84 protein-coding genes, 1 tRNA gene and 1 other RNA gene are annotated in these 85053 nt (G+C 59.8%); 38 read left to right on the plus strand and 48 right to left on the minus strand.

The features are described 5' to 3' along the window. Positions 1-211: 211 nt before the first annotated feature. Together FP026_RS20480 and FP026_RS20485 are read right to left on the minus strand one after the other, a co-directional pair. Positions 212-2800, minus strand: a complete 2589-nt coding sequence (locus FP026_RS20480; protein WP_149636435.1) for a mechanosensitive ion channel family protein — start codon at positions 2798-2800, stop codon at positions 212-214. A 371-nt stretch (positions 2801-3171) separates the two neighbouring features. Further along, positions 3172-4587 (minus strand): FAD/NAD(P)-binding protein, encoded by a 1416-nt coding sequence (locus tag FP026_RS20485; protein WP_149636436.1) that lies wholly within the window; start codon positions 4585-4587, stop codon positions 3172-3174. 710 nt (positions 4588-5297) lie between these two features. Here FP026_RS20485 and FP026_RS20490 point away from each other — a divergent pair. After that, on the plus strand, positions 5298-6515 hold the full coding sequence (locus FP026_RS20490) for an SfnB family sulfur acquisition oxidoreductase (protein WP_149636437.1): 1218 nt from the start codon (positions 5298-5300) through the stop codon (positions 6513-6515). A 23-nt stretch (positions 6516-6538) separates the two neighbouring features. Here the strand turns inward: FP026_RS20490 and FP026_RS20495 are convergent, their stop codons facing one another. Beyond that, the gene (locus FP026_RS20495) at positions 6539-7006 is read right to left on the minus strand and encodes an RrF2 family transcriptional regulator (protein WP_149636438.1); all 468 of its coding nucleotides are present in this window, start codon (positions 7004-7006) and stop codon (positions 6539-6541) included. Between the two features lie 208 nt (positions 7007-7214). Further along, positions 7215-8675 (minus strand): FAD/NAD(P)-binding protein, encoded by a 1461-nt coding sequence (locus FP026_RS20500; protein ID WP_149636439.1) that lies wholly within the window; start codon positions 8673-8675, stop codon positions 7215-7217. A 994-nt stretch (positions 8676-9669) separates the two neighbouring features. Between FP026_RS20500 and FP026_RS20505 the strand changes: the two genes are divergently transcribed. After that, positions 9670-9966: a hypothetical protein gene (locus FP026_RS20505; RefSeq protein ID WP_149636440.1), complete on the plus strand. Its 297-nt coding sequence runs from the start codon at positions 9670-9672 to the stop codon at positions 9964-9966. Positions 9967-10198: 232 nt separating this feature from the next. On the opposite strand, the gene FP026_RS20510 is transcribed toward FP026_RS20505, so the two are convergent. From FP026_RS20510 to FP026_RS20545, 8 genes are all read right to left on the minus strand, one after another. After that, positions 10199-10274, minus strand: a tRNA-Lys gene (locus FP026_RS20510). Between the two features lie 124 nt (positions 10275-10398). Next, positions 10399-11316, minus strand: coding sequence for a PhzF family phenazine biosynthesis protein (locus FP026_RS20515; RefSeq protein ID WP_188112640.1), 918 nt, complete (start codon positions 11314-11316; stop codon positions 10399-10401). Positions 11317-11384: 68 nt separating this feature from the next. Further along, positions 11385-12122, minus strand: coding sequence for an NUDIX hydrolase (locus tag FP026_RS20520; RefSeq protein WP_149636442.1), 738 nt, complete (start codon positions 12120-12122; stop codon positions 11385-11387). Continuing rightward, complete coding sequence (locus tag FP026_RS20525) at positions 12119-13234, minus strand: endonuclease/exonuclease/phosphatase family protein (RefSeq protein ID WP_149636443.1); 1116 nt, start codon at positions 13232-13234, stop codon at positions 12119-12121. Before FP026_RS20525 ends, FP026_RS20520 begins: the two co-directional genes overlap by 4 nt. Before the next feature lie 51 nt (positions 13235-13285). After that, positions 13286-14281: an isopenicillin N synthase family dioxygenase gene (locus tag FP026_RS20530; protein WP_149636444.1), complete on the minus strand. Its 996-nt coding sequence runs from the start codon at positions 14279-14281 to the stop codon at positions 13286-13288. 78 nt (positions 14282-14359) lie between these two features. Then, a complete protein-coding gene (locus FP026_RS20535; RefSeq protein WP_149636445.1) occupies positions 14360-15391 on the minus strand; it encodes an ABC transporter ATP-binding protein in 1032 nt (343 codons plus the stop codon). Further along, on the minus strand, positions 15379-17073 hold the full coding sequence (locus tag FP026_RS20540) for an ABC transporter permease (protein WP_149636446.1): 1695 nt from the start codon (positions 17071-17073) through the stop codon (positions 15379-15381). The genes FP026_RS20535 and FP026_RS20540 overlap by 13 nt, the downstream gene beginning before the upstream one ends. 17 nt (positions 17074-17090) lie before the next feature. Further along, positions 17091-18071: an ABC transporter substrate-binding protein gene (locus FP026_RS20545; RefSeq protein WP_149636447.1), complete on the minus strand. Its 981-nt coding sequence runs from the start codon at positions 18069-18071 to the stop codon at positions 17091-17093. Between the two features lie 173 nt (positions 18072-18244). Between FP026_RS20545 and FP026_RS20550 the strand changes: the two genes are divergently transcribed. Then, positions 18245-19303, plus strand: coding sequence for an aldo/keto reductase (locus FP026_RS20550; RefSeq protein ID WP_149636448.1), 1059 nt, complete (start codon positions 18245-18247; stop codon positions 19301-19303). Positions 19304-19322: 19 nt separating this feature from the next. Here FP026_RS20550 and FP026_RS20555 read toward each other — a convergent pair whose 3' ends face one another. Continuing rightward, the gene (locus FP026_RS20555; RefSeq protein ID WP_149636449.1) at positions 19323-20552 is read right to left on the minus strand and encodes a PLP-dependent aminotransferase family protein; all 1230 of its coding nucleotides are present in this window, start codon (positions 20550-20552) and stop codon (positions 19323-19325) included. Positions 20553-20795: 243 nt separating this feature from the next. Here FP026_RS20555 and FP026_RS20560 point away from each other — a divergent pair, with 243 nt between their 5' ends. From FP026_RS20560 to FP026_RS20570, 3 genes are read left to right on the plus strand one after another with little or no spacing between them, the layout of a single operon-like run. Beyond that, entirely contained in the window at positions 20796-21005 is a 210-nt protein-coding gene (locus tag FP026_RS20560; RefSeq protein ID WP_149636450.1) for an AbrB/MazE/SpoVT family DNA-binding domain-containing protein, read from the plus strand. Continuing rightward, entirely contained in the window at positions 21005-21385 is a 381-nt protein-coding gene (locus tag FP026_RS20565) for a type II toxin-antitoxin system VapC family toxin (protein ID WP_149636451.1), read from the plus strand. The genes FP026_RS20560 and FP026_RS20565 overlap by 1 nt, the downstream gene beginning before the upstream one ends. A 1-nt stretch (position 21386) precedes the next feature. Then, a complete protein-coding gene (locus FP026_RS20570; protein WP_149636452.1) occupies positions 21387-21995 on the plus strand; it encodes a class I SAM-dependent DNA methyltransferase in 609 nt (202 codons plus the stop codon). 82 nt (positions 21996-22077) lie between these two features. On the opposite strand, the gene ilvC is transcribed toward FP026_RS20570, so the two are convergent. The 3 genes from ilvC to FP026_RS20585 all read right to left on the minus strand — a co-directional run bounded on the left by ilvC (position 22078) and on the right by FP026_RS20585 (position 24907). Next, on the minus strand, positions 22078-23097 hold the full coding sequence (gene ilvC / locus FP026_RS20575; RefSeq protein WP_149636453.1) for a ketol-acid reductoisomerase: 1020 nt from the start codon (positions 23095-23097) through the stop codon (positions 22078-22080). Positions 23098-23141: 44 nt separating this feature from the next. Next, on the minus strand, positions 23142-23792 hold the full coding sequence (locus tag FP026_RS20580; RefSeq protein WP_149636454.1) for a TetR/AcrR family transcriptional regulator: 651 nt from the start codon (positions 23790-23792) through the stop codon (positions 23142-23144). Positions 23793-23998: 206 nt separating this feature from the next. Further along, positions 23999-24907, minus strand: coding sequence for an AraC family transcriptional regulator (locus FP026_RS20585; protein WP_149636455.1), 909 nt, complete (start codon positions 24905-24907; stop codon positions 23999-24001). A 200-nt stretch (positions 24908-25107) separates the two neighbouring features. Between FP026_RS20585 and FP026_RS20590 the strand changes: the two genes are divergently transcribed. Further along, positions 25108-26151: an NAD(P)-dependent alcohol dehydrogenase gene (locus FP026_RS20590; protein ID WP_149636456.1), complete on the plus strand. Its 1044-nt coding sequence runs from the start codon at positions 25108-25110 to the stop codon at positions 26149-26151. 55 nt (positions 26152-26206) lie between these two features. On the opposite strand, the gene FP026_RS20595 is transcribed toward FP026_RS20590, so the two are convergent. After that, the gene (locus FP026_RS20595; RefSeq protein WP_149636457.1) at positions 26207-27469 is read right to left on the minus strand and encodes an NAD(P)/FAD-dependent oxidoreductase; all 1263 of its coding nucleotides are present in this window, start codon (positions 27467-27469) and stop codon (positions 26207-26209) included. Positions 27470-27575: 106 nt separating this feature from the next. Further along, positions 27576-28040, minus strand: a complete 465-nt coding sequence (locus tag FP026_RS20600; RefSeq protein WP_149636531.1) for an Lrp/AsnC family transcriptional regulator — start codon at positions 28038-28040, stop codon at positions 27576-27578. Positions 28041-28201: 161 nt separating this feature from the next. On the opposite strand from FP026_RS20600, the gene FP026_RS20605 reads away from it, so the two are divergent. The 5 genes from FP026_RS20605 (at position 28202) to FP026_RS20625 (ending at position 32504) form a co-directional block, all read left to right on the plus strand. Next, entirely contained in the window at positions 28202-28921 is a 720-nt protein-coding gene (locus FP026_RS20605; RefSeq protein WP_149636458.1) for an aspartate/glutamate racemase family protein, read from the plus strand. Positions 28922-28992: 71 nt separating this feature from the next. Beyond that, positions 28993-29922: a bifunctional helix-turn-helix transcriptional regulator/GNAT family N-acetyltransferase gene (locus FP026_RS20610; protein ID WP_149636459.1), complete on the plus strand. Its 930-nt coding sequence runs from the start codon at positions 28993-28995 to the stop codon at positions 29920-29922. An 86-nt stretch (positions 29923-30008) separates the two neighbouring features. After that, complete coding sequence (locus tag FP026_RS20615; RefSeq protein ID WP_149636460.1) at positions 30009-30515, plus strand: GNAT family N-acetyltransferase; 507 nt, start codon at positions 30009-30011, stop codon at positions 30513-30515. 91 nt (positions 30516-30606) lie between these two features. Then, positions 30607-31224 (plus strand): TetR/AcrR family transcriptional regulator, encoded by a 618-nt coding sequence (locus FP026_RS20620; protein ID WP_149636461.1) that lies wholly within the window; start codon positions 30607-30609, stop codon positions 31222-31224. A 53-nt stretch (positions 31225-31277) separates the two neighbouring features. Further along, positions 31278-32504, plus strand: coding sequence for an MFS transporter (locus tag FP026_RS20625; RefSeq protein ID WP_149636462.1), 1227 nt, complete (start codon positions 31278-31280; stop codon positions 32502-32504). Between the two features lie 90 nt (positions 32505-32594). Here FP026_RS20625 and FP026_RS20630 read toward each other — a convergent pair whose 3' ends face one another. Then, positions 32595-33842, minus strand: a complete 1248-nt coding sequence (locus FP026_RS20630) for an FAD-dependent oxidoreductase (RefSeq protein WP_149636463.1) — start codon at positions 33840-33842, stop codon at positions 32595-32597. A gap of 9 nt (positions 33843-33851) precedes the next feature. Continuing rightward, entirely contained in the window at positions 33852-34271 is a 420-nt protein-coding gene (locus FP026_RS20635) for a winged helix-turn-helix transcriptional regulator (RefSeq protein ID WP_149636464.1), read from the minus strand. Between the two features lie 138 nt (positions 34272-34409). Here FP026_RS20635 and FP026_RS20640 point away from each other — a divergent pair, with 138 nt between their 5' ends. After that, on the plus strand, positions 34410-35297 hold the full coding sequence (locus tag FP026_RS20640) for an SDR family oxidoreductase (protein ID WP_149636465.1): 888 nt from the start codon (positions 34410-34412) through the stop codon (positions 35295-35297). 248 nt (positions 35298-35545) lie between these two features. On the opposite strand, the gene FP026_RS20645 is transcribed toward FP026_RS20640, so the two are convergent. Together FP026_RS20645 and FP026_RS20650 are read right to left on the minus strand one after the other, a co-directional pair. Next, complete coding sequence (locus tag FP026_RS20645; RefSeq protein WP_149636466.1) at positions 35546-36298, minus strand: pyridoxine 5'-phosphate synthase; 753 nt, start codon at positions 36296-36298, stop codon at positions 35546-35548. A 154-nt stretch (positions 36299-36452) separates the two neighbouring features. After that, positions 36453-37580 carry an ATP-dependent DNA helicase gene (locus FP026_RS20650; RefSeq protein ID WP_149636467.1) on the minus strand — a complete coding sequence of 376 codons (1128 nt, stop codon included), beginning with the start codon at positions 37578-37580 and terminating at the stop codon, positions 36453-36455. 152 nt (positions 37581-37732) lie between these two features. Between FP026_RS20650 and FP026_RS20655 the strand changes: the two genes are divergently transcribed. From FP026_RS20655 to FP026_RS20665, 3 genes are read left to right on the plus strand one after another with little or no spacing between them, the layout of a single operon-like run. Further along, positions 37733-38113: a COG4315 family predicted lipoprotein gene (locus FP026_RS20655; protein WP_149636468.1), complete on the plus strand. Its 381-nt coding sequence runs from the start codon at positions 37733-37735 to the stop codon at positions 38111-38113. Next, the gene (locus FP026_RS20660; RefSeq protein ID WP_149636469.1) at positions 38097-38651 is read left to right on the plus strand and encodes an RNA polymerase sigma factor; all 555 of its coding nucleotides are present in this window, start codon (positions 38097-38099) and stop codon (positions 38649-38651) included. Before FP026_RS20655 ends, FP026_RS20660 begins: the two co-directional genes overlap by 17 nt. Beyond that, complete coding sequence (locus tag FP026_RS20665; RefSeq protein WP_149636470.1) at positions 38648-39451, plus strand: anti-sigma factor family protein; 804 nt, start codon at positions 38648-38650, stop codon at positions 39449-39451. The genes FP026_RS20660 and FP026_RS20665 overlap by 4 nt, the downstream gene beginning before the upstream one ends. On the opposite strand, the gene FP026_RS20670 is transcribed toward FP026_RS20665, so the two are convergent. From FP026_RS20670 to FP026_RS20685, 4 genes are read right to left on the minus strand one after another with little or no spacing between them, the layout of a single operon-like run. Continuing rightward, the gene (locus tag FP026_RS20670; protein ID WP_149636471.1) at positions 39448-39819 is read right to left on the minus strand and encodes a nitrile hydratase accessory protein; all 372 of its coding nucleotides are present in this window, start codon (positions 39817-39819) and stop codon (positions 39448-39450) included. The two genes, FP026_RS20665 and FP026_RS20670, sit on opposite strands and share 4 nt — an antisense overlap. Next, positions 39806-40465 (minus strand): nitrile hydratase subunit beta, encoded by a 660-nt coding sequence (gene nthB, locus FP026_RS20675; RefSeq protein WP_149636472.1) that lies wholly within the window; start codon positions 40463-40465, stop codon positions 39806-39808. The genes FP026_RS20670 and nthB overlap by 14 nt, the downstream gene beginning before the upstream one ends. Beyond that, a complete protein-coding gene (nthA, locus tag FP026_RS20680) occupies positions 40462-41106 on the minus strand; it encodes a nitrile hydratase subunit alpha (protein ID WP_149636473.1) in 645 nt (214 codons plus the stop codon). The genes nthB and nthA overlap by 4 nt, the downstream gene beginning before the upstream one ends. Before the next feature lie 23 nt (positions 41107-41129). Further along, positions 41130-41723: a LysE family translocator gene (locus FP026_RS20685; RefSeq protein WP_149636474.1), complete on the minus strand. Its 594-nt coding sequence runs from the start codon at positions 41721-41723 to the stop codon at positions 41130-41132. Positions 41724-41927: 204 nt separating this feature from the next. On the opposite strand from FP026_RS20685, the gene FP026_RS20690 reads away from it, so the two are divergent. Beyond that, the gene (locus FP026_RS20690; RefSeq protein ID WP_149636475.1) at positions 41928-42773 is read left to right on the plus strand and encodes an aldo/keto reductase; all 846 of its coding nucleotides are present in this window, start codon (positions 41928-41930) and stop codon (positions 42771-42773) included. A 2-nt stretch (positions 42774-42775) separates the two neighbouring features. Here FP026_RS20690 and FP026_RS20695 read toward each other — a convergent pair whose 3' ends face one another. The 3 genes from FP026_RS20695 to FP026_RS20705 form a co-directional block, all read right to left on the minus strand. Then, positions 42776-43783: a capsular biosynthesis protein gene (locus FP026_RS20695; RefSeq protein WP_246665394.1), complete on the minus strand. Its 1008-nt coding sequence runs from the start codon at positions 43781-43783 to the stop codon at positions 42776-42778. 90 nt (positions 43784-43873) lie between these two features. Further along, a complete protein-coding gene (ilvN, locus tag FP026_RS20700; RefSeq protein WP_149636476.1) occupies positions 43874-44446 on the minus strand; it encodes an acetolactate synthase small subunit in 573 nt (190 codons plus the stop codon). Positions 44447-44530: 84 nt separating this feature from the next. Beyond that, positions 44531-46324, minus strand: coding sequence for an acetolactate synthase 3 large subunit (locus FP026_RS20705; RefSeq protein WP_149636477.1), 1794 nt, complete (start codon positions 46322-46324; stop codon positions 44531-44533). A 328-nt stretch (positions 46325-46652) separates the two neighbouring features. On the opposite strand from FP026_RS20705, the gene FP026_RS20710 reads away from it, so the two are divergent. After that, the gene (locus FP026_RS20710; protein WP_149636478.1) at positions 46653-48683 is read left to right on the plus strand and encodes an ATP-binding protein; all 2031 of its coding nucleotides are present in this window, start codon (positions 46653-46655) and stop codon (positions 48681-48683) included. A 10-nt stretch (positions 48684-48693) separates the two neighbouring features. Here the strand turns inward: FP026_RS20710 and miaA are convergent, their stop codons facing one another. Then, entirely contained in the window at positions 48694-49575 is an 882-nt protein-coding gene (miaA, locus tag FP026_RS20715) for a tRNA (adenosine(37)-N6)-dimethylallyltransferase MiaA (protein ID WP_246665395.1), read from the minus strand. A gap of 13 nt (positions 49576-49588) precedes the next feature. On the opposite strand from miaA, the gene serB reads away from it, so the two are divergent. Then, positions 49589-50479: a phosphoserine phosphatase SerB gene (gene serB / locus FP026_RS20720; RefSeq protein ID WP_149636480.1), complete on the plus strand. Its 891-nt coding sequence runs from the start codon at positions 49589-49591 to the stop codon at positions 50477-50479. A gap of 31 nt (positions 50480-50510) precedes the next feature. Next, positions 50511-51092: a GNAT family N-acetyltransferase gene (locus FP026_RS20725; RefSeq protein WP_149636481.1), complete on the plus strand. Its 582-nt coding sequence runs from the start codon at positions 50511-50513 to the stop codon at positions 51090-51092. A gap of 4 nt (positions 51093-51096) precedes the next feature. Here FP026_RS20725 and FP026_RS20730 read toward each other — a convergent pair whose 3' ends face one another. From FP026_RS20730 to FP026_RS20755, 6 genes are all read right to left on the minus strand, one after another. Then, the gene (locus tag FP026_RS20730) at positions 51097-52821 is read right to left on the minus strand and encodes a Do family serine endopeptidase (protein ID WP_149636482.1); all 1725 of its coding nucleotides are present in this window, start codon (positions 52819-52821) and stop codon (positions 51097-51099) included. A 190-nt stretch (positions 52822-53011) separates the two neighbouring features. After that, positions 53012-53950 (minus strand): protease modulator HflC, encoded by a 939-nt coding sequence (hflC, locus tag FP026_RS20735; protein WP_149636483.1) that lies wholly within the window; start codon positions 53948-53950, stop codon positions 53012-53014. Next, positions 53950-55074 carry an FtsH protease activity modulator HflK gene (hflK, locus tag FP026_RS20740; protein WP_149636484.1) on the minus strand — a complete coding sequence of 375 codons (1125 nt, stop codon included), beginning with the start codon at positions 55072-55074 and terminating at the stop codon, positions 53950-53952. The genes hflC and hflK overlap by 1 nt, the downstream gene beginning before the upstream one ends. A 177-nt stretch (positions 55075-55251) precedes the next feature. Then, positions 55252-55770: a dihydrofolate reductase gene (locus FP026_RS20745; RefSeq protein ID WP_149636485.1), complete on the minus strand. Its 519-nt coding sequence runs from the start codon at positions 55768-55770 to the stop codon at positions 55252-55254. A gap of 102 nt (positions 55771-55872) precedes the next feature. Next, the gene (locus tag FP026_RS20750) at positions 55873-56709 is read right to left on the minus strand and encodes an NAD(P)-dependent oxidoreductase (protein WP_149636533.1); all 837 of its coding nucleotides are present in this window, start codon (positions 56707-56709) and stop codon (positions 55873-55875) included. Between the two features lie 101 nt (positions 56710-56810). Further along, positions 56811-57377 carry a helix-turn-helix domain-containing protein gene (locus tag FP026_RS20755; RefSeq protein WP_149636486.1) on the minus strand — a complete coding sequence of 189 codons (567 nt, stop codon included), beginning with the start codon at positions 57375-57377 and terminating at the stop codon, positions 56811-56813. Positions 57378-57578: 201 nt separating this feature from the next. Between FP026_RS20755 and FP026_RS20760 the strand changes: the two genes are divergently transcribed. Together FP026_RS20760 and FP026_RS20765 are read left to right on the plus strand one after the other, a co-directional pair. Beyond that, positions 57579-58106, plus strand: a complete 528-nt coding sequence (locus FP026_RS20760; protein ID WP_149636487.1) for a GNAT family N-acetyltransferase — start codon at positions 57579-57581, stop codon at positions 58104-58106. A 12-nt stretch (positions 58107-58118) separates the two neighbouring features. Then, positions 58119-58562: a DMT family transporter gene (locus FP026_RS20765; RefSeq protein WP_149636488.1), complete on the plus strand. Its 444-nt coding sequence runs from the start codon at positions 58119-58121 to the stop codon at positions 58560-58562. Here FP026_RS20765 and thyA read toward each other — a convergent pair. Further along, the gene (thyA, locus tag FP026_RS20770; protein WP_149636489.1) at positions 58559-59479 is read right to left on the minus strand and encodes a thymidylate synthase; all 921 of its coding nucleotides are present in this window, start codon (positions 59477-59479) and stop codon (positions 58559-58561) included. The two genes, FP026_RS20765 and thyA, sit on opposite strands and share 4 nt — an antisense overlap. Before the next feature lie 196 nt (positions 59480-59675). Between thyA and ssrA the strand changes: the two genes are divergently transcribed. The 4 genes from ssrA (at position 59676) to FP026_RS20790 (ending at position 61236) form a co-directional block, all read left to right on the plus strand. After that, positions 59676-60046, plus strand: a transfer-messenger RNA (tmRNA) gene (gene ssrA / locus FP026_RS20775). 118 nt (positions 60047-60164) lie between these two features. Next, positions 60165-60674, plus strand: a complete 510-nt coding sequence (locus FP026_RS20780; RefSeq protein WP_149636490.1) for an SspB family protein — start codon at positions 60165-60167, stop codon at positions 60672-60674. A gap of 49 nt (positions 60675-60723) precedes the next feature. Beyond that, a complete protein-coding gene (locus FP026_RS20785) occupies positions 60724-60918 on the plus strand; it encodes a DUF4169 family protein (protein WP_149636491.1) in 195 nt (64 codons plus the stop codon). 105 nt (positions 60919-61023) lie between these two features. Further along, a complete protein-coding gene (locus FP026_RS20790; protein WP_149636492.1) occupies positions 61024-61236 on the plus strand; it encodes a ribbon-helix-helix domain-containing protein in 213 nt (70 codons plus the stop codon). Positions 61237-61412: 176 nt separating this feature from the next. On the opposite strand, the gene FP026_RS20795 is transcribed toward FP026_RS20790, so the two are convergent. Together FP026_RS20795 and FP026_RS20800 are read right to left on the minus strand one after the other, a co-directional pair. Beyond that, complete coding sequence (locus FP026_RS20795; RefSeq protein WP_149636493.1) at positions 61413-65150, minus strand: AsmA family protein; 3738 nt, start codon at positions 65148-65150, stop codon at positions 61413-61415. Positions 65151-65400: 250 nt separating this feature from the next. After that, positions 65401-66813: an FAD-binding oxidoreductase gene (locus FP026_RS20800; RefSeq protein WP_149636494.1), complete on the minus strand. Its 1413-nt coding sequence runs from the start codon at positions 66811-66813 to the stop codon at positions 65401-65403. Between the two features lie 320 nt (positions 66814-67133). Between FP026_RS20800 and FP026_RS20805 the strand changes: the two genes are divergently transcribed. The 4 genes from FP026_RS20805 (at position 67134) to FP026_RS20820 (ending at position 70002) form a co-directional block, all read left to right on the plus strand. Continuing rightward, positions 67134-67907, plus strand: a complete 774-nt coding sequence (locus tag FP026_RS20805) for a transporter substrate-binding domain-containing protein (RefSeq protein WP_246665401.1) — start codon at positions 67134-67136, stop codon at positions 67905-67907. A 64-nt stretch (positions 67908-67971) separates the two neighbouring features. Then, positions 67972-68643 (plus strand): amino acid ABC transporter permease, encoded by a 672-nt coding sequence (locus tag FP026_RS20810; RefSeq protein WP_149636496.1) that lies wholly within the window; start codon positions 67972-67974, stop codon positions 68641-68643. Then, entirely contained in the window at positions 68640-69299 is a 660-nt protein-coding gene (locus FP026_RS20815) for an amino acid ABC transporter permease (RefSeq protein ID WP_149636497.1), read from the plus strand. The genes FP026_RS20810 and FP026_RS20815 overlap by 4 nt, the downstream gene beginning before the upstream one ends. Next, positions 69277-70002: an amino acid ABC transporter ATP-binding protein gene (locus FP026_RS20820; RefSeq protein WP_149636498.1), complete on the plus strand. Its 726-nt coding sequence runs from the start codon at positions 69277-69279 to the stop codon at positions 70000-70002. The genes FP026_RS20815 and FP026_RS20820 overlap by 23 nt, the downstream gene beginning before the upstream one ends. Positions 70003-70018: 16 nt before the next feature. Here FP026_RS20820 and FP026_RS20825 read toward each other — a convergent pair whose 3' ends face one another. Continuing rightward, complete coding sequence (locus tag FP026_RS20825; RefSeq protein ID WP_432444137.1) at positions 70019-70906, minus strand: AraC family ligand binding domain-containing protein; 888 nt, start codon at positions 70904-70906, stop codon at positions 70019-70021. Positions 70907-70920: 14 nt separating this feature from the next. Between FP026_RS20825 and FP026_RS20830 the strand changes: the two genes are divergently transcribed. Further along, positions 70921-71328: a DUF2000 family protein gene (locus tag FP026_RS20830; RefSeq protein WP_149636499.1), complete on the plus strand. Its 408-nt coding sequence runs from the start codon at positions 70921-70923 to the stop codon at positions 71326-71328. A gap of 58 nt (positions 71329-71386) precedes the next feature. Here FP026_RS20830 and FP026_RS20835 read toward each other — a convergent pair whose 3' ends face one another. Then, positions 71387-72055: an OmpA family protein gene (locus tag FP026_RS20835; protein WP_149636500.1), complete on the minus strand. Its 669-nt coding sequence runs from the start codon at positions 72053-72055 to the stop codon at positions 71387-71389. Positions 72056-72370: 315 nt separating this feature from the next. Beyond that, positions 72371-73345: a flagellin gene (locus tag FP026_RS20840; protein WP_149636535.1), complete on the minus strand. Its 975-nt coding sequence runs from the start codon at positions 73343-73345 to the stop codon at positions 72371-72373. Positions 73346-73903: 558 nt separating this feature from the next. On the opposite strand from FP026_RS20840, the gene FP026_RS20845 reads away from it, so the two are divergent. Next, entirely contained in the window at positions 73904-76369 is a 2466-nt protein-coding gene (locus tag FP026_RS20845; protein ID WP_149636501.1) for an ATP-dependent helicase, read from the plus strand. On the opposite strand, the gene FP026_RS20850 is transcribed toward FP026_RS20845, so the two are convergent. Continuing rightward, complete coding sequence (locus tag FP026_RS20850; protein WP_149636502.1) at positions 76370-77440, minus strand: type I restriction endonuclease; 1071 nt, start codon at positions 77438-77440, stop codon at positions 76370-76372. It abuts the gene before it with no gap. A gap of 396 nt (positions 77441-77836) precedes the next feature. Between FP026_RS20850 and FP026_RS20855 the strand changes: the two genes are divergently transcribed. Then, positions 77837-78121: a GIY-YIG nuclease family protein gene (locus tag FP026_RS20855; RefSeq protein WP_034504307.1), complete on the plus strand. Its 285-nt coding sequence runs from the start codon at positions 77837-77839 to the stop codon at positions 78119-78121. Here FP026_RS20855 and FP026_RS20860 read toward each other — a convergent pair. Then, complete coding sequence (locus FP026_RS20860) at positions 78101-78463, minus strand: winged helix-turn-helix transcriptional regulator (RefSeq protein WP_188112641.1); 363 nt, start codon at positions 78461-78463, stop codon at positions 78101-78103. The two genes, FP026_RS20855 and FP026_RS20860, sit on opposite strands and share 21 nt — an antisense overlap. A gap of 150 nt (positions 78464-78613) precedes the next feature. Between FP026_RS20860 and FP026_RS20865 the strand changes: the two genes are divergently transcribed. Then, on the plus strand, positions 78614-79249 hold the full coding sequence (locus FP026_RS20865) for a glutathione binding-like protein (protein WP_149636503.1): 636 nt from the start codon (positions 78614-78616) through the stop codon (positions 79247-79249). A gap of 75 nt (positions 79250-79324) precedes the next feature. Here the strand turns inward: FP026_RS20865 and FP026_RS20870 are convergent, their stop codons facing one another. Together FP026_RS20870 and FP026_RS20875 are read right to left on the minus strand one after the other, a co-directional pair. Next, the gene (locus FP026_RS20870; protein ID WP_149636537.1) at positions 79325-79597 is read right to left on the minus strand and encodes an Atu4866 domain-containing protein; all 273 of its coding nucleotides are present in this window, start codon (positions 79595-79597) and stop codon (positions 79325-79327) included. Positions 79598-79687: 90 nt separating this feature from the next. Further along, complete coding sequence (locus FP026_RS20875) at positions 79688-80413, minus strand: SDR family oxidoreductase (RefSeq protein WP_149636504.1); 726 nt, start codon at positions 80411-80413, stop codon at positions 79688-79690. Between the two features lie 106 nt (positions 80414-80519). On the opposite strand from FP026_RS20875, the gene FP026_RS20880 reads away from it, so the two are divergent. Beyond that, a complete protein-coding gene (locus tag FP026_RS20880; protein ID WP_149636505.1) occupies positions 80520-81449 on the plus strand; it encodes a LysR family transcriptional regulator in 930 nt (309 codons plus the stop codon). 30 nt (positions 81450-81479) lie between these two features. On the opposite strand, the gene FP026_RS20885 is transcribed toward FP026_RS20880, so the two are convergent. Beyond that, positions 81480-82217, minus strand: a complete 738-nt coding sequence (locus tag FP026_RS20885) for an SDR family oxidoreductase (protein ID WP_149636506.1) — start codon at positions 82215-82217, stop codon at positions 81480-81482. Between the two features lie 174 nt (positions 82218-82391). Here FP026_RS20885 and FP026_RS20890 point away from each other — a divergent pair, with 174 nt between their 5' ends. Both FP026_RS20890 and FP026_RS20895 read left to right on the plus strand, forming a co-directional pair. Further along, complete coding sequence (locus FP026_RS20890) at positions 82392-83003, plus strand: TetR/AcrR family transcriptional regulator (RefSeq protein WP_149636507.1); 612 nt, start codon at positions 82392-82394, stop codon at positions 83001-83003. A gap of 85 nt (positions 83004-83088) precedes the next feature. Next, positions 83089-83864, plus strand: a protein-coding gene (locus tag FP026_RS20895) for an IS5 family transposase (RefSeq protein WP_149636508.1) whose coding sequence is annotated in 2 segments (ribosomal slippage) — positions 83089-83434 and positions 83434-83864 — 777 coding nt in all. Because the reading frame shifts where the segments join, the coding sequence is not laid out codon by codon here. Between the two features lie 13 nt (positions 83865-83877). On the opposite strand, the gene FP026_RS20900 is transcribed toward FP026_RS20895, so the two are convergent. After that, on the minus strand, positions 83878-84774 hold the full coding sequence (locus FP026_RS20900) for a LysR family transcriptional regulator (protein ID WP_348642323.1): 897 nt from the start codon (positions 84772-84774) through the stop codon (positions 83878-83880). Between the two features lie 111 nt (positions 84775-84885). Here FP026_RS20900 and FP026_RS30855 point away from each other — a divergent pair. After that, positions 84886-85053 (plus strand): NmrA family NAD(P)-binding protein (locus FP026_RS30855; RefSeq protein ID WP_348642311.1); only part of this gene is annotated, 168 nt, incomplete at its 3' end.

Consider the following 85053-nt stretch of genomic DNA (forward strand, 5'->3'; position numbering starts at 1 on the left):
AAACAAAGCTTTTGCGGATTCATTAAACCGACTGGTTTCCCAGAAATGAAGAAACGCGGCATCCGCTGCGGCAGACGCACGCGAATGTTCCAGCCCTTGGAGCCGGTCGACAATCATCAAGCATGGAATATCGCGTGCCGCTGATGTCGGCTACAGGTCCGCCCTGCCCGCGGACATGCGGTATAAACCCGGCCGGAACCAGTTGCCCAGCTCACTCCGCTGCGGTTCTACCGCGGCGACGGCCGGCACTCTTTACCTCGGAAGCATTCTCCTCGGACGGAGCAACAGCTTCCGCCGCATCGGCCTCGGGGCCATCGGCGGAATCCGTCAACAGGCTGGCCGCAACATCACCGTTCCGTTCTCTCTTGCCGTCGCGAACGATATGCAGCTCCTGATGCGGATAGGGAATGGCAATCCCCTCTTCCTTGAACCGCCTCAGAATTTCGATGCGCAGATTGTTGCGGATCTCCATGCCGTCGGAAAGATCCGAGAGGTAGAAGCGCATCTCGAAATCCAGGGATGACGGACCGAAGCGCAGGAACTCCACGTGCGGCTCGGGATTTCTAAGAACTTTCGGGATCGCGCGCACCAGTTCCAGCAGAATCTCCATGACCTTGCGCGGATCGGCATCATAGCTGACCGACACCGGAATTTCCGAGCGGCCGAGCCGGTTGCGATGCGTCCAGTTGCCAACAGAAGCGTTGATGAGCTCGGAATTCGGCACGATGATCGACTGTTTGCGGAAGGTCTCGATCTCTGTCGCGCGCACCGAGATGCGCTTAACGATACCCTCCGAAGTGCCCGACACGATCCAGTCGCCGACCTTGAAAGGCCGTTCGACCAGAAGGATCAGGCCCGACACGAAATTCGACACGATATTCTGCAGACCGAAACCGATACCGACCGAAAGCGCACTGGCGACGAGCGCGAGGCTGGACAAATCGATACCGGCGGCGGAAATGGCAAAGATAGCCGCCAAGGCTATGCCGAGATAGCCGATGCCGGTCCTCACGGAGTTGCGGACGCCCAGGTCCACCTGCCCGCGCGCCATGACATTGCTGTCGAGCCAGCGCTGGAACCAGCGCGTGACCAGATAGCCGCCGGCAAACAGCAGAATACCGACGAAGATGCCGAGCAACGAGATCGACATGTTGCCGATCTTGATCTCGGTAAACAGCCGATAGGCGAAGACCTCCAAATCCTGGATGTGGAAGCCCCAGGACAGCAGGATCAGCGGAATGCCCGTCAGCAGCGCGACGGCATAGGTTGCAAGCCCGGCAGCAAGGCCGGCCTGATCGAGAGCCACTTCGCGAAGCTTCAGCCGGTTTTCCAGAAAACGGCCGATGATCGTTTCGGCAAAGACGCCCTGCTTCGACACGGCCTTGCCGAGCTGGAAGCCGAGATACATGGTCGCGATGACGGCGCTCGTCACGATCATCTGCGTTGCCATGAAGCGCGCGAGCCCGACATAGCCGATGAACGAGATGAAGATCACCAATATGCCGAGAACGCGAAGAATGAGGGCCATGCCGTGCGGCCAATGCCGCCCGGGCGCATCCGGATCGCCGTTCTTGGCCAGCATCGGCGAGCCGAACGAGGCGGCAATCAGAATGAGGCCGATCAGCAGCGCCGCCAGGAAGCTCTTTGCCACGGTGACGACGACGGGCGAGCCCATGGATTCGCTGATGCGGTCGAAGACATAATCCAAACCATTGACCACGGCCATTGCCTGCAGGCACCAGGCCAGCGAATGCGCGCCCTTGTTCGACAGCTTGACGAGGCGCCAGTGCGGCCGGAACGGCGCAAAGACGGCGTTGCTCAGGCGGCCGACGAAATAGACAAGCCCAATGAAACCGAAGATCGCCGCCAATATCGGCGCGATATCCGGTCGCAGGACATTGAAATTCGAAAGGAAAAAGAAGGACGTGACGAGAAATGCCGCCAGCGACAGCGTGCGGATCAGGGTCGACCAGAAGGCGACGGAGAGCCGGCTGATATAGGGCGGATCCTCGATGGCCTCGTCCTGCACGTAATAACGGCGGAACAGCCTGTAGCCACCGGCGAGGAACAGCAGTGCCGCGCCGATCGACAGACAAACGGCGGCAAGGAACGAAGCGAGCTTGGCTTTCAGCACGAAGCCGATCCAGCTCGCCACGGCGCCGCTGAACTTGATGCCCTCATCGACGAGAGCCGCGCCCGCGTCGTCGAATGTGGTACCGGAAATCTCAGTCCGCTTGAACAATGTCTCGGCGAACAGCCTTCGGCGCATCTCCATGAACCGCATGGAAAGCCGGTTGGTCTCCGCGGTCAGATTGTCGGCATCGAGGATCACGGCGCTGATCTGTGCGCGCTCGGCATTAAGCCGGTCGCGCTCCTGCGCGACGATCGGTGCCTCTGGCGGCTGGCCCTCTTTGGGGGCGGCGCCCAATTGGGTCAGGCGCGTATCGATCTCCGCTGTGCGGGGCTTCAGGCGTGCCGAAATTGCAGCGACGGAGCGATTGAGATCGTCGACACGGCCCGACAGCGCCACCAGCGTCTCGTCGTCGGCCCCCGATTGCTTTGCGCTGTCCTGGAGGGTGTCGTAGGCCTTCTTTGCCTTATTGAGATCGGTAACGGCCGTATCCAGTAACCCGTTTGCAAGCTGCGTGGGCTGTTGCTGGTCCGTTTGTTGCGGCGGCTGGGCCGGCTGTTGATCCTGCGCAAAGGCATAGCCACCAGCCAGCGGGAGGGTGGCGGTAACGGCTCCCAATCCCAACAGCAAAAGGGGCAGCAGAAAAAGACGGCATTTCAGCGGGCGCAAGCAAAGCTCCTCGTCGCACATAACTCGCAGGCAGCGGATGACCGAAATCGCCGAAGAAAATCGAGAACCGAGTCGTCCTATAGTGTGATTGCGAATTTCATAGTCTTTACGCGTACGCCTTGTAAGACAAAGAAAGGCGACACAAAGGCATTCCACGCCTTTATCCGATCCTGAATAGCGCCAGAAGCCGGATATCGCCCGCCTTATCTTGAAGACGACGTGTCGGACTGCTTATGCCTGCCCGGAAAAATAGGCCAGGGGAAAGCCTTGGCAATGGGGCGCCCATCGCCGTCTGCTTCAGGATATCAGGATAAAAGCCTTGGCAGGCCGGGATCGGCGCGCCGAATTGTTTAAACCAGGTCCGAGAAACGTTAGCCGGCCTTGCACTGCGGATGAAAACGTTCTGCCACGTTTTCGGCTGCAGTATAGGCCTGGGTCACGATCTCCGGCACCAGATCGATATCGGGGAGACTTCCGAGCCCCAAGGGACCGATGGCGAAGAGCCCTTCCGTCGTGCGGCCATTGACCTCGAGCGCACCGCTAGCCTCGACGGCCAGACCGAGGCCGAGCTCGTCGGGCACGGCAAGGCCGGTGTCGATCAGGCTGCGCAGCAATGGCGCATTCAGATCGGGCGCCTGGCATCGACAGTCGATCACGTCATCGGCGTAGAGCTGCTCGGGTTCCGATCGGCCCGCAGGCCTCAAAACCATCCCGGTTGGCGTCCGCCGGATGAAATGACCTCGCTGCAACACCGTATTCCCCTCGGCCAGTTCCTGTTTCAGGCGAACATGCAAGGCTTCGGGCAGCCGGTTGCGATGGCTGTCGTAGAGTGCCCGCAGATGACGGTTGAACTGTTGCTTCTGGCCGGCGGGCAAGGATCGCCAGAGCGACCGTGCATGCTTGCGCAAGCCGTTCATGACAGACTGCCAACTTTGGCCGCTCGTCTCCGCCTCCTCGCAGGCCTGACGGATAAAGCGAACAATCTCGCTGAGATTGCCAGGCATTTTATCGGCGGGGAATACCGGATCGGCATTATTGCGCGTGTGGCTTTGCGGCAGGAAGCCCCGCCTCGAAACGATGGTGATCTGCCCGGTATAGCCATTGTCGCGCATCTGCAGCAGCCGGTCGACGACACGTAGGCCGCTGCCGAGCAGGATCGTATGCGGGCGTGACACAAGGCGCCGCGCCCGCACCGTCGTCGGGACATTCACGAGATCGCTGGCCTGCGATTCCTGATCGGTGATGCCGTAACCGGTCGCCACCACCACCATGTCGAACGGCGCATTGACGGCACCGTCGCTTTCCACCACGAAGCGGCCGCCGCGAACGCGGCGAAGCCCGAAGACCGTCTCGCTGCTGACCTGCACGGTCACATCGCGACGCGACGAGAAGGCCTCGGAAAAGCGCTGATAGACGTAGTCGCTGAAAATGCTCTTCGGCACGAAGATCTGCAAAAAGCCGGGTATGGCGGCCGGAACGGCACTGCGGAACGGCGCATTGCCGCAAAGCCATTGATTGAAATCATCGGGATCGCCGGCGGAGACCGAAAGATCGCGAACGCGGCTGTTGAGGATCTCGCTGCTATGGCCCGAGGCCAGCGCCTGACCGCCGCTGACACTGGAATTGGGATCGAAAAGCTGCAGATGGAACGGAAAACGCACTGTCTTCATCAGAGCGATCGCCATCATCATGCCGGAAAAACCGCGCCCGATAACGGCAATGCGCGGCATCACATAAGCCTGTGCCGCCGCGTTCGTCCTGGCGGAAAAAAATCCCTGAACCGTCATATCAACTCCTGGGGCGAGAGGTGGTCGATCATGCCTTTTCTTGGGGCTTGCTCACTTTACGGGCCCAGAAACTCAAACTCCGATATCTGGTGCTCGACAGCCGAAGAACGGTAGCTGACAAAACACACGGAAGCCGCTTCGGTTCTCAAAACTCGGCGCATCCCATCAATCCGGATTTCTCGTCCGCTGAAAGATGCAACAGGCAGGTCCAACTCTGATCTGACACCAGATGCCTGCAATCGGCTGCCATAAATAGCTTCTTGGAAGCCATCAGGCAGCAGGATTATTGTCATTGTCTACTTATTTAGTCGTATATGAAAGCGCGAAAATGCGCCGCTAGCAAGTGCTTTCTTATCCTGACGGGATGAGGCACGCTATGCTGCCGCGCGAAAACGCCGCGTAATTGGCTGCCACTTTGTGGATAACGACCATTTCTATCGGCGGAAAAGGAGTGCATTTCATAGCCCTGAAGCTCCATGCGGCACCGCTTTCGATATAGACGGGCGGGAAGATGAAAGGCTGCCAAGCTCGCTGCCGCAGCAACCGCATATTGGCTGGCTCGCTTACAATTTCTCGATTTGACGCCTATCTTGTCAGAGAATGTGGCACGAGCAACCGAAGAAAATCCGTTGCAGCCGCCTCTATGAAATTAGGATCCCAGCGATTTGCCGCGCCTGAAAGAACGAACCTGGCGCGGCTGAGGAGGGTGAATGGGGACTGTTTCGCAGCTGCATGAACGCGTCAGGCCGCCCGCGCATCGCATTCAAAGCGAAGAGGAAGCGCTCGATATTGCCCGGTCGCTCGCGGCTGATTTCGCGCAACAGGCAAGCGACCGCGATATCAACCGCATCCTGCCCTATGACGAGATCAAGGCCCTGTCTTTGTCAGGCCTGCTCGGCATTTCCGTGCCTTCGGAACATGGCGGCATCGATATTTCGAACTGCGTTCTTGCCGAGGTCATTGCCATACTGGCGGAGGCCGATCCTTCCATCGCGCAGATATTACAGACGCATTTTCATGTGCTGGAGGCAGTCAGAATAGCCGGCGGTGAGGAACAACGGGCATCCCACTTCGGCCGAGCCATCACAGGCGATCGCTTCGGCGGTGTCTTTTCCCAACCCGAGACCGGCGGGACGGATCAGGATGCCCTGCATCTGGCACCGGATGGGCTCGGCTTTCGCCTCAACGGCCGGAGCCTGCCTTCCGCCAGCATTCTGTTTTCAGACTGGATCGCCCTGTTCATCCCGGACAGGCGAAAGGGGCTGATGGCGGCCATCGTGCCTAGAAATGCCGAGGGCATTCAGATCATCGACGACTGGGACGGTTTTGGTCAACGAACCTCCGGAAACGGCACGACCATACTGCATAATGTTTATCTCAGCGCCGATGCCCTGCTCTCGCAACATGAGAAGTTGACGGAGCCCACGGTGATCGATTGCGTGAGCCAGCTCACCCATGCCGGCATCAATCTCGGCATCGCCCGATCCGCTCTGGCGGCGACCATGGAGTTCGTGCGGACCAATCCTCAACCGCCGGCGGATAACGGCTCCAAGCGGGCCGTGGACGATCCGCTATTGGTGACGAGGATCGGCGAAATTGCCATTCGGATCGAAGCCGCGACGGCGATCGTGGAGCGCGCCGGCAGCAAGATCGACGCCGCCCAGATCAACCTCACCGAGGATCACGTCATCGATGCCGCGCTCTCCGTTGCGGCGGCCCAGGCGATTACGGCTGACATCGCTATGGAAGCATCCAATACGCTGTTCGATCTTGCCGGTACGACGTCGGCGCGCATCGGGCTCAATCTCGATCGCCACTGGCGCAACGCCCGCATTCACACATTGTATGATCCCGCGCGCAAAACCCACAATATCGTCGGCAACTACCATCTCAACGGCATAAAGCCGGCAAGAAATTCGCTGGTCTGAAAAACTTGGGAACGCCGGAGAGGTCAGCCGGTCTGCGAGGCGCGGTGGTCTTCCCGCTCCGGTATCTCGACATCCGCGCCGCCGGCAACGAACTGTTCCAACGACATGTTGTCGAGAATCTCGGCAATGGCGTCACGCACCTCCGTCATGGAGCGCCGCACCTGACAGCGCTCCGGATCGGAACAGTCGTCGCAGGCTTCGTAGGCCGTACGGCTGGCGCAGCGGATCGGCGCCAACGGGCCATCCAGAGTGCGAATGACATGACCGATGCGGATTTCCGACGCCGGGCGCGATAGTGAATAGCCACCACCCGGCCCCTTCTTCGAGCGCAAAACGCCGGCATTGCGCAATTCGAGCAGGATGGTATCGAGAAACTTCTTCGGAATATTGTTGCGCAACGCGATATCGTTGATGAATGCGGTTTCCCCCGGACCCAGGCGTGCGAGATCCACCAACGCCTTCAGTCCGTATTTTCCTTTTTTCGTAAGCATCGCCGTCCGCTTTACTGCAAAGTCGATTGTTGAAACCCGGCTTGGCCACCTGAGAGAGACTCACCCGGCCCATCCTGTCATCACGGATTGCGGAAGTAATCCCGCCCCTCGCGATGAGCAAGATAGTAACTCACAAATTGTATAGTTTATATGAGTAAATTTAGGCAATTGTATCGTCTAAGCAACGAATTTGCGGTTTTTCTTGGATTTAAGCGGCGCTACTATCCAAATATGCCTTCCTTTGCCCATGGCCTTGGTCGCTGATCGCGCCTGTGACCTGTTCGGCGACAAGAACGGCATGCTCGACTACCTCGGGCAGTCCCATGAGTTCGCCAAAAGTTCCGCGCGCGAGTGGTCCTGAAATAAACAGGGACGGCGCCACCGTTCCATCGGCAGCAAGTGCCCGCGATTGCGTATCGCAGGCAAATCCCAACCGCGCCGGATCCATCGCGAGATAGCCGGCTCCTGACAGTTCCTCGATCCAGCCTTGCGATTGCAGAATGCCGCGATGCCCGGGACCAGTGGTGACGACGACCGCATCGAATTGTCTGTCGACATGCCGCTTCGCCCGGCTGAGCTGCAATCTGCAGTCAATGAAGCCGTTGGCGACGACGACACCTGCGACCGAAGCTGACAAGACCTCGAGCCTGCCGCTTTCGATCGCCCGATCGCTGACCGCCTCCACCTGTGGCGCGACTCGAAAACGATGCACATCCCAGAACGGCCTCAAATGCCTGACGAGACGGCGTCGCTCCTCGATCGGCAGCGCCTGCCACACATGCCGGCCCTGCGCCCTCACCTGATCGATGACGGCATGCCAGCTGTGCCCTTCGCTCTCCGCCTTGCGGATCGCGGCCCGTAGGCGGCGCAGGAGATCAAGGGCCGTCTTCGACGGCTCGCTGGCGAAATCGCCGAATGGTTCCTGCTTCACCGCCGCATGGCCGCGCGAGCGCAGACCGCGTCGCGATATGGCGGTAACCGGTCCCGTGTGCCCCCTGAGTTCGAGTGAAGCGATGACGTCCGCCGAGGTCAAGCCGTTGCCGACAACCAGCACACGATCCCCGGCGCGAATAGCCGCAAGTGCATTCGGCCGCGTCGGGTCCGGAACGAAGCGCGGATGCCCGCCAAGCGCATCCTGCAGCACCTGCGGCGGAAGGGGCGAAGGGTGGCTGGTGGCGATGACGAGAATATCCGCGTCGACACGCTGTCCCGCCGCACCGGTGACCGCCCAGCGGCCATCTGCCTTCTCGATGCGCTCCACGCCTTGCCTGATATGGACAACGCGCCCATCCTCGACGAAGGGATGGATCATGCTATTGATATACTTGCCGAAAACAGAGCGCCTTGGAAAAAGATTGCCATTGGCGGCGACCGCCGTCTCATCGTCGGCAAGCGCATCTCTCTGCTGCAGCCAGCGTTGAAAATGCTCGATGTCATCGGGCAGCAGGCTCATCTTCGCCGCCGGTACATTGATGCGGTGAGCGGGATCTTGCGTATCGTAGGCAAGCCCTGCCCCGAGACGTTCCCGTGGCTCGAAGATGAAGAGTTGGCCGGGCCGCAGCGACCGTCGCTGCAGCAGATGGAAGGCAACCGCCGTTCCGGAAACGCCGCCGCCGACAATGACGATAACAGGCAGATCAGGCGCCTGGGGGTCAGAGCCAATGGTCAATAGCCAACTCCCTCAAGATCGATCGGCGCATGAGTTCTTCGCGCGGCGAGCAATCGCAATTTCATTGAAGATAATCGTATACTCTATAAAATTTGTTGACAATACGATTGCGGCGGGTGCCAGCTCTTCAGACAACCAAAGGCAGTCAATGCAATGCTGATATGCCTTTGCAAACAAGCGGTTATTTGTGCCTCGCACAATATTGTTTTTGCACCGCAGGATGTAAAAAACTTGGCATGCGGCGGTTGAAAGAACATACTAGTGGTTGTTCTGGTTCGTGTTCTCTGTGGGAGGAGAAACATCATGGAACTGCTTCGTCTGCTCACTGCCTTCGACTATACGCTGGTGTTGATTCTGGCCGTCATCTTCGTGTTCAGCGTCATGGAAGGCGGGCATAAAAAACATTGAATTTAAGCTGTTTAAGGCGATAGCCGTTGCTGCCGGGCAACCACGCCCGGCATAGTTAAATGCGTTTGAGCGATCGCCAAGACGTCACGCACCTCGGCTGGTATCTCCGATGCTGCTGCCCGCATGCAAAGTCCTTTCGATCCTGGAATAAGGATGTGTCATTGCACTCGCAAATCCAACAGTTGATATTGCAGCACTGGATTGTATAATTCGACGCCATTCGCTCGTTGAAACGAGAGAATTATTCCACAAGCTTCGCGCAAACAATTCTTAGGATATTTCTTTGCATCGATAAACCATCGAGCAAGAGGGATATACTTATGGGTTATGACTGGGACGGCATCAAGACACGCCGGATGCGAAGACTGAAATACGGGCTTTCCCTATTCCTTTTCACCATGTCCATAGCCGCGCCAACCATGTTTCTGCTGCATCTCCGCTAAACCCTTGGCAAGTCTGCGCCGGTTGGTGGACCAGGAACTTTGCCTCGGAGCGGCGCTTGAAGTTTAAGATCAATCCACCGCGACGGGGAACCAAAGCGAGCTGCGGGCCGTTCCTAAAGGCTTACGCTATTCAGGAGAACACCATGGCCGACGTCTCGCTGGACAAGGATATCAACGCGCAGATCGATGAGCTCCGCAGACAGATCAACAAGCTCTCGACCGTCCTGACAAATAAGATCGATACCGCTTCGGATCGCGCGGACGAGGCTCTCTACTCATCGAAAGCGAAGGTTGCGAGCATCGCGGACCATGCCCGGTCAGAAGGCCGAAACGTGGTGCGAGCCGCAAGGGAAAATCCGACAGCCACCAGTTCCGTCTTGATCGCGACGGCGCTTCTGGGCGTCCTTACCGGCCTTCTGCTCGGCAAGCTTTCGAACTGATCCCGACAATTCCAATCAAACGAAGACTGGCCCGTCACAATGGCAACTACGCCGCGCTTCGTTTGAAGTTTTGCGCCATGTTTGGGCGGAGGGCACAACGGAACTGATGGAAGAACGTTGAAGCAAGATCGCGCCGCCAGCATTTGAAATGCCAGACCGGAAAATGATTTGGAAATGGCTTCCAAATCATCGTCGTCAATCAGCGTAAATCTTGGCTAAGTGCCTGAAAAGATGGTGGGTGATGTAGGGCTCGAACCTACGACCCGCTGATTAAGAGTCAGCTGCTCTACCAACTGAGCTAATCACCCGCACCGCTTGCTGGCGGCGTGACCGGGCATATAAATAGGATCGGTTTGATTGTCCAGCGGCCAGACGAATTTTCTTTGATTATTTGTCAAAAAAATTTCAGAAGCGGCGAAAAACCCCGTAAAATCAAAGCTCAAGGATTCCAGACGCGATGCGCACAGCCTGCCCGCCGATGCGGGCGTTGGCGATCAGCCCGCCGTCGACATCGACATGGAGGTGAATCAGAGACGGCCGCCCCATCTCCATGCCCTGCTCGATGATGAAGGGATGATGCCCATCCGGCAGCGCATCGAACTGATTGATGGCGCCGGACATCGCCGCGACCGCCGAACCCGTTGCCGGGTCCTCCACAATGCCCATGCCGATTGGAAACACGCGGGCGTGAAACTTCGCCACATGATTGACCCCGCCGCGGCAATAGATGAAGGCCGAGGCCAGTGCGCCATCGACGAAGGGGACCGTCTTTTCCCAAAGCTGCGAATCGAATTCCATCCGCTCTGCCACACCGACATCGTGCACCGGCACCAGAAGAAACGGCACTCCGGCGCTCCAGATGGATGGAACGTGGTTCTCGAAACCAATCTCGGTGATGTTCAGGCTGAGTGCGTTGGCGATGTCGGCCTTGTCGAGCGGCAACAGGATCTGCTGCGATTTCTTCGGCAGGTCGAACTCGGCAAAGCTCGCCTTGTTCTGCCGCAGCTTGATGGCGCAGCGCACCGGCCCAAGGCGCTCGTCGAGAACGGAAACAAGATCGAGATCTCCGCCGTGGCTGGCATGAGCCTTCTCCGCCAGAGCGATCGCTGTGCCGACAGTCGGGTGCCCGGCAAAAGGCAGCTCGCGGCCGGGCGTGAATATGCGCAAGCTTGCCGTATGGGCCGGATTTTGCGGCGGCAGCACGAACACCGTCTCGGAAAGGTTCAGCTCCCTAGCGATCGCCTGCATCGCCTCGTCGCTCAGGCCCTCGGCTTCGAAGACGATTCCGAGCGGATTGCCCACCAGCTTGCTGTCGGTGAACACATCATAGACACTATAGCTGCGCGTCAATCCGGCCTCCATCCGTATTTCCAGATTCGATTATTCATACCGGCAAGCGACCCTAGCGCAAGCCCAAGCTATTTGCCGCTGCCGAAGAACCAGGCGAGAACGGGAAGCATCGCAATATTATAGGGGTGCGCCGCCGGGTCGGCCGATCGAATAGCGACCACGCCATCGACCTCGTCCTCTTCGGAAACGAGCATATGCGCTTCGATCCGCCGAAGCATGTCCTCTGCCGTCCATGGAAAACGGAAGACACGGAGAAGCGTGATCGAACGCCTTATATGCATTGCGTAATATCCAGATACCGGGGCGGCATCACGTAGATCGAGACCAGTCTCCTCCAACACCTCACGCCGCATATTGCCTTCGACATCGGCGTGCCCATCGACGATATCGTTCTCATCCATCGATCCGGAGGCGCAATAGACCTGACCGGGATTTGCGGTATGGGCGGCCATGCGTATCGCGATGATCGCTCCGTCCGACGATACGATGACGGGAAAGGCAAAAAGGTGAAAAGCTCCCGGCTGCCGCTGCTTTCGCCACAAGAGAAATGTCGAGAAGGACGTTACATAGGCCTCCCCCTTCACTGCACCACCGGTAAGCGACAGCCTATGCTGAAAGATCATGCGACCGTCATAGAGTGATGGGTTGGCGGCAATTTCCCTTGCCCAGTTCTCCCGCGCCGCCTCCTGCTCGCGCATGTGAAACGGATGCTCGCCGGGAAACACGGTAAGGTCGATGCTGGAGATGGGGAACACGGTGCTTTCCGGCGGCCAGCCGGCCATGTCGTTCTGTTCTGAGAGGGTCATATCAAATCCAATGTCATGACGACGGGGCAATGATCGGATGCCTTCGGCCTGTCCCAGCCGACGCGCGGATAGCGCTCTACCTCCTGCCCCGGTGGAAATATGGTGCGGAAAGGCTGGCCCGAACGAACGACATCCGGGACCTGCGTTGCATTGGCGCGCGCCAGAGCTGGAGAGAGCCAGATATAGTCGAGCTGGCACAGCCGCTGCTCCTGCGGCCCGCGCGCGTGATAGAGCGTCCAGCGATCGAGCTCGTCTCGCCGCTGCATGATATTTTCGGCAAAGCCATCATGGCTGAAGACATCGAGCGCACTGCCCTTCTCTTCGTTCCGTGGCTCGAAACGATAGCCCGTGCGGCGCGTGCCGATGACATCTATCCATTCCTGATAGTCGTTCATGTCGCCGCAGATGGCAAAATTCTTCGTTGCCGTGTGGCCAGCCCCGAAACGATCTTCGATGATGCGGCGAACCGCCAAGGTCTCGGCGCGGCGGATCGGCATGGTCGCATGACGCCCATCCATCCCTTCACGTGCCGGCCCCATCGATTTGAGATGCACGACATAGAGAGAGAACGGCACCCCGCCGATATGGAGATGCAGCTCCAGACAGTCACGCTTGAAGATCTTGTCTTCCGGATGAAGCTCGAGTTCCGCCAGTTCGTCGTTGAAAAGACCGAAATCGCTATACGTCACCATCGCGTGACTCTTGATGTCGTTGAGCACGATCGGCTGGCCCACGCGCGTCTCCTCGCGCATCATGACGGCGACATCGATGCCGCGGCTGTCATTGCCCTCGATCAGGAACTTCTGGCGATAGCCGTTGCCGACCATGCGGTAGAGATAACCATATTCGAAAGCCTGCAGGGCAGCCATGTTGTCGACTTCCTGCAGGCAGATGATGTCGGCATCGGCGTCTGCGATCGCAAGCGCCGTCATTTGCCTGGTGTCGTCGGTCGCAGCGATCACGCGCGCGGCTTCGAGTTGCTGGTAGACCTCCTCGTTACGGACATCGAAGAGCTGCAGCACGCGATCCTGACGGAGCTGGTTGCGAAAACCGGTGTAATCGAAGCGGGTCAGAAGGTTTTCGACATTGAATGTCGCAAGGCGCAGGGACATGAAGCATTCCAATTTATAACGAAGCAGGTGAGCCGGTTCACGAAACCCATATCACCCGGCCTTCGCGGTCACGGTCGATTTGAATTTGCCCATCAGATACGGGCCGGACAAAACGGGAGCGTATTTCGGCTCTTCGCCTGTTTTCAGGCACGAAGGCAGGCAGGCAATCTCGGCGAACCAGTTCGGCTGATGGAAAAAGGCCAGGGATTGCCGGCGCTGCATGCCACCCTCTTCCAGCGGCGGATTGACGACGCGATGGACGGTCGAAACCCAGCGGTCATTGGTCCAGAGCGCCATCAGGTCGCCGATGTTGATGACGAAGGCCCCTTCCACCGGCGGTACCGGTGTCCAGTTACCATCCGGAGCAATGATCTCGAGCCCTTTCGAACCGGGCTGCGGCAGCAGGATCGTCAAGCTGCCATAGTCAGTATGCGCACCGGCGCGAAGCTGGCCGGGCTGCGGCGGCACCTGCTGTTCGGGGTAATTCAGCGCCCTCAGCGCGCTGATCGGCGCATCTACGCAGGAATCGAAGAAATGTTCATCAAGGCCGAGCGCCGTAGCGAATACACGCATGATCCGCGCCGCCAGTTTCTCCATCGCTCCATAATAGGCCTTCCACGCCTCCACGAATCCTTCGGGTCCCTCCGGCCAGATGGTGGCGGCATAGCAAAAGCCGAGCGCTTCCGGGTCGCTCATGTCAGCGGGAACGGAAAGCGGACCGCCATTGAAGCTCTCCTTCAGATCCGGCGGGGTGTCGACATTGCGTGATTTTGCGAGCGCCTCCGTACCCGGCCCGAGATAGCCGTAGGGATAGCCAGGATAAAGCGTCTTGGCACGCTGCTTCACCTCGGCAGGCAGGTCGAAGAAGGCCTGCGTCTTCTTCCAAACTTCGGCGATCACGACATCGGCGATGCCGTGGTTGGAAATCGCCAGAAAGCCGGTCGAGCGGCATATCCGATCCACATCGGCACCGAGCCGCTTTTTCTCCTCGTGATCGGCCGCCTCGAAGGCGCCGAGATCGAAAATCGGAAAGCTATGATCGGACATGCGCGACTCCCATCCGTAACCTCGAGCAAATCAAGCATAGGAGGAGGCGGGGAACAACCATCTTGTCCCCCTGCCCGATCAAAGCCGCCAGGCCGAGCGAATGGCGACCCGATAGTCATCGCCCGCGGCAACAGCCTCGCGGCTAAAGGCGCGCAGTATCCGCCCATCAGGCATCAATAGCCTCATCGCATATCGCTCGCCCTCATAGAGAACGGAATCGACCCGACAGGAAATGCCTTCCGCGTCGGCGAGCACGTCTTCGGGCCGCACAAGAATATCCGCAACCGCCGAGCCGCCTGCCCGGTTTTCCCAAAGGCCTCGGAAGGAGGCCCAATCTATCCGGCGCGGACTGCCATCGGGAAAAGCAAGCGGCAGTATGGCGCCCTGCCCGACCAGACTGCCGACCATTCTGCCTTCGGGGCGAGCATAGATTTCCGCCGGCGGTGCCACCTGCAGCAGCCGCCCTTCGGACATGACGGCAACATCGGTCGCAAGCGCCATCGCTTCGCTCTGGTCGTGCGTGACATAGACCATGGTGGCGCCCGAGCGCTGGTGGAATTCGCGAAAGGTCTCCTCCATCTCCTTCTTCAGGTGACGGTCAAGATTGGCGAGCGGCTCGTCGAGCAGCACGACATCGGGCGATGTCACCAGGCAGCGAGCAAGCGCCACACGCTGCCTCTGACCGCCGGAGAGATCCGCGGGCCGGCGTTCCGCATAGTCGTCGAGGCGCACGGTCGCCAGCGCCTCGCGCACCTTCTCGCGGTAGCGTTCTCCGGAAATGCCGCGCACCTTGAGTGGATAACCGACATTGTCGGCGACATTCATATGCGGCCAGAGCGCGTAGGATTGGAACACCATCGCCATGTTGCGCCGCTCGGGCGGCAGCATGCTCGCCGCATCCGCCAGCAGCCGCTCCCCGAGATGAATGGAGCCATCCGTCGGCTGCTCGAAGCCCGCAATCATTCTAAGCACGGTCGTCTTGCCGCAGCCGGAGGGGCCGAGCAGCGCCAGGAAACCACCATCGCGAACATCGAGCGACAAGGCGGTGACGGCAGCGCGGCCGCCCGTGCCGAAATCCTTGCCGACGTGATTGAGGATCAGCTTCGCCAAGGCACCACTCCCTTCGGCAGGCGCTTGGCCATGATTTCCAGAAGCACCATCATGATGACGACCATGGCAATGACGATGACCGACATGGCCGAGGCCAGATCGGCACTGCCGCCATCATCGAGATTGTAGATGACAACGCCGAGCGTCTGCGTCCCGGCCGACCAGAGCAGCGCCGAAACGGTCAACTCGTTGCAGGCGATCAGGAAGACGAGGATCACCGAGGCACCGGCCGCCGGCGCGATCAGCGGCACGATGATATCGGCTAGACGGCGGAAGAACCCCGCACCGGAAAGACGCGCCGCCTCTTCCAGCGCCGGATCGAGCTGCAGGAAGGCGCTCATGACCGGCTTCAGGCTGACGGCGAAATAGGCGGAGAAATAGGCAAGCAGGATAATCCAGATCGTACCGTAAAGCGTGACGTTGAGGATCGGCAAGGGGGCCGCGAACACCAGGATGAAGCAGACGGCGATGATGATGCCTGGAAGCGAATAAGGAATCTCGATCATGCCGCCGACGATGCGGCTCAGCATGTCCTTGCGCCGCGTTAGCGCGTAGGCTGCAAGCACCGTCACCAACAGGAGACCGAGCGCCGTCATGCTGGCGAGAAACAGCGAGTTGGAAAAGGCGATGCGCGTTATGCTTTGCCGAAACAGGATTTCCGTGAAGGCGTTGAGCGATGCCGTTTTGAAAGTGAGCGGCACGCCATAAGCCGGCACCAGCGCGCCGGCGACTAAGGCCAGAAAGGGTGCGACCAGCATGACGAACAGGATGGCGCCGAGTACCGGCAGGGCAACATAGCGCCAGCGGCCAAGCGAAAAAGCTGCCGTCGCGCCGGAAATGCCGATGACGCGGTAATCACGCCCCTTCAAGGCCCTGCCCTGCACGGCAAGCCCGGCAACGGCAATGACCGCAATCATCGTCGAGAGCACGGCGATATCGCCGAATGTCCTCGGCCCGAAATTGGAGAACTTCGTGAAGATCAGGGTCGACAGCGTGTAGATCGAGGCAGGAATGCCGAGGATTGCGGGGATGCCGAAATTGCCGATTGAGGAGACAAAGGCAATCGCGGCTCCAGCAATGACACCGGGCAGAGACAAAGGCAGGATCATATCGCGGAAGACACGCAGGCCGGAAGCACCAGAAAGCCTCGCGGCCTCCACGCCATCGCGCGGCAGCGCCATCAAGCCCGCGCGCAGGGCGAGATAGACGAGCGGCGCATGCTGGACGCCGTAGAGCAGCGCGATACCGCCGACCGAGTAGAGCGGCTGCGGCGAGCCGAGCGGCGGCGCGATGTGCAGCGCTTTCAGCAAGGGGCTCGACGGTCCTGACATCTGCACCCAGGCGAGCGCCGTCACCTGCGGCGGGATCATCATCGGCAGCACGAAGAGGAAGCCGAGAAGCCCCCTGCCCGAAAGATCCGTCAATGTCAGCAGGAATGCGAAGAGGCAGCCAAGGACCACGGAAACGATAGTGCCGAGCACCGCCGTCTCGATCGTGTACCAGACCGAGCGCCAGAGCGCGGGATCGGCGATGAGGTCATAGGTGCCGCCCCTAAGCAGGGCCTCGATACCGGCAAGCGCCAGCCGCGCCAGCGGCAGGACGCTGAGCAAAAGCACGACGGCGACAACAAAAGGAAACAGCCAGGCCGGCTGGCTGTTTCCCTTACGCACATGTGAGTACATTCCAAATCCGGGTCGGATCACTTCGACTTGAAGTAGGTGGAGAAGGTCTTCAGGTCCTGATCCGTGTTCTTGAGAGCATCGGCGGCATTCAACGGCAAAACCTTGATGCTGTCACGTGCCGGGAAACCTTGCGGCAGCGGCGTGCCATTGCGGGCCGGAATATAGCCGAGCTTCAGGAAGCCTTCCTGGCCCTTTTCGGAAAGGACGTAATCGACGAACTTCTTGGCAGCCTCGGCATGCTGCGTACCGGCAAGAATGCCGACCGGCTCGGTGACTGCCGAAACGCCTTCCTTCGGGAAGACGAATTCCAGCGGAGCGCCCTTGGCCTTTTCACGGATCGGCATGTAGTCGACGATCATGCCATAGGCCTTCTCGCCGGACGCGACGGACTTCAGCACGGCGCCGTTGCCGCCGGAGGCGATCGCGCCGTTGTCGGCGAGGTTCTTATAGTAGTCCCAGCCAAGGCTGCTGACGCCGGCAAGCGTCTGCGCGTGGATGAGAGCCGCACCCGAAGCGAGCGGGCTCGGCATGGCGACGAGACCCTTGGCTTCCGGCTTCACCAGATCCTGCCAGCTTGCCGGCTTCATCGCCGCGGCAGTGTTGTAGACGATGCCGGTCGTGATCAGTTTGGTGGAATAGTAATAACCACCGGCGTCATAGAGCGACGGATCGTAATTTGCGGCTTCCGGCGACTTATAGGCGAGCAGCTTGCCCGCTTCCTTCAAGCGCTCCAGCGTCACCGTATCGGCGATCAGCAGGACATCGGCGACGGGAGCGCCGGCCTGCATCTCAGCCTGCAGCTTGGCGATGATCTGCGGCGTGCCATCACGAACCCAATCGACCTTGATGCCGGGATTGGCGGCCATGAAGCCGTCGACGGTGGCCTGCGCGTCGGCATTCGGCTGGCTGGTATAGAGGACGAAATCTGCAGCACTCGCGGCACCGGAGAAAAAAGCAACGGCCAGCAGGCCGGCAAAAGCGGAAACAAACGTCTTCATGAAGCGCCCTCGGCTGGATGATCAGGAAGGTTCCTTAGACGGATGGCTTAACATGATTGTGACAGTTGAATTTGAATAGATTGCCGTTCGTATGATGATTGAAACTTGACCATCGCCATCAGGCGCTATTTCTTGACGTACGTATTTCAGACGGGATCGAGGAGGATAGATCTATGGAATATCGCTTGCTTGGCCGCTCCGGCCTCAAAGTTTCCACCATCACCATGGGCACCATGACTTTCGGCGGCGTCGGCTGGGCAAAAACCGTCGGCGATCTCGGCGTCAAGGAAGCCAAGAAGCTCGTCGACATGTGCGTGGATGCCGGCGTCAACCTGCTCGACACGGCTGACGTCTACTCACAAGGCGCATCGGAGGAGATTCTCGGCGAAATCATCGGCGGCCCGCGCAAGAACGGCGTGCTCATCGCCACGAAGGCGCGCTTCCCGATGGGGCTTGGCGTCAACGATGCCGGCTCATCCCGCCAACACCTCATCGAGGCCTGCGAGGCAAGCCTGAAGCGTATGAAGACCGACGTGATCGATCTCTATCAGCTGCATCAATGGGACGGACAAACGCCGCTGGAAGAGACGATGGAAGCGCTCGACACACTGGTTCGCCAGGGCAAGGTCCGCTACATCGGCTGCTCGAATTTTTCCGGCTGGCACATCATGAAGGCGCTCGGCGTCAGTGAGCGCGACAGACGTGAACGTTTCGTCAGCCAGCAGATCCACTATACGCTGGAAGCCCGCGACGCGGAAAACGAGCTGGTTCCGATCAGCATCGACCAGGGCCTCGGCATTCTCGTCTGGAGCCCGATTGCCGGCGGCCTGCTTTCGGGCAAACATCGCCGCAATCAGGCAACGCCGGAGGGTACGCGCCAGTTCGCCGGCTGGACGGAGCCGCCGATCCGCGATGAAAACCGCCTGTGGAATATCGTCGATACGCTGGTGGAGATCGCCGATGGCCGCGGTATTTCGGCCGCCCAAGTGGCGCTTGCCTGGCTCATCGGCCGCAAGGGCGTAACCTCGGTCATTATCGGCGGCCGCACGAAGGCTCAATTCAAGGACAATCTCGCCAGCGCCGAGCTGAAGCTAACCGACGAGGAGCGCAAGCGGCTCGACGACGTGAGCCTGCAGCCGCTGATGTATCCCTATTGGCACCAGCGCAACACGGCCAGCGACCGGTTGAGCGAGGCCGATCTGGTGCTGATCAGCCCGCATTTGGCGAAGTGAAGAAAACGGCGATAGTGGCTCAGGCCGCTATCGCCCCGATCTCATCAGCAATCAACTTGCCGAGCCGAGAGATACCCTCTTCGATCATCTCGTCATTGGCGCAGGAGAAGCTGACGCGAAAGGTATTCGCACCGCTGCCGTCGGCAAAGAAAGCCTGACCGGGCACGAAAGCGACCTTCGCCGTCTCCAGTGACCGTGCGAGCAGCTTGGCGCCATCCATACCCTTCGGCAGGGTGACCCAGACAAACATGCCGCCTTGCGGCTTCGTCCAGCTCGTGCCGTCAGGCATGTATTTCGCAAGCGCCGCCAGCATGCAGTCGCGGCGGCGGCTATAGGTCTTGCGGACCTTGGCGACCTGCGCATCGAAACCGCGCTCGGCGACCTGATGGATCGCGATCTGGTTGATCGTCGAAGAATGCAGGTCGGCCGCCTGTTTCATCAACACGAGCTTGCGGATGACGGGCGCATTGGCGACGATGAAGCCGACACGAAGGCCGGGTGCCAACGTCTTGGAAAAGCTGCCGCAATAGATCGTCCGCGTGTCGTTGATGCTGCCTTTGCGAGCGATTTCCAGGGCCAGGATCGGCGCGACCGGCTCGCCGTCGTAACGCAGCGATTGATAGGCGGCGTCTTCGATGACGGCGATGTCGAGCTCTTCGGCAAGGTCGAGCAGTTTCTTGCGGCCGGCCAGATCGACGGTCTCGCCCGTCGGATTGGCGAAGTCGGCCGAGAGATAGGCGAACTTCACTCTGCCGCCAGCCTGCGAAGCGGCAGCTCGATAGGATTCCGGCGTACGGTTGCCGTTCGGCGTCAGCTGATCATAGGTCGGCTCATAGGCGTTGAAAGCCTGCAGCGCGCCAAGATAGGTCGGCGCGGTGACCAGCGCCGTATCTTTCGGCGACAGGAAGAGCTTGCCGAGATAATCGAGCCCCTGCTGCGAACCGGAAACGATGAAGACGTTTTCGAGCTCGCAGGGAATGCCGAGCGCGCCCATCTGTCCCACAAGCCATTCGCGCAGCGGCTTGTAGCCCTCGCTGACCGAATATTGCAGCGCCGCATTCACCGTCGGGCCGGAAAATATATCGGCATAGGCCTGCTTGAATTCGGCATCCGGAAACAATGCCGGATCGGGAATGCCGCCCGCAAAAGAGATGATATCCGGCCGCTCCAGCAGCTTCAGCAGCTCACGGATTTCGGAGGCGCGCATACGGCTGGAGCGCGTCGCAAAGATATTTTCCCAATTCAACATGGGGCTTCCTCGTAATTTTTGGTCTTTCCGACACAAGATCACGCAACAAAAGATAAGTCAACAATACTGACCTAATTTGTTTGTGACTATGACAAGGAATTGAGGTTGAACGATAGAAATAGGCCTTTCCCTCCAATGTGGCATCCGTTCAAAATCTCCAACTCTCCGCCCCCAAGGGACCTACACATTCCTCTGTCCAAATGCTATTCTTACGCCATATCAATCGATAGGAAAAACGTAAGAATGGCGACGGCGACTCTCTCCTCAAAGTTTCAGATATCGATCCCAAAGGAAGTGCGCGACCAGCAGCACTGGAGTGCGGGGCAGGAGTTCGTCTTCATTCCCAAGGGCAAGGGCGTGCTCGTTATGCCGGTTCCGACATTGGAAGATCTCAGAGGCATGGCGCGAGGCGCAAACCCCGAAGACTATCGCAATCGAGACGACCGATACTGATGCGTGTGATCGATAGTTCCGCATGGATAGAGTGGCTTCTTGATAGCCCAACTGGACAGCAGCTTTCCGATCAGATTCCGAAACCGCACGACTGCATTGTTCCGACAATGGTCCAGCTTGAACTTTCAAAATGGCTTCTTCGCGAAAAAGACGAAGACGTTTTGGACAACTTCATCGCCTACACGATGCTATGTAACGTTACGCCATTGGACACGGCTATAGCCCGGCGCGCCTCTGAGATTTCGACACAGCATAAGCTCGCAACCGCCGACGCGATCATCTATGCAACCGCTCTTCATCTCGATGCTGATATCCTGACTTGTGATGCTCATTTCAAGGGATTGGAAAACGTAATCTATTTCCCGAAGACGAGTGGCTGATATGGCAAGAGACGACCCCACGTCCTCCTTCTACGATCACAGCGCCGCCATCTACGCTGCGCGCGATCGCAGCCTGCCGCAACGCCGGCTCGATGCCTTCCTGAATGCCCTCCCCGCCGGCGCATCGATTCTCGAACTGGGCTGCGGCGGCGGTCAGGACGCAGCCTACATGATCTCGCAGGGCTTCAACGTCACGCCCACAGACGGTTCGCCGGAAATGGCCAAGCAGGCCGAAAAGTTGATCGGAAAGCCGGTGATCGTTCGCAGGTTCGAAGAATTGGAGGACGACCAGCTCTACGACGGCATTTGGGCCGAAGCATCCTTGCTGCATGTGCGGCGACCGGATCTTCCAGGGATTTTCAACCGCATCCGCAAGGCTCTGAAGGACGGCGGCCTATTTCACGCCAGTTTCAAGGCGGGAGAAGCCGAGGGATACGACAGCTTCGGCAGATACTACAACTACATCTCGACCGACGGGCTTAACGATCTGCTCATCTCGGCCGGATGGAAGGACATTTCGCTCAACGAAACCGATGGCGGCGGCTATGATGGCAAACCGACAAGATGGCTGCGGATGAGGGCAAGGAGAAGCATTAGATCGGCCACATGAGCCGTAAACACGTCCTGAAACGTTTAGGGCCGGGGAAGTCTCCCTCCCCGGCCCCTTTTTATTGCGCTACAGTGCCGAAAGCTTAGTTGACCGACTTGTCGACCAGCTTGTTCTTGCCGATCCAGGGCATCATGCCGCGCAGCTTGGCGCCGACTTCTTCGATCTGGTGGCTGTCGTTGTTGCGGCGGATACCCTTGAAGCGGGCAGCACCGGAACGGTATTCCTGCATCCACTCGGAGGTGAACTTGCCGGTCTGGATGTCCTTGAGGACGCGCTTCATCTCAGCCTTGGTTTCTTCGGTGATGATGCGCGGACCGGTGACGTATTCGCCCCACTCGGCCGTGTTCGAGATCGAGTAGTTCATGTTGGCGATGCCGCCTTCATAGATCAGGTCGACGATCAGCTTCACTTCGTGCAGGCATTCGAAATAGGCCATTTCCGGCGCGTAGCCAGCCTCGACCAGCGTTTCGAAGCCGGCACGGATGAGCTCGACTAGACCGCCGCAGAGAACGACCTGTTCGCCGAAGAGGTCGGTTTCGCACTCTTCGCGGAAGTTGGTTTCGATGATGCCCGAACGGCCGCCGCCGACGCCGCAGGCGTAGGAGAGAGCGAGTTCAAGGGCGTTGCCGGAAGCGTTCTGGTGAACGGCAACGAGGCAGGGAACGCCGCCACCCTTCTGGTATTCGCCGCGAACCGTGTGGCCCGGGCCCTTCGGAGCGATCATGACGACGTCGACCGAAGCCTTCGGCTCGATGAGGCCGAAGTGAACGTTGAGGCCGTGTGCGAAGGCAATCGCAGCGCCGTCACGGATGTTCGGAGCGATGTCAGCCTTGTAGATGTCGGCCTGCAGTTCGTCCGGGGTCGCCATCATCATCAGGTCGGCCCAGCCGGCAGCTTCGGCAACGGTCATAACCTTGAAGCCATCGGCTTCCGCCTTCTTGATCGTGGGCGAACCGGCCTTGAGCGCGATCACGAGGTTCTGTGCGCCGCTGTCCTTCAGGTTCAGCGCGTGAGCGCGGCCCTGGGAACCATAGCCGATGACGGCGACCTTCTTCGACTTGATGAGGTTGAGATCGGCATCACGATCGTAATAGACGCGCATTGTTTGTCCTTCCCTTTGCTTGTCTGGGTGCAGATTTTAAATTGTCAGACGGTCGCTGCTGCTTCCGCCAATACCTTCTCCGTGCCGTAAAGCTTGAGGAAGGCGCTGATCGCCTTCTCCGCCTGACGGCTCGTATCCTTCAAACCGGGCTCGCCGAGCAGCATGCGAACATGCAGATCGGAGACGATGAGCCCGTAAAGCGTGTGATATGCCTCGTCGGCATCGATAAAGCGCAACAACCCTGCCCGCTTGCCGGCATCGATGAGGCCGATGGCCCGGCGGTCGATCTGCCGACGCCCGCGCTCCAGCAGCAGCTTGCCGAGCTTGGAGCCGTCGCGGTTCGACTGGCCGATCGCCAGGCGATTCAAAGCGAGCGAGACGTCGCCGGCGAGCACTTCCAGCAGGTCGCGCGCGAAGATTACCAGATGATCATGCAGGCTCGCCGCATTCAGCCGCTCGCCATTGCGCTCGAAGGTACGCACCTTGCTGGCTTGATAGGTGATCATCGCCGAGAGCAGGCCGTCGCGGTCGCCGAACCACTTGTAAAGGCTTTCCTTGGAGCAATTGGCGGCGCGCGCGACGCCCGAGGTCGTCAGCGCCTTCTCGCCGCCGTCGACGAGCAGACGCAGCGCCTGTTCCAGAACGGCGTTCTGGCGCGGCGAAAACTCGCTCGACTGTCCTACTTCGCTCAGCACGATGGCCACTCCCAAATGCGTACCGTACGGTACGGTTCGTGGTGCTTTATGCAGGACACCAATGCGGCCGTCAAGCGGAATTCGTTGCTGCACTGCGCCAAAAGAGAGTGCTTGTCAGGGCAGCTATACCCGGAACGGGGGCAACTACCACGCCTCAGTCAGTTGATCGAGAGAACTTGACGCAAACGATTGGTCGGAAACGTCGCCTATTCGGCCGCCACCGCATTGTTGCGCATGGCCTCGACATCCTTCAACGGTGGAAGACCGTAGAGACGGCTATATTCACGGCTGAACTGCGAAGGGCTCTGATAGCCGACGCGATGGCCGGCCGATCCGACGTCGAGCTGCTCGACAATCATCAGCCGCCGCGCCTCATGGAGCCGAAGCTGCTTCTGATATTGCATCGGCGATAGTGCCGTAACAGTCTTGAAATGGTGATGCAGCGAGGAAACGCTCATGCCGACGCGCTCGGCGAGTTCTTCGATGCGCAACGGCTGCGTATAGTTGCCCCGGAGCCAGGCGACGGCACGCGCCACCCGGTTGCTCTGGCTCTCTGCCATGGCGATCTGCAGCAACCGAGGGCCGTTCGGACCGGTCAGCAGGCGATAGAGGATCTCCTGCTCGATCAAAGGCGCCATTGCAGGAATATCTTCGGGCCGATCAAGCAATCGGAGCAGGCGCAGCGAGGCATCAAGCAGTTCCGGCGAGGCGGCATTGACCGCAATTCCGCGCACAGGCTCGGTCAACGCCTGACGCGGAATGCTGACGCGCGACAGGAGCTCCTTCAAGCGTTCGCTGTCGAGCGCCATGCCAAAACAAAGATAAGGCGTATCGCTGCCGACATTGGTGACCTGCGTCGAAACCGGAAGGTCGAGCGCGGTCAAAATATACTCGCCGACGCCGTAATTGTAGGTCTCGGCGCCAATTGTCAGGTTCTTGCGCCCCTGAACCACGATTGCAAAACAGGGACGATAAGCCCCATGCTGCCACACGGTCGCGGCTGACTGCCGATAGAGATTAAGATTGTCTATCGGCGTGCGATGTTCGCCGTCGCTCGTGGCGAAACGTGCAACGATCGACGCGAGTTCCTGATTGGGATTGAAAGGCAGTGTCATGCGCAACCAACTGTTTTCGAGCAGATATCGATGTCTATCTAGATAACACCGTTTGATCGCGAAAGACCTGCCGCGCATTTAGATTCGCAGGATCGTACATAAAGCTTGCAGGATCGCTCTAACGCTGTGGCCCGGTCCTGATGCATGGTGGGCCATCCAAATTCTACCCCAACCCATCCGAAAAGATAAGGAAATCTCCCATGCCTATCGCAAAGGGTTATGCAGCGACCGATGCGTCCAAGCCGCTCACACCATTCACTTTCGAGCGCCGCGACCCGAACGCGGACGACGTCGTCATCTCCGTCAAATATTGCGGCGTTTGCCATTCCGACATTCACCAGGCCCGCAACGAATGGGGCGTTTCGAAGTATCCGATGGTGCCCGGCCATGAAGTTGCCGGCATCGTGACCGCCGTCGGTTCCGAGGTCACGAAGTTCAAGGTCGGCGACCGCGTCGGCGTCGGCTGCTTCGTCGATTCCTGCACGACCTGCGCCACACGTGATCTGGATTACGAACATTACATGCCGGGTCTCGTCCAGACCTACAACGACGTCGAGGCCGACGGCAAGACGCCGACTTTCGGCGGTTATTCCGACTCGATCGTCGTCAAGGAAGGCTATGTCCTCTCCTTCCCCGACAATATCCCGCTCGACTCGGGCGCACCGCTGCTCTGCGCCGGCATTACGCTCTTTTCGCCGCTACGCCACTGGAAGGCTGGCCCAGGCAAGAAGGTCGCGATCGTCGGCATGGGCGGCCTCGGCCACATGGGCGTGAAGCTGGCCCATGCCATGGGTGCCGATGTCACGGTTCTCAGCCAGACGCTGTCGAAGAAGGAAGACGGCTTCAAGCTGGGCGCGAAGGACTACTACGCCACCAGCGACGCCGAGACCTTCACGAAGCTCGCCGGCACCTTCGACCTGATCATCAACACGGTTGGTACAGCGATCGACTGGAACGCCTATCTCAACCTGCTGAAGTATGATGGCAGCATGGTGCTGGTCGGCGTTCCCGAGCATGCCGTTCCGGTGCATGCCTTCTCGCTTATTCCGGGCCGTCGCAGCCTCTCCGGCTCCATGATCGGCTCGATCAAGGAAACCCAGGAAATGCTCGACTTCTGCGGCGAGCACAACATCGTCTCAGAGATCGAGAAGATCAGCATTCAGGATATCAACGAAGCCTATGAGCGCGTGCTGAAGAGCGACGTGCGCTACCGCTTCGTCATCGACATCGCTTCGCTGGCGTAAGCGCTGCCGCGCAACAACTCATACGAAAAGGGCAGCCGCTGCGGCTGCCCTTTTTTCATTCCTCACGCATGGTTTCCTTCTGCGTGATCAGCCGGGCGCTGTGCTGCCGGCTGATATAGATCCAAAGCCAGCTCCAGGCGACGGCGATGCGCCAGCGGACGCCGATCAGGAAATAGATGTGGGCGAGGCCCCAGACCCACCAGGCAAGCCATCCCCTGAGCTTGATCCAGCCGAAATCGATGATCGCCGCACTTTTGCCGATCGTCGCCAGGCTGCCTTGATGGCGATAATGGAACGGCCCGGGCGCCGGCCGGCCGGCCAGCTTCGCCTTGATCACCTTGGCAACGTAAGCCCCCTGCTGCTTGGCAGCCGGAGCGATCCCCGGCACCGGGCTGCCGTCGTCGCGCAGGACGGACGCCGTATCGCCGATGATGAAAATATCTTGCTTGCCCGGCGCCCGCAGCTCCTTGTCGACGACGGCCCGGCCAGCGCGGTCCGCGGGGATATCGATCCATTTCGCAGCCGGTGATGCCTCGACGCCCGCAGCCCAGACGATGGTGCGGCATGGCACGAAGGCATCCCCGATCGTCACACCCTCGGCCGAGCAGAAGGTGACCGGCTTGCCGAAGCGGACTTCGACACCAAGCTCTTCGAGCTCCTTGCGCGCATAGTCGGACAGGTCTTCGGCGAAAGCAGGGAGCACGCGCGGCCCGGCTTCCACGAGAATGATCTTCGCTTTGCGCGTATCGATATTGCGGAATTCCCTAGGCAAGGTCGTCCTTGCCAGTTCCGAGATGATGCCGGCAAGCTCCACTCCAGTCGGTCCCGCGCCGACAATGACGAAGGTCAGGAGCGACTCGCGAACGGTCGGATCCGTTTCCATCTCCGCCTGCTCGAAGGCCAGCAGCACACGGCGGCGGATGGTCGTCGCATCCTCCAGTGTCTTCAATCCCGGCGCCACCGGCTCCCACTCGTCATGGCCGAAATAGGCATGAGTGGCGCCGGTCGCCAGCACCAGCGTATCGTAACCAATCTTCTGTCCATTCTTCAGAAGGACTTGATGTGCTTCGCTGTCGACGCCGACGACCTCGGCCAGGAGCGTCGTCACTTCGGGACGGTCCCTGAAGAAATTGCGGATCGGCCAGGCAATCTCGGATGTCGCGAGCAAAGTGGTCGCGACCTGATAGAGAAGCGGCTGGAACAGATGGTGATTGCGCCGGTCGATCATCGTGACGCGGACGGGAGCGCCTTTCAGATCGTTGACGCACTGCACACCGCCGAAACCGCCCCCGACAACGACAACGTGATGATCCTGCATAGCAACACCTCATGGCTACGTTTCGCCGAAAACGTAGGGTTGAGCAAAGGAAGCAGCAACCATCTTTTATGCATGGCACCTCTGCGGCTGTCACGCGCCACTGCGCCTACCGTGCGTATCCGACCGGAACGGACGCCCCGCTTTTCAGCTCCTCCATGGAGATCGATGCAGAAACATCGAACAATTCGACCTTGCGCACGAGCATCTTGTAGATGACGTCATAATGCTCGACACGCGGCAGCACGATCTTGAGTATATAGTCGTAGTTCCCGGTAAGCCGATGCGCTTCAACGATCTCCGGGATGTCACCGATGACCTTACGGAAAGATTCGATCCACTCGTCGGCATGATGCGCCGTCTTGATCAGGGCATAGACGGTGGTCGGCACCCCCATCTTTTCACGATCCAGCACGACAATGCGCCGAGCGATATGCCCGCTCTCCTCCAGCCGCTGGATGCGGCGCGAACAGGCAGAAACCGATAAAGCCACCCGATCGGCAAGCTCCGTCACGGATATGCCGGCATCGGCTTGCAAAAATTCGAGAATCTTTCGGTCGCGCTCGTCAAGCATGTGCAGCATTCCTCTTTCTGGCGCCTTTATTTTGCACAAAAATCGAAAAGTGCGCAAACTATTGCAAGCAAACTTTGATAAGCTTCAAAAAATGCAAACACGCGGCGGCTGAATCGCAGCAATATTCCTCCATTCACACATTAGGAGCGGAGAACAGCATTATGCGCACCATTGGCCTGATCGGCGGCATGAGTTTCGAAAGTTCGGCGGTCTATTATCGCCTGATCAATGAAATGGTCCGCGAGCGGCTGGGCGGCCTCTCCTCGGCCGAAATGGTCATGTACTCCGTCAATTTCGAGGAAATCGTCGCGTTGCAGAAGGCAGGGCGCTGGAACGATGCCGCCGACCGGCTCGCCGATGCCGCCCAGCGCCTGGAAGCCGCCGGCGCCGAATGCGTGCTCATCTGCACCAATACCATGCACCTGATTGCTCCCGAAGTTGCCGAGCGCGTTTCCGTGCCGCTCATCCACATCATCGATGAAACCGCCGCAGCTTTGAAGGCCGCAGGCCGGGTCAAGCCTTTGCTGCTCGCCACCCGCTACACGATGGAGCACGGCTTCTACGCCGAGCGCATGGCTGAGAACAGCGTCTCCATCATGGTCCCCGGCCCCGAGGATCGCACGGTGACGCACGACATTATCTTCAACGAACTCTGCGCCGGCATCATCAAGGACGAGTCGCGTCGGAAGCTGAACGGCATCATCGAGCGCGCCAAGGCGGAGGGCGCTGACAGCGTCATTCTCGGATGCACCGAGATCTGCCTCATCCTCGATCCCAAGGCGCTGATCCTGCCCGGTTTCGACACGACGACGATCCATGCCGAGGCGGCCGTCGACTTTGCGCTTGCAAATGAAAAGAGCAGCAAGAGCTGCGCTGCTTGACCGCAACCAATTTTCTTGACTGAGTCCAATAAATAACCAACATCGTCTCCTATATCTGAGGAGACGATGCCATGAGTCCTGCTGCCGAATTCGCGACCGTCGATGCCGTCCGCGACTTCAACCGCTTCTACACGAATTTTCTCGGCGTCCTGAACAAGGCCTATCTCGACAGCCCCTACACGCTGACGGACGTGCGCGTGCTGTTCGAAGTCGGCTTCCGCGGCGGCGTCGCCGCTTCGACCCTGACACGCGAGCTTCATCTCGATCCCGCCTATCTCAGCCGCATCGTCAAGCGCTTTCGCGAGGATGGGCTGATCGAAACGACGCCGGATCCGACCGACGCACGCAGCCAGATCATAAAAGTCACCGAAAAGGGACAGGTGCAGTTCGAGGAATTTGTCCGCCGCTCGCGCGCGCAGATCGCCGGCTATTTCGAAAAGCTCGCGATCGGGGAACCCGAACGCGTCGTTGCGGCAATGCAGACGATACAGGACACGCTCGCCACGGACCGAAGCACGGCATCCCCCGCAATCATCCGCAACCACCGGCCTGGAGACATGGGCTGGATCGTGCAAAGCCAGGCGCGTTTCTATACGGAAGAGTTCGGCTGGGACGACCGCTTCGAAGGGTTGGCGGCGGAAGTCGCCGGAAAATTCCTCTCCAATTTCAACCCACAGAAGGATCGCTGCTGGATCGCCGAGCGAGGCGGCCTGAATGTCGGATCCGCCATGATCGCCGATGGCGGCGACGGCGTGGCAAAGCTCAGGCTGCTCTATGTCGACAAGGCCGCACGCGGCCTCGGTCTCGGCAAGCTGCTGGTTGACGAATGCATCCGCTTCTCACGCAACGCCGGCTACGGCAAGCTTTCGCTCTGGACCAACGATATCCTCGATACGGCAAGGGCGATCTACATCAAGGCGGGCTTCAGGCTGATCGCGGAAGAAAAGCATCGCATGTTCGGCCCTGAACTGAATGGCCAGACCTGGGTGCTCGATCTGTAAATGTCGTTGGCGGCGCATGCAGATAGACAGGCTCACAGTTGAATCATATCCTCGCTGCATCCCTGATTTGCATCGAGTTGTTTGTCATGAGCCCCGACACCGAAATCCGGATAGAACCCATATCGGCCGAGCACATCGAAGGCTTTCACAAGGCGCTCGATACGGTTGCGTGCGAGCGGGAATATCTGTCGCTGCTCGAAGCCTTCCCGCTGGAAGAGACGCGCTCCTTCGTGCTCGGCATGATCGAGAACGGCAATCCGCAATTCGTCGCCTTGGGCGATGGCAAGGTAGTAGGCTGGTGCGATATCAGCCGCCATGGCTTTCCCTCCCATGCCCACGCCGGCAAGCTCGGAATGGGCATTATCCCAGCCTATCGCGGCCAGGGAGTGGGGCGTCGATTGATAGAAGCGACGCTGCAGGCCGCGCGCGATGTGGGAATAGAACGCGTCGAGCTCAGCGTCTATGCCGACAATGGCAGAGCCATAGCGCTCTATGAGAAGGTCGGCTTTGTCCGCGAAGGGCTGGCGCGCAAGTCCTTTCGTATAGATGGACGCTATAAGGACGCGATCCACATGGCATTTTTTCACGAATAGCGGGACCAGCAACAGTCACCATTCTCGCAATGTCTTGCTGCGATGCAAAAAATCACTTGATTTGGAAACGATCATTTCCTAAAAGGGTGGTATGATAACAGAGACGCTCGACATCGCACCGAAGTCCCGTGGACGCCCGCGCGAATTCAACATGGATTCCGCGCTTGACGAAGCGCTGCGCGTCTTTTCCGAACGCGGCTACTATGCCGCCTCGATCAGCGAATTGACCGAGGCCATGGGCCTGACAGCCGGGAGTGTCTATAAGGCCTTCGGCGACAAGCGCGGGGTGTTCCTTGCCGCTTTCGACCGCTATCGCTACGTGCGTCAGCGATTGATCGACGAATCCCTTGCCAAAGCTCCGAACGGATACGAGAAGCTGCGTATTTTGGTGGCATTCTTTGCAGAGGCTTCGTGCGGTGAAATCGGACGCCGTGGCTGCCTCGTGGTCGGCAGCGCGACCGAGCTTGCGCTTTTCGACGAAGAGGTCGCCGGCCGTGTCGGCGTGGCCTTCGATTTCGACGAAAGGCGCATCCTGGATCTCATCCGCCTCGGTCAAACCGATGGCTCGGTGGCGAAGCATGTCGACCCTGAAAGCACCGCCTGCGCCTTGCTTGCCCTGACCAAGGGCATGCGCGTGATCGGCAAGACCGGCCGTAAGACCGAACATATGCTCGCCGTCGCCGAGACGGCCATGAAACTACTGGACTGATTTTCATCGAATTATCGGGGAACGCACTCCCCTGCCCGCATCGAGGACGAGATATGCCCGCAACTGCCGCCGCCAGACGGGAGAGCACGCCGCTCCCGGAAAAGACCCTTTCACCGCTTCTCACATTCATGTTCGCCGCCGCCTGCGGGCTGGTGGCCGCCAATCTTTATTATGGCCAGCCGCTCGCCGGCCCGATCAGCCAGTCGCTCGGCTTCACCCCGGCCGCCACCGGCCTCATCGTCACGCTGACGCAGATCGGCTACGGCCTCGGCCTCTTGCTGATCGTGCCGCTCGGCGATCTTCTTGAGAACCGCAGGCTGGTGCTGACCCTGGTGGCGCTCGCCGCCGTCGCCCTTGTCGGTGCCGCCTTCGCCTGGTCGCCGTCGCTGTTCCTGCTCGCTTCGCTCTGCATCGGCCTGGCATCCGTCGCGGTGCAGGTCCTTGTTCCCTTCGCCGCCCATATGGCGCCGGACGCCAGCCGCGGCGCTGTCGTCGGCAACGTCATGAGCGGCCTGCTCGTCGGCATCATGCTGGCCCGCCCCGCCGCAAGCTTCCTGTCCGAGCTTCTCTCCTGGCACGCGGTCTATATCATCTCGGCCGGCATCATGATCGGGCTGATGGTCATCCTGCGCCTCGTCCTGCCGACCCGAGTACCGCACACCAAGCTGCACTACGGACAACTGCTTTCTTCCATGGGCCACCTCGCGCTTCGCACGCCTCTCCTGCAGCGGCGCGCACTGTATCAAGCCTGCATGTTCGGCGCCTTCAGCCTCTTCTGGACGACGACGCCGCTGCTGCTGGCGAGCCCCGCCTTCGGCCTGACACAGAATGGCATCGCCCTCTTCGCGCTGGCTGGCGCAGCAGGCGCAGTCGCCTCGCCGATCGCCGGACGCGTTGCCGATCGTGGCTGGACCAAGCTTGCCACCGCCTTCGCCTTGGTGCTTGCGATCGTCGCCTTCCTGATCGGCCATTTTTCCGGCAGCGGTTCGGTGCTGGCGCTCATCACGCTGACGCTGTCAGGCATCATGCTCGACTTCGGCGTCCAGACGAATCTCGTGCTCGGTCAACGCGCCATCTTCGCGCTCAGCGCCGAACATCGCAGCCGGCTCAACGGCCTCTACATGGCGACCTTCTTTGCCGGCGGCGCCCTCGGCTCCGCGCTCGGCGGCTGGGCCTATGCTACCGGCGGCTGGAACATGGCCTCCTGGATCGGCGTCGCCTTCCCGGTCATCGCGCTGCTCGCCTTCCTGACCGAGAGCAATTCCAGGAAAAGTGCGTAGCGGTTTTCCGTCCGGAATTGCGCAAAAACAAAGGGACAGAGCATTTTCGCGATTCGAAGAAAAGCGGAAAGGCTCGAGAACAAGAACTGATCAAGACGGCTGCGGCACAGCCTGCCGCAGCCAGTCGCATTCCCGCAAGCCGGCACCGTTGAACGGGTCGACCAGCGTGCCGGAAACGATACCCGCCAGGATCTGCGGCGCGGGAGGCACCCTGGCGATGGTGGCAACCAGCCGGTCCCTGATCCAGGCCAGCGCCGCCGAATCCGATTGGTAGAAGGGTGTGAAGGCGGCCGAAAGCAGCTGGAACAGCCGCACATGCATCCGCCGCGCTCTCGCATAGGCGGCAAGAGCCGCCTCTATGGTTTCATATCCAGCAAGCGCATGCGCAAGCGCCGCGACATCGAGCAGAGCCATATTGGCACCCTGCCCGAGCTGCGGGCTGGTAGAATGCGCCGCGTCGCCGACGAAAACCGTTCGCCCGCTATAGGGCACTGTCATGGTGCGATGCGCGTAACGCGCCAAGGTCAACTGATCCCAATCAGTGATCTGCTCCAGCAACGGCTCGCATTCCGGCCAATAGCCGCGGATCGTCTGTTTCCAGCGCTCAAGCCCATGTTTGCGCACCTCATCGGCATCCGCAACTTTCAGGCTCCAGAACAAGGCCGCCTGCTTCTGCATATCCGGTCGTCTCCTGCCGATCGGCAAGACCCCGATCATCACACTCGCCTTGTCATAGTGCTGCGTCAGCGCCGCCTGATCGACCAATCCGTCGGGACAGTCGAGCGTTGCCCAGAAAGCGCCGTAGGCGAGGTTGCGCGCACGCGGTGCGACGGGCGACGCCGTTACCAGTTCCGAGCGCGCACCGCTGGCGTCGATGACGAGATCATAAGGTCCGAGACGCTCACCGCCTTCGACGGAGAGAAAGCTTTCACCACCCTCCTCCGTCACGCCGATGACCCGCTGACCGGTATGGATCGGATGTTGCCGCGCGGAAACCTCATCATAAAGCGTATCGAACAGGGCCGCACGATGAACGCCAAGCCCATAGCGGCCGCCGGGCAGCGCATTATAGCGCACATCGAGAACGATGCGGCCACGGGTGGTTTCCGTGCCGAACAGCCGGTCGATGCGGTTGCCGGCGGCATGAATGGCCGGACCGAGCCCGAGCGATTCCAGCACGGTCAATCCGGTCGGCTGCAACATGAGCGCCGAGCCGACGGGGGCCGGTCTACCAAACCGTTCGATGATATCGGTCGTGTGGCCGGCACGGGAAAGAAAGAGAGAAGCGGCAAGCCCGGCAGGCCCGGCGCCGACGATGGCGATCTTCAACGGATTCACTGTTAAGGCTCAGTCCGGCGATTGATCGAAACGGGCTCTTGCGGCCTTGACGGCCTCATGATTGGCCTCGGCCCAATTCAAAAGCTGCGCCAGCGGTTCGTATAGTGAATAGCCGAGATTCGTCATGCGATATTCGACGCTTGGCGGCTTCGTGGGAAAGACCTCACGGTCGACATAGCCGTCGCGCTGAAGGTCGCGCAGCGTTTGTGTCAGCATGCGTTGGGAGATATCGGGCACCAGACGGCGCAACTCGCCAAAACGGTACGGCCGTTTTGCCAGTGTTTCCAGCAGCAGCACCGACCACTTTCCACCGATCTGCGAGATCAGGTCACGCACCGGACAATTGCTGAAATCGAGATTGCTGAGATCGACGTCGCGTAACGGTGGATCTATGCTATCACGCAGATTGACGACGGTGCTGGCGACCATGCCGGTTCCCTTTTGGTAACTTGGAGCCAAAAAACTGCCTCCTTTACACCGCGAAGTCAATTCCTATTCTAGTGCTAGTCTCTTTTTGAGAGCGACAAGACCCCCGCGAATTTGCGGCGGTCAAACAAGGGAAAAAACATGAGCAGCACTCTTCTCGTCACCGGCGCCGCCGGTCAGCTTGGCCAGCGCGTCATTCATCACCTGTTGGAGACATACAAGGTCGCTCCAGGCCGCATCATCGCCGCCACGCGCAGCCCGGAGAAGCTTGCCGATCTCGCCGCCAAGGGCGTCATCACCCGCAAGGCCGATTTCGACGATGCCGCCACCCTGGCCGCTGCTTTCGCCGGCGTCGATCGCCTGCTGATCATCAGCACCGACGCGCTCGCCGTACCGGGCCTGCGCCTGAAGCAGCACACGGCTGCTGTCGAAGCCGCGAAGAAGGCCGGCGTCAAGCATATTCTCTACACCTCCATGCCGGCCCCGGAAGGTTCGCTCGTCAGCTTCGCGCCAGATCATCTCGGCACGGAAAACGCCATCAAGGCAAGCGGCGTCGGCTACACGATCCTGCGCGACGCGTGGTATTTCGACAACTACCTGATGGGCCTGCCGCACAGCCTCGAAACCGGCAAATGGTACACGGCAACCGGCGGCGGCCGCGTCAGCAACATCAGCCGCGAAGATTGCGCACTCGCCATCGCCTCTGCCTTGGCTTCCGACACGACTGACAGCGCCACCTACACACTGACGGGCTCGACCGCCGTCACCATCGAGGACGTAGCAAGCGTCGTCAGCAAGATCACCGATCGTCCGCTTCAGGTCGTGCAGGTCAATGACGAACAGTTCGCCGCAGGCCTTGCCGGCGCCGGCCTGCCGCCCTTCGTGGTCGACATGCTCGTCTCAGCCGACGCCAACACCCGCGCCGGCAAATTCGACATCCTCACCAACGATTTCAACAAGCTGACCGGCAAGGAGCCGCAGACGCTGCGGAGCTTCTTCGAGGAGCATAAGGCCGCGTTGGCCGGCTGAGTTATGGAAGAGGTCAGGTGAGGCTTCGTTCGCCGCACTCTTGTGCCTAGCCCCTCACCCTAGCCCTCTCCCCGCAAGCGGGGCGAGGGAGTTTTCATGCCTCACGCATGAACTCCAATCGAATGAGATAAGCACCGTTTGCGCGCTGTCGTCCCTTCTCCCCGCAAGCGGGGAGAAGGCTAGGATGAGGGGCCGGGCACTATGGCGCGTCAGTGACGCCCTCGCCCGACCAGCCAAGCCTATTCCTATCAAACCGTCTGACCACAAGCCCGGCGGAAGCGGCGCACCGTTTCGGCCATGCCGTATTCCAGCGCATCCGCCGTCAGCCCATGGCCGATCGAGGTTTCGGCGAGCTTCGGAATGCGCTTGAGGAGATCAGGCAGGTTGGCGACCGTCAGGTCATGACCGGCATTGACGTCAAGGCCGTTGGCGAAGGCGGCGTCGGCGGTCTTGCCGAGCGCTTCGAGTATGCCGGCAGCCTTCTGCAGGTCGTCGTAGCAGCCGCCATAGGGACCGGTGTAAAGCTCGATGCGGTCAGCACCGACCTCTCTGGCGATCTTTACGGCGTCGGCATCGCCGTTGCCATCGGCAAATAGCGAGACGCGGCAGCCGATCGTCTTGTATTTGGCAACGACCTCAACTAGCAGCTCGCGGTTTTTGCGGAAATCCCAGCCGTGATCCGATGTCGCCTGAGTGGGATCGTCAGGCACGAGCGTCACCTGCTCGGGTTCTGCCGAAGCACAGAGATCGAAGAATTCGTCGGTCGGATAGCCCTCGATATTGAACTCCGCCTCTGGAAACTCGTCATCGATCAGCGCGCGGATATCGGGCAGATCGGAAAAGCGGACATGCCGCTGATCGGGACGCGGATGAACGGTCAAGCCGCTGGCGCCGGCCGCCAGTGCAATGCGCCCCAAGCCCGTGACGCTCGGCCAGGGAAGATCACGCCGATTGCGCAGCATCGCGATGGCGTTGAGGTTCACGGAAAGCTTGGCGGGCATGATCGAAATCCCTGATTTTCAAAGCGGATGATAGCAGCCGTTTTAGGCCATGTTCACCAATAAAACCAACAGGATTCCGACATCGACCTATGCAAAACTTTGATGGGCGCATGCGCTATACGTCCCCGAGCGGTGACCAAACCTAAGAGCCGCCCTATCGAACGATGGTCAGCGTCTCAGCAGCGCGGGTAATGGCCGTATAGAGCCAGCGCTCGCGCGTATCGCGAAATGCCCAGCTCTCATCGAAAAGCACGACATTGTTCCACTGCGAACCCTGCGCCTTATGCACCGTCAGCGCGTAGCCGTAATCGAATTCGTCGTAGCGCTTGCGCGTCGACCACGGGATTTCGCCCTCGACATCCTCGAAGGCCTGCTTCAGGAGCTTGATCTTCGCCGCCCCGCGATCCATGTCGTCATCTTCCGGCCGCACCAGCAGATTGATGCCCGGCTTCGTCGTTTCCCGGGAAGAGGTCATGACCTGCCAGAGCGAGCCGTTGAGCAGCCCCTTGGCGGGGTCATTGCGCAAGCAGACCAGCTTGTCGCCGGATTGCGGATAGTCGGCCGTAAAACCCTTAAGCTCGCGCAGACGCTGATTGTAGCGCCGCCGCGTCCTGTTGGTGCCGACGAGAACCTGATCGGCTTCCAGCACCAGCGGCTGCGTGACCTCGTTTTTCGAGATTACCTGCGCGGTGCCGTAATCGCCGTGCATAATTTCCTTGCCCTCACGCACCTGCATGGCGAGCTGGATGATCGGGTTATCACGCGCCTGACGATGAATATCCGTCAGCAGATAATCCGGCTCCTCATTCGTAAAGAAACCACCGCCGGAAACAGGCGGCAACTGCCCGGGATCGCCGAGTACCAAAATGGGCGTTCCGAAGCTCATCAGATCCTTGCCCAGCGCTTCGTCCACCATCGAGCATTCGTCGACGATGATCAGCGCGGCCTTGGCGACCGGGCTCTGGCGATTGATGGTGAACATCGGCGCGATCGACGTCTTGCCCGTCTCCTCGTCCTCGACGGCTTCCTCGCCGCGCGGCCGGTAGATCAGCGAATGGATGGTCTTGGCATTGGAAGCGCCGCGCGAGCGCAGCACCTGCGCCGCCTTGCCGGTAAAGGCCGCAAACAGCACCTCGCCGTCCACATGCTCGGCAAAATGCCGCGCAAGCGTCGTCTTGCCCGTGCCGGCATAGCCGAAAAGGCGAAACAGCGGTGTGCGCCCCTCCTTCAGCCACTTGGCGACGGCCTTGAGCGCTTCATCTTGTTGCGGCGCGAATTGCATGGGCCGAATTGGCAGGATTCGGCCGCTGGAAGCAAGCGGTAAAAAATACCCGGCGAGCCGGGAATAAAATCAGACGTGCCGGTGTCTCACGTCCGGCAACGCAAAAAGCAAAGCCTGGATGATCCATCGTCCACCACCCGAGGAGAGACATCATGAAGACCATGAGATTCCTGACCACGCTCGCTGCGGCATCGGCCTTTGCCACAGCCGCTTTCGCCGCAGCCCCGGTCAAGACGGTCGAAAGCGCCAAAGGCAAGGTCCTTGCCGGTGAAAACGGTATGACGCTTTATACGTTCAAGAACGACAAATCAGGCGAATCCAATTGCAACGGCGATTGTGCGAAAGCCTGGCCGCCGCTGATGGCCGATAGCAAAGCCAAGGCGGAAGGTGCATATTCGGTCATTACCCGCAAGGACGGGAAGAAACAGTGGGCAAAGGACGGCATGCCGCTCTATTTCTTCGTCAAGGATGCAAAGTCCGGTGATGTCGCCGGCGACGGCTTCAAGGGCGTCTGGAATGTCGCACGGCCCTGACCGGACCGGGAAGGGCGCGGCGGGAGGCTCCCCCGCGCCCGATAGTTTCGAGGCGGAGGTGCTGGCGCTCCTCCCCTCCTTACGCCGCTATTCGCGCAGCCTCACCCGCTCGGATGCCGATGGCGATGACCTGCTTCAGGATTGCGTCGAAAAGGCCCTGGCCCGGCGCGGCCAATGGCGCGGGCTGAACCTACGCGGCTGGGTCCTCACCATCATGACCAATCTCTATCGCAACGGACTGCGCCAGCAGGGCGGCCGCAGCTTCGTTGATATCGACGACAGCGGCGACCTTCTCGCAGCCGAAACGGACAACGACCCGCTGCAGCGGTCGCGCCTGGAAACGGCGCTGAACAGCCTTAGCGAAGACTATCGCGCAGTGCTGATGCTCGTCGTCGTCGAAGGCTGCAGCTATCAGGACGTCGCAGATATGCTCGATATCCCGATCGGCACCGTGATGTCACGCCTGTCTCGCGCCCGCCAGAAGATGACCAGCTTGTTGAATGCAGACAATATTGTCACGCTTCGGAGACCAAGATGAACGAACGCAAACCGAACGTGACCGAAGCGGACCTTCACGCCTTTGCCGATGGCCTCCTGCCATCGGAAAAACAGGCGGAATTACAGGCATGGCTGACCGAAAATCCAGAGGACGCCGCCGCCGTTGCGGCATGGCAAGTCCAGAACGATGAAATTCGAGCCATGTTCTCCCCCTATGCCATATCGAAGGACGGCGACGCAGACCTCTTTTCGAAAAGCAGAAACACATCTTCTGCGGGGGCGGCTGCGTCGCAATCAAGCCGCAAGCTGACGATGCTCGCCGCCTCGCTGGCATTATTCGTTGCCGGTGCGGTTGCCGGCCATTTCGGCCCTGACCTTTTCGCACGGCCCGAATTAAAGCTGACCTCGATCGAGGCATTGCCGCAGCAGGCGCATTCGGCCTTCGTCGTCTATGCCAGCGACGTCCGCCATCCCGTCGAAGTCGGCGCGGATCAGGAGGCGCATCTCGCCACCTGGCTTGGCAAGCGCATGAATGTCGCCGGCCTCAAGGTGCCGAGCCTGCAGACGCTGGGCTTCCATCTGGTCGGCGGCCGATTGCTGCCGATCAACGGCACGCCCGGCGCCCTGTTCATGTATGAAAATGCCAGCGGCCAACGCCTGACCGTGCTGGTGGGCCGCAATAGCGGCAACACCACCACCAGCTTCCGCTTCGCCAGCGACAACGCCATCGAGACCTTCTACTGGATCGACGGCGACCTCGGCTATGCGGTGACAGGCGAGATCTCGCGCGACATGCTGCGGCAGGTAGCAGACGAGTGCTACAGGCAGTTTTCGTCCTAACCCAGCGGGTCGTTCTCCAATGCGATCGGCTTGCCATGCGGCGTTGCCTCAGCCGCACGTTGCCAACTTTGTTGCAAAGCCAGGATCGTATCGTGATCCGCTATATCCTTCGACACGAGCAGATCCGAAAGCGCCGCCACCCAGCAATCGAAATAGTCGCTGCCATCGGCCGCGCGGCCGGGTTTATGCAACTCGCCAGACAGCTGCTCCGCCCATTCACCCCAGGCAAACAGGCCCTTCTCGTGCAAATGAACGGTCATTGCGAAAGCATCTGCCGCCCAAGGCTCCGGAAAGACCGGCCCGCCATCGGCTGACTTCGGCAATCCCGGCGATTGCGCCAGAGGCGAGGTGACCTCACACGCGCTCAAGATAGCTCTCCCAGGCATCGACCGAGACCGTCAGAGAGGGATCGGCTCCCTCACCCCAGATCTCGGGGCCATCAAAGACCACCGTGTAGACCCATTGTGGGTTCTCGCCGCGGCCGTGAGCATTGTCGTCGGGAAATACGAAGGAGCCCTGCACTGCTTCGATGACACCCGTTTTGGCGCGGGCATAGCGCGGCAATCTGGTGTGGCCGGTCGGATTGAAATTCTTCGTCCGCACGTAATCGCCGGCGGCAAAAAGCGGCGTGGTATCGAGCGGCCGATCGCAGGGGCCGCCCTTGGCCAAGACGCCATCGACCATGTCGGCCTTCAAAATCCGCTTCGGCACCCTGCCCTGTTCGAGCGAACGACCGGTGCGCAACTCCTCGGCCGTGGCGAAACCATGCCGCTCCAGCAACGTATCGACGGCGCGAGTCCAAATCTCGTAGTAGCTGGCGCCGAGATAGCTCGCCGGCGGAATGTTTTCGCGCGCGTGCCGGCTTTCATCGATGTTCCAGGCACCGAGGGCGCCACAGGAAAGCGTGATACCGAGCGCCCGCTTTTCCCACTCGGCGTGAAAATAAGGCTCGTTCGGTTCCGGCGCGACGGGGCCGAAACCCATCTGGCCGCCAAGATCGTGTGGACCGTTCATCGCGCCGCCTCCGGCATCTTGGCGAGCGCGGTTCCAATCATGGCGTCGCGGCTGACGAGATCAGCCAAAGCCGCCTCATCCATGCCTTCGGAACCGGCCGGCCGTTCCGGGATCACCAGATAGCGAAGCTCCGCCGTCGAATCCCAGACGCGGATCCTCGTTTCCCGCGGCAGCGTCAGGCCGAATTCTGCGAGCACGCCGCGCGGGTCGATCACCGCACGCGAGCGATAGGCCGGCGCCTTGTACCAGACCGGCGGCAACCCGAGCACGGCCCATGGGTAGCAGGAGCACAACGTGCAGACGATGAGATTATGCGTTTCCGGCGTATTGAATACCGCGCGCATATGCTCGCCCTGTCTGCCGGTAAAGCCGAGGCTTGCGATCGCCGCTGTCGCGTCACGCCGTAGCCAATCGGCGAAATCGGGATCGCTCCAGGCCTTCGCCACCACCTGCGCGCCGTTGCGCGGCCCGACCTTCGTCTCATAGGTCTCGACGATGCGATCGATCGCCGCCGGATCGATCAGCCCCTTTTCCGTCAGCAGCGTTTCGAGCGCCTTCACCCGCGCCTGCATGTCCGAATAGTGGTTGTCGTGGTGATGGGGGTGATGATCGTCGTCATCATGCGAATGTCCGTGGGACATGGCTGCCTCCTGTCTCTTGACCGTTACTTTAGCATCGGCCAGAGACTGAGCACCAGCAGGATGGCCATGGTTATGTTGAACCATTTAAGCCGAACGGGATCGGACAGCCAGTCGCGCAGCACGGAGCCGAAGCCGGCCCAGGTCGATACGCTCGGCACATTCACGGCCGCAAATGCCAGTCCGACGAGGAGAACGGTGAAGAGATAGAGTTGCTCATTGGTGTAGGTCGCCATGGCGGTCACGGCCATCACCCATGCCTTGGGATTGACCCATTGGAACGCGGCGGCGCTCATGAAGCTCATCGGCTGCGCGGAGCCTTCGCTCTCCGTAATACTGCGCGATGTGCCGATCTTCCAGGCAATCCAGACGAGATAGGCGCCGCCGGCGAATTTCAGCGCGGTGTAGAGCACCGGCACGGTAAGCAGCAGCGCACCCAACCCCAGGCCGACGCCAAGCAGCAGGGAGAAGAAGCCAACACCGATGCCGAACATATGCGGAATGGTGCGCCGAAAACCGAAATTCACACCGGAAGCAAACAACATCATGTTGTTCGGCCCCGGCGTAATCGATGTCGTGAACGCGAAAAGTAAGAGAGCCAGAAATGTATCCAGCGCCATGATGCCTCCTGGGACACCGTGCGTGACAAAGGGCGGCATCCAAAATTCTTCTCATGCGCGCCAGATGCAGCGATGCATATCCGCGCGACATTAATTCGCTCATAGTCTGAAAGCCACAGGACCTTTGTCACAGTGACATGAAGGTGTCGATTGAAATCCGCCAGGATGGACCTATCCTTCGGCTTTCCGTAGCGAGGACAGACCATGCGCGAGCCCATTCCCACCGTCACCCTCCCCTCCGGCATCACGGTACCCGCGCTCGGCCAGGGAACGTGGAACATGGGGGAGAATGCTACAACCGCCAGGGACGAGATCGCCGGCCTCAAAACCGGCCTCGATCTCGGCATGACGCTGATCGATACGGCGGAAATGTATGCCGATGGCGGCTCGGAAGAGATCGTCGGCAAGGCGATCGAAGGCCGCCGCGACGAGGTTTTTCTGGTCAGCAAGATCTATCCCGCCAATGCCAGCCGCAAGGGCGCAGTCGACGCCTGCGAACGCAGCCTGAGACGCATGAACACCGATCGCATCGATCTCTATCTGCTGCATTGGCGCGGCAACTATCCGCTCGAAGAAACGGTGGAAGCCTTCGAAGGCCTGAAAGCTGCCGGCAAGATCGAGGCCTGGGGCGTGTCGAATTTCGATGTTGCCGATATGGATGAGCTGCTCTCCGTGCCGAATGGCGGCAATGTTGCCGCCAACCAGGTGCTCTACAATCTCTCCCGGCGTGGCATCGAATACGATCTGCTGCCCTGGTGCCAGGAGCGCGGCATTCCGATCATGGCCTATTCCCCGATCGAACAAGGCCGCCTGCTCCATCACCCGGAGCTGATCCGCATCGCCAAGACCTATCAGGCGACGCCCGCCCAGATCGCGCTTGCCTTTCTGCTGGAGCGCGACGGCGTGATATCGATCCCGAAATCCTCGAACCCGCAGCGCATCGAGGAAAACCGTGACTCGATAGATGTCGACATGACAGAGGAGGATTGGGCCGTCCTCGACGCCGCCTTCCCGCCGCCGTCGCGAAAGAAGTCATTAGACATGCTGTAGATTCAAGCGGCTGTCTTCTGCTGTGCGACGATCAGCTCGATCGCGCGAAAAACGTCGATCTCTCGCCAATCAGCCGGATCGCGATAGGTCGGATAAAGCGAAAAGGCGGCAGCGGCGATCTGGTCGACAGTCCGCCGCTTCGTCCGGCGCCCGGCAAGCGCGGCCTTGGTGTAAACGCCGAAATGATCTTCGGTCAGCCCCCAGCCCGCATAGAAGGGTGCGGCATAGCAGCGAACCGGAATGCCGCGCAGCAGCGCATCGAAGCCGAACTGGCTCGAGACGGTCCAGACCTCATCGACGACTTCGAGGATGGAGGCCACCGACACGGCATCGTCGATCATGACAACATCGCCCTTGGAAGCCGAGCCTGTAAGGTATCCCTTACGGAGCCCGGCCATCACATCCGGGTGGGTACGGACGAGGCATTGCGCACCGCTTGCCAGCCCATCGGCAAGCATCTTCTCGAAGGAGGCTTTTGAGCCGAGTGCCCTGTCGACGGAAACGTCGCCAACGACCTGATCGACCAGCAAAATACGACGCTTTGCCGTCCGCTCGATATTGGGCTGCTGATGAGGGAGATGATTGTATTTCGACAACTTGTTGAGAACGATCTGCTCCCGGATGGCGCCCCCGAGCTCTCTCGCCTCCCCGGCACCTTCTATCAGCCGCTCAAGCCGCGATGGATTGCTTGCATCGACGGGCAGGCCAAGATCGTCGATGACGATGGAAAGAGGAACGGCGCCGGTCTTGCCGAGCCCCACAGAGCGCAGGAAACCATCTTCCAAGTGCCAATGCGGCAATCTGCGAAGCCGCGCAATACTATCCGCCATCTTGGCCGGCGCACGGCCGCCCCAGGAAACGATGCCGCCTATGCCGGGCGACAATGCGGAAGCTAGCTTCTGCGAGCCGAAGTAATGTCCGAGCCAGGGAAAGTCACTTCGTACGAAAGGCGCGGCGCCGAGGCGCATGCCAGCTGGCGGATGCCACGGCTTTTCGCCGATGTCAGCCATTGTTACCGCGTTTCCCCTTCTCCCCACGGGGAGAAGGAATTTGCAGCGCCGAGTTGCCTCATATGCGTTCCCCCTCAACGGCGCAGGCTCTTACATCCCCTGCGGACCACGGTTCATCGCGGCGATGCCCGTGCGGCAAACTTCGATGAGACCGAGCGGCTTGATGATGGCGATGAACTGATCGATCTTCGAGGACTTGCCGGTGATCTCGAGAATGAAATGCTCGATGGTCGCATCCACCACCTTGGCGTGGAAGGCATCGGCCAGCCGCAGCGTTTCGGCGCGCATCTCGCCGCTCCCGGTCACCTTCAGCAGCGCCACTTCGCGCTCGATCGGCCGCTCCTGGCCGAGTTCGCGGGCGCGCACCGTCAGATCGACGACGCGGTGAACGGGAACGATGCGCTCAAGCTGCGCCTTGATCTGCTCCAGCACCTGCGGCGTGCCGCGCGTGACAACAGTGATGCGCGACAGATGCGCCTGATGCTCGGTCTCCGAAACCGTGAGGCTTTCTATGTTGTAGCCCCGGCCGGAGAAGAGGCCGATGACGCGGGCGAGAACGCCGGGCTCGTTGTCGACCAGCACCGAAAGCGTATGGCTCTCGGCCGCCGCGGTTTCGGGTGAAATGAAATAGGCGGAGCCCGTGGGTTGAAGGTGTGCGTTCATTATTCTTGTTCCGTTTCCTCGGTTCTTGTTCGGCATGCCGGCGAGTCGGCTGGGGCGCGGCTCCTGCCGCGCCTCAGCTATCGATCAAACCAACTGACGACCCTTGGCGTCGATGGCGTTGGCGACGGCCTCGTCGGTTGCTTCGTCCGGCAGCAGCATTTCATTGTGCGCCTTGCCCGAGGGGATCATCGGGAAGCAGTTGGCGAGATTGGCGACACGGCAGTCGAAAATGACCGGCTTGTTGACGTCGATCATTTCCTGGATGGCGGCATCGAGGTCACCCGGTTTCTCGCAACGCAGGCCGATGGCGCCATAGGCCTCGGCCAGCTTGACGAAATCAGGCATCGCTTCCGTGTAAGAATTGGACAGGCGGTTTCCATGCAGCAGCTGCTGCCACTGGCGAACCATTCCCATGTACTGGTTGTTCAGAATGAAGATCTTGATCGGCGCATTGTGCTGGATCGCCGCCGACATTTCCTGAATGCACATCTGGATAGAGGCATCGCCGGCAATGTCGATGACCAGGCTTTCCGGATGGGCGATCTGCACGCCGAGCGCTGCCGGCAGGCCGTAGCCCATGGTGCCGAGGCCGCCCGAGGTCATCCAGCGGTTCGGCTGTTCGAAACCGTAGAACTGCGCCGCCCACATCTGGTGCTGACCGACTTCGGTGGTGATGTAGGTATCGCGATGCTTCGTCAGCTCATAGAGGCGCTGGATCGCATATTGCGGCATGATGACGTCGTCGCTCGGCTTGTAGGCGAAGGAATTGCGCGCGCGCCAGCGAGCGATGTCAGCCCACCAGTCGCCCAAACGATCCGCAGCCGGCTTCTGCGGCAGGGCGCGCCACAGGCGAACCATGTCTTCCAGAACATTGCCGACATCGCCAAGGATGCCGACATCGACACGAACATTCTTGTTGATCGAAGACGGATCGATGTCGATGTGGATCTTCTTCGAATTCGGCGAGAAGGCATTCAAGCGGCCGGTAATGCGGTCGTCGAAGCGCGCGCCGATGCAGACCATGACGTCGCAATCATGCATCGCCATGTTGGCTTCATAGGAACCATGCATGCCGAGCATGCCGAGCCAGGCCTTGCCGGACGCCGGATAGGCGCCGAGGCCCATCAGCGTCGACGTGATCGGGAAATCGGTCAGCTCGACCAATTCGCGCAACAGCTTGGAGGCTTCCGGACCGGAATTGACGACGCCGCCGCCGGAATAGATGACCGGACGACGGGCATTTTTCATCAGCTCGATCGCCTGCGTGATCTTGTTGAGATCGCCCTGGATCTTCGGCTGATAGCTCTTCTGGACATGATGAGCGTCCGGCGGCGTATAGGTGCCGGTCGCGAACTGAATGTCCTTCGGAATGTCGACGACGACAGGACCCGGGCGGCCTGATTGCGCGATGCGGAAGGCTTCGTGAATGACGGCAGCCAGCTCATTGACGTCCTTGACCAGCCAGTTGTGCTTGGTGCAAGGCCGCGTAATGCCGACGGTATCGCATTCCTGGAAAGCGTCGGAACCGATCAGCGTGGTCGGAACCTGGCCGCTGAGGCAAACGAGCGGGATCGAATCCATCAAGGCGTCCTGCAGCGGCGTGACGGCATTCGTCGCGCCCGGGCCGGAGGTGACCAGCATGACGCCGACCTTGCCGGTGGAGCGGGCATAGCCTTCGGCCGCATGGCCTGCGCCCTGCTCATGGCGAACGAGAATGTGCTTGATATCGTCCTGCTGAAAGATCTCGTCATAGATCGGAAGCACGGCACCGCCCGGATAACCGAAGATGTGTTCGACGCCGTTGTCCCTGAGCGCCTGCAACACGATCTCCGCGCCTGTCATTCGATTGCCGCTCGCCTGATTATCTGTGCCGGTCATACGTTTGTTCCGCTGTCTGCTGGAGGTTTGGAAGAATGAAATCTCGATTTTGGGCATAAAAAAAGGCCCCTTGGGGAGCCTGTCATCTAGCGCATGGGTGGCTATCGCCGGATGGTTACACCATCCTGCCCATGCGCTTTCCCACCACGATAAGAACGATCGAGTTTTTCATGGGGCGAAGTGATAGACAGAAAATTTCGAAGCGTCAACGCGTGAAGCAATAAAAAATCGCGGACCCGCGGAAACCCTATAAAAAGCCTGGGTAGTCGACAGGGTTTTATTAAGCCACCGTCTCTATGCTCCAGCCTCTAATGATTGAGGTAGCTGTTTGCTGAATAACGATCTGCAGACATCAGGCAACGCTGGAGATTTTGATCGCCGCGACAGGTTGAAGCCGGGAAATCGCTTCCTCGGCCGCGTTGTCGCGTGCAACGGCTCGAGAGCGACGATCGCTGCCGTTGCCGAGGCCGGCGGCACGGATCTGACCGAGCTCTGGTCCGTGGGTCGGCTGATCTCCATCAGTGTCGGGAAGAACCGCGTGGCTGCCCTCGTCTATTCGATGAACACTCAAAGCGTCGGCTGGGGCGAAGGACAGGACAATCTCTTCCGCATCGAAGTCGAACTTTTGGGCGAGGTCCATGTCGGGCCGGATGGCCGCGAGGAATTTTCAAGCGGCATTACCGCCTATCCTTATCTCGGCGCGATTGCGCATCGCATCCGTGCCGCCGATCTCATGCGCATCTTCGATGCCGGCAAGGGCAGCAGCTGCGTCATCGGCAAGCTGACGCAGGATGAAAGCATCGACGCCGCCATCCATATCCCCTCCATGCTGTCGAAGCATTTTGCAGTCGTCGGCTCCACCGGCGTCGGCAAATCCACCGCCGTCTCGCTGTTGCTGCACAAGGCGATCAGCGCCGATCCGAAACTGCGCGTGCTGATCCTCGATCCGCATAATGAATTTGCCGCCGCCTTTCCGAGGCATGCCGTCGTCATCGACACCGATACGCTCGACCTGCCCTTCTGGCTGATGCGGCTGGAAGAATTCAGCGAAGTCGTCTTCCGCGGCCGACCGGCAATACCGGAAGAGCTCGATGCGCTGCGCGACCTTATTCCGGAAGCAAGACGCGCCTTCCGCGGCAGCGATTCAAGCCTGATGCGCCGCCAAACGGAAAAGTCCTCCTTGACGGCGGATACGCCGGTTCCCTACCGCATGGCCGATCTGCTGGCGCTGATAGACGAGCGCATCGGCCGCCTGGAGGGCCGGCAGGAAAAGCCGCATCTGCGCTCACTGAAAATGCGCATCATCTCGGCGATCAACGATCCGCGCTATCATTTCATGTTCTCCAATAACACGATCACCGATACGATCATGGAGACGATCGCCAAGATCTTCCGCATTCCGGGAGACGGTAAGCCGATCTGCACGTTCCAGCTCGCCGGCATCCCCTCTGAAGTCATCAATTCAGTCGCTTCGGTCCTCTGCCGCATGGCGTTCGAGCTGGCGCTCTGGAGCGACGGCGCGATCCATATGCTCGTCGTATGCGAGGAAGCGCACCGCTATATCCCCGCCGATCCGAACCTCGGCTTCCTCCCCACGCGCCAAGCCATCGCCCGCATCGCCAAGGAAGGGCGCAAATACGGCGTATCGCTCGGCATCATCACGCAGCGGCCGGGCGAGCTCGATCAGACGATTCTTTCGCAGTGCTCGACGCTCTTCGCCATGCGTCTCGCCAATGATCGCGACCAGGAAATCATCCGTTCGGCCATCCCGAACTCCTCGATCTCCACGACCAGTTTCCTGTCCTCGATCGGCAATGGCGAGGCAATCGCCTTCGGCGAGGCCATCACCGTGCCGATGCGCATGCGCTTTTCCCAGGTCGAGCAGCATTTGCTGCCGAAAGCCAGTGGCAGCACGGCGAAGGTCAGTGAGGATTCGCCGGATACGGTCGATCTGCGCACGATCATCAGCCGCATGCGCTCGATTACAGGTCCCGATATCGGCGCCTTGCAACAGAACTACGGCGCCGCGACGGACATGGTAACCGAAAGCAGGAACCATTTCGACGACCTGCCTGTCGAACAGCCACCGCAGCGTGCCGCGGAAGCCGATACGCCATCGATCGAACCCTATCGCCCCGACATGCTGCCTCGCACGGCCACCCCACAGACTGCTCCGCCGCTGCAGACATCGATCGACAGCAGGCTTGCGGACCTGCGCCGCGAATTTCGCAGCGACGCTACGGCCGCACGCCCCTTGCCGCCGAGAGAACCTTTGCCGTCCCCCAGGCGGGAACCTGGCCTTTCGCTGCGGGACAGCATTCTGAAAAAGCCGCTGGGCAGCCTTTACGACAAGGATTGAGGCAGCAGCCTCAGGGGCTCAAGCGCTCCCAGCTCTCATCCATCTGATTGCGAAACCAGGTCATCTGCCGCTTGGCATATTGCCGCGTTGCCGCCGCTCCGGTTTCGATGACCTCTTCCCGCGTCATCTCACCCTTCAGCATCGCGGCGATCTGCGATACGCCAATCGCCTTCATGACCGGCATCTCCGGCGGCAGGTTCAATGCCAGCAAAGCCCGCACCTCCTCCTCCGCACCCATTGCCAGCATCTTCTCGAAGCGGCTGTTGATGCGCTGGTGCAGCAGCGCGCGCGCGGGCAGGACAACGATCTTCCGGGCACGATCGGGATCGATGACCATTGGCCCGGTCTTGCCCTGAAAGGCGGAAATCGAACGGCCTGTCGCCTCCATCACCTCCAGGGCGCGGACAATACGCTGGCCATCCTGCGGGTTGAGGGTGTCAGCAATAGCGCTGTCACGTTCTGCAAGCTCGCGATGCAGCGCCTCCGCCCCTTCCGCCAACAGTCGACCACGAAGCCGGCTCCGGATATCAGACGGAATTTCGGGCATATCGGAGAGTCCGCCCGTCAGCGCCTTGAAATAGAGTCCGGTGCCGCCGACGAAAACAGGCAACCGCCGCTCACCGCGCAGACGTTCGACCAATGCGCCGGCCTCACGAAGCCAGGCGCCGGTGGAATAGGCCTGGCCCGCCGGAACATGACCGTAGAGATGATGCGGAATGCCTTCCATATCAGCCTCTGAGGGCCGCGCTGTCAGTACGCACAGGGTGTCGTAGACCTGCATGCTGTCGGCATTGATGACGACGCCGCCATGCGAACGAGCCAATTCTACCGCCAGCGCGGACTTGCCGCTGGCGGTCGGCCCGGTTATCAGGATCGCGTCGATATTGCTCATAAGGTTTCTGCCCATGGCCTTCGTTGCCACGCTTATTGCCAATCCGTCAAATCCCGTTCTCGTTCCAGCTATCGCGGAACAGGCGGCTGATGTCGTCAAGGCGTCGGGGCTTTACTGGCTGGCCGACGGCATTGCCTGCGATATCGCGCTCCGCGATGATACGGACCTTCAGGCCGCGGAAGCCAATATCCTGGCCGTGATCGGCGGCGAGCCGATCGATCTCGTGATTCAGGACGCTGACACCCGCCGCAAGAAGCTGCTGATTGCCGATATGGATTCCACTATGATCGGCCAGGAATGCATCGATGAGCTTGCCGCTGAAGTCGGCCTCAAGGAGAAAGTTGCCGATATCACGGCCCGCGCCATGAACGGCGAAATCGCCTTCGAGCCGGCCCTGCGCGAGCGCGTGGCTCTGCTGAAGGGACTGCCGATCTCCGTCGTCGATGATGTCATCACCAACCGCATCACGCTGACGCCGGGCGGCCCCGAACTCATCGCGACGATGAAAGCAAAAGGCTATTACGCCGCCCTCGTCTCCGGCGGATTCACCGTCTTCACTAGCCGCATCGGCGCGACCCTTGGCTTCGACGAGAACCGTGCCAATATCTTGCTGGAAGAAAACGGCATCCTGACCGGGCTCGTCGAAGAGCCGATCCTCGGCAAGCAGGCCAAGGTGGATGCGCTGAACGATATCGCCGCGAGGCTCGGCATTTCCACCGATGATGTGCTGGCTGTTGGCGACGGCGCAAATGACCTCGGCATGCTGCAGCTTGCCGGCTCCGGCGTCGCGCTGCACGCCAAGCCGACGGTTTCAGCGCAAGCCAGAATGCGCATCGATCATGGCGATCTCACCGCCCTCCTCTACATCCAGGGCTATCGTAAGACGGACTTCATCAAACCATAGAACGGCGCAATCGCCGGGATCGGGGCCTTGGATGATCATCACCGAAACCGGCCGCCTTATCATCCGCAATTGGCGCGAGGCGGATCGTGATCTGGCCTACGAGATCAACTCCGACGAGGCGGTCATGGAGTTCTTTCCATTCCGCCGCAACCGTGCGGAAGCCGACGCCTTCTTCTATCGCGTTCACGCGATGATTTCAGAAACCGGGTTTGGCCTCTACGCCCTCGAGCTCAAAGAAACCGGAGAAGCGATCGGTTATTGCGGATTGATGCCGGCAGATCATCTGGAACCCTTCGTGCCGGCAGGAACGATCGAGATCGGCTGGCGCCTGGTGAAACGGCAATGGGGCAAGGGATTTGTCAGCGAGGCGGCACGAGCGCTCCTTGCCCACGGTTTCGACAAGCTCGCCCTGGACCAGATCGTCTCCTTTGCCGTGCACAACAATGTCAGATCGACCGCCGTCATGGAGCGGATCGGCATGCAGCGCGTCGAAGGCGGCGATTTCGATCATCCAAATGTGCCCGACACCCACTCCCATCTGAAGCGGCATGTCCTATACCACCTGACGGCGGCCGAGTGGCGGGCGCAGCAGGCAAAGAATAGCGACGGCTGAACCTCTACTCCAACGCAACGGCGATGAAGCGCAAGTCACCGTTCGGAGACGCAACCATCATCTGCGCATTGCGACGTCCCTCGCGCTTCAGCGAAGCCACCTTCTCCGAGGCGGCACTCGGCGTCTGGACGAATTCCTGCGCCACTTCCACGACGACGTCGCCTGGTTTTAGGCCCTTGTCGGCCGCTGCCGAACCTGGCGCCACCTCAGTGATGACGACGCCGTCGACGCTATCGGCAATGCCGAAGCTCTTGCGGTTCTCTGATGTCAGCGTCGCGAGCTTCATGCCGAGTATGTTCGAGGTCGCCTGGACCGGTGGTTGAACCTGTGGCGATTGCTGCGGATCGGCGCCCTGGTCCTGTCCATCCATGCCGTCATCGCCACCCTCTTCACCCTCGTCGGGATTGATGACACCACCATTATTACCATTATCGTCCGGCGCAAGCTGCGGCTTCTTGGTCTTGTCGGTATTGGCGGCTGCCGCCTGATCGCTGTCTTCCAGTCGACCGAGGGTCACCTTGACGGTCTGTTCCTTGCCATCGCGGAAAATGACGACATCGACTTCATTGCCGACGGGGCTTTCGGCAACGACGCGCGGCAGATCGCGCATCTCGTCCACATCTTTGCCGTCGAATTTCAGGATAACATCACCCGCCTTGATCGAACCGTTGTCGACCGGGCCGCCCTTGATGACGCCCGCCACGAGCGCGCCCTTGGCACCGGCTAGACCGAGACTGTTGGCAACATCATCCGTTACCGGCTGGATGCGCACGCCGAGCCAGCCGCGGCGCGTCTCGCCAAAATCCCGGAGCTGATTGACGACGCCTTCCGCCAGTTCGGACGGCACGGCGAAGCCGATGCCGATCGAGCCGCCGCTCGGGGAAATGATGGCCGTATTGATGCCGATTACCTCGCCCTTCATATTGAAGAGCGGACCGCCGGAATTGCCCTTGTTGATCGCCGCATCCGTCTGGATGAAGTTGTCATAAGGGCCGGCGTTGATGTTGCGCCCTCGGGCCGAAACGATGCCGACGGTCACGGACCCGCCGAGACCGAAGGGATTGCCGATCGCCATCACCCAGTCACCGATCCGCATCTTGGAGGAATCGCCGAACTTCACCGCCGTCAGCGGATGCTTCGGCTCGACCTTGAGCACCGAAAGATCGGTCTTCGTATCGGTGCCGATCAGTTTCGCCTTCAGCTTGGTGCCGTTCGGGAAGATCGCCTCGATATCGTCGGCGCCTTCGATGACGTGATTATTGGTGACGATATAGCCGGCCGGGTCGATGACGAAGCCGGAGCCGAGCGAGCTCACCTTGCGATTGCTGTTGTCGTCTTTCTTGTTGTTGAAGAAATCGTTGAAGTAATCCTGATAGGGCGAGTTGTCCGGCACCTTTGGCGTCGCCGGCCCATCGCCCTCGTCCTTCACCTTCTGCGATGTGGAAATATTGACGACGGCATCCAGCAACCCCGAAGCAAGATCGGCAACCGAAGCCGGCCCGGCACTCATTGCCGGGTTTATCGCGCCCGGGTTCAGCGTAGCCGTCGGTGATGCGGCCAGAGGCGTCTGGTTGTTGGTGGCCGGCGCCTGGGCACCCGCCGTCGCACCGCTATTCTGCGCCTGCGCATAAGCCTGTTCGGTAACGCCCACAACGGGGCCGGCAATCAGTGCCATGCTGGCCAGCACGGCGAACGAACGGCTGAAAGGCAGGCGATTGGTCGAAGCCATCAGGCATCCTCATTGAGAAAGGGGAAATCTTGTATAAGCATCAACATAAGGCGGAATGATGAAGCGTGAAATCACCTTTTTGCGAAATCCCCGCACTCCGCGCCGACGATGCAACATGGTAAAGGCGATGCGATCCGCAAAAGGAAAAGGGCCACCGTGAGGCAGCCCTTCCATTCCTTGATTTGACGCCTTAATTCGCGGGCGGCGTCGGATTGGCAAGCGCCGGCGCCCCGGCATTGGGCGCTGAACCCGCGGGACTGTCGAAGTACTTGAAGAAGTCCGACTGGTTCGGCGGCAGGACAAGCGTCTTGCCACCCGAGGCAAGCGCCTTGTTGTAAGCGGCCATCGAGCGATAGAACTCATAGAAGTTCGGATCGCGCTTCGAGGCATCGGCGAAGATGCCGTTTCGCTCGGCTTCGCCCTCACCGCGCAGCACTTCGGAATCCTTCTGAGCGTCCGCAACGATCTCGACAACCTGGCGGTCCGCGATCGCGCGGCGCTTCTGGCCTTCTTCGTTACCGCGAGCGCGGATGAGTTCGGCTTCCGCCAGACGCTCGGCCTTCATGCGGTCATAGGTCTGCTGCGACACTTCCTGGGTCAGGTCGGTGCGGCGGATGCGGACGTCCTCGATGTTGAGACCGAGCGATTCGGCATCGCGATGCAGATCGTTGCGCACTTCCGTCATCATCGAGGCGCGTTCATCGGAAAGCGCCGCTTCAAAGCCGCGCAGACCGTAGACACGGCGCAATGCAGCGTCGAGGCGGGTTCTGAGGCGCGATTCCGCAGAATCGCGATCGCCGGAAACGGTCTCGCGGAACTTGCGTGCATCCATGATCCTGTAGACGACGAAGGCATCGACTTCATAGAACTTGCCACCCGAGACTTGGACACGAATATTGTCCAGATCGAAGCGAAGCTCCTGCAGCTGCACATACTGGACACGATCGGCATCCATGAAGGCGAAAGGCAGCTTGAAGTAGAGACCTGGTTCCGTCTTGACCTCGCGAATCTGGCCGAAGCGCAGGACGATCGCCTGTTCACGCGCATTGACCACGAACACCGACGAATAAACGAGCAGCAGCACTACCGCGAGCGCGATGAGAATGGCTGGCAAACGGCTGGACGTCATCATTTGGCCTCCGGCTGAGTTGCAGCGGCGGGCTTGCCCGCCGGCGTCGTGGACTGCTTGCCGATGTCATTCAGCGGCAGGTAAGGCACGACGCCCTGCTTGTCGTCGATGATGATGCTGTTGGAATTGCCGATGACGGACTCCATGGTTTCGAGGAACAGACGCTTGCGCGTGACTTCCGGCGCCTTGACGTATTCGTCGTAGATCGAGATGAAGCGCTGCGCCTCACCCTGGGCTTCCTTCACAACGCGGTCCTTGTAGGCGGCTGCTTCTTCGCGGATCTGAGCCGCGCGACCGCGGGCCTGACCGAGCTTCTGGTTGGCGTATTGATTGGCCTCTTCCACCTGCTGGTCTTCATTCTGCTCGGCACGCTGCACTTCGTCGAAGGCGTCAGCCACTTCGCGCGGCGGCGAGACATCCTCGATCGGAATGGCGTTGATGGAGATGCCCGAACCATAGCGATCCATCGTATCCTGGATGATGCTCCTCACCTCGGTCGCGATTTCCTGACGCTTGTCGCGATAGATATCCTGGGCAGGCCGGCGACCGACAACCTCGCGCATGGCGCTTTCGGCAACCTGCTGCAGCGTCTCGTCGGGGGTTTCGAGATTGAACAGATAGGATTGCGGGTTGGTCACCGTATAGAGAACCGAGAACTGCACATTGACGATGTTCTGATCGCCCGTCAGCATCAGGCCGGCACTCGAACCGGCGGTTGAGCGGCCGCCGATGTTGCGCTGCTGCTCGGTCACCTTGACGAATTCGATGCGGTCCATCGGCCAGATGTGGAAGTGCAGGCCTGGCATCGAAACTTCTTCGCGCGGCTTGCCGAAGCGCAATTCTACGCCGCGCTCGTCCGGCTGCACCGTGTAGATGCACTGGATCAGCCAGAAAACGGCGATCACTGCGATGATGATGAGGACGACGCCTGCATTGAAGCCACCTGGCACGAAACCTTTCAATCGGTCCTGACCGCGGCGAATGATATCCTCAAGGTCCGGAGGCCCTCCGTTGCCGCTTCCCCGCGGCCGGTTTGGTCCTTGCCCCCAAGGTCCCTGATTATTTCCGCCGCCACCGCCGCCCCATGGGCCACCGCCGCCGCCATTCTGATTGCTCCAAGGCATCAAAACCTCTTTGTTTGTTGACTCCCGATATCGCGCCGAACCCACGGAATTCTTGGCTCGAGATCCGCGGGTGGCAACGATTGTTTCCCGTTATAGGTATCGAAGCACCTGCTTTCAACGAGACTTGAGGAAGTTGGCCGGATTCATTGGAAAATATTTGCTTTCCGGGGGCGGCTTTTATGCCTTTCGCCTGAAATAGCTAACGAAACGCGTCGGATAAGTGTCCTTCTCGCCGGCCGGCACCGCAAGCTCACTTTCGGCTTGCCATATGGCGGGATCAATCGCTGGAAAGGCGGTGTCACCCTCGACATCCGCCTCCACATGGGTAATCAGCAAACGATCGGCCACACCGATCGCCTGTCGATAGATCTCACCGCCGCCAAGGATGCAGATTTCGTCGACATCGCTCTCTCGCGCTAAACGGGATGCTGCCTCGATTCCTTCCTCAAGCGAATGCACCACCGCTATCCCCTCAGCCGAGAAACCTGGGTCGCGGGTGATGACGATATTTGGCCGGCCGGGCAAGGGCCTGCCGATCGACTGGAACGTCTTGCGTCCCATGATAACAGGCTTACCCAGCGTCAATGCCTTGAAGCGCTTGAGATCGGATGACAATCGCCAGGGCATGTCGCCTTCGCGCCCGATAATGCCATTGCGCGATACGGCAACGACGATGGTCTTGATCGGCTGGGTCATGCGTCTCCCTCGGTCCATGTCACCGACACCAATCGAGTCGGCGCAGCGACTTTACATCAAGATGGCGACGATGGGAGATAGAAGACGCCTCGCGGCCCCGCATCACCCCGCATTATTGAGCTTGTCGAGCCGGCCGGCCAGAAGACCTCCGTCTTCCCGATCGCTAGCCATCTTTCGATAGAGCCCGGCCATGCCCTTGAATATCAGCGCGGCGGGGTCGTCCTCGCCGAGGAAATCCGAAATCTCCTCCATCTCCGCGATCCAGCGATAGGCTTTAGGATACATGTCCGGAATACCATGTGCGAATTTCGCATCGAGATCCGGCAGGCTCTCCTGAAGCTCGCGTTTCAAGGCCGCATCGGCGCCGGAATGGATTGCGGCAAGCAACATGGCCGTGCCGAGACCGGTCACGCCCTTGTTGATGCCGGCGTAGCACATCTTCAAAGCCGAGGCAGCACCGAGCGGCCCGTCGATGCGGCGCACCTGAAGTCCGTGCTCCACAAGCACGCCGCTATTGTTGGCGGTGTCGCCGCTCACATAGAGTTTCGGCCCCTTCTGGCCCGGCTTCGGCGGGCCGCCAATAATGCAGCCGTCGAGAACCACGCCGCAGTCGCTGCCGAAGATCGCCGCTACCTCGGCCATGGTCTTCGGCGAGATCGCGTTGCAGTCTATGAACGTCGTCTTGCTGCCACTTCGGCGCAGTTCGATAGCGATCTGCCTGGCGACGGAAACGGCCTCTGCGGGCGGAACGATGGAAAGAATGAGACGCGACGCAGCGATAGCGGCGAGATTGACCGCCCCCATGCCGGCTGCTTTCGCGCGCTCGATGGTCGAAGCCGAACGACCCTCGAGATAGGTGACCACCCTCGCCCCATTCTCGACCAAACGCCGGCCAATGGCGCTCCCCATCGCGCCGGCACCGATGACTGCGATCTCCAAGGTCAATCTCCTTCTCCGCACGAGAAGGCGGCAGCATATCGCCTATCGCTCGGCGGGACGAGCGGAATGCCATTGAGTAACGCCAAGTTTAACGCCATCCCTCATGCGTTGCGAAGCACGAGGACGGCATAGATGCAGGGCTCTCCGCTTTCATTCTTGAAGACGCAGTCCGTCGGCGGGCCAAGCTCGAGGCAATCGCCTGCCGACATCGAGTGCTTCGCATCTCCTTCGATAAACGTCAGCCGCCCCTTAAGCACCCAGATGAGCTGCCGCATGAAGGCATAGGCCGACGCGGGCATCGGAACTTCCGCCCCAGCAGGCAATTCGATACGAACCAGATCCAGCGGCAGATCCGATTTTGGCGAGACATGCCGCCGCTCGTAACCCGTCTGCGGATCAACCCAGACGGGCTGCTCTTCCTTCCTGAGAAAGCGGCCCTGCTGCATCTCGGCACGCGCCATCAAGGTCGACATGCTCAAGCTGAAGGCGCCGGAAAGCTTGCCGAGCAGCGTCGCCGTCGGGCTGCTCTCGCCGCGCTCAATCTTGTGGATCATGGCACGGGAAACGGCCGAGCGCTCCGCCAGCTCCGTCAGCGACCAGTTACGGTTCTCGCGTTCAATACGGATACGTGCGCCGATGCGCTTGTCGATATCATCAAGTTGGGACATGCGTTTTACTATAGTGGACTTTTGTCGGAGTGACAATCGACGCATATCGCCGGAAAAGTAGGACTCAAGAGTAGCTGTGTTTGCTCTCTGATACAGTTTTGTATTAACATAGTAGACAGATGCCGAAATCAGTGTATGACGGCATGAAAAAACAAGCGATACGGCCATCCATTTCGATGGACGATGCCCACGGAGCCACCGATGCAAATTCGCGATGCGAGAGACGAGGATCTTGCGGGAATAACCGCGATCTACAATGACGCCGTCGCCAATACCGCCGCGATCTGGAACGAGACACAGGTCGATATCGCCAACCGCCGCCAATGGCTGCAGGATCGGCATAAGCTCGGTTATCCGGTTCTGGTGGCGACAGACGATCTCGGCGACGTCATCGGCTATGCCTCGTTTGGCGATTGGCGCGCCTTCGATGGCTATCGGCATACGGTCGAACACTCCGTCTATGTCCGCAACGATCAATATCGCGGCGGCATCGGCAAGGCGCTCATGATCGAGCTGATCGAGCGCGCCCGGGCGATCGGCAAGCATGCGATGGTTGCGGGCATCGAGGCCGGCAATGAGGCCTCGATCCGGCTGCACGAAAAGCTCGGCTTCCAGCAGGTCGGCCTTCTCCCGCAAGTCGGCACGAAGTTCGGGCGATGGCTCGATCTCGCCTTTCTGCAGCTCCTGCTCGATCAACGCACCGACCCCGATATCAAACCGGCAGCTTAAGGCGCGAACACCATGCCGATCACGGTGGCAACGCTCATTCTCGCCGGCATATCGCTGGTTCTACAAAACGCGCTGATGGTGCGGATCACCCAGTCGGTATCGACCGTACTTGTTACGCTCGTCATCAACTCCTCGGTCGGGCTGACGGCGCTGCTCGTGATCCTGATTTCCCGCAACGGTCTCGCCGGCCTTACGGAAGCGGCCGGTGCCATCAAGCCATGGGCCTTGCTGCCAGGCCTCCTTGGCTCCTTCTTTGTCTTTGCGGGCATACTCGGATATCAGCGCCTTGGCGCCGCCCCCACCATTGCCGTGCTGGTCGCCAGCCAGCTCCTGGCTGGCCTGGCATTCGACGCCGCCATCTCCGGGAAGACGATGGCCGGTTTCAGCATGTGGCAGCTTGTCGGAGCATTGCTACTTGTCAGTGGAGCCGTTCTCGTTGCCGGCCGAAACGCCTAAACCGCAACCTCGGCCGCGATCGCGGCGTGCGGCTCATAGCCGACAACCTCGAAATCCTCGATGTGATAGTCGTCGATGCTGTCGGGCCGGCGCAGCAGACGCAAGGTCGGGAACGGCTTCGGCTCGCGGCTGAGCTGTTCGCGGACGGCATCGAGATGATTGAGATAGAGGTGCACGTCGCCGCCAGACCAGACCAGCTCTCCCACATCCATATCGACCTGCTGCGCGACCATAGCCAACAAAACTGCCTGCTGACAGATATTGAAAGGATTGCCCAAGACCAGGTCGCATGAGCGTTGGAACACCATGAGGCTAAGGCGCGGACGCATGCCGCCCTCGGCTGAGATGTTCGACACATGAAACTGATAGACCATATGGCAGGGATGCAGCGCCATGTCGGCAAGCTCTCCGACATTCCAGGCATGGAAAATCATCCGGCGGCTGCTGGGATTGGTCTTGAGGTCCTTGATGACCGCAGCGAGCTGGTCATGCACCCGGCCCTCGGCATCGCGCCATTGCCGCCATTGCTTGCCATAGACCGGGCCGAGATCGCCCCATTGAAGAGCGAAGGCCTCGTCCTCGAGAATCCGCTTCTCGAAAGCGACCTGATCGATATCCTCGCCCGTTGCCTTGCGATATTTCGCCAGCGGCCAGTCTGTCCAGATCCGCACATTCTCCTTCAGGAGATTGCGGATATTGGTGTCGCCGGTCAGAAACCAGAGCATTTCCTTGACGGCAAGTTTCCAGTAGACGCGCTTCGTCGTGAAGATCGGGATCTGTCCCTTAGAAAGGTCGAAGCGCATCATGGCGCCGAGGCCGCTCAAGGTACCCACGCCCGTACGGTCGATCCGGCGATCACCATGCTCGAGCAGGTGCTCCATCAGGTCGAGATATTGATACTCCGGGTGACGAGCCATCTTCCGCTCCGAAATCGCTTGAATTTGCCGGCGGCACGGATGCCACCAGCGGCCGGTTGCCGCCGCGTCCGGCCGATTCCTTTCTTGCGATTTTAATGACAAGCCGGGACGAAACCAACCACCGCGAAACATAATTCAGCCAAATCTCGCGCCCGCAGACGCAAAGCGATGTTTCGGCGAAGCATTTATGACAAATGCCCTTCCCTTCGCTCGCGGAAAACACTATATCAGCCGTGCCGGTCTTCGGGCCGGCTATGGCGATAAATGAGCGGTGTAATAAACCTATTGGACCCGGGGGCGGTACCCGGCGCCTCCACCAAAAACCGGCCGGCAAGACTGGCGTCAGACCGGCTTTTGATGGGGGCGAAACAGGATCGACAAGGGTGTAAAGATCGACTTTTCGCTCGGCATTGTACCGCCGTTATCGGGCTAAAATTGTAGTTGCAAACGACAACTATGCGGAAGCTCGTCTCGCTGCTTAATCGCGGTGTGACACTTCAAATAAAGTCCTAAGGGGTCGCACTCTTAGGCGGGGTTCGAAGGCACCTGGCAACAGAAGCCTTCACCTTCTTCTCCAGTGCTATATTATAGATCGACAGGCGGTGACTCGCGCATAGGGCTTTTCCGGCGGCGTTCAGCGTGGCATAAGCCTATAAAAAACATGGCCAACGAAAGACAGGAAAGCATGGGGCAGGATCATATCCGCTACGACATTTTGGCACAGGACGCCTTGCGTGGAGTCATCCGCAAGGTGTTGACCGAGGTCGGCGCCACAGGTCGCCTGCCCGGTGACCATCATTTCTTCATTACTTTTCTGACAGGCGCTCCCGGCGTGCGCATCTCGCAGCACCTGAAGGCGAAGTATCCCGAGCAGATGACCATCGTCATCCAGCATCAGTTCTGGGATCTGAAGATCACGGAAAGCCAGTTCGAGATCGGCCTCTCCTTCTCCGATGTTCCGGAAAAGCTGGTCGTCCCCTTCAATGCCATCCGCGGCTTCTACGATCCTTCCGTCAACTTCGAGCTGGAGTTCGACGTGCCGCTGGCCGATGAGGAGGAACTCTCCTCCAGCGAAATCACAGCCTATCCGGTGCCAGTCGAAGGCGAGGAAGCTCCGGCAGCGGCGGCCAAGGAAGGCGAAGAAAAGAAACCGGGATCGGTCGTCTCTCTCGACGCGTTCCGCAAGAAGCAGTAGGTACAACCGGGGAGGCATTTGCCTCCCCTTCGCATATCACGGGGGATCGATGAGCGCCGAAATCGTCAATCTGCGTCAGTTTCGCAAGAAGCAGGCCCGTTCGGTCAAGGAAAAGCAGGCGGAGCAGAACCGCGTCACCTTCGGGCGGACCAAGGCCGAAAAAAGCCTGACAAAAGCACTCAACGAGAAGAGCGTGAAAACGCACGAAGCAGGCCGAATCGAGACGACGGAGAGCGAAGACTAGTTTTGGTCTCGAGATAAAAAACTTCAGAAATCAGTTGCTTACTTCCGCATTTTGAATCACTTTCAGACACTATCCCACCATTTCCGATTTTTGATCGATCCGCCGATGATCCGCAAACATTCCGCGACGCTGCATGGCCATCGCACAAGCTTTTCCCTGGAAGATGCCTTCTGGACAGAACTGAAGGCCATCGCCAATACGCGCGGCACCTCGCTCGCGGCACTGATCTCCGAAATCGATGACGGCCGCGAGGCTGGCAGCAATCTCTCTTCCGCACTCCGCCTCTATGTCCTTAAATGGCTGAAGGATCGCCGCTAGAGCATATCGAAAAATGCACGGCGGTTTTACATCCGGAATTGCGCAAAAACGGAGAGATAGAGCGATTTCGGAAGCCCGTGAAAAGTTGAACCGCTCCGGCGCGATTTCGACAGGTTCGCGGTGTCCACAGATGGCTCCGAAGGTTCAGTAGCCGTGATTGCCTGCAAAGGCATATGCTATTGCGCAATTCCCGGTAGTCCGTTGAAATTCAGAGGCCCATTCGTTTGCGGCGCCTGCCCATTGGGCGCTGGCACCCGCTGCATTTCGGCTCTTGCCCGGGCTTCAGCGGCGGCTCTGGCCTTGGCTTCCTCTTCCGCCAGCTGTCTGGCGCGGGCCTCTTCCTCCGCCTGCTTTTGTGCGGCAGCTTGCCGCGCCAGATCGCGCAGGCGATTTTCCTCGGCACGGCGCTGCTGCTCGATGGCGGCATCACGCTGGCGTTGAGCTTCGCGTGCGATAACAGTAAATTTGTAGAGCGCCACCTCGCGCCGGAGTCGCTGCTTCTCAAGCACATTGGCCTGCAAACGTTCGACACGCCGGCGCTCGCGCTCAAATGCGCGCACCGACAGGAAGCTGGTGACGTCGGTCACATCCATCGTTCGGCCTGGCGCCGTAAGCGGCCCGGCAAAATCGAGGCGCAAGGCGGGCTCCGCGCCACTCTGCGCCTCGGCCCCGGCATTGAAATCGATGCCGAGGGATCCGCGCATGCGCTCGTCCGGCAGGCTCATTTCGGCATTGCCGGAGAGCTTCGCCACATCGTTGCCAGCTGCAATATTCGTCGCACGCGCCACCCCTGCAGAAATATTGAAGGGTATGCTCGTGGCCGGAAGCACGGCTTCGCCATTGTTAAGCAGCGTCTGCACGATCGGCAGCACCTTGGCGACGGTGATATCGCCCTGGATCTGATCCGTCGCCGAAAGCAGGGGCGACAAGATACCGAGATTGAGACCGCGCACATGCGTTTCGCCAAGCTTGAGTTCTCCCGAGCCGCTGGCATTGGCCGCAAGCTCGGCAACGCTTCTGCCGCTCGCTTCGGCGTTCATTGCAAACCCGAAACGGCCGCTGGCGAGCGGTGCACCATCGCGCTGCCAGGCAACGGCGGCCAGATCGCCATTGGCAAGACTGAGCTTGGTCTGCAGCAAGCCCGTGCCGTCGGAATTGGCAAGCATGACGCTGCCGTTCAGCGTTCCCCCGTTCCATCCGCCGGCCAGATCGCTAAGCCGCAATTCCTCACCCTTGTACGAGGCATTGGCGGTAAAATTCGAGATAGGCCCGAATATGCCGGGCCAGACCTGCTTGGCTGAAAGCTTGACGCCGATGTCGAGCCCGGTGAAGGCCGGCAAGCCGAGTTTCTCCTTGTCGAGGCTACCCGTCTTTGCGTCCGCAATCTGCCCATAGATCGCCTCCGCCAGCCAGCCCAAATCCGCCTTGTCGAGCGACAATTCGCCCGATGCCTTGATGTTCGGCGCCTTGCGATCGACGGTGAGCACGCCCGACATATTGTTGTCGGCAAGCACCCCCTTCATATCTGAAAACACGATCTTGTCCGGGCTCAGCGCGGCATTGGCCTGGAATTTCACCGGCAGGCCTGCGCCAGTCTGGGGGATGCCGATGCCGTTCATCACGAAATAGGGGTCGAGATCGGCGCTTTCGAGCGACAGCGCAATATTCCCGTTGAGAAAGGTGTCGGGACGCACGTCGACCTTGCCGTTTGCGGTGAACGAGGTCTTGTCTGTGGCAAAGGTCAATGCCGCATCGGCCGGATCGGTGCCGTTGGCGGAGACTTTCAGCGTCAGGCGGCCATTGGCATCGGCCTCGACCGGCAGCGGATCAAGGCCTGCCTGGCCGAAGAGAATGGAGGTGATGGAGTTTTCCAGCGTCCCCTCAAGCGCCGTCTTGCCCTTGCCCGTGAAGGCCGAAAGATCGGACATGCGGTAATCGAAATTGACGCGGCTGCCGTTGGAAACGCCAGCCAGCGTCACCGTCAGCGCATTGTCCTGGTCGCCGCCAAGCGTGACCGCTCCGCGAAGGGCGGTATTTCCATACCAAGCGGCATTACGCACCAACCTGTCCATCACGGGGTGATGCGGCAGATGCTGGCGCAGCATTTCAAAGAATGGGCCGGGATCGGCGGCCTTGAAGGTGATCTCGCCCGAGCCCTTGTAGTGCGAAGGTTCGCCGTCAGCGCGGCCGGTGGCGGTGATTTCAGCGCCGGCGACATTACGCACGGAAAGCTTGTCCAGCGTCAGCGCGCCGTCTGCTATGGAGAACGACGTGTCGACATTATCGGCCGGTACGCCGAAGGCAGTGAACTTCCCGGCCTGCAAATGCGCGGTGATCCGGTGATCGAATAGGGTTTCGTCGCTGTCCTGGCCGGTGAACAGCCCGGTCAGCGCCCGCAGCGCGTCGAGATCGAGCGCATCGCCGGCAAGATCGACGGCAAGTCTCGGCGGATCCTTGTCATTCAGCGCCTGGCGGTCAAGCCGGCCTTTGAGGGTTGCCGAACCGAGGGCGATCTCCAGATTCTCGAAACGTTGCTCCTCGTGCCGCAAGCTGACATCGGCAGAAAAACCGGCCTGACGCAACTGGCGGATCGACGGGTCCACCGACCCCACGAGCCAGGAAGCCAGCCCGGACGGCTGGTTGGAGGCGACGACCAGATTTCCGATGAAATTCGGCTCGCCCTGCAGCATCAGATTGCCGCGTGCTTCGACCTGCGTGCGCCCCGGCAGCGTGCCGATCGCATGGTCGATCTTCCATCCCGTTCCCGCCGGTTCGAGATCGAGCTGCACGTCACGGATCGTCGTATCGCCGGCAACGATCGCGGGCAGCCGGAAGGTCGCTTTGCCTGGCACTTGCGGTACTGGGACTTCGGCGGCGATCGCGATCAGGCTGTTCAGCCGCTGACGCGCGGAGACTGTCGGATTCCGGTTCGTCTTGCCGTTGGCGCCCTTGTTGTTGCCGAGCCGGTTGACGTCGATCTGCTGACCATCAGCGGTCAACAGAAACTCCGGCTTGGAGCCCGTATCCAGGGTCGCCTCGCCGGTTACCACATAGGGATCGTCGGCGCCGCCGACTTCGAGGCGATATTCCGGAACGCGAATGCGGTCATTCGTCAGTTCGAACCGGCCCTTGATGCGGGGCTGCGCCTTCTGATCGGCGGAATTTTGGGCCTGCTTATCGCTGATGTCAGCCGTGAAGGAGCCCATGTAGTCCGGTTTGCTGTCGACGAGCTTCAGCTCGCCGTCGAGATCGACATTCAGGGGATGGCGGTCGGGCATCAGGCGGGTGCGGACCCGCAAGACACCGTTGTCATCCGGCTGGCTGCTGGAAACGGTGAAGTTGCCATGCTCGCCATCCAGCGCCGCATCGCCTTCCATGCGCCAAGGTCCGGCCAGCGACTTCGCCGACATTTGAGCATTCAGGCCGGTAACATGCCGGGTGCGGCCAGTCTGCTCGTCGATGAATAGGATGTCGCCCTCTTCCACATGGACACTTTCGAGCACTACCGATTTTGCCGGAATCTCCGGCCGGCTGCCGCGCATCCAGTCGAGCGTCCCATCTTTCGACAGGCGCAGGCGTACATTCGGCTTCGATACACGCATATCGAAGATCAGCGCTTCGCCAGACAGGAAAGGCGCAAGCTCGGCGTCCATCGAGAATTCCGCTATCTGCACCAGCGGCGTCCCATCGGCCTCCTGGCCGACGCGGACATCGTGCAGCGTTACCGATGGAAACGGCAGAAGGCGGGCATCGACGGTGCCATGAACGGTCACCTTCTTGCCGATGATGCGGCTCGCCTGATCCTCGAAATTCTTGCGAAAATCGGTCCAGTCTATGAAGAGCGGAGCGAGCAGCGCCACGAATAGCACCACCACGAGCAATCCACCCAGAAAAACCAGGACCCTACCTAACAATGCGCACCGTCTCCAATCTTCATTCCCAACCAATGCCAAGTCGTCGCATGTCAGAGCGCATTCGCGACATAAGCTGGAATAAGCACACTTCTACCCGATCCCTGCCCATGAAAGCAGCCCTTTTTAAGGGATATGTCGCCCCATCTAGCGCAAGCATGCAGCTTTTCATGACAAAAGCCGGAAAAGAGCGGTTGCAGCCTAGCGTCATTCACATGCGTAGCAAGCCAAGATCATGAAAATATTCCATCTTTCAGTGCCCGCGGAATATCTTTCCGGGATTGAAGATGGCATCCGGGTCGAGCGACTCTTTGACCTGGCGCATCAGATCAACGGCATTGCCGAGTTCCTGTTCGAGGAATGCCATCTTGCCCTGCCCTATCCCATGCTCGCCCGTGCAGGTGCCGTCCATGGCCAGCGCCCGCGCATTCAGGCGCGCAACGAAATCCTCGACGACAGCGATGCCTTCCGGCGTCTTGTCGTCGAACAGGACGAGCACGTGGAAATTGCCGTCGCCGGCATGGCCGACGATCGGCGCCAGCAGACCATGCGCATCGATATCGGCCTGGGTTTCCGCCACGCATTCGGCCAGACGGGAGATCGGCACGCAGACATCCGTCGACAAGGCAGCCAGTTCCGGCGCCAGCGCCCGGCAGGCCCAATAGGCGTCATGGCGGGCCTTCCAGAGCTTGTTGCGCTCTTCTGCATTGCTTGTCCAAAGGAATTCGCCGCCGCCACATTCGGCTGCAATCTCGGCAAACTGCTCCGATTGCAGCGCGACGGTCTCATCAGTGCCGTGAAATTCGAGAAAAAGCGTCGGCTTCTCATCGTAGCTGAGGCCGGAATAGCGGTTGCAGGCGCGCATCTGCATCGCATCCAGCAGCTCGATGCGCGCAACGGGCACGCCCATTTGGATCGTCATGATGACGGCATCGCATGCCGCCTTGACATCCGGGAAGGCGCAGGCGCCGCCGGCGATTTTCTGGGGAATGCCCTGCAGGCGCAGCGTGATCGACGTTAGCACGCCGAGCGTGCCTTCCGCTCCGACGAAGAGCCGTGTCAGATCGTAGCCAGCGGATGATTTCCTGGCGCGGCGGGCGGTGCGTATTTCCTCGCCATTCGCGGTCACGACGGTCAAGGACAGCACATTGTCTTTCATTGTCCCGTAGCGCACGGCATTGGTACCCGATGCGCGCGTCGATGCCATGCCGCCGATCGAGGCATTGGCGCCGGGATCGATCGGGAAGAACAGACCGGTATCGCGCAGATAGGTATTGAGCTGTTCGCGCGTGACGCCTGGCTCGACCGTGCAATCCAGATCCTCGGGATTGACTTCAAGGACGCGGTTCATCCGGCTGAAATCGATGGAAATCCCGCCCTGCGGCGCGTTTACCTGCCCTTCCAGCGAAGAGCCCGTGCCGAATGGAATGATCGGAACCCTATGCTCCGCACACGCCTTGACGACGATCTGCACATCTTCACGCGTTTCGGCGAGCACCACGCCGTCCGGAAGCTGCGATGGGATATAGGTCGTCGTGTGAGCATGTTGGCCGCGAAAGCTTTCACCGGTTTGGAAACGCTCCCCGAAGGCCTGCTTCAGAATGCCGAGAACGGCCGATATGCCAGCCTCGTTGCGTGTTCCCGCCTTTGCATCAGCCAAAACCATAGTCCGAATCTCCCGTCGCAGTCATCAAGAGCGTTAACCCTTTATTGGTTCTATGGGGCATTTGGGGCGGAACTGTCCAGTCATGAAGTGAACCATTCTCGGCGCATGGGTTCGGCGGCATTCAAACAAGCATCGCAACAGCAATTGCTCATTTTTTAATCACGCTTGATCCGTTCGCAGCCGGAGATGAAGCACTCCCGTCACGGTGTCAGCAGCCGGTAAAGCACTATACTGCCGACTGGCATAGGTCTTGCCTCCTGCCTTCCAGCTTGAACATGCCACGATTGGAAGGACATTCGATGAAGCGCAGACAATTGCTCATGGCACTCGGTATCGCGATGCTGGCGATGGGGTCGCTTTCGACCCCGCAGACGGCTCGGGCGGATGCTCTGAGCGACATAGCCTCGCGCGGCACGCTCCGCGTCGCCGTCCCGCAGGATTTCCCGCCGTTCGGCAGCGTCGGCCCGGACATGACGCCGATGGGCTATGACATCGATATGGCCAACCTGATCGGCGAAAAGCTCGGCGTGAAGACGGAGCTTGTTCCCGTCACCAGCGCCAACCGCATTCCTTACCTGCAGACGAACAAGGTCGATCTGGTGATTTCGAGCCTCGGCAAGAACCCGGATCGTGAAAAGGTCATCGATTTCTCCGATCCTTACGCGCCCTTCTTCAACGGCGTCTTCGGTCCAGGCGACGTCGCCGCCGCCAAGCCGGAAGACCTCTCCGGCAAGACGATCGGCGTTACCCGCGGCGCAATCGAGGATCTGGCGCTGACCAAGGTTGCGCCGCAGGACGCGACGATCAAGCGCTATGAGGACAATAACGGCACCATCTCCGCCTTCTTGTCCGGACAGGTCCAGCTGGTTGCGACCGGCAACGTCGTCGCCGCGGCCATTCTCGCCAAGAACCCGCCGAAGAAGCCGGAGATGAAATTCCTCGTCACCAATTCCCCCTGCTACATCGGGCTCAGCAAGAACGAACCGACCCTCCAGAAAAAGGTCGATGACATCATCGCCGCAGCCAAAGCCGATGGAACGCTGAACAAGATATCGCAGAAATGGCTGGGCGCCGACCTGCCGGCCGGCTTCTGATGAGGGCGCGGCCGACTGCACCGTCAGCGGGCGATGCAGTTGGCCCCCGGCAAGGCTTTACCTCATGCGCTATCATTTCGACTTCGGCTGGCTCGCCGACTATTACCCGGCCCTGATCAAGGGCATTTTCGTCACGGTGGAACTGACCCTGGTCGGCGCCATACTCGGCATTCTGGTTGGTATTGCCTGTGCCTGGGCGCGCGCGCTCGGCCCGCGCTGGCTGAAACCATTCGTCGCTGCTTATGTCGAGCTGATCCGCAATACGCCGTTTCTGATCCAGCTCTTCTTCATTTTCTTCGGCCTGCCCGGCATCGGCGTGCAGATGAACGAGATGACCGCCGCAAATCTCGCCATGGTCATCAATCTCGGCGCCTATAGCTGCGAGATCATCCGCGCCGGCATACAGGCGACGCCGCGTGGACAATTCGAAGCCGGCGCCAGCCTCGCAATGACCCGGTTCGAGACCTTCCGGCATGTCGTTCTCGTACCGTCCCTGCAGCGCATCTGGCCGGCGCTGTCCTCTCAGGTCGTCATCGTCATGCTCGGCTCCTCCGTCGTCTCGCAAATCGCCGCCGAAGATCTGACCTTCGCGGCAAACTTCATCCAGTCGCGCTCGTTCCGCGCCTTCGAAGCCTATTTTGTCTCCACGGCGATCTACCTCGCACTGGCGATCCTGCTTCGGCAGGCGCTTACCGCCGTGGGGATGCTGATCTTTCCACGCAGGGTTCGCCGATGATCCAGTTCACCACATGGGATATCCTGCGCGGCCTGCTTCTGGCCGCACGCTGGACGATATTGCTGTCGCTCGTCTCCTTTGCCGGAGGTGCCATCGTTGGCGCGATCCTGCTGTTTCTGCGCATCGGCAAGGCTAAGGCCGGCCGCATCGCGGTCAAATATTTCGTCGAGCTGTTCCAGGGCACGCCGCTGCTGATGCAGCTCTTCCTGGCTTTCTTCGGCCTCGGGCTCTTCGGTATCGACGTGCCGGCATGGCTTGCGGCGAGCGTCGCGCTGACCCTCTGGTCATCAGCCTTTCTGATCGAAATCTGGCGCGGCTGCGTCGAGGCTGTCACCAAGGGACAATGGGAGGCCTCGGCCAGTCTCGGCATGGGCTATCTGCAGCAGATGCGCTACGTCATCCTGCCCCAAGCGCTGCGCATCGCCGTGCCACCGACCGTCGGCTTCTCCGTGCAGGTCGTCAAGGGGACGGCCCTGACATCCATCATCGGCTTCGTCGAGTTGTCCAAGGCCGGCACCGTCATCACCAATGCGACCTTCCAGCCGTTCACCGTCTACGGCTTCGTCGCGCTCATCTATTTTATCCTGTGCTGGCCGCTGTCGAAAAGCAGCCAGATCCTGGAGAGGAAGCTCAATGTCGCTCATCGAAATCACTGAAGTCCGCAAGAGCTTCGGCGCCAACGAGGTCCTCAAAGGCATCAATCTCGACGTCGAACCGGGCGAAGTCATCGCCATTATCGGCAAGAGCGGTTCTGGAAAATCGACGCTGCTGCGCTGCATCAACGGGCTGGAAACGATCAATGATGGCTCGATTTCCGTGGCAGGCGCGCAGCTTCTGCCCGACGACCTGCATTTGAAGGCTCTCCGGCTGAAGGTCGGCATGATCTTCCAGCAATTCAATCTCTTCCCGCATCTGAGCGCGGGACGCAATGTCATGCTGTCGCAAATGGTGGTCAAGAAGACCGCCAGGGCCGAGGCCGAAGCGATGGCGCGGCGAATGCTCGATCGCGTCGGCCTCGGGCACAAGTTCGACGCCTATCCGGATGAGCTCTCCGGCGGCCAGCAGCAGCGCGTTGCCATCGCCAGGGCACTCGCCATGCAGCCGATCGCGCTTCTCTGCGACGAAATCACCTCTGCCCTCGATCCCGAGCTGGTGGCCGAAGTTCTCGCCGTCGTGCGCGAACTGGCAAGCGAAGGCATGACACTGCTGATGGTGACGCATGAGATGAAATTCGCCCGCGACGTCTGCTCACGCGTTGTCTTCATGCACCAGGGCCGCGTACACGAAATCGGCCCGCCCGGTGAAGTCTTTGCCAATCCACGGACACCGGAACTCAGGCAATTCCTCGGCGTTCACTGAGCGTCGGGCGGCTCTGCTATCCGTCTCCCCGCACCATGTTGCGCCATGCGCCCGGTGCGATGCCGAAGGCCTTCTTGAAATGCCGGGTCAGGTGGCTCTGATCGGCAAACCCGGTTGCGGCGGCAACCTCCGCAATCGGCTCGCCCACGCCGATCATCGCCTTCGCCTGCTGCAGCCGCCGCATCAGCAAGAACCGGTGCGGACTGGTGGCAAAGGCAGCGCGGAAATGCCGCGCAAGCGTAAAGCGATCAAGGCCGGTGATGCGCTCCAGCTCCTGGGATCGCACATCCTGCATGCTATGCGCCTCGAGATAGTCCCGTGCGGTCTTCACCTGCCCCCAGGCAATGCTGCCCAGCGGACGCTGCGGCAGGCGGGCATGCTGGACGAGGCCATCGGTAAGACGAGAGACGAAATCGTCGACGAAGAGCTCGTCCAGCTCACGATCGAGCTCGCCAAGGGCCGCGAGCAACAGCCCGGCAAGCCGATCATCCCTAACGATGGGATCATCGACGAACGGCAGACCGACCCGCGCCGCCTCCAGGCATTGAAACAGCACGGAAGGCTCCAGATACAGCATGCGATAGACGAGGCCATCCTCGGTCGCCGCTCCGCCGTCATGCAGCTCATCCGGATGAAGGATGATCACCCGTCCCGGCACGCTATAGCGCTGCTTGCCACGGTAACGGAACGTCTGCACGCCCCGCATGGTGACGCCGAGCGCATAGGTATCGTGCCGGTGCAGGTCGAATGCATCGCCTCGAAACTGCGCCTGGATGCGCTCGATGCCGGGATAGGCCGGTGCGGACAGGATGCGGTTGGCCTCCGGCGCTACGCACAAACGTTCAAGACCCTCGAAGATCTGTCCGGCTACATCCTCGTGCAACGTCCCATTCTCAGACTGCATGAAAGTGACCACCGATGTTCGATACCAAAATCGCGATCGTGTTGCGAAGCGATCTTCAATCCTGGCAAAAACTGAATGTAACTGCCTTCCTGTCGACAGGCATAGCGGGACAACATCCCGATATCATCGGCGAACCCTATCGCGATCGTACCGGCAACGTCTACAATGCGTTGTCGATCCAACCCATTATCGTGCTTTCGGCTGATCCGGAAAGCATTGCCGCCATTCATCGCCGTTCGCTGGAGCGCGGCGTCACCTCCTCGATCTTCATCGAAGAAATGTTTGCAACCGGCCATGACGTCGCCAATCGCGCCGTCTTCTCCGAATTCGCCCCGGAGGACGCCAAGGTGGTCGGCATCGCGCTGCGCGCGGACAAGAAAATCATCGACAAGATCACCAAGGGCGCCAGCATGCACGCGTGATCTGCCATGTAATAAAAACGGCCGGATCGTGAGACCCAGCCGTTTTTGTTGAAAAGGCTTAGCCGTTCTGTGTGATCGGTGCGATCTGGATCTCGACGCGGCGGTTCTGGGCGCGGCCAGCCTCGCTCGCGTTCGATGCGACCGGCTGCGACGGGCCGAAGCCGATAGCCGACATGCGGCGCTGATCGATGCCCTGACTGCCGAGATAGGAGGCAACCGATCCGGCGCGGCGCTCGGACAGATCCTGGTTATGCTGCAGGCTGCCGGTCGAATCCGTATGGCCGTTGACGTCGATCAGCGTGCGGTTGAATTTGCGCAGAACGATCGCGACGGAATTGAGCGTCGCGAAGAACTCCGGCTTGATCGCATCCTGGTCGATGTCGAAGGTGATCGCCGACGGCATGTTCAGGATGATGCGATCGCCAACGCGGGTCACCGAAACACCGGTGCCCTGCAGCTGCGCACGCAGTTCGGACTCCTGCTGGTCCATATAGTTGCCGATGCCTGCACCTGCGAGCGCACCGACGCCGGCACCGATCAGCGCCGCATTGCGGCGCGAGGCTGGCGAATGGCCGATCAGAAGGCCTGCGACAGCGCCGACACCGGCACCGATCGCTGCACCGCCTGCCGTATTGGAAACTTTCTGCTCACCTGTATAGGGATCGGTGGTTGTGCATGCGTTCAAAAAGGCTGCCGCTAGGGCAAGAATGGCAATTCTCTTTATCATGGAATCATCGCTCTCCGGTTCGATGGCCGCAGCAGATATGAAGCATTGCGGCAATATCGTGAAGAGAAATCTATGACGCCCTTATATCTTTGGGATAGAAGCAATTTCGGCAACAATCTTCCACTATCTCGCGTGAACCATCGAATACATAATAGCCATCAGGCCCCGGAACATTGCAAAGCCGAGCCATATCACTATCGCATTGACGCTGCCTCTGACAGCACCGCGAACACTCCAGCCGAGCGAAAAAACGGTTAAAGCCACCGAGGCAATGAGGATACGCATAACTCTGCCTCTCATGATTTTGGTTGGCTCTCAGAGATTCTGGAAAAGCTGCAAAGCCGTATTGTAGCTGGCATTGGCGATCGAGAGCGATTGCAGCCCGAGTTGCTGCTGGGCCTGCAGCGCCAGAACTTTGCTCGACTGCTGCTCCATATCGGCATCGACAAGCTTCCCGACACCGCTGGTCAAGGAATCGCTCAGATTCTTGGCGAACTCGGTCTGGAGATTGATGCGCGATTCGAGGGAGCCGAAGGCGGACCCGATCGTCTTGAGCTGGTTCAACATCCCCGTCACTGTGTTGACCATGTCGGCGATGGCCCCGTGGGTCGTATTCGCATCGAGCGAGATCTCCACCTGGCCGCTCGTATTGCCGTTCTGAGTGCTGACGAGCACATAGTTCCTTGCAGCACCGGCTTCGGTCGCGAAAGACGTCGACGTCAGCACGCCATATCCGCCGGTGCCGCTTGACTGGTCATCGATCAGATAACGCGCATCGGCCGAGGTGATCGGGCCTGTCGTCGAGCTCACGCCGGCATAGCTCAGCATGCCGATCGTCACTGTCCCGTTGCTGCCGCGGATCAGGGAACCCGGCACTTCGTGCGGATCGATGGGATTGGCGCCATCCCGCAGCACCGTCCAGTTGACGCCATTGAAGGTCGCAGACTCCCCGATGCTGCGCAGCTGCTGTTTCAACTGCGCAATCTCGTCATTAAGCTTCGTTTTGTCGACGCTGGTCTCATAGGCGCTGACAAGCTTTGTCCTGATCTCTGTCACGACGTCGATCGCGCTGCCGACACCCGTGGAAGCCGTGCTGACGGTCGAGGCGGCGAGACCGAGCGCATCCTGAACCGACGAAATCGCACCCACGTCGGTATGCGTCAAAGTCGAGATTTTCCAGTAGGTAGCATTGTCTCTGGCCGTTTGAACCCGCAGGCCCGACGACATCTGTCGTTCGGCATTCCCCAGCTTGGCCTGGGTGTCCCTCAGCACTTCCAGTGCTGTATTCATAGAGGGACTGACCCTGATGAAGGTCGAAAAAATACTCACGGCACATGAACTCCGAACGCAACAATACGCAACACATACAAGGAGACATCGGAACCTTGCCGCGGGCGCTCATGCGCGCGGGCCGATCGCATCGGCAAACAGGAGCCAGGCAAAAACAACACCTGCGCTCTGGCGGTTACATATCGCCATGATTAGCAAACATGCTTAAGAATGCGCTAAGAACAACACATAATTCACCATAAATAAGCGCGGGGCCGATTATTGACTCAGCGCGACGTGCTCGCGCCGTTTCCGCGGCGCGACGATTCGCGAGCGTCGTGTACCGCGCCGAGTCGGCATCTTCATACAGCCCTCGCTCCATGAATCGACCGCTACGCTACAACGTCAAGCACAGGCAGAGTTGTAATCTTCCGTGAGACAACGACACGTTTTACTGGCTCGTCGGCATGTCCGCTCCGTGATGCAAAACGCGCATCGAGAGCTGCGAATGTGCACTTTTTGTTCTAATTTCGGCCCGTTTCTTTTGCCTTTCGGGGTAGAATCATTACATTGGGCCGCATGACCATTGGACATGACGACATTCCCTTCTTTGACGAGGAGCCGGAGCACACTGCACCGCGCCGTTCTGCGCCGGCTGCCGGCAGCATTGGCGGCGGCATCGCGGCCCGCGCCATGGCGGCACGCGACAGCGGCCGCCGGCCGGATTATCTCTCGGGCCTTAATGCCGAGCAGACGGAAGCCGTGGAAACGCTTGACGGCCCCGTTCTGGTGCTTGCCGGCGCCGGTACCGGCAAGACGCGCGTGCTGACGACGCGCATCGCCCATATCCTCTCCACCAACCGCGCCTTCCCCAGCCAGATCCTCGCCGTCACCTTCACCAACAAGGCGGCCCGCGAGATGAAGGAGCGTATCGCGCTGCTCGTCGGCGGTGCCGTCGAAGGCATGCCCTGGCTCGGCACCTTCCACTCGATCGGCGTCAAGTTGTTGCGCCGACATTCCGAATTGGTAGGCCTTTCCTCGAGCTTCACCATTCTCGATACCGACGATGTCATCCGCCTGATCAAGCAGTTGATCCAGGCCGAGGGGCTCGACGACAAGCGCTGGCCGGCCAAGCAGTTCGCCGGCATGATCGACACTTGGAAGAACAAGGGCCTCAGCCCCGCCGATATTCCGGAAGGCGATGCCCGGGCCTTCGCCAACGGCAAGGGCCGCGAACTCTATGCGGCCTATCAAAACCGCTTGAAGACGCTGAACGCTTGCGACTTCGGCGACCTTTTGCTGCATCCGATCAATATGTTCCGGCAGAATCCTGACATCCTGAAGGACTATCACCAGCGCTTCCGCTATATCCTGGTCGATGAGTATCAGGACACCAATACGGCGCAGTATATGTGGCTGCGTCTGCTGGCACAGCGGCAGAAGGGCGAGCCGCAGAACGTCTGCTGTGTTGGTGACGACGATCAGTCGATCTATGGCTGGCGTGGCGCGGAAGTCGACAATATCCTGCGCTTCGAGAAGGATTTTCCCGGCGCCAAGGTGATCAAGCTCGAGCGCAACTACCGCTCCACCGAGCATATTCTCGGTGCCGCCGCGCATCTGATCGCCCATAACGAGGGCCGGCTCGGCAAGACGCTGTTCACCGATCGCTCCGACCCCGACGACATCAAGGTGCAGGTACACGCCTCCTGGGATTCCGAGGAGGAAGCGCGCGCGATCGGCGAAGAGATCGAGCAGCTGCAGCGCAACAAGCACAATCTCAACGACATGGCGATCCTCGTGCGCGCCTCGTTCCAGATGCGTGAGTTCGAAGACCGTTTCGTCACGCTCGGCCTGAACTACCGCGTCGTCGGCGGTCCTCGCTTCTACGAGCGCCTCGAAATCCGCGACGCCATGGCCTATTTCCGTCTCGTCTGCCAACCGGCCGACGATCTCGCCTTCGAGCGCATCATCAATACGCCAAAGCGCGGCCTGGGCGACACCACCGTACGCGCCCTGCACGATTACGCCCGTGCGCGCGATATCCCGATGCTCGCGGCGGCGGCCGATATCATCGAAACGGACGAGATGAAGCCGAAGGCGCGCAAGGCGCTGTTCGACGTCGTGCAATCCTTCCGCCGCTGGCAGGGCCTGCTCGAAAATACGCCGCATACCGAACTTGCCGAGCAGATCCTCGAAGAGTCCGGCTATACGGACATGTGGAAGAACGACAAATCGGCGGAAGCGCCGGGGCGCCTGGAAAACCTGAAAGAACTGATCCGCTCCATGGACAGTTTCGAATCCATGCGTGGATTCCTCGAACACGTCGCCCTCGTCATGGATGCCGAGCAGAACGAGAATCTCGACGCTGTCTCCATCATGACGCTGCACTCCGCCAAGGGTCTGGAATTCGACACCGTGTTCCTGCCCGGCTGGGAGGAAGGCCTGTTTCCGCATCAGCGCTCGCTCGACGAAAGCGGCCGCGCCGGCCTGGAGGAAGAGCGCCGCCTCGCCTATGTCGGGATTACCCGCGCCAAGCGCCGTTGCCACATCTGGTTTGTCTCCAACCGCCGTATCCACGGCCTCTGGCAATCGACCATCCCCTCTCGCTTTCTTGACGAGCTGCCGGAAACGCATGTTCAGGTCGCCGAAGTCGAGCAGTCCTATGGCGGGTATGGCCGCGGCGGCTACGGCCAGTCACGCTTCGACAAGGCCGATCCCTTCGCCAATTCCTATTCCACACCCGGCTGGAAGCGCGCGCAGGCGAACCGCAACGATGCGACGCGCGACAACTGGGGCAGCCGCTCCGGCCATGCCGTCGAGCGCATCGGCTACGGCGAAAGCGGCCCGAAGGTGCGTACCATCGACGGCGAACTGGTGGCCAAATCCACCTCCACCGAACCCTCCAAATTCTCAATCGGCGACCGCGTTTTCCACATCAAGTTCGGCAACGGCAATGTCTCGGAAATCGAGGGCAACAAGCTGACGATCGAATTCGACCGCGCCGGGCAGAAAAGGGTGCTGGATGGGTTTGTGGAAAGGGTGTGATCAGGAGCCTACATATGACTGGATCACAGCTTGAATCTGCGCTTTAGCCTTAAAGATATCCGTGGTCTGCATGATATCAAATCGAAATCCAGCTTTTTCCGCATCGAAGATTGTTAGAAATTTGGTCTTGGAATTAAAATGCAATCTAACAATCGGTTTGCGATTATTGTCATCGAAATTGATACCACAGTAAGATTTTTGATCGCGCATAACAATTCGAGAGACGTCTGCTAGCTCTGCTCCGATCGCTCGCACAATATTAAACCCGTCAATCTCCTCCTGGGTCGTTTCGATACCATCACCGTCGTCATTGATTTGTGTGACCGAATCTACGTCCTTAATCGTTGGGATGTTCACATTCTCATTGAATGCCGCACTCAATTTCTTTTGGATTTTTTGACGAACGAGATCCTCAAAGGCGCGTTTGATTATCGGCTTGAACTCAGCGACAACAGCTGCTGTAAGCTTACCATCATGTATTTCCTTTGAAATGAGCCGAACGAATTCGTCATCGGGATCATTAAACTGCGCTTCTATGCAGCTAATAGTCGCTTTCATCCGTTTTAGCGTGCTGGCCGAACTTTTGATGTCTTCAATTGAAAATTTTTCTTTATGAAATTTTTCTAGCTCTTTCAGATCATTATCGTCGTAATCAAAAAGATCAAATTTAAAGAACGGATTACTATCGAGTTTGTTGGGCGCATCGAGATCAGTAAAAAACCAGATTTGTATTCCGTTTGTAAGAATTGCAATTGAGCAATCCGTGGTCGAAAAATATCGGTAAAGCTGGCTGTATTGGGTCTGCGAAAGATTCGCGCTAACGGCCTTTGCTTCCAGAATAAATTCAATCCGGTCGTTTATCTTTACGGCGTAATCGACCTTTTCTCCCTTTTTCAAGCCAACATCAGCTATAAACTCCGGCACAATTTGCATGGGATCAAAGACATCGAAACCAAGTGTGCGCAAAAATGGCATAACAAGGGCGTTTTTTGTCGCCTCTTCAGTAAGAGCAATATTTTGCGCGGCAATCGCGCGCTTCGATAGTTCTGCAACTTGTTCTTTGAATGACATAATTAGTGCCCCAAATTCGATCCCCAAGCAAACAATATTATATTAGCCGCCGGATGCAATCGATACGAGTGCATATTTTTGATTGAATCAATTTTTTGCTAACTCGCCTCAACTGCGAGCCGATTTCTCATTATCGGAAAAAGCTGAGCTAACCCATATTACTTGGTTCGCAACTAATGCCCGTCATCCTCGGGCTTGACCCGAGGATCCACGCACAAGCGTTTCAATTGGCGCATTTTACCAATTGGAGCCATGAGCCCGGACATAAGCTCTACAAGGCTGTGACATTTCCACAAATAACGCAGGCTTGTGCTTGGATCCTCGGGTCAAGCCCGAGGATGACGGAGTGAGGAGATAGCTCTTGACGACCATCACCCTAATCAACATCCTACACGCATGGGTGGATACACTTACATCATCACCAATCACAAGCGAGGCACGCTGTACATAGGCGTCACTGCCGATATCGAACGCCGCATCTACGAGCATCGCGAAGGTCTGACACCCGGCTTCGCATGGAAATACGGTTGTACGCGGCTCGTCTGGTATGAAGACCACGCCGACATCGTTTCAGCCATACAACGGGAAAAATCGCTGAAACGCTGGTATCGCCAGTGGAAAATCGAGCTGATTGAAAAAGCGAATCCCGATTGGCGTGATTTATACTACGAGCTCTGGTGAAGCCTCATACTTCCCGGTCGCCTGCGCATCCCGATCCTTAAGCCAGAGGCCGAATTCCTTGACCACGGCCACCACCTTTTCCAGGCGACGCCCATCCTCCGTCAGCGAGTATTCGACCTTCACAGGAACCGTCGGATAGACCGTGCGCCTGATAAGACTTGCCTCCTCAAGCGCGCGCAGGTCGAGCGTCAGCATCCTCTGGGAGATCCCTGGCATCAACCGCCGCAGTTCATTGAAGCGCTGGGGTCCATCGACCAGATAGGAGACGATCAGCAGCCGCCAGCGGCCTCCCAGCACATGCATGGCCTCCTCGACGGAGCAACCAGTCACGGTCTTTTTCATCGCGCATACCTCATGTCTGGTGTGGTATAATTTTTGTACCTAGATGTCAAACTTTTCCGTTCTTACGATTCTATACTGCATGGACTACATGGTTCGACAGCCAGCTTTCAAAGGAGAAGCCGGCATAAGAAACCACCATGGAGACCCCTCGTGAAGCTATACTACATGCCCGCAAGCTGCTCGCTTTCGCCCCATATCGTCATCAACGAACTCGGCCTGGAAGTCGAGCTGATCAAGGTCGATCACACCAACCACAAGACTGAGGCAGGGCTGGATTTCTATGGCGTCAATCCACACGGCTATGTCCCTGTTTTCGAACTCGCCGACGGCAATCGTCTGAGGGAGGGACCGGCCATCGTCCAATATCTGGCGGACCTAAAGCCCGAGGCTGGACTAGCGCCTGCGGCCGGCACGATGGCGCGCTACAGGCTACAGGAAATGCTCGGTTTTCTATCGACGGAAATCCACAAGGGCTTCATCCCGCTTCTCTATGCGCGGCTGGCGGGAGGTTACGTCGAGACGGCAAGGCCGAAGCTCGAAAAGCGATTTCAATGGATCGATGTACACCTTGCCCACCGTCTCTTCCTGATGGGCGAGAACTTCACGGTTGCCGATGCCTATCTGTTTGCGCTGACGGGATGGGGCCAGGCTGATTGGCTCAAATCCTACTACAAGGCAGGGATCCACTTCGATGAACTCGATCATCTCAAGGCCTGGTATCTGCGTATGAGGCAACGCGATGCCGTGCGTAAATCCATCGCGGAAGAAGGATTGGCATTCGACTGACGCCGCGTCAGCAGGTCAAGAGGAAGGCCATCGCGAGACACAGACGGTCTCGCGATGGCGCCATTCGATATCGCGCTACTTCTGGCGATAGAGGATCATGCCGCCGTGATGAAGCACGTCGTCGATGAAATCCCCATCGGCGGTGAAACCTGTATCGTCCCAGTAGTCGATGTGATTGCCGCGAACCTCATAGCGCCCCTGATAGGCGCTTTCGCGCCGGCCGCGCGCTTCGTCATAGCGGCCGTTCGACAGCAGATTGTGGCGCACATAGCCATCGGCGGTAACCCACATGCCGGCATAGGGATGACTTTGCTGGATGGTCGCGAATGCGTTGGGCTCGTTGTTCATGGTGGCGTAAACCTCTGATGTGACGATGAATATAGCGCCGGCGGCAAGAGCCAGGGCGAAACTCTGGATGGATGTGCCCATCTTCACCACTTAGGTGTTGGCCGTCGGGCGCACGACGATCTCATTGACGTCGACATCCTCCGGCTGCTCGATGGCAAAACGCACGGCGCGGGCAATGGCGTCGGGCTTCAGAGCGATGGCGCGATAGGTCTTCATCGCTTCCGCGGCAACGGGATCGGTGATGGTATTCGCGAGTTCGCTTTCGACGACGCCGGGATGGATGCAGGTGACGCGCAATGTCTTGTGTTCCTGGCGCAGCCCATCCGAGATCGCCCGCACCGCATATTTCGTGGCGCAGTAAACTGCAGCGGTCGGGGAGACCGCAAGCGCTCCGATCGATGCGATATTGATGATCTGGCCCGAATTGCGCGCGATCATCTCAGGCAAAACCGCGGCGATGCCGTAAAGCACGCCGTTGATGTTGACATCGATCATCCGGTCCCATTCCTCCACCTTCAGCGATGCCATGAGGGAGAGCGGCATCACGCCGGCATTGTTGACGATGACGTCAATGCGTCCCCATTTCTGTCGAGCGGCGCTGACGAAAGCCTCGAAGCTCCGGCGATCCGTCACATCGAGGGAATGGGGGAGCACGGTGCCGCCCGTATCACGCAGCTCGGCGGCCAGCGCTTCCAGACGCTCTACGCGCCTCGCACCCAGTGCCACTTTCGCGCCGGCGGCGGCAAGTTCGCGGGCAATGCCCTCCCCGATCCCACTAGAAGCGCCTGTTATCAGAATGACTTTATCCATCGGCATGACCTCATCCTTTCTCTGTGCATGTCATGAGGCCTTGACTGTAAGGACTGGCTATTGTTTCGATAAGCCATCACCTCCTTGCCAGATTGGAAAGAAAAAATAACCAATGGAGCCAGACCTGAATGCGCTCGCGGTCTTTGCGCTCGTTGCGGAGGAACGGAGCTTCCGGGCAGCGGCGACGCGGCTCGGCGTAACGCGCTCCGCCGTCAGCCAGACGATTCGTCGATTGGAGGAAAATCTCGGCATCGCGCTTGTCCTGCGCACGACGCGCAGCGTCAGTCTCACCGAAGCCGGCGAGCGGCTTTATGAAAGGGTCGCCCCCGCCGTCGCGGAGATGCGCGCCGCGCTGGAGAAGACCGAGGCGCTGACGGAGCTTCCGCGCGGCCGCCTGCGGCTTGCGGTCTCCTCGATTGCCGAGCGTTTTCTGGGCGGGCCGCTCCTTGCCGGCTTCGTCCTTCAATATCCCGAGGTGGAGCTTGATATCACCGTCACGGACGAGGAGTTCGACATCGTCGCCGAAGGCTATGACGCGGGCGTGCGGTTGGGAGAGGTCATCGCGCAGGATATGATCGCCGTACCGATCGCGGGCGCCGAACGACAACTGGCCGTCTGCGCCCCATCCTATCGCGAGCGTTTCGGCGTGCCGTCACACCCGGCAGACCTTGCCGGGCACGCCTGCATCGGCTGGCGCCCTTCTCCGAAATCGGCGCCCTATCGCTGGGAGTTCGCTGAAGCGGGCAAGGAATTCAGCGTCGCGGTGCCGTCGACGATCACGACCAACGACATGGGCCTGATGATCAAGCTCGCCGTCGCTGGAGCCGGCATCTCCTTCGGAATGGAGGAAAGCTTCCGCCCCTTCTTCGGTCGAGGAGAGCTGCTGCCGATCCTGGAGGAGTATTGCCCCTATTTTGCGGGCTTTTATCTCTACTATCCGAGTCGCCGAAACACCGCTCCAAAGCTTCGCGCATTGATCGAACATGTCAGGCGCTTTCCGGCCAGCGATGAAGGGCGGGAAAGCGGCAAACGAACTGGGTAAGCTCCTTTGCCGCCTTGAGGATGACCGATTTCAATTGCGCCCGCCATTCGCGCGGATGATCTGGCCGTTGATCCAACCGCTCTCAGCGCTGGCGAGAAACGACACGATCTGGGCGATCTCTTCCGGCAGGCCGAGACGGCCGAGCGGAATGTCGTTGATCAGCCGCTGGATCAGCTCCTCTGACCGCCCCCTGAACAGCAGCTCCGTGGCGATCGGCCCAGGCGCGACCGCATTGACAGTCACGCCGCGCGTGCCGAGTTCCTTGGCGAGCGTATGCGTCATGGCTTCCACACCGGCCTTCGTCGCCGCGTAGACGCCGTTGCCGGGGGAGTAATGGCCGATGATGCTCGTTGACAGGTTGATGATGCGGCCGCCATCCCGCACCCGCTTTGCTCCCTCGCGCATTCCGTTGAACGTGCCCGTGAGATTGACGGCGATCTGCTGCTGAAAATCCTCGTCGCTCACCCGAGACAAGGGCGAGAATTTGCTGATCCCGGCATTGTTGACGAGTACGTCGATCTTTCCGAACTCGGCTTCGGCACGATCGAACAATGCCTTAACAGCCGAAGCATCGGCCACATCCGCACAGACCGCAATCGCGCGGCCGCCCATCGCCTCGATGCTCGAGACGACATCCTCAGCCTCTCCGGAACTTGACGCATAATTGACGACGGTCTGAAAACCATCGGCGGAAAGCTGCCTCGCAATGGCTGCACCGATGCCCTTCGATGCGCCGGTTACGATTGCGGATTTGATTTCGCTGGACATGCATTTGTCTCCATTTCTCTCCCTCCGGCCCGAACAGCGAACGTCGCGCACGCATGCGCTTGCGAACACGCCGAGGGAGTTCAATCCCCGGATGTCGCTGAAACGCTTGTTTCGCTGGGCCTTGACCTGTAATATGAGCGATAATTCGCTTTTTACTACTCGCATTCCACGAACATGTCCGAGAACCCTCTGAAGAGCCGCCCCGCGCCGAGAAAAGCGCCGAAACAAGCGCGTTCGCTTGCGACCGTCGAGGCAATTGTCGAGGCTGCGGCTCGCATTTTGGAGGAACGCGGCCATGAAGCCTTCTCCACCAATGCCGTGGCCGAAAGGGCCGGCGTCAGCGTCGGTTCGCTCTATCAATATTTTCCGCGCAAGGACGCGCTGATCGGAGCGCTGATCCTCCGAGAAACGAGCCGCCTCGTCGAGGAGGCGGAAAGCGCGGCGGATCAGCCCACCGGCAAGGAGGCTTTGTCAGCGCTCATCCTCCCCTGTGTCGAGCAGCAGCTTCGCCGGCCAGCCCTCGCCCGCCTGCTCGACTTTGAGGAAGCACGCCTGCCGCTCGATGCCGCCACCGAACAGGTGAAGATGCGCTTTTTCGAGCTCACGCGCGCAACGCTGCTGCGACCGGACTTGCCGGCCCAGACCGATATGGATGTCGCAAGCCGGGACGTGGTGGCAATCATCAAGGGAATGGTCGACGCTGCCGGCGAACACGGCGACGAAGACAAACGTCAATTGGCTCGCCGAGTGGAGCGTGCTGTGCTCGGCTATCTGAACAGTGGCTGATCCCGCGGGGCGGGCAGGCAACTAGGTCGTAAACTCATAAACGGGCTTGAGCTTTGGGCGTGTGCGTGATTCAGCCTCCTCGTTGATGAGGAGTTCGAATGTGCGGCGACGATACGAACTGACGGATCGTGAGTGGACGATCATCGAGCCATTGTTGCCGAACAAGCCGCGAGGCGTTCCACGGGTGGATGATCGTCGGGTGCTGAATGGCATTCTCTGGCGGTTTCGGAGCGGCTCGCCATGGGCCGAGATCCCGGAGCGCTATGGGCCGCCGACGACCTGCTGCAACCGGTTCGTTCGCTGGCGCAAAGCCGGGGTTTGGGACCGGCTGCTGGCAGCAGTTTCCGCGGGTTTCAACGGTGAACTGGTCATGATCGATTCCACCTGCGTACGCGTCCACCAGCACGCGGCGACGGGTAAAAAGGGGGATCCGCAGATCGTCGCATGGGACGTTCCAGGGGCGGCCTTACCAGCAAGCTCCATGCTCTTGTCGACGCTGAGGGACGTCCTGTCAGCCTGCGACTGACCGGCGGTCAGGTTCATGATGCCCGCGAAGCCCCGGCGCTGATCAAGGCCATGCCCGAAGGCGCCACCCTCCTGGGCGACAAGGGTTATGACAGCAATGCCATCCGCAAACAGGCGGCGGACAAGGGCATCTGGGCTAATATTCCCAACCGATCCAACCGCAAGGAGCGCTTTGCCTTCTCGCCATGGCTCTATCGTCAGCGCAATCTCGTCGAACGCTTCTTCGCCCGGATCAAGCATTTTCGGGGGATCGCAACTCGATACGACCGCTGCCCCGAGAACTATCTGGCTGCCATCAAGCTCGTCTGCACGCGGATCTGGTGTACTGCGTTATGAGTCGAGGCCCTAATCAGCGAGCGACAAGATCGTGAATCAGGTCGCGGATCCACTGCTGGCCCTGATGCCCGTTTGTCCGCTCATGCCATATGAGCTCCACCTGAAACCGTTCCGAAAGCCAGGGAACGTCTATCCATGCGACCTCACCCAAACGGTTCCGCATCAGGCGTCGCGGTACCAGGGCGACAAGGTCGCTGCTGGCGACGATGCTCGGAACAACCAGGAATGAGGCGGCAGACGCGACAACGGCGCGGGAGTGGCCGAGGGCCTCCAGGGTCGCGTCGACCGGTGTGGAAAATCCGCCTCCAGAAGGCGAGACGATGACCTGTTCGAGCCGGGCAAACCCCGATGGGGACGCCCCTTCTTCTATCCGGGAGTGGCCGGAACGGCCGATGAGAATATAGCTCTCCTCGAACAGATGCCGGGTACGCAGGTGAGTCTCGGCATCCGGTGTCGCGATGGCCAGATCGACATCGCCATCGGCTAGTTGCTGCGCTAGTCTCGCCGGTGCAAACCGGTGCACGGCAAGCCGGATATTGGGCGCCTTGTCGCGCAGCGCCACGATGAGGGGTGCCACCACCACAGCCTCGACGTAGTCGGTGCACGCGATCGAGATGGTTAGCTCGGCTGTCGCGGGGGAAAAGCTGTCGTGGCTCTGGAGGGTTTCGCGGAGTTGATCCAGCGAAGCTCTGAGCGGATCGATCAGCTCAAGCGCCTTGGCGGTCGGCACCATGCCACGATGCGCCGGCACGAGCAGGGGATCCTTGAACAGGTCGCGAAGGCGGTTCAGTTGGGCGCTGAGCGCCGGCTGGCTCATATGCAGCCGGGCTGCGGCCCTTGTCACGTTGCGCTCGACAAGCAGAGCTTCGAGACTGACGAGGAGGTTGAGATCGATGCGCTTCATATCCATAAGATGGATAGTAGCGCATAAATCAATCGATTTCACATATGGCAGATGGATTGCGATTTAAATCTCCAGGGAGTGCCGCTGCGCTGCTCCAGGAAAATGATGGAGATACACATGTCGATTGATCAAAAGCCTACCATTGTCGTCGCGGGCAGCCTGAGCAAGCAGGGCCGGAGCGTGACGGAGTCGTTGTTGGGGAGTGGACGGTATCACGTTCGTGCGCTCACAAGTCGTACAGACTCGCCTGCGGCCCTCAAGCTGGCCGAGCAGGGCGCTGAGCTC

The organism is Martinezella tropici, from assembly GCF_008370325.1.
Lineage (GTDB): Bacteria > Pseudomonadota > Alphaproteobacteria > Rhizobiales > Rhizobiaceae > Rhizobium > Rhizobium tropici_B.

Excerpts from the sequence above, each read along its gene's own strand:
- FP026_RS20485 (WP_149636436.1), bottom strand. The coding sequence starts at position 4,587 with ATGACGGTTCAGGGATTTTTTTCCGCCAGGACGAACGCGGCGGCACAG.
- FP026_RS20490 (WP_149636437.1), top strand. The coding sequence starts at position 5,298 with ATGGGGACTGTTTCGCAGCTGCATGAACGCGTCAGGCCGCCCGCGCAT.
- FP026_RS20495 (WP_149636438.1), bottom strand. The coding sequence starts at position 7,006 with ATGCTTACGAAAAAAGGAAAATACGGACTGAAGGCGTTGGTGGATCTC.
- FP026_RS20505 (WP_149636440.1), top strand. The coding sequence starts at position 9,670 with ATGGCCGACGTCTCGCTGGACAAGGATATCAACGCGCAGATCGATGAG.
- FP026_RS20520 (WP_149636442.1), bottom strand. The coding sequence starts at position 12,122 with ATGACCCTCTCAGAACAGAACGACATGGCCGGCTGGCCGCCGGAAAGC.
- FP026_RS20525 (WP_149636443.1), bottom strand. The coding sequence starts at position 13,234 with ATGTCCCTGCGCCTTGCGACATTCAATGTCGAAAACCTTCTGACCCGC.
- FP026_RS20530 (WP_149636444.1), bottom strand. The coding sequence starts at position 14,281 with ATGTCCGATCATAGCTTTCCGATTTTCGATCTCGGCGCCTTCGAGGCG.
- FP026_RS20540 (WP_149636446.1), bottom strand. The coding sequence starts at position 17,073 with ATGTACTCACATGTGCGTAAGGGAAACAGCCAGCCGGCCTGGCTGTTT.
- FP026_RS20545 (WP_149636447.1), bottom strand. The coding sequence starts at position 18,071 with ATGAAGACGTTTGTTTCCGCTTTTGCCGGCCTGCTGGCCGTTGCTTTT.
- FP026_RS20550 (WP_149636448.1), top strand. The coding sequence starts at position 18,245 with ATGGAATATCGCTTGCTTGGCCGCTCCGGCCTCAAAGTTTCCACCATC.
- FP026_RS20555 (WP_149636449.1), bottom strand. The coding sequence starts at position 20,552 with ATGTTGAATTGGGAAAATATCTTTGCGACGCGCTCCAGCCGTATGCGC.
- FP026_RS20560 (WP_149636450.1), top strand. The coding sequence starts at position 20,796 with ATGGCGACGGCGACTCTCTCCTCAAAGTTTCAGATATCGATCCCAAAG.
- FP026_RS20565 (WP_149636451.1), top strand. The coding sequence starts at position 21,005 with ATGCGTGTGATCGATAGTTCCGCATGGATAGAGTGGCTTCTTGATAGC.
- FP026_RS20570 (WP_149636452.1), top strand. The coding sequence starts at position 21,387 with ATGGCAAGAGACGACCCCACGTCCTCCTTCTACGATCACAGCGCCGCC.
- ilvC (WP_149636453.1), bottom strand. The coding sequence starts at position 23,097 with ATGCGCGTCTATTACGATCGTGATGCCGATCTCAACCTCATCAAGTCG.
- FP026_RS20585 (WP_149636455.1), bottom strand. The coding sequence starts at position 24,907 with ATGACACTGCCTTTCAATCCCAATCAGGAACTCGCGTCGATCGTTGCA.
- FP026_RS20590 (WP_149636456.1), top strand. The coding sequence starts at position 25,108 with ATGCCTATCGCAAAGGGTTATGCAGCGACCGATGCGTCCAAGCCGCTC.
- FP026_RS20595 (WP_149636457.1), bottom strand. The coding sequence starts at position 27,469 with ATGCAGGATCATCACGTTGTCGTTGTCGGGGGCGGTTTCGGCGGTGTG.
- FP026_RS20600 (WP_149636531.1), bottom strand. The coding sequence starts at position 28,040 with ATGCTTGACGAGCGCGACCGAAAGATTCTCGAATTTTTGCAAGCCGAT.
- FP026_RS20605 (WP_149636458.1), top strand. The coding sequence starts at position 28,202 with ATGCGCACCATTGGCCTGATCGGCGGCATGAGTTTCGAAAGTTCGGCG.
- FP026_RS20610 (WP_149636459.1), top strand. The coding sequence starts at position 28,993 with ATGAGTCCTGCTGCCGAATTCGCGACCGTCGATGCCGTCCGCGACTTC.
- FP026_RS20615 (WP_149636460.1), top strand. The coding sequence starts at position 30,009 with ATGAGCCCCGACACCGAAATCCGGATAGAACCCATATCGGCCGAGCAC.
- FP026_RS20620 (WP_149636461.1), top strand. The coding sequence starts at position 30,607 with ATGATAACAGAGACGCTCGACATCGCACCGAAGTCCCGTGGACGCCCG.
- FP026_RS20625 (WP_149636462.1), top strand. The coding sequence starts at position 31,278 with ATGCCCGCAACTGCCGCCGCCAGACGGGAGAGCACGCCGCTCCCGGAA.
- FP026_RS20635 (WP_149636464.1), bottom strand. The coding sequence starts at position 34,271 with ATGGTCGCCAGCACCGTCGTCAATCTGCGTGATAGCATAGATCCACCG.
- FP026_RS20640 (WP_149636465.1), top strand. The coding sequence starts at position 34,410 with ATGAGCAGCACTCTTCTCGTCACCGGCGCCGCCGGTCAGCTTGGCCAG.
- FP026_RS20645 (WP_149636466.1), bottom strand. The coding sequence starts at position 36,298 with ATGCCCGCCAAGCTTTCCGTGAACCTCAACGCCATCGCGATGCTGCGC.
- FP026_RS20650 (WP_149636467.1), bottom strand. The coding sequence starts at position 37,580 with ATGCAATTCGCGCCGCAACAAGATGAAGCGCTCAAGGCCGTCGCCAAG.
- FP026_RS20655 (WP_149636468.1), top strand. The coding sequence starts at position 37,733 with ATGAAGACCATGAGATTCCTGACCACGCTCGCTGCGGCATCGGCCTTT.
- FP026_RS20660 (WP_149636469.1), top strand. The coding sequence starts at position 38,097 with ATGTCGCACGGCCCTGACCGGACCGGGAAGGGCGCGGCGGGAGGCTCC.
- FP026_RS20665 (WP_149636470.1), top strand. The coding sequence starts at position 38,648 with ATGAACGAACGCAAACCGAACGTGACCGAAGCGGACCTTCACGCCTTT.
- nthB (WP_149636472.1), bottom strand. The coding sequence starts at position 40,465 with ATGAACGGTCCACACGATCTTGGCGGCCAGATGGGTTTCGGCCCCGTC.
- nthA (WP_149636473.1), bottom strand. The coding sequence starts at position 41,106 with ATGTCCCACGGACATTCGCATGATGACGACGATCATCACCCCCATCAC.
- FP026_RS20685 (WP_149636474.1), bottom strand. The coding sequence starts at position 41,723 with ATGGCGCTGGATACATTTCTGGCTCTCTTACTTTTCGCGTTCACGACA.
- FP026_RS20690 (WP_149636475.1), top strand. The coding sequence starts at position 41,928 with ATGCGCGAGCCCATTCCCACCGTCACCCTCCCCTCCGGCATCACGGTA.
- FP026_RS20695 (WP_246665394.1), bottom strand. The coding sequence starts at position 43,783 with ATGGCTGACATCGGCGAAAAGCCGTGGCATCCGCCAGCTGGCATGCGC.
- ilvN (WP_149636476.1), bottom strand. The coding sequence starts at position 44,446 with ATGAACGCACACCTTCAACCCACGGGCTCCGCCTATTTCATTTCACCC.
- FP026_RS20705 (WP_149636477.1), bottom strand. The coding sequence starts at position 46,324 with ATGACCGGCACAGATAATCAGGCGAGCGGCAATCGAATGACAGGCGCG.
- miaA (WP_246665395.1), bottom strand. The coding sequence starts at position 49,575 with ATGAGCAATATCGACGCGATCCTGATAACCGGGCCGACCGCCAGCGGC.
- serB (WP_149636480.1), top strand. The coding sequence starts at position 49,589 with ATGGCCTTCGTTGCCACGCTTATTGCCAATCCGTCAAATCCCGTTCTC.
- FP026_RS20725 (WP_149636481.1), top strand. The coding sequence starts at position 50,511 with ATGATCATCACCGAAACCGGCCGCCTTATCATCCGCAATTGGCGCGAG.
- FP026_RS20730 (WP_149636482.1), bottom strand. The coding sequence starts at position 52,821 with ATGGCTTCGACCAATCGCCTGCCTTTCAGCCGTTCGTTCGCCGTGCTG.
- hflC (WP_149636483.1), bottom strand. The coding sequence starts at position 53,950 with ATGACGTCCAGCCGTTTGCCAGCCATTCTCATCGCGCTCGCGGTAGTG.
- hflK (WP_149636484.1), bottom strand. The coding sequence starts at position 55,074 with ATGCCTTGGAGCAATCAGAATGGCGGCGGCGGTGGCCCATGGGGCGGC.
- FP026_RS20745 (WP_149636485.1), bottom strand. The coding sequence starts at position 55,770 with ATGACCCAGCCGATCAAGACCATCGTCGTTGCCGTATCGCGCAATGGC.
- FP026_RS20755 (WP_149636486.1), bottom strand. The coding sequence starts at position 57,377 with ATGTCCCAACTTGATGATATCGACAAGCGCATCGGCGCACGTATCCGT.
- FP026_RS20760 (WP_149636487.1), top strand. The coding sequence starts at position 57,579 with ATGCAAATTCGCGATGCGAGAGACGAGGATCTTGCGGGAATAACCGCG.
- FP026_RS20765 (WP_149636488.1), top strand. The coding sequence starts at position 58,119 with ATGCCGATCACGGTGGCAACGCTCATTCTCGCCGGCATATCGCTGGTT.
- thyA (WP_149636489.1), bottom strand. The coding sequence starts at position 59,479 with ATGGCTCGTCACCCGGAGTATCAATATCTCGACCTGATGGAGCACCTG.
- FP026_RS20780 (WP_149636490.1), top strand. The coding sequence starts at position 60,165 with ATGGGGCAGGATCATATCCGCTACGACATTTTGGCACAGGACGCCTTG.
- FP026_RS20785 (WP_149636491.1), top strand. The coding sequence starts at position 60,724 with ATGAGCGCCGAAATCGTCAATCTGCGTCAGTTTCGCAAGAAGCAGGCC.
- FP026_RS20790 (WP_149636492.1), top strand. The coding sequence starts at position 61,024 with ATGATCCGCAAACATTCCGCGACGCTGCATGGCCATCGCACAAGCTTT.
- FP026_RS20800 (WP_149636494.1), bottom strand. The coding sequence starts at position 66,813 with ATGGTTTTGGCTGATGCAAAGGCGGGAACACGCAACGAGGCTGGCATA.
- FP026_RS20805 (WP_246665401.1), top strand. The coding sequence starts at position 67,134 with ATGGCACTCGGTATCGCGATGCTGGCGATGGGGTCGCTTTCGACCCCG.
- FP026_RS20810 (WP_149636496.1), top strand. The coding sequence starts at position 67,972 with ATGCGCTATCATTTCGACTTCGGCTGGCTCGCCGACTATTACCCGGCC.
- FP026_RS20815 (WP_149636497.1), top strand. The coding sequence starts at position 68,640 with ATGATCCAGTTCACCACATGGGATATCCTGCGCGGCCTGCTTCTGGCC.
- FP026_RS20820 (WP_149636498.1), top strand. The coding sequence starts at position 69,277 with ATGTCGCTCATCGAAATCACTGAAGTCCGCAAGAGCTTCGGCGCCAAC.
- FP026_RS20825 (WP_432444137.1), bottom strand. The coding sequence starts at position 70,906 with ATGCAGTCTGAGAATGGGACGTTGCACGAGGATGTAGCCGGACAGATC.
- FP026_RS20830 (WP_149636499.1), top strand. The coding sequence starts at position 70,921 with ATGTTCGATACCAAAATCGCGATCGTGTTGCGAAGCGATCTTCAATCC.
- FP026_RS20835 (WP_149636500.1), bottom strand. The coding sequence starts at position 72,055 with ATGATAAAGAGAATTGCCATTCTTGCCCTAGCGGCAGCCTTTTTGAAC.
- FP026_RS20840 (WP_149636535.1), bottom strand. The coding sequence starts at position 73,345 with ATGAATACAGCACTGGAAGTGCTGAGGGACACCCAGGCCAAGCTGGGG.
- FP026_RS20845 (WP_149636501.1), top strand. The coding sequence starts at position 73,904 with ATGACCATTGGACATGACGACATTCCCTTCTTTGACGAGGAGCCGGAG.
- FP026_RS20850 (WP_149636502.1), bottom strand. The coding sequence starts at position 77,440 with ATGTCATTCAAAGAACAAGTTGCAGAACTATCGAAGCGCGCGATTGCC.
- FP026_RS20855 (WP_034504307.1), top strand. The coding sequence starts at position 77,837 with ATGGGTGGATACACTTACATCATCACCAATCACAAGCGAGGCACGCTG.
- FP026_RS20860 (WP_188112641.1), bottom strand. The coding sequence starts at position 78,463 with ATGAAAAAGACCGTGACTGGTTGCTCCGTCGAGGAGGCCATGCATGTG.
- FP026_RS20870 (WP_149636537.1), bottom strand. The coding sequence starts at position 79,597 with ATGAACAACGAGCCCAACGCATTCGCGACCATCCAGCAAAGTCATCCC.
- FP026_RS20875 (WP_149636504.1), bottom strand. The coding sequence starts at position 80,413 with ATGCCGATGGATAAAGTCATTCTGATAACAGGCGCTTCTAGTGGGATC.
- FP026_RS20880 (WP_149636505.1), top strand. The coding sequence starts at position 80,520 with ATGGAGCCAGACCTGAATGCGCTCGCGGTCTTTGCGCTCGTTGCGGAG.
- FP026_RS20885 (WP_149636506.1), bottom strand. The coding sequence starts at position 82,217 with ATGTCCAGCGAAATCAAATCCGCAATCGTAACCGGCGCATCGAAGGGC.
- FP026_RS20890 (WP_149636507.1), top strand. The coding sequence starts at position 82,392 with ATGTCCGAGAACCCTCTGAAGAGCCGCCCCGCGCCGAGAAAAGCGCCG.
- FP026_RS20900 (WP_348642323.1), bottom strand. The coding sequence starts at position 84,774 with ATGGATATGAAGCGCATCGATCTCAACCTCCTCGTCAGTCTCGAAGCT.